At 61.7% G+C, this 115343-nt stretch carries 102 protein-coding genes and 2 pseudogenes (1 of these 104 running past the window's edge); 53 read left to right on the plus strand and 51 right to left on the minus strand.

The genetic code is table 11. The annotated features are described in order from the left end of the window. Window positions 1-225 (minus strand): hypothetical protein (locus AC5ZGW_RS09250; RefSeq protein WP_496113899.1); only part of this gene is annotated, 225 nt, incomplete at its 3' end. Between the two features lie 419 nt (window positions 226-644). Here AC5ZGW_RS09250 and AC5ZGW_RS09255 point away from each other — a divergent pair. Continuing rightward, window positions 645-1379: a transglycosylase SLT domain-containing protein gene (locus AC5ZGW_RS09255; RefSeq protein WP_245474557.1), complete on the plus strand. Its 735-nt coding sequence runs from the start codon at window positions 645-647 to the stop codon at window positions 1377-1379. A gap of 674 nt (window positions 1380-2053) precedes the next feature. On the opposite strand, the pseudogene AC5ZGW_RS09260 reads toward AC5ZGW_RS09255, so the two are convergent. Continuing rightward, a pseudogene (locus AC5ZGW_RS09260) lies at window positions 2054-2291 on the minus strand (aspartate aminotransferase family protein); the annotation flags it as partial. A 136-nt stretch (window positions 2292-2427) separates the two neighbouring features. After that, a complete protein-coding gene (locus AC5ZGW_RS09265) occupies window positions 2428-2724 on the minus strand; it encodes an HU family DNA-binding protein (protein ID WP_028164672.1) in 297 nt (98 codons plus the stop codon). A gap of 339 nt (window positions 2725-3063) precedes the next feature. On the opposite strand from AC5ZGW_RS09265, the gene AC5ZGW_RS09270 reads away from it, so the two are divergent. Next, entirely contained in the window at window positions 3064-4050 is a 987-nt protein-coding gene (locus AC5ZGW_RS09270) for an LLM class flavin-dependent oxidoreductase (protein WP_130223883.1), read from the plus strand. 182 nt (window positions 4051-4232) lie between these two features. Beyond that, window positions 4233-4865 carry a 5,6-dimethylbenzimidazole synthase gene (gene bluB / locus AC5ZGW_RS09275; RefSeq protein WP_130223881.1) on the plus strand — a complete coding sequence of 211 codons (633 nt, stop codon included), beginning with the start codon at window positions 4233-4235 and terminating at the stop codon, window positions 4863-4865. Window positions 4866-4899: 34 nt separating this feature from the next. Here the strand turns inward: bluB and AC5ZGW_RS09280 are convergent, their stop codons facing one another. From AC5ZGW_RS09280 to AC5ZGW_RS09335, 12 genes are all read right to left on the minus strand, one after another. Continuing rightward, window positions 4900-5832 carry a sugar-binding protein gene (locus tag AC5ZGW_RS09280; RefSeq protein WP_130223879.1) on the minus strand — a complete coding sequence of 311 codons (933 nt, stop codon included), beginning with the start codon at window positions 5830-5832 and terminating at the stop codon, window positions 4900-4902. 94 nt (window positions 5833-5926) lie between these two features. Beyond that, window positions 5927-7009, minus strand: coding sequence for an ABC transporter permease (locus tag AC5ZGW_RS09285; RefSeq protein WP_165435069.1), 1083 nt, complete (start codon window positions 7007-7009; stop codon window positions 5927-5929). After that, window positions 7009-7773, minus strand: a complete 765-nt coding sequence (locus AC5ZGW_RS09290; protein WP_130223875.1) for an ATP-binding cassette domain-containing protein — start codon at window positions 7771-7773, stop codon at window positions 7009-7011. The genes AC5ZGW_RS09285 and AC5ZGW_RS09290 overlap by 1 nt, the downstream gene beginning before the upstream one ends. Window positions 7774-7858: 85 nt before the next feature. After that, entirely contained in the window at window positions 7859-9049 is a 1191-nt protein-coding gene (gene mmsB / locus AC5ZGW_RS09295; RefSeq protein WP_130223873.1) for a multiple monosaccharide ABC transporter permease, read from the minus strand. Beyond that, window positions 9046-10623 carry a multiple monosaccharide ABC transporter ATP-binding protein gene (gene mmsA, locus AC5ZGW_RS09300; protein WP_130223871.1) on the minus strand — a complete coding sequence of 526 codons (1578 nt, stop codon included), beginning with the start codon at window positions 10621-10623 and terminating at the stop codon, window positions 9046-9048. The genes mmsB and mmsA overlap by 4 nt, the downstream gene beginning before the upstream one ends. A gap of 71 nt (window positions 10624-10694) precedes the next feature. Beyond that, on the minus strand, window positions 10695-11765 hold the full coding sequence (chvE, locus tag AC5ZGW_RS09305) for a multiple monosaccharide ABC transporter substrate-binding protein (RefSeq protein WP_130223869.1): 1071 nt from the start codon (window positions 11763-11765) through the stop codon (window positions 10695-10697). A gap of 66 nt (window positions 11766-11831) precedes the next feature. Next, the gene (locus AC5ZGW_RS09310) at window positions 11832-12716 is read right to left on the minus strand and encodes an SMP-30/gluconolactonase/LRE family protein (RefSeq protein ID WP_130223913.1); all 885 of its coding nucleotides are present in this window, start codon (window positions 12714-12716) and stop codon (window positions 11832-11834) included. Further along, window positions 12716-13804 (minus strand): aldose epimerase family protein, encoded by a 1089-nt coding sequence (locus AC5ZGW_RS09315; protein WP_130223867.1) that lies wholly within the window; start codon window positions 13802-13804, stop codon window positions 12716-12718. The genes AC5ZGW_RS09310 and AC5ZGW_RS09315 overlap by 1 nt, the downstream gene beginning before the upstream one ends. A 208-nt stretch (window positions 13805-14012) precedes the next feature. Next, complete coding sequence (locus AC5ZGW_RS09320; RefSeq protein WP_028164683.1) at window positions 14013-15362, minus strand: carbohydrate porin; 1350 nt, start codon at window positions 15360-15362, stop codon at window positions 14013-14015. Window positions 15363-15532: 170 nt separating this feature from the next. Then, window positions 15533-16594, minus strand: coding sequence for an ABC transporter permease (locus tag AC5ZGW_RS09325; protein ID WP_028164684.1), 1062 nt, complete (start codon window positions 16592-16594; stop codon window positions 15533-15535). Then, window positions 16591-18117, minus strand: a complete 1527-nt coding sequence (locus AC5ZGW_RS09330; protein WP_130223865.1) for a sugar ABC transporter ATP-binding protein — start codon at window positions 18115-18117, stop codon at window positions 16591-16593. The genes AC5ZGW_RS09325 and AC5ZGW_RS09330 overlap by 4 nt, the downstream gene beginning before the upstream one ends. Window positions 18118-18181: 64 nt before the next feature. Then, entirely contained in the window at window positions 18182-19147 is a 966-nt protein-coding gene (locus AC5ZGW_RS09335; protein WP_130223863.1) for a sugar-binding protein, read from the minus strand. 237 nt (window positions 19148-19384) lie between these two features. Between AC5ZGW_RS09335 and AC5ZGW_RS09340 the strand changes: the two genes are divergently transcribed. From AC5ZGW_RS09340 to AC5ZGW_RS09350, 3 genes are all read left to right on the plus strand, one after another. Beyond that, window positions 19385-20662, plus strand: coding sequence for an ROK family protein (locus AC5ZGW_RS09340; protein WP_130223861.1), 1278 nt, complete (start codon window positions 19385-19387; stop codon window positions 20660-20662). A gap of 78 nt (window positions 20663-20740) precedes the next feature. Further along, on the plus strand, window positions 20741-21499 hold the full coding sequence (locus AC5ZGW_RS09345; RefSeq protein WP_130223859.1) for an SDR family NAD(P)-dependent oxidoreductase: 759 nt from the start codon (window positions 20741-20743) through the stop codon (window positions 21497-21499). Window positions 21500-21663: 164 nt separating this feature from the next. Further along, the gene (locus tag AC5ZGW_RS09350; protein WP_496113900.1) at window positions 21664-21900 is read left to right on the plus strand and encodes a hypothetical protein; all 237 of its coding nucleotides are present in this window, start codon (window positions 21664-21666) and stop codon (window positions 21898-21900) included. 51 nt (window positions 21901-21951) lie between these two features. Here the strand turns inward: AC5ZGW_RS09350 and AC5ZGW_RS09355 are convergent, their stop codons facing one another. Next, window positions 21952-22776 carry an LOG family protein gene (locus AC5ZGW_RS09355; RefSeq protein ID WP_207230953.1) on the minus strand — a complete coding sequence of 275 codons (825 nt, stop codon included), beginning with the start codon at window positions 22774-22776 and terminating at the stop codon, window positions 21952-21954. Window positions 22777-23013: 237 nt separating this feature from the next. Between AC5ZGW_RS09355 and AC5ZGW_RS09360 the strand changes: the two genes are divergently transcribed. After that, window positions 23014-24036 carry an LLM class flavin-dependent oxidoreductase gene (locus AC5ZGW_RS09360; RefSeq protein ID WP_130223855.1) on the plus strand — a complete coding sequence of 341 codons (1023 nt, stop codon included), beginning with the start codon at window positions 23014-23016 and terminating at the stop codon, window positions 24034-24036. 558 nt (window positions 24037-24594) lie between these two features. Here the strand turns inward: AC5ZGW_RS09360 and AC5ZGW_RS09365 are convergent. From AC5ZGW_RS09365 to AC5ZGW_RS09410, 10 genes are all read right to left on the minus strand, one after another. Then, complete coding sequence (locus tag AC5ZGW_RS09365) at window positions 24595-25005, minus strand: PAS domain S-box protein (protein ID WP_028164691.1); 411 nt, start codon at window positions 25003-25005, stop codon at window positions 24595-24597. A gap of 490 nt (window positions 25006-25495) precedes the next feature. Beyond that, the gene (locus AC5ZGW_RS09370) at window positions 25496-26200 is read right to left on the minus strand and encodes an ABC transporter ATP-binding protein (protein WP_165435068.1); all 705 of its coding nucleotides are present in this window, start codon (window positions 26198-26200) and stop codon (window positions 25496-25498) included. Beyond that, on the minus strand, window positions 26193-26975 hold the full coding sequence (locus AC5ZGW_RS09375) for an ABC transporter ATP-binding protein (protein WP_028164693.1): 783 nt from the start codon (window positions 26973-26975) through the stop codon (window positions 26193-26195). The genes AC5ZGW_RS09370 and AC5ZGW_RS09375 overlap by 8 nt, the downstream gene beginning before the upstream one ends. Then, window positions 26975-28018 carry a branched-chain amino acid ABC transporter permease gene (locus tag AC5ZGW_RS09380; RefSeq protein WP_130223849.1) on the minus strand — a complete coding sequence of 348 codons (1044 nt, stop codon included), beginning with the start codon at window positions 28016-28018 and terminating at the stop codon, window positions 26975-26977. Before AC5ZGW_RS09380 ends, AC5ZGW_RS09375 begins: the two co-directional genes overlap by 1 nt. Beyond that, the gene (locus tag AC5ZGW_RS09385) at window positions 28015-28887 is read right to left on the minus strand and encodes a branched-chain amino acid ABC transporter permease (RefSeq protein WP_165435067.1); all 873 of its coding nucleotides are present in this window, start codon (window positions 28885-28887) and stop codon (window positions 28015-28017) included. Before AC5ZGW_RS09385 ends, AC5ZGW_RS09380 begins: the two co-directional genes overlap by 4 nt. Before the next feature lie 68 nt (window positions 28888-28955). Next, the gene (locus tag AC5ZGW_RS09390; RefSeq protein WP_130223847.1) at window positions 28956-30110 is read right to left on the minus strand and encodes an ABC transporter substrate-binding protein; all 1155 of its coding nucleotides are present in this window, start codon (window positions 30108-30110) and stop codon (window positions 28956-28958) included. A gap of 77 nt (window positions 30111-30187) precedes the next feature. Further along, window positions 30188-31393, minus strand: coding sequence for a xanthine dehydrogenase family Fe-S subunit (locus tag AC5ZGW_RS09395; protein WP_130223845.1), 1206 nt, complete (start codon window positions 31391-31393; stop codon window positions 30188-30190). Next, the gene (locus AC5ZGW_RS09400; protein ID WP_130223843.1) at window positions 31390-32226 is read right to left on the minus strand and encodes an FAD binding domain-containing protein; all 837 of its coding nucleotides are present in this window, start codon (window positions 32224-32226) and stop codon (window positions 31390-31392) included. The genes AC5ZGW_RS09395 and AC5ZGW_RS09400 overlap by 4 nt, the downstream gene beginning before the upstream one ends. Further along, window positions 32223-34607 carry a xanthine dehydrogenase family protein molybdopterin-binding subunit gene (locus tag AC5ZGW_RS09405; RefSeq protein ID WP_130223841.1) on the minus strand — a complete coding sequence of 795 codons (2385 nt, stop codon included), beginning with the start codon at window positions 34605-34607 and terminating at the stop codon, window positions 32223-32225. The genes AC5ZGW_RS09400 and AC5ZGW_RS09405 overlap by 4 nt, the downstream gene beginning before the upstream one ends. A gap of 34 nt (window positions 34608-34641) precedes the next feature. Next, entirely contained in the window at window positions 34642-35919 is a 1278-nt protein-coding gene (locus AC5ZGW_RS09410) for an amidohydrolase/deacetylase family metallohydrolase (RefSeq protein WP_130223839.1), read from the minus strand. A 164-nt stretch (window positions 35920-36083) separates the two neighbouring features. Between AC5ZGW_RS09410 and AC5ZGW_RS09415 the strand changes: the two genes are divergently transcribed. Both AC5ZGW_RS09415 and AC5ZGW_RS09420 read left to right on the plus strand, forming a co-directional pair. Then, window positions 36084-36578, plus strand: coding sequence for a MarR family winged helix-turn-helix transcriptional regulator (locus tag AC5ZGW_RS09415; protein ID WP_245474556.1), 495 nt, complete (start codon window positions 36084-36086; stop codon window positions 36576-36578). Between the two features lie 310 nt (window positions 36579-36888). Further along, window positions 36889-38307, plus strand: coding sequence for a cytosine permease (locus AC5ZGW_RS09420; RefSeq protein WP_130223837.1), 1419 nt, complete (start codon window positions 36889-36891; stop codon window positions 38305-38307). A 108-nt stretch (window positions 38308-38415) separates the two neighbouring features. Here the strand turns inward: AC5ZGW_RS09420 and AC5ZGW_RS09425 are convergent, their stop codons facing one another. The 7 genes from AC5ZGW_RS09425 to AC5ZGW_RS09455 all read right to left on the minus strand — a co-directional run bounded on the left by AC5ZGW_RS09425 (window position 38416) and on the right by AC5ZGW_RS09455 (window position 44911). Further along, entirely contained in the window at window positions 38416-39558 is a 1143-nt protein-coding gene (locus tag AC5ZGW_RS09425) for an acyl-CoA dehydrogenase family protein (protein ID WP_130223835.1), read from the minus strand. Window positions 39559-39591: 33 nt separating this feature from the next. After that, complete coding sequence (locus AC5ZGW_RS09430; protein WP_130223833.1) at window positions 39592-40350, minus strand: enoyl-CoA hydratase/isomerase family protein; 759 nt, start codon at window positions 40348-40350, stop codon at window positions 39592-39594. A gap of 20 nt (window positions 40351-40370) precedes the next feature. Further along, window positions 40371-41075: an ABC transporter ATP-binding protein gene (locus tag AC5ZGW_RS09435; protein ID WP_130223831.1), complete on the minus strand. Its 705-nt coding sequence runs from the start codon at window positions 41073-41075 to the stop codon at window positions 40371-40373. Continuing rightward, window positions 41068-41838 carry an ABC transporter ATP-binding protein gene (locus AC5ZGW_RS09440; protein ID WP_130223829.1) on the minus strand — a complete coding sequence of 257 codons (771 nt, stop codon included), beginning with the start codon at window positions 41836-41838 and terminating at the stop codon, window positions 41068-41070. Before AC5ZGW_RS09440 ends, AC5ZGW_RS09435 begins: the two co-directional genes overlap by 8 nt. After that, window positions 41828-42766 carry a branched-chain amino acid ABC transporter permease gene (locus AC5ZGW_RS09445; RefSeq protein WP_130223827.1) on the minus strand — a complete coding sequence of 313 codons (939 nt, stop codon included), beginning with the start codon at window positions 42764-42766 and terminating at the stop codon, window positions 41828-41830. The genes AC5ZGW_RS09440 and AC5ZGW_RS09445 overlap by 11 nt, the downstream gene beginning before the upstream one ends. Further along, entirely contained in the window at window positions 42763-43623 is an 861-nt protein-coding gene (locus tag AC5ZGW_RS09450; protein ID WP_130223825.1) for a branched-chain amino acid ABC transporter permease, read from the minus strand. Before AC5ZGW_RS09450 ends, AC5ZGW_RS09445 begins: the two co-directional genes overlap by 4 nt. Window positions 43624-43732: 109 nt before the next feature. Then, window positions 43733-44911 (minus strand): ABC transporter substrate-binding protein, encoded by a 1179-nt coding sequence (locus tag AC5ZGW_RS09455; protein WP_130223823.1) that lies wholly within the window; start codon window positions 44909-44911, stop codon window positions 43733-43735. Between the two features lie 193 nt (window positions 44912-45104). Between AC5ZGW_RS09455 and AC5ZGW_RS09460 the strand changes: the two genes are divergently transcribed. Beyond that, entirely contained in the window at window positions 45105-45839 is a 735-nt protein-coding gene (locus AC5ZGW_RS09460) for a GntR family transcriptional regulator (protein ID WP_245474555.1), read from the plus strand. A gap of 27 nt (window positions 45840-45866) precedes the next feature. Here the strand turns inward: AC5ZGW_RS09460 and AC5ZGW_RS09465 are convergent, their stop codons facing one another. From AC5ZGW_RS09465 to AC5ZGW_RS09480, 4 genes are all read right to left on the minus strand, one after another. Continuing rightward, window positions 45867-47456, minus strand: coding sequence for an acyl CoA:acetate/3-ketoacid CoA transferase (locus AC5ZGW_RS09465; RefSeq protein ID WP_130223821.1), 1590 nt, complete (start codon window positions 47454-47456; stop codon window positions 45867-45869). Next, on the minus strand, window positions 47453-48217 hold the full coding sequence (locus AC5ZGW_RS09470; RefSeq protein WP_245474554.1) for an enoyl-CoA hydratase/isomerase family protein: 765 nt from the start codon (window positions 48215-48217) through the stop codon (window positions 47453-47455). Before AC5ZGW_RS09470 ends, AC5ZGW_RS09465 begins: the two co-directional genes overlap by 4 nt. Continuing rightward, complete coding sequence (locus AC5ZGW_RS09475; protein ID WP_245474553.1) at window positions 48210-49496, minus strand: FAD-dependent oxidoreductase; 1287 nt, start codon at window positions 49494-49496, stop codon at window positions 48210-48212. The genes AC5ZGW_RS09470 and AC5ZGW_RS09475 overlap by 8 nt, the downstream gene beginning before the upstream one ends. Window positions 49497-49699: 203 nt before the next feature. Then, entirely contained in the window at window positions 49700-52465 is a 2766-nt protein-coding gene (locus AC5ZGW_RS09480) for an ATP-binding protein (protein ID WP_245474552.1), read from the minus strand. Between the two features lie 396 nt (window positions 52466-52861). Here AC5ZGW_RS09480 and AC5ZGW_RS09485 point away from each other — a divergent pair, with 396 nt between their 5' ends. Then, a complete protein-coding gene (locus AC5ZGW_RS09485; RefSeq protein WP_130223815.1) occupies window positions 52862-54259 on the plus strand; it encodes an NfeD family protein in 1398 nt (465 codons plus the stop codon). Then, window positions 54256-55014 carry a slipin family protein gene (locus AC5ZGW_RS09490; RefSeq protein WP_130223813.1) on the plus strand — a complete coding sequence of 253 codons (759 nt, stop codon included), beginning with the start codon at window positions 54256-54258 and terminating at the stop codon, window positions 55012-55014. The genes AC5ZGW_RS09485 and AC5ZGW_RS09490 overlap by 4 nt, the downstream gene beginning before the upstream one ends. Window positions 55015-55080: 66 nt before the next feature. Here AC5ZGW_RS09490 and AC5ZGW_RS09495 read toward each other — a convergent pair whose 3' ends face one another. Beyond that, entirely contained in the window at window positions 55081-55977 is an 897-nt protein-coding gene (locus tag AC5ZGW_RS09495; RefSeq protein WP_130223811.1) for a ferritin-like domain-containing protein, read from the minus strand. A gap of 193 nt (window positions 55978-56170) precedes the next feature. Between AC5ZGW_RS09495 and AC5ZGW_RS09500 the strand changes: the two genes are divergently transcribed. The 8 genes from AC5ZGW_RS09500 to AC5ZGW_RS09535 all read left to right on the plus strand — a co-directional run bounded on the left by AC5ZGW_RS09500 (window position 56171) and on the right by AC5ZGW_RS09535 (window position 65546). Then, the gene (locus AC5ZGW_RS09500) at window positions 56171-58444 is read left to right on the plus strand and encodes a NosR/NirI family protein (protein WP_165435066.1); all 2274 of its coding nucleotides are present in this window, start codon (window positions 56171-56173) and stop codon (window positions 58442-58444) included. Next, window positions 58437-60383, plus strand: a complete 1947-nt coding sequence (nosZ, locus tag AC5ZGW_RS09505) for a TAT-dependent nitrous-oxide reductase (protein WP_130223807.1) — start codon at window positions 58437-58439, stop codon at window positions 60381-60383. Before AC5ZGW_RS09500 ends, nosZ begins: the two co-directional genes overlap by 8 nt. Then, complete coding sequence (locus tag AC5ZGW_RS09510; protein ID WP_130223805.1) at window positions 60383-61780, plus strand: nitrous oxide reductase family maturation protein NosD; 1398 nt, start codon at window positions 60383-60385, stop codon at window positions 61778-61780. The genes nosZ and AC5ZGW_RS09510 overlap by 1 nt, the downstream gene beginning before the upstream one ends. After that, window positions 61777-62694, plus strand: coding sequence for an ABC transporter ATP-binding protein (locus tag AC5ZGW_RS09515; RefSeq protein ID WP_130223803.1), 918 nt, complete (start codon window positions 61777-61779; stop codon window positions 62692-62694). The genes AC5ZGW_RS09510 and AC5ZGW_RS09515 overlap by 4 nt, the downstream gene beginning before the upstream one ends. After that, a complete protein-coding gene (locus AC5ZGW_RS09520) occupies window positions 62691-63524 on the plus strand; it encodes an ABC transporter permease (protein WP_130223801.1) in 834 nt (277 codons plus the stop codon). The genes AC5ZGW_RS09515 and AC5ZGW_RS09520 overlap by 4 nt, the downstream gene beginning before the upstream one ends. Beyond that, window positions 63521-64072 (plus strand): nitrous oxide reductase accessory protein NosL, encoded by a 552-nt coding sequence (locus AC5ZGW_RS09525; RefSeq protein WP_130223799.1) that lies wholly within the window; start codon window positions 63521-63523, stop codon window positions 64070-64072. Before AC5ZGW_RS09520 ends, AC5ZGW_RS09525 begins: the two co-directional genes overlap by 4 nt. Before the next feature lie 10 nt (window positions 64073-64082). Then, a complete protein-coding gene (locus AC5ZGW_RS09530; protein ID WP_130223797.1) occupies window positions 64083-65078 on the plus strand; it encodes an FAD:protein FMN transferase in 996 nt (331 codons plus the stop codon). A 111-nt stretch (window positions 65079-65189) separates the two neighbouring features. Beyond that, window positions 65190-65546, plus strand: a complete 357-nt coding sequence (locus tag AC5ZGW_RS09535; RefSeq protein ID WP_130223795.1) for a YbaN family protein — start codon at window positions 65190-65192, stop codon at window positions 65544-65546. Between the two features lie 57 nt (window positions 65547-65603). Here AC5ZGW_RS09535 and AC5ZGW_RS09540 read toward each other — a convergent pair whose 3' ends face one another. Both AC5ZGW_RS09540 and ggt read right to left on the minus strand, forming a co-directional pair. After that, complete coding sequence (locus AC5ZGW_RS09540) at window positions 65604-66794, minus strand: ABC transporter substrate-binding protein (protein WP_130223901.1); 1191 nt, start codon at window positions 66792-66794, stop codon at window positions 65604-65606. A gap of 60 nt (window positions 66795-66854) precedes the next feature. After that, window positions 66855-68468 (minus strand): gamma-glutamyltransferase, encoded by a 1614-nt coding sequence (gene ggt / locus AC5ZGW_RS09545; RefSeq protein ID WP_130223793.1) that lies wholly within the window; start codon window positions 68466-68468, stop codon window positions 66855-66857. On the opposite strand from ggt, the gene AC5ZGW_RS09550 reads away from it, so the two are divergent. Beyond that, a complete protein-coding gene (locus tag AC5ZGW_RS09550) occupies window positions 68433-69533 on the plus strand; it encodes a LysR family transcriptional regulator (protein ID WP_245474551.1) in 1101 nt (366 codons plus the stop codon). The genes ggt and AC5ZGW_RS09550 overlap by 36 nt on opposite strands. 55 nt (window positions 69534-69588) lie before the next feature. Here AC5ZGW_RS09550 and AC5ZGW_RS09555 read toward each other — a convergent pair whose 3' ends face one another. Both AC5ZGW_RS09555 and AC5ZGW_RS09560 read right to left on the minus strand, forming a co-directional pair. Then, window positions 69589-69972, minus strand: a complete 384-nt coding sequence (locus tag AC5ZGW_RS09555) for a carboxymuconolactone decarboxylase family protein (protein ID WP_028164705.1) — start codon at window positions 69970-69972, stop codon at window positions 69589-69591. Further along, window positions 69969-71516 (minus strand): MmgE/PrpD family protein, encoded by a 1548-nt coding sequence (locus AC5ZGW_RS09560; protein ID WP_245474550.1) that lies wholly within the window; start codon window positions 71514-71516, stop codon window positions 69969-69971. The genes AC5ZGW_RS09555 and AC5ZGW_RS09560 overlap by 4 nt, the downstream gene beginning before the upstream one ends. Window positions 71517-71527: 11 nt before the next feature. Here AC5ZGW_RS09560 and AC5ZGW_RS09565 point away from each other — a divergent pair, with 11 nt between their 5' ends. The 10 genes from AC5ZGW_RS09565 to AC5ZGW_RS09610 all read left to right on the plus strand — a co-directional run bounded on the left by AC5ZGW_RS09565 (window position 71528) and on the right by AC5ZGW_RS09610 (window position 82500). Next, window positions 71528-72421 (plus strand): NAD(P)-dependent oxidoreductase, encoded by an 894-nt coding sequence (locus AC5ZGW_RS09565; protein WP_130223791.1) that lies wholly within the window; start codon window positions 71528-71530, stop codon window positions 72419-72421. 29 nt (window positions 72422-72450) lie between these two features. Beyond that, window positions 72451-73848: an MmgE/PrpD family protein gene (locus AC5ZGW_RS09570; protein ID WP_130223789.1), complete on the plus strand. Its 1398-nt coding sequence runs from the start codon at window positions 72451-72453 to the stop codon at window positions 73846-73848. A gap of 115 nt (window positions 73849-73963) precedes the next feature. Further along, window positions 73964-74899 carry a branched-chain amino acid ABC transporter permease gene (locus AC5ZGW_RS09575; protein WP_130223787.1) on the plus strand — a complete coding sequence of 312 codons (936 nt, stop codon included), beginning with the start codon at window positions 73964-73966 and terminating at the stop codon, window positions 74897-74899. Then, window positions 74896-76674, plus strand: a complete 1779-nt coding sequence (locus AC5ZGW_RS09580) for a branched-chain amino acid ABC transporter ATP-binding protein/permease (protein ID WP_130223785.1) — start codon at window positions 74896-74898, stop codon at window positions 76672-76674. The genes AC5ZGW_RS09575 and AC5ZGW_RS09580 overlap by 4 nt, the downstream gene beginning before the upstream one ends. Then, window positions 76661-77368, plus strand: coding sequence for an ABC transporter ATP-binding protein (locus AC5ZGW_RS09585; RefSeq protein WP_130223783.1), 708 nt, complete (start codon window positions 76661-76663; stop codon window positions 77366-77368). The genes AC5ZGW_RS09580 and AC5ZGW_RS09585 overlap by 14 nt, the downstream gene beginning before the upstream one ends. Window positions 77369-77402: 34 nt before the next feature. Beyond that, window positions 77403-78638, plus strand: a complete 1236-nt coding sequence (locus AC5ZGW_RS09590; protein WP_496113901.1) for an ABC transporter substrate-binding protein — start codon at window positions 77403-77405, stop codon at window positions 78636-78638. A 36-nt stretch (window positions 78639-78674) separates the two neighbouring features. Next, on the plus strand, window positions 78675-79910 hold the full coding sequence (locus tag AC5ZGW_RS09595; RefSeq protein ID WP_130223781.1) for an ABC transporter substrate-binding protein: 1236 nt from the start codon (window positions 78675-78677) through the stop codon (window positions 79908-79910). A 17-nt stretch (window positions 79911-79927) separates the two neighbouring features. Beyond that, window positions 79928-80698 carry an SDR family oxidoreductase gene (locus AC5ZGW_RS09600; protein ID WP_130223779.1) on the plus strand — a complete coding sequence of 257 codons (771 nt, stop codon included), beginning with the start codon at window positions 79928-79930 and terminating at the stop codon, window positions 80696-80698. Between the two features lie 86 nt (window positions 80699-80784). Then, entirely contained in the window at window positions 80785-81498 is a 714-nt protein-coding gene (locus AC5ZGW_RS09605; RefSeq protein ID WP_130223777.1) for a GntR family transcriptional regulator, read from the plus strand. Window positions 81499-81525: 27 nt separating this feature from the next. Further along, window positions 81526-82500: a tripartite tricarboxylate transporter substrate-binding protein gene (locus AC5ZGW_RS09610; protein WP_130223775.1), complete on the plus strand. Its 975-nt coding sequence runs from the start codon at window positions 81526-81528 to the stop codon at window positions 82498-82500. A gap of 11 nt (window positions 82501-82511) precedes the next feature. Here the strand turns inward: AC5ZGW_RS09610 and AC5ZGW_RS09615 are convergent, their stop codons facing one another. Then, window positions 82512-83144, minus strand: coding sequence for a GntR family transcriptional regulator (locus AC5ZGW_RS09615; RefSeq protein ID WP_165435071.1), 633 nt, complete (start codon window positions 83142-83144; stop codon window positions 82512-82514). Between the two features lie 138 nt (window positions 83145-83282). On the opposite strand from AC5ZGW_RS09615, the gene bioB reads away from it, so the two are divergent. From bioB to AC5ZGW_RS09635, 4 genes are read left to right on the plus strand one after another with little or no spacing between them, the layout of a single operon-like run. Next, complete coding sequence (bioB, locus tag AC5ZGW_RS09620; protein WP_496113902.1) at window positions 83283-84281, plus strand: biotin synthase BioB; 999 nt, start codon at window positions 83283-83285, stop codon at window positions 84279-84281. Window positions 84282-84328: 47 nt separating this feature from the next. Next, window positions 84329-85483 carry an 8-amino-7-oxononanoate synthase gene (locus AC5ZGW_RS09625; RefSeq protein WP_130223769.1) on the plus strand — a complete coding sequence of 385 codons (1155 nt, stop codon included), beginning with the start codon at window positions 84329-84331 and terminating at the stop codon, window positions 85481-85483. Continuing rightward, window positions 85480-86112 (plus strand): dethiobiotin synthase, encoded by a 633-nt coding sequence (bioD, locus tag AC5ZGW_RS09630; protein ID WP_130223767.1) that lies wholly within the window; start codon window positions 85480-85482, stop codon window positions 86110-86112. The genes AC5ZGW_RS09625 and bioD overlap by 4 nt, the downstream gene beginning before the upstream one ends. Next, entirely contained in the window at window positions 86109-87398 is a 1290-nt protein-coding gene (locus AC5ZGW_RS09635; RefSeq protein WP_130223765.1) for an adenosylmethionine--8-amino-7-oxononanoate transaminase, read from the plus strand. Before bioD ends, AC5ZGW_RS09635 begins: the two co-directional genes overlap by 4 nt. Window positions 87399-87414: 16 nt before the next feature. Here the strand turns inward: AC5ZGW_RS09635 and AC5ZGW_RS09640 are convergent, their stop codons facing one another. Continuing rightward, window positions 87415-88917 carry a UbiD family decarboxylase gene (locus AC5ZGW_RS09640; protein ID WP_496113903.1) on the minus strand — a complete coding sequence of 501 codons (1503 nt, stop codon included), beginning with the start codon at window positions 88915-88917 and terminating at the stop codon, window positions 87415-87417. A 30-nt stretch (window positions 88918-88947) separates the two neighbouring features. Here AC5ZGW_RS09640 and ubiT point away from each other — a divergent pair, with 30 nt between their 5' ends. From ubiT to AC5ZGW_RS09660, 4 genes are read left to right on the plus strand one after another with little or no spacing between them, the layout of a single operon-like run. Then, complete coding sequence (ubiT, locus tag AC5ZGW_RS09645) at window positions 88948-89571, plus strand: ubiquinone anaerobic biosynthesis accessory factor UbiT (RefSeq protein WP_496113904.1); 624 nt, start codon at window positions 88948-88950, stop codon at window positions 89569-89571. Window positions 89572-89573: 2 nt separating this feature from the next. Next, window positions 89574-90551 (plus strand): ubiquinone anaerobic biosynthesis protein UbiU, encoded by a 978-nt coding sequence (ubiU, locus tag AC5ZGW_RS09650; protein ID WP_130223763.1) that lies wholly within the window; start codon window positions 89574-89576, stop codon window positions 90549-90551. Window positions 90552-90606: 55 nt separating this feature from the next. Further along, entirely contained in the window at window positions 90607-91554 is a 948-nt protein-coding gene (gene ubiV, locus AC5ZGW_RS09655; RefSeq protein WP_496113905.1) for a ubiquinone anaerobic biosynthesis protein UbiV, read from the plus strand. An 18-nt stretch (window positions 91555-91572) separates the two neighbouring features. Then, complete coding sequence (locus tag AC5ZGW_RS09660; RefSeq protein WP_130223761.1) at window positions 91573-91926, plus strand: hypothetical protein; 354 nt, start codon at window positions 91573-91575, stop codon at window positions 91924-91926. A 50-nt stretch (window positions 91927-91976) separates the two neighbouring features. Here the strand turns inward: AC5ZGW_RS09660 and AC5ZGW_RS09665 are convergent, their stop codons facing one another. Further along, on the minus strand, window positions 91977-92678 hold the full coding sequence (locus tag AC5ZGW_RS09665; RefSeq protein WP_130223759.1) for a Crp/Fnr family transcriptional regulator: 702 nt from the start codon (window positions 92676-92678) through the stop codon (window positions 91977-91979). Between the two features lie 208 nt (window positions 92679-92886). Here AC5ZGW_RS09665 and AC5ZGW_RS09670 point away from each other — a divergent pair, with 208 nt between their 5' ends. The 7 genes from AC5ZGW_RS09670 (at window position 92887) to AC5ZGW_RS09700 (ending at window position 98578) form a co-directional block, all read left to right on the plus strand. Then, window positions 92887-93537: an alternative oxidase gene (locus tag AC5ZGW_RS09670; protein WP_130223757.1), complete on the plus strand. Its 651-nt coding sequence runs from the start codon at window positions 92887-92889 to the stop codon at window positions 93535-93537. After that, window positions 93482-93979 carry a putative zinc-binding protein gene (locus tag AC5ZGW_RS09675; RefSeq protein ID WP_207230952.1) on the plus strand — a complete coding sequence of 166 codons (498 nt, stop codon included), beginning with the start codon at window positions 93482-93484 and terminating at the stop codon, window positions 93977-93979. Before AC5ZGW_RS09670 ends, AC5ZGW_RS09675 begins: the two co-directional genes overlap by 56 nt. A gap of 182 nt (window positions 93980-94161) precedes the next feature. Next, window positions 94162-94302, plus strand: coding sequence for a hypothetical protein (locus AC5ZGW_RS09680; RefSeq protein ID WP_245474549.1), 141 nt, complete (start codon window positions 94162-94164; stop codon window positions 94300-94302). Window positions 94303-94476: 174 nt separating this feature from the next. After that, complete coding sequence (locus AC5ZGW_RS09685) at window positions 94477-95403, plus strand: lactate/malate family dehydrogenase (RefSeq protein ID WP_130223755.1); 927 nt, start codon at window positions 94477-94479, stop codon at window positions 95401-95403. Window positions 95404-95583: 180 nt separating this feature from the next. Then, the gene (locus tag AC5ZGW_RS09690; RefSeq protein ID WP_245474548.1) at window positions 95584-96930 is read left to right on the plus strand and encodes a cytochrome-c peroxidase; all 1347 of its coding nucleotides are present in this window, start codon (window positions 95584-95586) and stop codon (window positions 96928-96930) included. A gap of 57 nt (window positions 96931-96987) precedes the next feature. Continuing rightward, entirely contained in the window at window positions 96988-97752 is a 765-nt protein-coding gene (locus AC5ZGW_RS09695; RefSeq protein WP_496113906.1) for an ABC transporter ATP-binding protein, read from the plus strand. After that, on the plus strand, window positions 97742-98578 hold the full coding sequence (locus tag AC5ZGW_RS09700; RefSeq protein WP_130223753.1) for an ABC transporter permease: 837 nt from the start codon (window positions 97742-97744) through the stop codon (window positions 98576-98578). Before AC5ZGW_RS09695 ends, AC5ZGW_RS09700 begins: the two co-directional genes overlap by 11 nt. A gap of 82 nt (window positions 98579-98660) precedes the next feature. On the opposite strand, the gene AC5ZGW_RS09705 is transcribed toward AC5ZGW_RS09700, so the two are convergent. Both AC5ZGW_RS09705 and AC5ZGW_RS09710 read right to left on the minus strand, forming a co-directional pair. Then, a complete protein-coding gene (locus tag AC5ZGW_RS09705; RefSeq protein ID WP_080663782.1) occupies window positions 98661-99017 on the minus strand; it encodes a hypothetical protein in 357 nt (118 codons plus the stop codon). 627 nt (window positions 99018-99644) lie between these two features. Beyond that, window positions 99645-100973 carry a glycosyltransferase family 4 protein gene (locus AC5ZGW_RS09710; protein WP_130223751.1) on the minus strand — a complete coding sequence of 443 codons (1329 nt, stop codon included), beginning with the start codon at window positions 100971-100973 and terminating at the stop codon, window positions 99645-99647. Window positions 100974-101876: 903 nt separating this feature from the next. Between AC5ZGW_RS09710 and AC5ZGW_RS09715 the strand changes: the two genes are divergently transcribed. Continuing rightward, window positions 101877-102749, plus strand: coding sequence for a hypothetical protein (locus AC5ZGW_RS09715; protein ID WP_130223747.1), 873 nt, complete (start codon window positions 101877-101879; stop codon window positions 102747-102749). 149 nt (window positions 102750-102898) lie between these two features. Here the strand turns inward: AC5ZGW_RS09715 and AC5ZGW_RS09720 are convergent, their stop codons facing one another. Continuing rightward, a complete protein-coding gene (locus tag AC5ZGW_RS09720; protein WP_245474559.1) occupies window positions 102899-103213 on the minus strand; it encodes a hypothetical protein in 315 nt (104 codons plus the stop codon). Window positions 103214-103243: 30 nt separating this feature from the next. Between AC5ZGW_RS09720 and AC5ZGW_RS09725 the strand changes: the two are divergent. From AC5ZGW_RS09725 to AC5ZGW_RS09735, 3 genes and pseudogenes are all read left to right on the plus strand, one after another. Further along, window positions 103244-104158: pseudogene (locus tag AC5ZGW_RS09725) on the plus strand (glycosyltransferase family 2 protein); the annotation flags it as partial. 219 nt (window positions 104159-104377) lie between these two features. Continuing rightward, window positions 104378-105271, plus strand: coding sequence for a hypothetical protein (locus AC5ZGW_RS09730; protein WP_496113910.1), 894 nt, complete (start codon window positions 104378-104380; stop codon window positions 105269-105271). Then, window positions 105268-107616: a glycosyltransferase family 2 protein gene (locus AC5ZGW_RS09735; RefSeq protein ID WP_130223743.1), complete on the plus strand. Its 2349-nt coding sequence runs from the start codon at window positions 105268-105270 to the stop codon at window positions 107614-107616. Before AC5ZGW_RS09730 ends, AC5ZGW_RS09735 begins: the two co-directional genes overlap by 4 nt. 236 nt (window positions 107617-107852) lie before the next feature. On the opposite strand, the gene AC5ZGW_RS09740 is transcribed toward AC5ZGW_RS09735, so the two are convergent. Continuing rightward, window positions 107853-108827 carry a Hint domain-containing protein gene (locus AC5ZGW_RS09740; protein WP_130223741.1) on the minus strand — a complete coding sequence of 325 codons (975 nt, stop codon included), beginning with the start codon at window positions 108825-108827 and terminating at the stop codon, window positions 107853-107855. Window positions 108828-109006: 179 nt separating this feature from the next. Between AC5ZGW_RS09740 and AC5ZGW_RS09745 the strand changes: the two genes are divergently transcribed. Then, window positions 109007-110035: a helix-turn-helix domain-containing protein gene (locus AC5ZGW_RS09745; RefSeq protein WP_130223739.1), complete on the plus strand. Its 1029-nt coding sequence runs from the start codon at window positions 109007-109009 to the stop codon at window positions 110033-110035. Between the two features lie 312 nt (window positions 110036-110347). Then, complete coding sequence (locus AC5ZGW_RS09750) at window positions 110348-113731, plus strand: tetratricopeptide repeat protein (RefSeq protein WP_130223737.1); 3384 nt, start codon at window positions 110348-110350, stop codon at window positions 113729-113731. 8 nt (window positions 113732-113739) lie between these two features. Here AC5ZGW_RS09750 and rfbD read toward each other — a convergent pair whose 3' ends face one another. Together rfbD and rfbC are read right to left on the minus strand one after the other, a co-directional pair. Then, entirely contained in the window at window positions 113740-114654 is a 915-nt protein-coding gene (gene rfbD, locus AC5ZGW_RS09755) for a dTDP-4-dehydrorhamnose reductase (protein ID WP_130223735.1), read from the minus strand. Then, a complete protein-coding gene (gene rfbC, locus AC5ZGW_RS09760; RefSeq protein WP_130223733.1) occupies window positions 114654-115208 on the minus strand; it encodes a dTDP-4-dehydrorhamnose 3,5-epimerase in 555 nt (184 codons plus the stop codon). Before rfbC ends, rfbD begins: the two co-directional genes overlap by 1 nt. A 109-nt stretch (window positions 115209-115317) precedes the next feature. On the opposite strand from rfbC, the gene rfbA reads away from it, so the two are divergent. After that, window positions 115318-115343, plus strand: the 5' portion of a protein-coding gene (gene rfbA, locus AC5ZGW_RS09765) for a glucose-1-phosphate thymidylyltransferase RfbA (protein ID WP_130223731.1). Its footprint extends 850 nt past the window's final position; 26 of the gene's 876 nt are visible here — the first part of the coding sequence; it begins with the start codon at window positions 115318-115320; its stop codon lies off the right edge, out of view.

A 115343-nucleotide genomic window follows, 5' to 3' on the forward strand; every position in this document is an offset into this window, starting at 1 on the left:
CCTGGTCCAAAGGTGATGCGCCTGGGCCTCGAAGCCTTCCGTCGCATCAAATACGGCACCACTTTGAGGCTCAAAAATGTGTGAATCGGATAGCCGGTGACCGGGCTTTCTTGCCACCGTCACCCGCGGCAGCTCTTTGCTGCTCGCGAGCTTAGCGCCAGCGTCGGGGCGCCAGGACCACACGACTTCGCCGTCCGCGGGTGCCACGCTCGTCAGTCGTGACATCCTCGTCCACCGCATCTCACCGCAACGTTCGTGACGATCGCGACCCGCCCCTCATTCGGGTGAGACGCGCGGAGTTAAATCACTGATTTGCCCGACGGCGAAAGCGGAATGTTTTTTCCGCGAGGGGTGGACAGACTTTTGCTGATTTGCCCGTCGGGTTGTTTTGTCGCACGCGGCCGCCCGGCCTGAGCCGACTTTCGCGGACCGAATGGTCGCGTCTACCCAACCCTCCGCGATGGGTTTTGCTCGCGATCAATCCGCCCTATCAACTGTCGCTTGTTGATTCAGAACAGAATGACGGACCGACGATTCCTGTGTCCTCGCCGCGCACTACCAAGCCCTCTTCTCGCAGGACGCATGTCAGGAGAGGCTGGAACAGGTTCCTCCCTCGCCTTCGCCACTGGCATGGCGCGCGTTGGGTGCGACAAAAACTCACGACAGCACCGCGGGCGGTTGCGGTCGTTGGCGCTGTCGCGATCCTCCTGGCGGCATTCCCTCTGATGAACCTCGTCTACCACGTGGTCCGTAAGCCGACCGAGTTGTTCTTCCTCGTTGGCGGCGCACTCGACAAGAAGCCGAGTGAAACGTGGCGGCAGTACGGACCGCTCTTTCGCGCCTACTCGACCAGCACGATTACGCCCGAATTGCTGGCCGCGTTGGCGCAAGTCGAGAGCACCGGCAACCCGGTGGCGCGCACCTACTGGCGTTGGCAACTCAACTGGAATCCTCTCGCAGTCTATCAACCGGCCTCGAGCGCCGTCGGCCTATATCAGATGACCGATGCAGCTTACGCCGAGGCCGCCCGGTCCTGCATCCGCAAGAACGCGGTCGTCGATGCCGACTGCGGATTCACCAGCCTGTATCTTCGCACGCTTCCAAGCCATGCCGTCGAACTGGCGGCCGTGTATTTGGACCGCAATGTCGCGGCGGTTCTCGCCCGCGCGACGAATGCGACGGCAAACCCGCAGCAGAAGCAGGATCTGGCCGCATTCATTCATCTCTGCGGCGCCGGTCCGGCGGGGGCTTTCGTACGGCGGGGTTTTCAAACGATGGCTGGCGAGCGCTGCGGCGATCACCTCGTCGCGGCCTATCTCGCCAAGGTCAATGCGATGAAGCGCCAGTTCCTACGCTTTGCTGCCGACGGCCGGAATTAGGGCCGCCCCGGTTACCCGTTAATCTCCCTTAGGCCCGGGCGGGCCCATCGGTCCTGCGGGGCCTGGAGGACCCGCCGGCCCGGGCGGTCCGGCAGGACCGGGAAGGCCGCAGTTTTGTATCACCACGTCTCTCGTATCCTGCCCGGAGGTGATCTTGACAATGCAGGTGGAGGGAAACTCTGGTCCAATCCACCTAAACCCTCCAGTCGAAGTGCTCTCGACCTGCACTGTTTTATTTGGGCTAATCTTGATCTCCACGCCGGGCTCGCGAGGTCGCCTGACCCTTCCTACGATGACCAACTCGCCTCGCGATATGGTGGCAGTCGTGATCAATATCTCTGCATATGCATTTCCATGCCATGTGGTCACACAGGCAGTTATGACAGCCAGGACGGTGCCGATGAACCTAGCGAGCATGACGGGCTTTCCCTCGTGCGTCCTGTCATAATCCGAAATTCATCACCAGAGCTTCGGTTCTGATTCAATCAGAACCGAAGCTCTAAATTCTTGTGTTGACGCGTTTTCTTCACGCGAACCGGTATCCACTTCGCTCGAAAACGCTCTAAGAATAAGAACTCGACTACGCGAGAAGATGTTAACAGGCGCGTTCCGGATAGGAAGCGAAATCTGTCATGGCCGCCGGGAAGCGATGCCGAACGCTACGTCCATGGAACTTAAGCTGATGCTGCTGGCGCAGTCAGTCGTCGACCAATTTCGACGATCACCTCGAATGCGGCATCCGCATCGGCTTCTGTCATATCGAATGAACCCGCCTGAAATCGGATGACGATGGACTTTGGTCTGCGTGAGATAGATCCGTCCGTCGTTGTTGATCGCATTGATCAGTCGGAGATTGTGTTCATCAAGGTCGGCGACGTTCTTCGGTTGATGGCGAAACGAGAACAATGGGAGCGTCGCAATCGCGACGCTCCCATCGGAAGATTCAATTGCGAACGCTCATTTCTTGAACTTCGCCTGCCCGGTCTTTCCGACGGCGCGCGTTGTCGTCCGGCCAGGACCGATCTTTTCGACCACCAACCCATCCGCTTCAGACAGCATCTTTAGCCACCTTCAGAGGTGACGCCTTGACCGACCTGCTGGCTGGCTTGGCCGCGAACTCCATAGGCTCTTTCGTAAAAGGATTTATACCGCTGCGGGCTTCAGTAGCAGGCTTGTTTACGACCGACATTTTGACGAAGCCGGGAATGACGAACTCGCCGCACTCATTCAGCTCCTTGTAGCCTACAGTCGCCATCTGCTCGATGACGGCCTTTACGTCTGCCTTGGAAACCTGCGTTCCTTCTGCAATTGCATCAATCAACTGATTCTTGGTCATCTTGGCCATGATGGATTCCTTTGTGGAGGCTCAGAACAGTTTTGAAGCGCATGCGCTACCCGGGCTACGTCACCCTGATCGGAGGCGACAAGCCACGCGGTTCGCTTCTCGTTCGTACCTGTGATCGTGAAGTCTCCGGCCTTAAAACCTATCAAGGCCCAAAACGCAAGGAGCAGGTCGGCACTGTTGGTCAATCGCGTACCGGATTCAGCGGATTGACCCACACAGAGACAGTGCCCATATGGGGTACAAGAATCGAATGAAGCCTGCCGTTTCGGACAAGCTTGGACGCGGCCCAGTATCTCTGGCAGCGTCATTCCACACAGAGGGTTTCGTTCGGGAGGTCCTATGACGACACTGTCTATCCTCGATCTCGTCCGCGTCACTCAAGACACCGATGCCCGCGGCGCGCTCGATAACGCCCGCGACATCGCGGTCCATGCCGAGGCTTGGGGCTATCGCCGCATTTGGGTGGCGGAGCACCACAACATGCCGGGCATCGCGAGCGCCGCGACGTCGGTTGTGATCGGTCATATCGCAGCGGGAACAAAAACGATCCGCGTCGGCGCGGGCGGCATCATGCTCCCCAACCATGCCCCCTACGTCATCGCCGAGCAGTTCGGGACGCTGGCGCGCCTGTTTCCAGGCCGCATTGATCTCGGGCTGGGCCGTGCGCCGGGGACCGACCAGCTGACGCTGCGCGCGTTGCGCCGTGCGCCCGAAGCGGCCGAAAACTTCCCGCAGGACGTTCTCGAAGTGCAGGCCTTTCTGGCTCCTGCCGGTCCCAATCAGCGCATCCAGGCGGTGCCGGCGGCGGGAACGGAAGTGCCGTTGTGGATTCTCGGATCGAGTAATTTTGGCGCGATGCTGGCAGCTGAGCTCGGGCTTCCCTATGCCTTCGCCTCGCATTTCGCTCCTGACCTGCTGATCCCCGCGCTGCAGATCTACCGCAGCCGCTTCAAACCGTCCGAGCAACTTGACCGTCCCTACGCGATGGTGGGCGTCAACATCATCGCCGCCGGCAGCGATGACGAAGCGCGCAGGCTGGCGACGACCCAGCAGATGTCCTTCACGAACATCTTCCGCGGCGCGCGGGGCCTCAGCCAGCCGCCGATCGACGATATTGAGAGCTACTGGTCGCCTGCGGAAAAAGCGCAGGCGATGAGCATGCTCGCGCGCTCCATCGTTGGCTCGCCCGATACGGTTCGTTCGGGCATCGATGCGCTCGTTGCGGAAACAAGCGCCGACGAACTCATGATCGTGTCCGATGTCTACGATCACGCAGCTCGGCTGCGCTCCTTCGAACTTATCGCCAGCGCCGCCGGTGTTGCCTAAGAACTGTGTCTTGGTCTTGGGCCGGCCAAGACCGTGCTTGCCTGATCCTGCTCCGCTGGCCAGGATGATGACGGCATGGCTTGCAACGCGGCAAATTGGGGGACAGATTGGGCGCGTTCGAACAGATCGGCGAAATCGCCGTGCTGCTGGTCCCGCATCATTATTCAGAACCGTGAGCCCTGATGGTTTCCTTCGACGAACCCTTTCGCCGACAACTGCGTGAGCTGTTCGTGTGGCGTCGCGACGTCCGGCGGTTTCGTCCTGATCCGCTCCCGAGCGACGCCATCGAGCGGCTCATCGAGATCGCCTGCCTTTCCCCTTCGGTCGGCCTGAGCCAGCCTTGGCGGTTCGTCATTGTCGAGGACAAGGCGAGACGCCGGGCCGTGATCGAGAACTTCAAGGCCTGCAATGCTGATGCCTTGCAGTCCTATTCGGGCGAACGCGCGGCCCGATATGCAGCCCTCAAGCTCTCTGGCCTCGAAGAGGCGCCGGGACACCTGGCTGTGTTCGCGGAAACGACAGGCAACGTGGGTCACGGCCTCGGGCGTGCAACCATGCCGGAAACGGTCGAATATTCCGTCGTCGCGGCGGTCTGCTCGATGTGGCTCGCCGCGCGTGCAGAGGGCATCGGGGTTGGCTGGGTATCGATCCTGAACCCAGCCAGTATCCACGAGATTCTTGTAGTGCCGGAGTCCTGGAAATTCATCGGCTACTTCTGCGTCGGGTACCCCGAGGCAGAGTTCGATCGACCAGAACTTGAGCAGGCCGACTGGGAATATCGGCGAGCGTCGAACGAATTTGCGATTCGACGCTAGTCCGTTCCGCCGAAGAAATCCGGTCCAGACGTTCCTACTTCAACATCTTTGCGACGTTGTCCTTCGTCACAACGTCGAGACCAGTGTGGATGATCTCCGGCACCTTCTGGCCCTTCTTGATTGCAAGCAGAGTATCCATCGATTTCTCGCCCATCTCGAACGGACGCTGGCCGACCAGCGCATTGGCATAACCTTCGTTCAGAAGCTCGAGCTGCATCCTGAGGGTGTCGGCCACGACAAGCGTGAACTTGCCGGCGTCCATGTCCTTCTTGCTCTTGCTGGCGAACGCCTTGAAGCCTTCCGGCGCGAACATGGGCCAGCCGCCGATCGGAATGATCGCCGCGAGGTCAGGTGTCGCGGTGCGCAGATCCGTCATCTGCTGCACGCCAAGCGCGGGATCGTCGTTGCAGAAGGTTGGCGAGCCCGGGACTTCGGTCCACTTCGAACCTTTGAGCGCTTCGCGGACGCCATTGACGCGTTCGGCCAAATTCTGCGCACCCGGCCCGCCGGAGATCATTGCGTATTTGCCGCCATCGGGCCGGAGCTTCAGCAATTGCTTGCCAAGCGCGAGGCCGAACTCCTTGTTGTTGGTGCCGATGTAGGCGATCCGCTTCGAGCCCGGCGCGTCCGAGTCAAACGTGATGACGGGAATGCCGGCTGTCGTTGCCGCCTCGATCGACTTCGTCATCGCGGCAACATCGGCGACCGAGATGGCCAGGCCGTCCACTTTTTGGGTGATGAAATCCTGGATGATCTGGGCTTGCGTCGCCGGCTCGTGTTCGACGGGACCTTTATAGATGCATTCGATGTTGCCGAGCTCCTTGGCACGTTTCTGGCAGCCGTCGCGCGCGAAATCGAAGAACGGATTGTTCATGGCCTTGGGCACGATCACGAATTTGTAGCTCTGAGCAAACGCCGGCGTCGCCATCATGGCAACGGCCATGCCGGCAAGAAGTACCTTCCTCATTGCTTCCCTCCACATTTTTTGTGCCTATCCCTTGAAATCAGCGCCTCCGGGAGGCGGATAGACGATCATTTCGTTATCCTCCCGGAGAAACTCTTTAGGCCATGCGCGATCGGATGCGATCGACCAGCACCGCCGCGATGATGATCACGCCCACGAGGGTCTGCTGCCAATAGGAGTTGACCTGCGCGAGCACGAGGCCGTTGCGGATCACCTCCAGCAGCACGCAGCCGACAATGGCCCCGAGCGGGCCGCCGACGCCGCCGGCGAGATTGGCACCGCCGATGACCGCGGCCGCAATGACATTGAGCTCGTAGGACGTCGCCATGTTTGCAGGCGCCGATCCCAGCCAACCGGAGATGATGATGCCCTGCAGACCCGCCGCGAGCGCGCAGATCACATAGACCGAGACCTTCACGCGCACGACCGAAATTCCGGTCAGCGCGGCCGCCTTCTCATTGCCGCCGAGGGCAAAGACGTGGCGGCCGAAACTGGTGTGATGCAGCACGACCGCCATCGCCACCGCGAGAACCACGAGATAGATGAACGACACGGGCATGCCGAGCACAACGCCCGATGTCAGCGCGTAGAAATAATCGGCGTCGGGGCCACCGGGAAAACTGCCGCGGCCGTTGGAGACGACGTAGCCAAGGCCGCGCACGATCGAGAGCATGCCGAGCGTGGTGACGAAAGGCGACAGCCCAAGCACCGCGATGCAGAAGCCGTTGACGAGGCCGACCATCAGCGCGACGCCGAGCCCCGCCAGGACCGAGACGAGCAGAATCAAACCGGGCACATTCGCGACCACAGTCTTGCCGTCAGCCGCCAGATGCACGAACCACTCTGCGCCAGGCGTGCCCGGCGTCGAGATGTACGTCATGACCATCGAGGTGATCATCGCGGAAAAGCACATCATCGAGCCGACCGAAAGATCGATGCCGGCCGTGATAATGACGAGGGTCACGCCGAGCGTGGCGATGGCGATGAAGGAAAAGTTCTTCGCCACATTCTGCATATTGCCTTCGGTGAAGAAATACGGGCTCGCGAAGTTCATCACCACGAACAGAGCCACCAGCGCGATCAGGACGTAGCCGGTCTGCGAGGCAAAGAAGCCGCTCTGCCACCATTTGGCCTTGCCGATATTGGTGAAGGTGATGGGAGATTCCATGGGCGTGGCCATCACGCAGCCTCCTTCGCTCCCGTGATGAGGGAGGTGACTTCGTCGGGGCTGGTGTCATCGATCGCCTTATCGGCGCACTTCTCACCGCGGCGCATGACGACGACGCGGTCGCAGACCGCGAATACGTCCGGCATGCGGTGCGAGATCAGCATCACCGCGACTCTCTGCTCCTTCAGGCGATGGATCAGGCTTAAGACCTGCTCGACCTGGCGGACCGAGATCGCGGCCGTCGGCTCATCCATCATCACGAGCTTGGCATTGGAGAGCCGCGTCCGGGCGATCGCGATAGCCTGGCGCTGGCCGCCCGACATCTGCTTGACAAGGTCATGCGGACGGGTCTCCGAGCGCAGTTCTCCGAACAGTTCCAGCGCGCGCGCCGCCATCGCCTTGTGATCGAGAAAGGCGAACGGACCAAATTTGCGCTTGAGCTCACGGCCGAGGAAGACATTGGCGGCCGCCGTGAGATTGTCGGCGAGCGCGAGGTCCTGGTAGACGACCTCGATTCCGACCGCGCGGGCATCGATCGGACGGGCGAAATGAACCGCCTTGCCGTCAAAGCAAATCTCGCCGTGACTCGGCGGGAAATTGCCGGCGATGATCTTGACGAGCGTCGACTTGCCGGCACCGTTGTCTCCCATCAAGCCAACCACTTCGCCGGGGAGGATGCGCATGTCGACCCCGTGCAGCGCGCGAATGGCACCGAACTCCTTGCCGATGCCTTTCAACTCCAGAACCGGTTGCCCGGCAGCGTGAGGGGTTGCCATGGTTGGCCTCGCTCAGACATGCTGGTTGACCAGCGATTCCAGATATTGACACCTGATCTTCGCGTCGAATGGGACCGGTCCGTCGTCACCTGCGCTGGTTGTAGACATCGATGCAGACGGCGGCGAGCAGCACCAATCCCTTGATCACCTGCTGGTAGTCGATGCCGACGCCAAGGATCGACATCCCATTGTTCATCACACCCATGATCATGGCGCCGACGACGGCGCCGCCGACCCGCCCCACGCCGCCATAGGCGGAAGCGCCGCCAATAAAACACGCGGCGATGACGTCGAGCTCGAAACCGGCGCCAGCCTTGGGGGTTGCCGTGTTGAGACGCGCTGCAAAGATGAGGCCGGCAAGCGCGGCCAGAACTCCCATGTTCACAAAAGTCAGGAAGGTGAGCCGTTCAGTCTTGATGCCGGACAGCTTGGCGGCTTTGGCATTGCCGCCGACGGCGTAGATTTGGCGCCCGATGATCGTCCGGCGTGTGACGAAGCCATAGAGCGCGATCAGCGCGGTCATAATCACGAGCACATTCGGCAGCCCGCGATGCGAAGCGATCAGGTAGGTGAAGTAGAGGATAACGGCCAGAAGCGCAGCACTTTTTGCGACGAACAGCGCATACGGCTCGACCTCGATCCCGTGCGATTTCTCACGGGCACGGGTTTTGGCGCTGGCATAGACCAGCGCCAGCGCCAGGACAGCGCCGATCAGCAACGAGGTCGGGTGCAGCGTGTCGGCGCCAGGAAAGAGCTCCGGGATGAAGCCTGAAGACAACTTCTGGAAGGTCGGCGGAAATGGCCCTACGGATTGTCCCTGCAGAACCGCCAGAGCAAGGCCCTTGAACACCAGCATGCCCGCAAGCGTGACGATGAAGGATGGAATCCCGAAATAGGCAACCCAGTATCCCTGCGCCGCACCGATCGCCGCGCCGACCAGCAGGCAGGCAATGAAAGCGAGCGGATAGTCGACGTGATAGCGGACCATGAGCACGGCGGCGATCGCGCCGATGAAGCCGGCGACCGACCCGACCGAGAGGTCGATATGGCCGGTGACGATCACGAGCAGCATGCCGAGCGCCATGATCACGATATAGCTGTTCTGCAACACCAGATTGGTAAGATTGAGCGGCTGCAGCAGCGTGCCGTCGGTGACGATCTGGAAGAACAGCATGATCGCGAACAGCGACAACAGCATGCCGTAGTTGCGCAGACTGTTCTTGATGAACCCCGCATGCCCGCGTTGCACAGGCAGCGAAACCGTCTTATCGCTCATGGCCGCACTCCACCCATCTGCATCCTGTTCCGCTCCGCGCTGCCTTGTATTGGCTTGTTGCGCATGATGGCGCGCATGATCTTCTCCTGCGTCGCTTCGCTGGCAGCAAATTCGCCGACAAAGGCGCCATCGTTCATCACGCAGATCCGGTCGCAGATGCCGAGCAACTCCGGCATTTCCGAGGAAATCACCACGACGCCCCTGCCCGCCTCCGCGAGTTCATTGATGATACAATAGATCTCGTATTTGGCGCCGACGTCGATCCCACGGGTCGGCTCGTCCAGGATCAGGACTTTTGGGTCCGTCATCAGCCATTTTGACAGCACGACCTTCTGCTGGTTGCCGCCGGAGAGCTGGCCGGTTTCCTGATAGACATCGGAGCAGCGGATTCGCATCCGGTTGCGATAGTCGCTGGCTGCCCTCAACTCTCTGATGTCATCGATCACCCATCGCGGCGCGACCTGGGAAAGGCTCGCGAGCGTGATATTCTTGCGGACGTCGTCGGCAAGGATCAAACCGAGCTGCTTGCGGTCTTCGGTCACATAGGCGAGCCCCGCGTCAATGGCCGCCGGCACGCTGGAGAGGTCGACCTCGCTGCCGTCCAGCGACACCCGTCCGCTGATGTTGTACCCCCAGGCGCGGCCGAACAGGCTTGTCGCGAATTCAGTACGGCCGGCACCCATCAGGCCGGCGATGCCGACCACCTCGCCGCGCCGCACGTGGAAGCCGACATTCTTGATCACCTGGCGCTCGGGATGGAGCGGGTGATGGACGCTCCAGTCCTCCACCACCAGCACGGGGTCCCCGATCCTGGCGTCGCGCGGCGGGAAACGATGGGCGAGATCGCGATCGACCATGCTGCGTATGATGCGGTCTTCCTCGACCTCCTCGGTCCGGCAGTCGATCGAGTCAACGGTGCGGCCATCGCGCAAGATGGTGATGCGGTCGGCGACACGGGCGACCTCGTTCAGCTTGTGCGAAATCAGGATCGAGGCGATGCCCTGCTGGCGGAACGCCATCAGCCGGTCGAGCAGTGCCGCGCTGTCGGTCTCATTGAGACTCGCGGTGGGCTCGTCCAGGATCAGGAGACGCACCCGCTTGGAGAGCGCTTTCGCAATCTCGACCAGTTGCTGCTTGCCGATACCGAGGTCGGTAATGAGCGCATCCGGCGGTTCGCGCAGACCGACCTGGGCCAACAGTTCCCTTGTGCACCGATACACTGCGTCGCGGTCGATCACGCCGAACCGCGCCGGCGGATGCGACAGAAAAATGTTCTCGGCAATCGACATCAGCGGGATCAGTGCCAGCTCCTGATGGATGATGATGATCCCGAGCGCCTCGGAATCGTTGATGTCGCGAAAACGCTGTTCCTCGCCATCGAAGATGATGGTGCCTTCATAGTCGCCATGCGGATAGACGCCGCTCAGCACTTTCATCAGCGTTGACTTGCCGGCGCCGTTCTCGCCGACGAGGGCGTGGATCTGTCCGGCCTCCACCGTGAAATTGACGTCGCGTAGCGCCTGCACGCCTGCAAAGCTCTTGCTGACGCCGCGCATTTCCAGCATTGCCGTCATCGTATCATGTCCTGCAGTGGAACCGAGCTGTCGTCCGGCAAGCGGGCCTTCTGCTTGCCGGACCAGTTTGCTCACTCGAATTGCGAGCGCTTGTAGTAACCGCTGTCAACCAGCACCTTGTCCCAATTGCTCTTGTACACCACCACCGGCTTGAGCAGATAGGACGGCACCGTCTTGATTCCGTTGTTGTAGGTCTTGGCGTCGTTGACGGGTACTTCCTTGCCGTTGAGCACGGCGTCGACCATATCCGCCGTCACCCGCGCGAGATCGCGGGTATCCTTGAAGATGGTGGAATATTGATCGCCCCGCAGTATTGCCTTGATCGACGGCACCTCTGCGTCCTGGCCGCTGATGATCGGCATCGGCTGATCGGGCGTGCCATAGCCGACACTCTTCAGCGAGGAGATGATGCCAATGGAGAGGCCGTCATACGGGGAGAGCACCGCGTCGACGCGCTTCTTGCCGTAGAAGGCGCTGAGCAGATTGTCCATGCGCGCCTGCGCGGTCGCACCGTCCCAGCGCAAGATCGAGACCTTGTCCATGCCCGTCTGCTTGCTGCCGACGACCAGCTTGCCGCTGTCGATATAGGGCTGCAGCACTGACATCGCACCGTTGTAGAAGAAGTAGGCGTTGTTGTCGTCAGGCGAGCCGCCGAACAGTTCGATGTTGAACGGGCCCTTGCCCTCCTTGAGCCCCAGCCCCTGCTCGATCGACTGCGCCTGCTGGACGCCGACCTGGAAGTTGTCGAAGGTCGCATAGTAGTCGACATTCGGCGTGTCGCGGATCAGGCGGTCATAGGCGATCACGGTGATGCCCTTGGCCTTGGCCTGCTTGAGCACGTCCGAGAGAGTGGTGCCGTCGATCGCCGCGATCACCAGCACCTTGGCTCCCTTGGTCACCATGTTCTCGACCTGCGCGAGCTGGTTCGGAATATCGTCCTCGGCATATTGCAGGTCAGTGCCGTAGCCGCGTTCGCGCAGCACCTTGGCCATGTTGTTGCCGTCGTCGATCCACCGCGCGGAGGATTTTGTCGGCATCGCGATGCCGATCGTCGCTTTCTGTGCAAGCGCGACGCGGCCGGATGCCGCGGCGGTAAGGCCCGCCAGTGCGAGCATAAGCAACGTGGTTTTCAGTCTGGCCATATTTTCACTCCCGTTGGGTTAGGAACGTTTCTGTCGTTGCAGTGAGGATTTGGGCGGGACGATCTCCTAGGAATTAGCAAGCCTGACGTCCGGCTCCGGTCGGCCGCGTGCAGCCACGTCCAGGACGAACGTGCGCCCATGATGCGGGTCGGCAGCACGCGCCGCCGCATCCATGTCTTGCCAGGCCGAGGTGACCAGGAGACGCGACAGATCGGGCCCGACGAACGCCGGGCAGCTCGGCTGACGCGCCGGGACATGCAGGCAGCGCAGATGCTCGCCTTGCGGACTATAGACATCGACGCAACCGCCAGCCCACCGCGCATTCCAGATCTGGCCATCGGCATCGACCACCGCACCGTCAAGGCCTCCAACACCACGGTGTCGCAGCAAAACTTCGGGTGCGCCGCGCGGCAGGCCTGACACGGGGTCGAGCGCGATGCGATAGAGTTCGTTCTTCGCAGTGTCGGCGAAATAGCCGAGCGCGCCGTCGACTGAAAAGCAGATGGCGTTCGGAATCGTGATATTCGCAAAGAGGCGCGAGAGCTCGCCGTGATGGAGCGCGTAGACGCTGCCTGCCCCCGCCTCCGCCTTGCGTCCCATGGTGCTGATCCAGATCGTTCCGGACGGATGCACCCGCGCATCGTTGGATCGGGTGACGTGATTGTCGGCCTCGAGCGGACGATAAAGCGTCATCGAGCCATCGGCGATGGAACGGACATAAAGACCGTCTTCCGCGACAACAAGTTGACGCTCAGCGTCAATGCGCGCTAGCGCGCTCGCCATCCTGCCGAGCCGGTGAACGCGGACCTGTCTGCTCGCGAGGCGAGCCTCGAACAACCTGCTCTCGAGGATATCGAACCACCAGGCGGTATCTGTCGCCGCATCATAGGTCGGGCCCTCGCCGAGGTGGCAGCGCTCGGCGCACAGAATGGACGTCGGCACTTGCTCCATCATGTCGGCCCGCCCGCGGAACTAAACCGATAGACGCTGTGGTGCCGATAGACCGAGCCGGGCGCAAGGCGCGCGCTTGGAAAGTCTGCGCGGTTTGGCGCATCAGGCCAGACCTGCGGTTCGAGGCAGATAGCGTCGGATTGCCGGTAAAGCCGGCCTCGCTTTCCGACAACCGAGCCATCGAGATAGTTTCCGGAATAGATCTGCAATCCAGGCTGATCGGTCAGGAGCTCGAGAATCCGCCCCGATCTTGGCGCCTCGAGCCGGGCCGCGAGGCGTAGCTCGCCAGCATCATCGAGGCAGAAGTTATGGTCGTAGCCTCTACCGTTTCGAAGCTGCGCATCATAGCAGCGGATCCTGGCACCGACTGGCGTGGACTTGCGGAAATCGAAGGGCGTATCGGCGACCGCGCGCGGCGCCTCCGGCAACGGAATCGCGCTCGGATCGATCGCGAGGAAACGGTCGGCGGCGATCGTGAGCCGGTGGTCGAGGATGTCCACGCCTGACGCAGCGCCTTCGAGATTGAAAAAGCTGTGGTTGGTCAGGTTGACGATCGTCGGACGATCGACGCGTGCCTCGAAGCTGACGGATAATTCCGTCGGCCCGGTCAGCCGATAGCCGACGCGAATGTCGAGCCGGCCGGGATAGCCCTCCTCGCCGTGAGCGCTGACACGGGCCAAGGTCACCATCGGCTCCGCCCCATCCTCAATGTCAGCGATCCGCCAGAGCTTTCGGTCAAAACCCTCCGGGCCGCCATGGAGCGCATGCGCGCCGTTGTTGGCCGCGAGCTGAACGACCTCACCATCGAGCACGAAACGGCCATTGGCGATGCGATTGGCGTAGCGGCCGACCGTCGCGCCGAAGAAGTGCCGCTCGCGCAAATAGCCTGCAAGATCGTCGTGACCGAGCACGACGTCTTCGCAGCTGCCAACCGCATCGGGCACGATCAGCGCCTGAAGCGCTGCGCCATAGGTGATGACATGCGCTTCGAAGCCGCGCGCGCCCGAGAGCACCACCCGATCGACCGGGCGGCCATCGGGCAGCGCGCCGAAAACGTCCCTTGCAATGCGTGGCGTTGTCTCGGTCATGGCTCAGTCTTCGAACGCTTCGACGATCCGGCGCATGCCCATAACCCGCCTGCGATGTGGCGGCCGCATTTTCAATGGTCGCAACGCCGGTGAGCAGTGCGGCAGCGATCTGCCGGCTTTTCTCCTCTCGGCATGCCCGCATACGGGCATGCACACACCTGTGGCGTCAGAGTAGCTCAATGTTTGACCCGAACGGGCTACCGTCGCATCAGAAATGGACCTCGGTGCGCAGACCAAGAACCCAGGCATTATCGGTCTTCACGCCGTCGGCATTATACCCGCGCCCGCCGGGATTGATCACATACTGGAGGTCGAATTTGAGGTTCATCCAGCCGGTCGCCTGCCAACCGTACCAAGCTTCGATCGGAATTTCGTTACCTCCTGCATTCGGGCTGAGAGCGGCCGAGTTCACGTGGGTCGTGCCCACAGCGAAGCCGACTTCGTCCTGGGGGCGCCAGGCGAATGTTCCGGTGTGCTTGACGCCCCAGGCGATCTGGTAGTCCTGGTACGACGTCCGGTGATCGGCGACGGTCGTATTGAGGAAGGTATACCAACCCAGCGCGCCCGGACCGTCAACGGTCAACCGCTGCAGGATCGACTCATAAACGCCGAAGCGACCTCTTCGATCTCCCAGATTCTGATCCGGAACACCACCGACGCCCGGGATGGTAACAATGATACCCGGGAGGCCACCATCAATCGTCGACTGACTGTCGTACCAGCCGCCCAATCTCCAGGTCCCGTACAGGGCACCGCTCGGGCTCCAGGTCAGCTCCATCGGCACGAACACACCCGAAACGGGTTTTGAGGAGGGGACGCCTGGCAGGAAGTAGATGCTGGGCTCTGAGGTCGTCAGATAATTCGGATTGGAGTCGTAGACGCCGACCGAAAACGTCCATTCCTTGGCGAAGTTGTAGTGGACGACACCGGCCCATTGGCTCACCGGCCAGTTATAGATGTAGCCGCCCTGGATGTTGCCGGGCTGGCCGCCGCAGAAGGTCAGGTTGATGAACTCGCACAGACCGAAGAAGAAGTCGGAGCCGACCGGAAGACGGCCGGCCTTGAGTTCAAGCTGATCATCAAAAAGCTTCTGCGAGTAATAGAGTTGGGTCAGGCGAAAGATATTGCCGCGGCCGAAAACTTCGTTGGTCAACTGCAAGGCCGGAATGCCTGCCTCGGTATTCAGATTGTCGCCGAAGCGCTGGACCAGCGTGAGGCCGACCGTCCCCCCCGGGATGCCAGCAAGCTTCGCCATATCGAGCTTGGCCCCGAACCACAGCTGTCCAGCGTTGGCCGCGGTGTTCCTGTTTCCGCCCGACAGGTTTCCGACGGATTCATTGCCCAGCGTCAGGCCAATATCGATGCCCTGCTCCTTCAGCTGGGTCCTGCCGAGATCGCCAAACAGATACGGTCTCGTCCAGAAATCATCGGCCGTAACATAAGGAAGCGGCGGAGCTTTCGTTGAAAAATCGGCCGCATGCGCTCCACCGCTCAACAGAGATGACAAAGCAATCCCCACCCCGCACACGCGCGCGATGTTTACAGATCTATGCAACATTTTCTGGCACTCCCAGCGTCCCCAGGCTTTGTCTATTTTGTGTCACGTTCCCGCCCAAAGCCCTCGAGCCTGGAACGTGCATCCTCCCCAGCCCAGACCGATTTCAGCCGCCGAAGAAACAGTCCGTATGGCGACTGGCGGTTGAAGTCGTGATTCTCCTTACCGAGCTGTCATGCCTGATCGCCCGTACTCATTGGCAACGCAGCCGCGCCGCGCGGCGATGCGCTCTGCTTTCCTTGCACAAGTGTCGATCTCTGCGCCGTGCGGGCCAGGCCGGCCAGCGCCACCTTGCGCCGCCGACGGCTCTGCAATTGCTGATCCGCCAGCACGCCGAGCAGAATCACGGTCCCCATCACCGCGAAGTTCAGGGAATTGGGAATGCCCAGGATGTTCACAAGGTTCTGCAGCACCTGCAGCAGCGCCGTCCCCAGCACGATACCGAGAATCGAGCCCTCGCCGCCGCGTAGGCTGCACCCACCGAGGACCGCAGCCGCGATCGCATAGAGCTCGTAGAAATTGCCGAACGAACTCGGAGAGACCGAGTTCGTGTAGAATACGAACAACACCGTTGAAACGCCGGCGAGCCCGCCGCTGATGATGTAGGCGGTCGCGATCACGATATCTGTGCGGATACCGGAGAAGCGCGCCGCTTCCTCGTTCTTGCCCACGGCATAGAGCCAGCGCCCGTAGACCGAGCGGTGCAGCAGCACGCCGAGGATCAGCGCAAGGATGATCAGGAAGACGAAGGTGTTCGGGACGCCCGCGATATTGCCGGAGGCGATGTTGCTCAGTGTGCTGGCCTCGTCACCGTAGCCGAAGCCGCGTGTCGAATCGCTCGTATAGTAGCGGGCGGCGCCGCGATAAATCAGCAACCCGCACAGCGTCACGATGAAGGGCTGCATTTTCAGCCGTGTGATCAGGAAACCCTGGATGCCCCCTAGCGCCAGTCCGCCGAGCAGGACGAGCAGCAGCGCGAAGGGCCAATAGACCTGATAAGTCGTCAGAAGGTCGACGAATACGACACCAAGCAGCGCGAACATCGAGCCGACCGAAAGGTCGATGCCTCCGGTGATGATCACAAGCCCCACGCCGAGCGCGAACACGCCGAACAGGCCGATCAGATTGGCCATATTCAGCAAGTTCACCAACGATAGAAAGGCCGGATTGATCGCGCCCGTGATGGCGGAGATCACCACCAGCAGCAGGCAGAGGCCGAGTTCTTTCTTCATCATGGCGCAGCGGCTTCCATGGTTTCCAGCGCTTGGCCGACCGCCAGCCGCAACACGTTATATTCGCTGAACTGCTCGCGCTCGAGCACGCCGCTGACACTCCCTTCATGCATCACCGCCACGCGGTCGGAGACGCCGATGACCTCCTCCATGTCCGAGGAGATCATCACGATCGCGACGCCCTCGTCGGCGAGGCCGCGCATCAGCACATAGATCTCGCTCTTGGCACCGACATCGATGCCACGGGTCGGCTCGTCGAAGAACATCACTCGCGGCTGCATGGAGAGCCACTTGCCCAGCACTACTTTTTGCTGGTTGCCGCCGGAGAGCGTCACGGCCTCCATATCGATGCTCGGCGCCTTTATGGACAGGCTCCGAACCTGTTCTTTTGCGACCTTGCGCTCGGCCGCACCGTTTACCAGCCACATCCGCGCATAGTTTAGCAAGCTCGCGAGCGTCACGTTCTCCCGGATCGGCAGTTCAAGCACTAGCCCGGACTTCTTGCGGTCCTCCGGCACCAGATAGATTCCTTGCCTGATCGCGTCCCGCGGCGACGCGACACCGACCGGCGCGTTGTCGATCCTGATCTCGCCACCCAGCAGCGGGTCAATGCCGAAGGCTGCGCGGGCGAGCGAGGTGCGGCCAGCGCCCACGAGCCCCGCCAGGCCGAGAATCTCGCCGCTCCGCACGGAAAGATTGATCTGCCGGTCGGGAAAGGCTGACGTCACGAGGCCGACAATGTCGCAGCCGCCCGGCTGCGGCGGCCGTTTGGGCGGCGTATACAGCGCCTTCAGGTCGCGGCCGATCATAAGCCGGATCATTGCGGCATGGCTCAGCTCGTCGCGCGCCAGCTCCCCCACCGTGCGCCCGTCGCGCAGCACCACGACGCGATCAGCGCAGGTCATGATCTCGCCCAGCCGGTGAGAGATAAAGATCACCGAGATGCCGTGCGCCTTCAGGTCGGCAATCACCTCCAGCAGCCGTTCGGTCTCCGAGATTGTCAGGCTGGAGGTCGGCTCGTCCATGATGATCACGCGGGCGTCAATCGAGAGCGCCTTGGCGATCTCCACCATCTGACGCTGCGCGATGGACAGGTCGTCGACCAGCGTGCTCGGGGTGAAATCGGCGCCCAGCCGCGCCAGCAGCGGCGTCACGCGGGCGCGCGTCTCCGCGTTGTCCACCAGCTTCAGCGGGCCGCCGGTGAGCTTCTCGCGCCCTATGAATACGTTGGCCGCGACGTCGAGATTCTCGAACAGGTTCAGTTCCTGGTGCACGAAGGCGATGCCGGCCCGCGTCGCCTCGCTCACCGTCAGCCGGGCGTGGTCGTTGCCGCCGATGCGGATCACGCCTTCGCTCGGCGCGATCACGCCGCCCAGCACGCGCATCAGCGTCGACTTGCCGGCGCCGTTCTCGCCGATCAGGCCCAATACCTCGCCGCGGTACACGCGCAGGTTGACATTGTCGAGGGCCCTCACACCGGGATAAGTCTTGCTGATCCCGGCAAGTTCAAGCAGCGTTTCCGCCATTTGGCGCTTCCTCCCGCACAACGCCCGGTCGCCTGTGGCAGCCCGGCGGTGAAGCATACTGAAGTCACTTCTTCAGCAGTTCCTTCAGAGATGCGGTGAACTCCGCGACGTTGGACTTGCCGATCACCTTGGTCGGCACGATCAGCTTGCTATCCGCCGGGATCCAGGACTTGTCGCCGTTCAGCGTTTTGATGATGTTGGTGGCGGAGAGATAGCCGAACTCGTACGGCTGCTGCACGACCGTGGATTCGATCGTGCCGTCGGAAATGCCCCGCAGCGTGCGCTGGTCCTCGTCGAAGCCGACAATCTTCACCTTGCCGACCTTGCCCGCCGCCTTCACCGCGTCATAGATCAAGGGTGTCTCGTAGCTCCACAGGCCGGACAACAGCGCAATGTCGGGATATTTGACGAGCACGTTCTCCATATTCGCCTTGGCCTTGGCGAAGTCCACCTGGTCGGTGAACACGTCGACCAGCTCGACCTTGGTGCCGGCGATCGCTTCCTTGATACCCTGCACCCGCTCGCGGGCGTTGTCAGCGTCCATCGTTCCGACAAACAGCGCGATCTTGCCGCCGTTCGGCAGCGCCTTCTTGATCTCCTCGCCCGCCTGCCGCCCAGCCGCGACGTTGTCGGTGCCGATATAGGCGAGACGATTGCTCTGCGGCGCGTCGCTGTCCGTCGTGATCAATACGGTCTTGGCCGCAACCTTGTTGAGTTCTTCGGTTGCGTGCGGCGCATCGTCTACAGAGATAGAGATGCCGGCGACGCCGCGCACCAGCAGGTCATCCAACTCGCGCCGCTGGCCCGCCGCAGTTCCGTCGTTGGTGACGATCAACTCGATATTGTATTCCGGGTGCTCCTTCTGCGCCTTCTCAAGCCCGCGGCCGGCGATGGTCCAGAAGTCGGCCGCGACATTGGTCACCAGCGCGATGGTCTTTTTCTGCTGCGCTTGTGCCGCGCCCGTGGCCATCGCGAGCGCCGTTGCGCTCACCAGCAGCGGCACGATCAATGTCTTCATTGAGCTCTTCATGTGCACCTCCCTGTCGTCACCCCATGAGGGGCTTCACGCACGGCGCTTTGTGCGCCTTATTTTGTTCACGCTACGAATAAATTATCGGAACTCTATATCGAGTCAAGGATGTTATTGTCCGCCCCCTCACGCAACAATAGTATAATTGGTACGATGAGGTAGCCTTCATTGCTCTTTTTGGCCATCTCCCGCGCCGCACACGTTGATTAATTTCACTGAACGAATTAAAAGACCCGCATGGATGAGCAGCCCGAGCCGCCGAGACGTGCTTCAAGCGTGGCCCGCGGATCGAATCGCGGCCGCCTCGTCGAAGTCTTGCGACGTCAGGGGCCATTGCCGCGCGTGGAGCTCGCACGTAGTACGGGGCTGAGCTTCGCGGCCATTTCGGCCATAACGTCGAGACTGATAGCGGAAGAACTGTTGTGCGAGGCCGAGACCGACGCCGGGGCGGCGACGTCGTGGCCCGACGATACCGACGAAGAGGATACGGACGGACTGAATGGCCGTCGCCGTGGCCGGCCGGCGGTACTGCTGACCCTGAACCCGGAGTTTGGCCGCATCATCGCGGTCTCGCTACGCATGAACCTGATTGAGACACTGATCGCAGACTTCAGTGGCTCTGGCTTGGCGCAATCGCGACTTGCACTCACGACGCGCGCTCTCGATGCAGATGCGTTGTGCGATCTCATGATCGCGCAGATCGATGCTATGCTTGACGCGACGGCAACGCCGCGCCATCGGCTGCTGGGAATCGGGATTGCGCTGCAGGGCATCGTGAACGCCGACACCGGACGGCATCTGTGGAGTCCGGCGCTGTCGGTCACCGACATCGATCTGGCGAAGCCGATGCGTCAAGCATTCGGGGTCGAGGTCGTGATGGCGAACGACGCTGTCGCAGTTGCGCTGGCCCTCGCAGCCGCGGAGCCGGCACTGGCGCAGGGCCTCTCGGCCACGATCATGGTCGGCCACGGCGTCGGGATGGGCGTCGTTGTCGACGGCGAAGCGCGCTGGGGCGCCGGCGCCGGCAGCGAGATCGGCCATGTCAAGTTGGCGCCGAACGGTCCGCAATGCCGCTGCGGCCAGCGCGGCTGCATCGAGGCCTATCTCGCCGACTACGCGATCTACCGCGACGCCCGCACCTTTCTCGACCTGCCGCCGGCGGTGTCGCAGCAGCCTTCCGAGGCGCAGATGGCTCTGCTGCGCCAGCGAGCACTGGGCGGCGATCCCCGTCTCGAGCACTTGTTCCGGCAGGCAGGCCACGCGCTTGCAGAGGCGGTCGCCGCAACGATATCGGTGCTGCGCCCGCACCATGTCATCCTGGCGGGCCCCGGCCTGCAGGCATTTGACATGATGCGCCGCGCCTATGAGGAGCGGCTCGACCAGGCGGTGTTACCGTGGCTGCTCAAGTCCACGGCAATATATGTGCGTCCAAGCGAGTCGGCGGCAATTGTCGACGGCATGGTGCGGCGGACGCTGCGGGTCGTGGACCGAAACCACATGGAGACGACCGAGTGAACACCGGAAGCCGTGGCCCTTGTTGGAGCCGCAGCAAACGCAACCGACGCCCTCAGGCGCAAAATCGAGAGGATGCCAATGCAAGGCGCCATCTATCCAAGTCTCAAGGACCGGACTGTACTGGTGACCGGCGGCGGTTCCGGGATCGGCGAGGCCATCGTCCGCCGGTTCGTCAGCCAAGGCTCGCGGGTCGGTTTCATCGACATCGATGTGGAGGCCTCAAAGCATCTCCTGGCCAGCCTGCCGGCGCATGCGGGCGTGCACTTCGAGCACGCCGATCTGCGCGACATCGCCGCCCTGAGACGCGCGGTCGCCGGCGTCCGCGAGATGTTCGGGCCGATCACCATCCTGGTCAATAACGCGGCCCGCGACGACCGTCACGCGATCGAGGACGTCACGCCGGAATACTGGGACGAGCGGATGGCGGTCAATCTGAAGCATCAGTTCTTTAGCGCGCAGGCGATCGCGCCGGACATGATCCAGGCAGGGGGCGGTTCGATCGTCAACATCGGCTCGGTGAGCTGGGTGATCGGCCAGGGCAACATGCCCTGCTACACCACCGCCAAATCCGCGGTTCAGGGCCTGACCCGTGCGCTCGCCCGCGATCTTGGGCCGAACAATGTGCGGGTCAATTCCATCCTGCCCGGATGGATCATGACCCAGCGCCAGCAGGATCTGTGGTTGACGCCCGAAGGTGAGGCCGAAATCATGCAGCGCCAATGCCTCAAGCGCAAGCTCGTGCCTGATGACATCGCCCGCGTCGTCCTCTTCTTCGCCGCCGACGACAGCGGCGCCTGCACCAACCAGAGCTACATCGTCGATGGCGGCTGGGTCTAACCATATTGCCGACTGCGTTGACGATATCTCGCGAGCTGGACGATCCGCGTCGAGCCTGAAGTAGCACCGTCGCAGTCAGACAATCGCGATAAGCCTTCGTTTCCGGCGAAGGCAGTCGCCGGTATTTCCAGATTGTCCAGCCTGCCCGTGTCGGTCATGCTGCGATGATGAAAAATCATTCTGCCGCAAGCGGATCGGATGTCTTGCTGGGTGTGATCGCGATCCGGCTTGCGGCCTTGGTTTTGACAGGTTCGATCTTGCTGCTGTTGCCGCGGCAACCTCGTGACGATTCAGCCTGCGTCCCCTCCCTCGCGGGAAGGTCTGACTTGCAAATTGCATCGAAGGCAGAACCCGTGCGCGTCAGCGATCCGGTGGCGAGCGACATGCTCCTGCATGATTAGGGCATGATCCGGAAAGGCGGATACCGGTTGCTCCGCGCCGCCTGTCGCCGATCAACCGGCTGGGCTAGTACCATGCGCGCGCAAGCCACGGCGAACCAGTGAGGCCCAACCATCTTCCGCGGTCTCCGCAAATTCAAAGAGACCGGGGTCGGCCGCAGAAATCATGCCCTCCTCGACGAGGGCGTCAAAGTTAATGATTTTGCGCCAGTACCTTTCGCCGAACAGCACAATGGGCGCTGGAGGGGCCTTCTGCGTTTGCTGCAGCGTCAGCACCTCGAACATCTCGTCCATGGTTCCGAAACCGCCGGGAAAAATCGCCAGGGCGTTCGCACGCATGGCCAAATGCATTTTGCGCATTGCAAAGTAGTGAAATCGGAAGCTGAGCTCCGGCGTGATGTAGCGATTGGGAATTTGCTCATGTGGCAGGGTGATGTTGAATCCGATGCTTGGAGCACCGACGTCGGACGCACCTCGGTTTGCCGCCTCCATGATGCCGGGGCCGCCGCCAGTAGCGACAACATTGTCGCGCCACCGGTTCTTGGGATCGAAGGCGCCGCCGCGTTGCGAAGCGATGCGCCCGAATTCGCGCGCGACCTGGTAGAACTCGGATTGCTGCAGCAATTTCGCAGCCGCCCTCTTCTCGGTCTCCGTCCGAGCCGCTTCGACGGCGGCGGCAGCCTGCTCCGGAGACGGCGCACGCGCGCTGCCAAAAACAATGATAGTCGAGCGGATTCCCCAATCCCGCAACGCGAGTTCAGCTTTGGCATATTCGAGGGCAAAGCGGATCGATCGCATCTCGTCTCGAAGCAAGAATTCGGTATCTTCAACCGCCAGCAGCGTGCTCCGCGAGCTATGCGGGGTCGTCTGTTCATTCATATCGCTATTGTCCATTCTGCAGACTAAGTTCAACACGTTCTACGGTAGCGCTGGCCATGACGCCGGGATATTGCCTCATCGAATCTATCAAAATATACGTCAATGATGCTACTCGACACTCGCAACCTGCCGCGGTGGATAGTGCGCAGGGCGTTGACGCGATTGCGCGCATCTGATGCAGATTGCCAACGGGCAGCAACCTCGAATGTGCCTCCCAAGGATCTACGCTGAATATCCATGAAAAAGATCGGCTTTCTATCGTTCGGGCATTGGACGCCTTCACCGCAATCGCAGACGCGATCGGCATCCGACGCCCTTCTGCAATCCATCGAACTCGCCGTTGCTGCCGAAGAGTTGGGGGCGGACGGTGCGTATTTCCGTGTGCATCATTTCGCTCGTCAGCTCGCTTCACCGTTTCCGTTGCTGGCAGCCGTAGGCGCCAAGACCCGCCGAATCGAGATCGGCACGGCAGTTATCGACATGCGTTATGAGAACCCGCTGTACATGGCCGAGGATGCGGGCGCTGCCGACCTCATTGCCGGTGGGCGCTTGCAACTCGGCATCAGCCGCGGATCACCCGAGCAGGTCATCGATGGGTGGCGCTACTTCGGCTACGTTCCACGCGACGGCGAGACCGCTTCCGACATGGCCCGGCACAATACGGAGATCCTGCTCGAGCTGCTGCGCGGCGAGGGCTTCGCAAAGCCCAATCCGCATCCGATGTTTCCGAACCCTCCCGGCCTCTTGCGCATCGAGCCGTATTCGGAAGGCTTGCGCGACCGCATCTGGTGGGGCGCCGGGTCGAACGCTACCGCGGTCTGGGCGGCCAAGCTGGGCACGAATCTGCAAAGCTCCACCCTGAAGGACGACGAGACCGGAGAGCCGTTCCACGTCCAGCAAGCGAACCAGATCCGAGCTTTCCGCGAGGCCTGGAAGGTGGCTGGTCACAAGCGCGAGCCTCGCGTGTCAGTCAGCCGCAGCATCTTCGCGCTGGTCAACGACCGGGACCGCGCCTACTTCGGACACGGTGGTCAGGACGCGGACCAAATCGGCTTCATCGACGAAAAAACCAAGGCAATCTTCGGCCGCAGCTATGCCGCCGAGCCGGACGTGCTGATTGCGCAATTGGCCAAGGATGAAGCTATTGCGGAGGCCGATACGCTGCTTTTGACCGTGCCCAATCAGCTTGGCGTGGATTACAACGCGCACGTCATCGAGGCGATCCTGACTCACATCGCCCCCGCGCTTGGTTGGCGCTAACCCTTATTGTGGGGTCACACCCGCAACCCGGTACAGGCACGGGCGCCGTGGACCCGAGCAATGCTATTTGATCGTCGCGTGCACAGTGATTACCGAAGTGCCAGAAGCCGTCGGCCCCTGTCCCACTGCTTTGATGGCAAAGTTATCGCTCCCCTTGTACCTAGCCTTCGCTTTGTATTCGTAAGTCGTCATGTTGAGCTTTTTCAAGCTGCCATGTGCCGGCTTTTGTAAGATGTCCGAGCTGCTCACCGTGCCGCGTATCGTAATCGGAAATAGGCAACTTTCTCCTGAGCTGACGCTAATGTCGCCGGTCGAATTCTCGCCCCAATCCGCTACTTCCAGTAATCTGGGACAGTCAGAAGCGGCTATCGCTGGAGACGCGGACATGGAGCCTGCAGCTCCAGCGATAAGCATCAAAACAGCGACTCTAGACAACCGCATCGTAGACTTCCTCGTTTTGCGTCGATGGCGGTATTGTCGGACGTCCAAGAAAACTTGGCTATCACAGACGCATCAACGATCCTGCCGGGCCGGTTGAAAGCGGCACCTGCGAACATCTCACGAGGCGCGGGTCGCGGCACGCTCTCGTTCGATGCGCTCGGTCACGTCTCGCGCCACGGCAACCGAGCCAAGCACTTCGCCGGCGGCGCTGTCCTTGACGATCGCGAATGTCATCTCAACGTAGACCTTGCGTCCGCTCTTGTGCAAGGCGCGCGTCAGCGTGGGCTTGCCTTGAAGCTTCATGGCGCCGCCAGTCATTGCCGCCTCAAAGCCGCGCCAATGCGCGGCCCGCAGATGCTCGGGGATGATCAGATCGAGGCTTTGGCCGAGCACCTCCTCCAACGAATAGCCAAACAACGCGGCGGCGGCGGGATTCCAGCGGGCAATCGCGCCGGAGCGATCGGCGTAGATCACCGCATCGGCCGTTTGATCGAGAATTCGTTCCGCTAACTCGGAGCGCTCTTCCATGGGGCACCTGTTTGGTTCTGTCACGTCTAACCTTTCTGCGCAACAATGTAGACCGCGCTCAAGTTCCGCAGATAGCGCTCGAACACCTCCCACATCGCAAGAACCCCGCATATGGCATGATGGTCACGGCTTTGCCGACATTCACCGAAATGCGGCGAAGCCATTGAGCTTTTCGGGATTTTCTACGAGTAATGTCGCACGGTTTGTTCGTCCGGCAGCCACGCCCACAAGGCATCGAGCACACCGCCGTCGTCGGGCATGGCCCGATAGCGCACCGGATGCGGCCAGTTCGTTCCCCAGACAAGGCGATCGGGCCGGATTGCGCGAGGCGGCGGGCGAAGGGAGCCATGGCGCGGACCTTAAGTTGCCCATATTTGCCCCACATGTCAGGATAGATACCGACGTTATTGCCGCCGATGCTGGTGCAGTCGAAGGTCTTTTCGATCAACCGGCTCACAGGTCAGATCGCCGTCCGCGCGACCGCGGCGGATCAGCCGCCGAGATAGGCCTTTCGCACATGCTCGTTCGCGATCAGCTCCGCGCCGACGCCGGACAGCACGATGCGACCGCTCTCGATGAGGTAAGCCTGATCGCACATCTCAAGCGCAGCAAAGGCGTTTTGCTCTACCAGTAAAACGGTTGTGCCGGCATCGCGGATGCCGCGGATGATAGCAAACGTTCGCTCAACAATATTCGGCGCGAGCCCAAGCGACGGCTCGTCAAACATGATGAGGCGAGGCCGCGACATCAGCGCCCTGCCGATCGCCAGCATCTGTTGCTCGCCGCCCGACAGGGTACCGGCCGCCTGCCGCCTCCGCTCCGCAAGACGCGGAAACTCAGTGAAGATGCGGTCACGGTCCGCGGCGATCCCGCTCGGGTCGTTACGGAGATAGGCGCCCATGTCAAGATTTTCCTCGACAGTCATGTGCGGAAACACGCGCCTTCCCTCCGGGCAATGCGCGATACCGCTCGCCAGCACGCGCGGCGGTCGCGCCGCGGTCATATCCTTGCCGTCGAAGAGCATCTGTCCGGAACGCAGCGGTACCAATCCGGAAATCGCGCGCAGCGTCGTGCTCTTGCCGGCGCCATTGGCGCCGATCAGAGCGACGAGCTGCCCGGCCTTCACCTGCAGCGAGATGCCCCGCAGCGCGGTAACGCCGCCATAGCCGCAGACGATGTCGCGGATCTCAAGCACGCGCGGCTCCCTGCCCGAGATAGGCTTCGATAACGTCAGGATCGTTCCGGATCGCATCCGGCGGTCCTTCCGCGATGATCCGGCCGTAGTTCAACACCACGATCCGATCCGACACGCTCATCACCATCGGCATGTCATGCTCGACCAGAAGGATGGTGACGCCGCGGTCGCGGATATTGCGGATGAGTTCGACAAACGTGTGGGTCTCCGACGCATTCATGCCAGAGACCGGCTCATCGAGCAGCAGCATCGACGGCTCCGCGGCCAGCGCCAGCGCCACGCCGACGAGGCGCTGCTCGCCATAGGACAGCGAACCTGCGGGGTCGTGGGCGCGACGCTCGAGCCCGACCCATTCGACGAGTTCGGCGGCGCGCTCGCGCAGCCTGCGCTCCGACGCGCGTCCGCGCGGCAGCCCAAGAATCGCTTCGAACAGGCCAACCCGGCCCTGGCGGTGCAGCCCGATCAGAAGATTGTCGTAAACCGTGTCGTTCGGGAAAACACTGGTCCGCTGAAAGGTGCGGATCAATCCGAGATCAGCGATCTGATGCGGCTTCAGTCCGTTCAGTGTGGCCCCGCGATAGCTCACCTTGCCGTGGGCTGGATCCAGAAAGCCGGTCATGACGTTGAACGCGGTGGTCTTGCCGGCGCCGTTCGGGCCGATCAGGCTGACGATCTCGCCCTCGCCTACCGTGAAGTTCATGTCCGAGAGCGCGACGAGCCCGCCGAAGCGAACGGCGACCTGCTCCACGTCCAAGGCGATCGCACGCGAGGTCACTACGCAGGCTCCTTGGCACGTTCGGAAAAGGCAACCGGAGCAACCGTTGCGGCTTGGCGCTTCCGTTTCGCGAACCGCTGCGCCAATGAAGGTACGATGCCGCGCGGCAGTACGAAGAGGATCACGATCAGCACGCCCCCATAGGCGATCCATTGTGCTTCCGGCGCCATGATCGGACGCAGGACGACCGGCAGCAATCCGAAGATCAGGCCGCCGATGACCGGTCCGGCCAGTGAGCCCTTGCCGCCGCTGATGACCATGATCACCATCGTCACCGTGTTGATGAAAGCGAACACCTCGGGATCGATGATCCGGATGTAGTGCGCATAAAGGCTACCGGCCGCGCCCGCGATAGCAGCCGAGATGACCGCGGCGAGCGTAAGCGTCTTCGTGACGTCGATCCCGACCGACACCGCCAGCGTTTCGTTTTCCATCAGCCCGCGCATGGCGCGGCCAAAATGGGAGTGCACGAGCCGCGCGATCAGGAGGTAGGCGACGACTGCGACTGCGAGCACGAGATAATAGTTCTGCAGCTTGGTGCGCAGCGTCAATTCACCGAGACCCGGCAAGCCAATCGCGATCGACGGGATATTGGTTAGCGCCAGCGGCCCCTGTGTCAGCTCGACCCAGTTCAGCGCCACCAGCCGCACGACCTCGGCAAAGGAAATCGTGACGATCACGAAATAAGCGCCGCGGACGCGGAAGGAAAGCAACCCGACGAAATAGCCGCACAATCCCGCGACCAGGATCGCCAGCGCAAGCCCCGCAATCGGTGGCCATGGTTCGTGAACCAGGCGGAAGCCGCCGGGCAGGCCGATATCGAAGCCGAGCGAGGTCAGCGCGCTGACATAGGCGCCAATGCCGAAGAAAGCGATGTGACCGAGGCTGAGCTGGCCGGTGAAACCGAGCAGGAGATTGAGGCTCATTGCAGCGATGATGAAGATTCCGGTCGTGATCAGCGCGTTCAGGAGATAAGGATCGCGCAGCCAGAGCGGCACGGATGCGAAGGCTGCAAGCGCGAGGATGGTGATCGCTGCCTTCATCCGACGCGCTCCGAGCGCGCGAACAGACCGGTTGGCTTGAAAATCAGGACCGCGATAATGATCAGGAAGCCCATCGCATCGCGGTATCCCGACGAGATGTAGCCGGCGCCGAGTTCTTCGGCCAATGCCAGTATGAAACCGCCGATGACCGCGCCGGTGATGTTGCCGAGCCCGCCGAGGATCACGATCGCGAACGCCTTGACTGCGGCAAGATCCCCCATTTGCGGAAAGATCACATAGACCGGGCCGAGCAGCGCGCCGGCCGCAGCGGCCAGGCTCGAGCCGATCGCAAAGGTCGAGGTATAAATGAGATCGACATTGACCCCCATCAGCGACGCGGTGTCCTGGTCCTGGAACGTCGCGCGCATCGCACAGCCAAGCTTGGTGCGGTTGATGAGCAGGTACGTCACCATGATCAGAAGCGCTGCGGCCGCCAGGACGAACAGCCGTAGCCAGGAGACCGAGACAGGCCCCAAGACAAGCGGCGCTTCCGGAAACGGTGTCGCGACCGATTTCGCGACCCCACCCCAGATCCACAGTGTGGCCGACTGCATCGCGATCCAGGCGCCGATCATCACCAGCATGGTGGTGTCGATATCGGAGCCGCGCAGCGGTCGCAGCAAAGTCAGTTCAATCACCGCGCCCAGGAGCCACCCCGCCACGACGGCGATGGGCAGCGCGAGGAAGAAGTTGAGCCCAAGCTGCTGAACCACGATGAACATGATGTAGGCGCCGAACGTGTAGAGCACGCCATGCGTAAAGTTCACCACGTTCATGATGCCGAAGATCAAGGTCAGCCCGATCCCGAGCAGCGCATAGGTGCCGCCGAGGACGAGCATGTTGATCAGATGTTGCAGAAACTCGCTCAAGGCGGCTCCGGGCTATCCTGGTGCGGGCGAGGACCGCAGCGCGGCCCTCGTCGATAGATGACGCGAGATCAGAGTGTCTTCATGTCGACCTTGCCGTCGCTGATCTCGATCAGGTAGACGTTCGGCTGGCTCTGGCCGCTCTCCTTGCCTTCCGGGCCGGACTTGCGGAACACGATGTCGCCGTTCAAGCCCTTCACGTTGATGTCCCACAGCGCCGCCTTGATGGCCGCGGACTCCGCCTTGCCCGCCTTCTCGATCGCGGCTGCCGCAGTACGGATGCCGTCATAGCCGCGGAAACTCTCGGTGCAGCCGGCAAAGTCGAAGCCGCGCTTCTTCCATTCCGACACGAAATAGTTGGTCGCTTCCGGATTCGGCGTCTTCTCGGGGAACCAGGGCAGGAAAGTCGTCAGGTGCATGGTGCCGTTGGCCGCGGCGCCCGCCTGCGCGATGATCTGATCCGGATTTTGCGAGCCGCCTGTGGTGATGATGCGCTTCTTGAGGCCCAGCGCCGCCGCCTGTTTGAAGATCAGAGTGAGTTGGTCGACCGCGGTCGTGACGATCACGGTCTCGGAGTCCGAGCCTTTGATCTTGGAGAGCTGCGCGCTCATGTCCTGCGCGCCTTGGTCCATGGTCTCGACCAGACCGATGCCGATCCCCTTCTCCTTCATCATCTTGGCGAAATCGTCCGCCGTGCCGCGGCCCCAGTCGTTGTTGATGACGAGAAAATCGACCTTCTTCAATGCGAGCTTGTCGACGATGCCCTTGAAGGCGGCCGCTTCGACCGACGACGGCGGCGAGATACGGAAGATGAAGGGATTTCCGGTGGTGGTGATCTTGCTGGACGACGACGTCTCGACGACCATCGGCGTCTCGTACTCGATCAGCTTCGGCATCACCGCGAGCGTCAGGCTCGATCCCCATGCCCCCATCAACACCGGCACCTTGTCGCTGGTAATCAGCTTCTCGGCGACGGCCGCTGCTTCTGTCGGATTGCTCTTGTTGTCCTCGATGACGAGCTCGATCTTCTTGCCGAGAATGCCGCCCTTGGCGTTGATCTCGTCAGCGGCGATCTTGGCGCCGTTGACGACATAGGTGCCGGATGCGGCGAACGCACCGGTGAGCGGTTCGTTCACGCCGATCTTAATGGTTTGCGCCTCGGCCCCGCCCCCGAGCAAAGCGGTCGCCAGCGCAATTGCCGGAACAATCCAGGAAGTCCTAATCATGTAGCTCTCCAATTGCTCTGCTGATCTCCGCGCAGTCCCAACCTCGCCGCCCCGCGATATGGGGAGACGCCGAAACATCATGCCGCTCCGTCTCGTCCGACGAAGCGACCCAACCAGCGCGCGATGCGCGCGCGAAAGACACCTGAAATCATCGAAAATCCCTTCAGCTCCTTCGCGGTTGCCTGCTCGGGCGAGGCCCCCGACATGCGGCGATCGAGATTGGCGGCAAATTCCGCGATCAGCCGCTCGGCGAGGTCGCGCACCAATCCCGGCCGCCCGATCTGCGCCAGCATTCCCGTCAGCGTGTATCCGATTAAGAGATCGACGCGCGTCGCCGCGCCCTCTTCGATCGGCGCCAGCTGGTACCGGATTTCGCCCTGGGTCGCCGAACGGCTGCGCCGATCGTTGCCGATACCGACCATGCGACCGGAGAGATTCTTCGGGTCGCGTTCGATGCGCGCCATGCCCTGGAAGCTCGCGGCGACCGGACCAAGCTTGACGCGGATGGCGCCTTCAACCCGTTCAGGGCTCGGGACCGCCGTCAACGACGCGCCTGGCAGGCAGGCCGCGACGGCGGCGATGTCGTCGAACGTCGCAAAGACATCCTTTGGCGGGTACGGGAGCGTGAAGTCCCGTTCGAGCCGGTTGGCCGGGGTGAAGTCAGGAATCTCGGCCGGCGATGCCACCGTCTCGGATGCATAGGTGGGTTCAGTTTGGATTGGCTGCGGGACCTGGATCGCACCGTCTCGCCCACTTCGCCCGGAGCCCGCTGGCCCCAAGACCTTGCGGCCGCCGTCCGGTTCGGGCGCGATATTGCGGGCACGCCGCGCCTCGATCACGGACTGCACCGCGCGCACGATGCCGACGTAACCGGTACAGCGGCAGAGATTTCCGCTCAGGCCGATGCGAATCTGGCGCTCATCGGCGGCAGCCAGCCGCAGGACCAGATCGCGCGCGGAGACCAGCATGCCAGGCGTGCAATAGCCGCACTGCAAGGCGTGCTCGCGGGTGAAGGCAGCGCGCAGCTCGGTCGTGATGTCATCCTCATCGAGGCCCTCAATCGTGGTGACATCGGCCCCCTCGCAAGCCACGGCATAAGTGATGCACGAGCGCGCCGGCACGCCGTCGAGCAGCACTGTGCAGGCGCCGCAGATACCATGCTCGCAACCAAGATGCGTACCGGTCAAATCAAGCTTGTCGCGAACGAAATCGGCCAGACTCATGCGCGGCTCCGCCTCAGCCTGCACCGCACGTCGGTTGACGTTGAGCGCAATCGTGTTCATGCGGCCGCCTCACGGACGGCGCGCCTGAGCACGCTCACATGGATATGTCGGTCGGCCGGATTGCCGATGCCGGCCTTGGCGAGAAGAGCGTCGGCGACGCGCACGTCAAAACGTTCCTTGAAATCGCCGACGACGCGACCACCGAACAGTTCCGCAGCATCCGTGATCACGATCGGCGCGGTGTCGATGGCGCCCATCACCACGCGCGCCGTCGCGGCGCTCGGATCGATCATGACGGCGCCGAGCGCATGCGCGAACTCGCCGGTCTTGCGGCAGCTCTTGACGTAGCCCCAATGCGCCGATGGCGGCCGCGCCGGAACATGGATGGTCGCGACGATCTCGCCCGGACGCAAAATGGATTCCAGGGCTCCAAGGATGAAATCTTCCAGCGCGACCGTGCGTGTCCCCGCAAGGCTGCGCAGCGTCAATCGGGCGCCGAAAGCTGCAAGCGCCGACACCCAGTCCGCGGCCGGATCGGCATGGCTGAGCGAGCCGCCGATCGTTCCGCGGTTGCGCACGGCGCGATAGGCAATGTTGGCGGCGACACCCCGCATGGCGCCACGCGTCACATCCGGCGTTCGTCCATCCTCGATGTCGGCGTGCGTAATGCAGGCCCCGAGCACAAGCTCGTCGCCGCGTCGCTCGGCTTGTTTCAGTTCGGCAAGGCCGGTGATGTCGACGACCAGCTCCGGCTGAACCAGCCGCAGGTTCAGCATCGGACCGAGCGACTGCCCGCCGGCGATGATCTTCGCCGACCCGTTGGCTTCGGCCAACAGCGCAAGCGCCGCCGGCAGATCGCGTGGACGCTCAAAGCCGAAGGGCGCGGGTTTCATGCCGCCGTCCTTTCTGCATCGCGAGCGGCGAGGATGGCCTCGACAATACGGTGCGGCGTAATCGGCGACTGCATCATCTCGACGCCAAGCGGTCTCAGCGCATCATTGATGGCATTGGCGATCGCGGCCGGCGGTGCAATCGCGCCGCCCTCGCCGATGCCCTTTACGCCGAACTGCGTGTAAGGTGACGGCGTCTCCATATGGTCGAGGCGCGCCGCAGGCACCTCGGTCGGTCCGGGCAGAAGATAGTCGGCGAGCGTCGTCGCGAGCGGCTGGCCGGACGCATCGAACGGCATCTCCTCGTAAAGCGCGGTGCCGACGCCCTGCGCGAGGCCGCCATAGATCTGGCCGTCCACGACCATCGGATTGACCAGCACGCCGCCATCCTCGACGACGACATAGTCGAGGATTTCGACCTCTCCCAAATCGCGATCGACAGCGACAACGACTGCATGCGCTGCATAGCTGAAGGTGCCGCTGTCACGCTGCGGCTTGTAGCCGGCGGTGACCTCAAGCCCGCCGGGATCGACATCGGCAGGCAGGTCCTGCGGGCGGCGATACCAGGTGTAGGCGATCTCCTTCAACGTCACGCTGCCGTTGACGCCGCGCACCTCGCCGTTCTGCAGCACCACCGCTGCCGGGTCGTGCTGCAACAGCTTGGCGCCGATGCGCCTGGCGCGCTCGCCGAGTTCGCGGCACGCGGTGGCGACTGCGCCACCCGCCATCACCATCGAACGCGAGCCCCAGGTACCCGTCGAATAGGGCGTCATCGCGGTGTCGCCAAGGATGATGCGCACGCTTCCGACATCGACGCCGAGCATCTCGTGGGCGACCTGGGCAAGCGTCGTCTCCATGCTCTGCCCGTGCGAATGCACTCCGACGCGCAGTTCGAGACCACCGTCGGGCGTCAGCCGTGCCGATGCCTGCTCGTGGCCCGGCACCATCGGAATGCCCCAGCCGGCATAGACCGAAGTGCCGTGTGCCGCCTGCTCGCAATAGATGGAGACGCCGATGCCGATCCGCCGTCCATCAGGCTCTCCCGCGCGCTGGCGTTCGCGCACCGCATCGATATCGATCGCCGCCAGAGCCCGCCGCATCGCCTCGGGATAATCGCCGCTGTCGAAGTGTTTCTTGGTGATGTTGTCGAACGGCATCTGCTCCGGTTGGATCAGATTGCGTAGCCGCACTTCGCCTGGCTCGAGGCCCGCCTCCGCCGCAACCAGATCGAGCATCAGTTCCAGCGCAAAGCAGACCCCGGTGCGCGCGACGCCACGATAGGGCAGGATCGGGCACTTGTTGGTCGCGACCGAAAAGGTTCGGCAGCGATAGGCCGGCATCAGGTAGGGACCGGGCAGGATGCTTGCGACCTGCGCCGCCTCGAGGCATGCCGAGAACGGATAGGACGAGTAGGCACCGGAATCGACCGTTGCCTCACAATCGATGCCGCGCAGCGTTCCGTCACTGTTGGCATAGACCGTGATCTTGTAATGATGCTCCCGACAGTTTGAGCTCGCGGTGAGATGTTCGCGGCGATCCTCGGTCCAGCGCACCGGCTGGCCACAGCGCATGGTCAGCCAGGAGAGGCAGACTTCCTCGGGAAGCAGAATTCCCTTGTGGCCGAAGCCGCCGCCGACATCGGGCGAGATCAGGCGAATCCTCCCCTCCTCCATGCCAAGGCACTCGGCAAGGCCGCTGCGGGTGACGTGCGGCATCTGGGCGGCGGAATAGAGCGTGAGCTGATCGAGCCGGTGATCGAAAGTGGCGACCACGCCGCGCCCTTCGAGCGGCGACATGCATTGTCGTGCGGTCGAGATCTCGCGCGTCACCTTGATTGGCGCATCCAGCGCTGCTGAGATGTCGACCTCATAATTGGTCTCGAGGAAGACGTTGTCGCCCCAGTGCTCGTGCACCAGCGCCGCACCAGGTTCGCGCGCCTTCAGCATGTCGTAGACCGCGGGAAGCTCTTCGAGATCGAGCGTGACAGAAGCCGCGATATCCTCGGCTTCGGCACGCGTCGGCGCCACGCACATCGTGACGAGTTCGCCGACTTGACGGACCTTGCCGGTGGCGAGCACCGGCTGTTCGGAAATCTTGAAGCCCGGCAGCGCCGACACCGCGCGGATCGGCTTGACGCCGACGAGATCGGCGGCGGTGAACACGCTTGCGCGGTATTGCTCGGGCACATGGATGCCACGAATGCGCGCATGGGCCAGCGGGCTGCGCACGAACGCAACATCCTGCAGCCCGGCGAGACGAATGTCGGCCACGAACTGGCCGCGGCCACGCATCAACCGATCGTCCTCCTTGCGCGGCAGCCGCGCGCCGACGCCCTGCCCGGCGCCTGCCCCTGGTGCGGAAGAAAAGTCACGCTCGTTGCGCATAGTGGCGTCCCCCGATCGGGCTGCTACGGCCTCCCTACGCCGCGACCGCTTGCGGCAGGATCGGCGCGACCGCGTCGTAGCGCGTGCCGGCACGCAAACAGAACGTCGGCTGCAGTAGCCGTTCGGCAATGACTTCAGTCTTCTCGTTGTCGCGAAGGACAAATCGGCCGGTGTGCTCCGTGAGCACCGAGACATCGGCATCCCTGCCGACCCTGAGCGCGCCGATCTCCTCATCACGGCCAAGCATCTTCGCCGGATTGGAGGTGACCATCGGCACCACCTGCTCGAGCGAGAGCCCCAGCGCCATCATCGAACTCATCGCCTGCACCAGGCTGAACTTTGCCTGGCCGGCGAACGGATGGTTTTCTTCATCCTCGTGCTGTTCCGGTGTACCGGCCGGCGCGGGCACATGGGTGTTGTAGCCGTGGATGTCGGCGCCGAGCGTGGTCGGAACGATGCCGGCACTGATCGCCTTCTTGGCGAGCCGGTAGGAAAAATGACTGCCATGACCGACATCGACCTTGAGGCCTCGGTCGAGCGCTGCCTGGATCACCGGATGCACCTCGCCCTCGCGGTTGACGAAGCCGCCGGGATGGCGCGTGAACGGATGCGCCAGGATATCCCCTTCGCGCAACAGCGGGATCACACGCGTCAGGATCGTGTCGGCATCCTCGCCGTTCGCACCGCTTTCGGGCAGACCCCAGAGCTGACCGAAATGGACATAGACAGGCAGATCGGCGCGGCGACCGATCTCCGCGGACATTTCGATGACGCGAATGCCCCAGCGCGCAAAGCCGCCGATCTCAGCATGCGCCTTGATGCCGCGAACGATATCAGGATTGGCCCTCGCCGCCTTGACGGTGGCATCGATGTCGACACCCTCGGGGCTATAGAGCTGCGGATAGTAATGTCCTTCGAGCCCGCCAACGAGATAGGCCGACAGGAACGCATAGACGCGCGACTTCGCAGATTCGGCGATGAAGTGGCGAAAGCCCGGAAGCGTCATGCAGGACGGACCGCCCTGATCGACCAGCGTTGTGACGCCCGACTGCACTCCGACCATGTCGGCATTCATGCCGAAACGTCCGGTGACATATTGATAGACATGCGCGTGCGTATCGATCAGTCCCGGCAACACCAGCTTGCCGGCGACGTCGATCACTTCCCTCGCGCTGGTTGGCAGGATATCGGCCTGCACCGCCGCGATCTTGCCGTTGCGAATGGCAACATCCCGGATGCTATCAATGCCGGAGGACGGACAGATGACGCGGCCGCCACGCAAAAGCAGGTCGAAGCTGGCGCTGATGGACATGAACGTTCTCCTTAAGCTCTCGCCGGCGGGTTGGTCCCGCTCTCGCGGAAATACGAAGCATGCTTCGTATTTTTCAAAAAGCAAGCTTCGTGCCATGATCTGGTGATGGCGCGTGCGCTCGAATCGGGCTACTCGCGCCTCGTTCCAAGACTGGAGATTGTGCGTTGCAGCAAGCGAAGAAGCGTCGCGGCGAGACCAGGCATCGCCCATGGCCATTGTCACAACGGCCGGGGTTCCTGATCCGGCGCCTGCATCAGATTCACGTCGCGCTGTTCCAGGAGGCGTGCGGAGAATTCGAGATAACGCCGCTGCAATACAGCCTGCTCTCGGCGCTGGCGGTGCGAGGAACCGCCGATCAGACCACATTGGCGGCCGATATCGCGCTGGATCGGACCACGACGACGGGTGCGCTGAAGCGACTCGCCGCCCGAAATCTGGTCGAACGGGCCGTCAACAAGGACGACCGACGCGCCCGGCTGTGCCGGTTGACATCGACCGGAAAGGCCCTGCTCGACAAGATTGAAGCATCGGCGCGCGCCGCACACCGCACAACCCTCGGTGGCTTGACAGAGAAGGAACGCGGCTTGTTCATCGAAATGATGCAACGCATCGTTGCAGGCAACGCCAATCGCGACAGCGCCACTGCCCTTTTCGACTAGATGGAACACGAGCCGCTGGCTGTCTTTTTGGCGCGGGCTGCACAATCCGTGATCGCACGCTCGCTATTGCGGTCCCGGCTCTGCTGACGCCCGGACTGGCATGACCAAGCGATGCAACAGCCGGCCTGCACGTCGACATCGACCAAGAGCGATGCCGTCTCGGCCTTGAAAAGACAGGGTCAATTCTTCGAACCACCCGCCGCGTCGGCGCGCGGAGCAGCAGGCTTCGCGGCTACACCCTACTTCCATGGCACGATTGTTGCTGCGTCCGCCGATTACGAAGCGTGCTTCGTATTGAACGGGGGATGTCATGACGGATTCCGAGCTTCGCGCCGATATTCATAGCATCGAGCCTATTCCTGATGCTGACCGGGACTCCACCGGACCGCAGCAAATGTGGATCTGGGCAGGCGCCAATATCGCGCCGGTCAACTGGGCCCTCGGCGCGCTTGGCATCATCCTGAAGCTCGGCCTTATGGAAACGATCGCGGTAATCGTGATCGGCAACATCATCGGCTGCGCGATCTTTGCGTCCTTCACCGTGATGGGCCACAGGACCGGCGTCAACCAAATGGTCTTGAGCCGCTCGGCCTTCGGCGTTCGCGGCGCCTATCTGCCGAGCATCCTGATGTTCCTGATGACGCTGTGCTGGATCGGCGTGAACACCTACTTCCCCGTGAAGATCGCAGTCGCCATCCTTGGCCAGTTCGGCATTCCCGACAGCTGGCTGGTCGAGATCATCGTCATCACGCTGGTGATGGTGCTTCAGGTCGGGATCGGCGTGTACGGCTTCTACGCGATCCGGACCTTCGAGAAGTACACGGTGCCGGCGACGGTTGCCATCATGATCCTGATGAGCGTGCTGGCGTGGTCGCGTCCCGGCGTCGTCAATTGGGGGCTCACCACGTCCCTCTCGGGTGGCGCGCATCTGGCGATGCTGACGCTGCTGATGACGGCGATCGGCGTCGGCTGGGGCATTTCCTGGGTCACCTGGGCATCGGACTATTCGCGCTTCGTGCCGAGGAGCGTGCCGTCGAGCACTGTGTTCTGGTACAGCTATGTCGGCATGTTCGTCCCGAGCGTGTGGCTCGCCATCCTGGGAGCGACGATCGCCAGCACGACGCTGGATACCGATCCGGCCAAGATGGTTAGCGCGGTGTTCGGCGGTCCGACCAGCATCCTGGTGCTGCTGATGGTGCTGCACGGACCGATTGCGACCAATATCCTCAATGTCTATTCGGCTGCGCTCGCCGCGCTCAGCGCAGGCTTCAAGCTCTCGCGCGTCGCGCTAGCGATCATCGTCGGCATCGCCGGTTATCTGGTCACGCTCTACTTCATCTTCGCGCCGTCCTTTGCGAAGGCGTTCGACAACTGGATGATCAGCCTGTTGTTGTGGATGAGCCCGTGGGCCGGCGTCGTGCTCGCCGATTTCTACATCAAGCGAAAGGGCAAGATCGACGTCGCCGAGCTCTACCGCTCGCCGGAAACCAGCGCCTATGGCGATATCAATTGGGGCGGAATCATCGCCTTCCTGGCAGGTCTCGTTGCAGGCTGGTCGGTCGAAGACGGCCTCGTCAGCGCGTTGCAGGGACCAATCTCGACGGGTCTGCTCGGCGGCGCCGATCTGAGCTGGCTCTTTGGCATCGGCGTATCGGCTGCGGTATATCTGGCAGTCGGCAAGCGGGCGACCGCCACAACACCTGTTGCCGCGACCAGCGCGAGTCAGTGAAGGGGTAATGGATCGCCACCTGACGTCACCTCTGAAGGTGATCGGTTCAGCGCTGGGCTAAGCGCCGACGCGCTCCGACTATCGAGCACCTCTACTCTTAGCGGAGCGTTACGCCATCAGTTCACGCGCGATCACCAGACGCTGGATCTCGCTTGTTCCCTCAAGGATACGAAGGACCCGCGCTTCGCCGAGAAGCCCTGATACCTCATACTCTTCGAACGCACCGTAGCCGCCGTGAACCTGCAGGGCGATATCGGCAACCTCACTTGCCATTTCGGTCGCAAACAACTTGGCCATGGATGTCTCGAGACGGAATGGCCGGTCTGCGTCTGCCAAGCAGGCAGCATTGCGGATCATGAGCTCGGTGGCGTGAATTTTCGTAAGCGCATCGGCCAGCGGGAATGTCAGTCCCTGGTGTTTGAATATCGGCACCCCGCCGACCTTGCGGCCTGCCCCATAGGATTTCGCGAGGTCCATCGCCTTGCGGGCGAGCCCCAGGCCAGTGGCACCGACAAGAATACGGCCGATGCTGAGGGTGGTCAGTATCTGCTTCAGCCCGTCCCCGCGCTCGCCAATCATATTCGCTTTGGGTACGCGACATTCATCGAGGAACAGTTCCACCGAATCTGCAATCCGCCAGCCAATCTTGCGGCCGGGCTTGCCGACCTTGAAGCCAGGCGTTCCAACCGGTACGACGAAGGTCGAGAGTCCCTTGGGGCCCAGCTCGGGGTCAGTGACAGCGACGAACGTCGATGCTCCGTGCAGAGGCGTGCCGGCATTGGTGGAGAACACCTTCGATCCCGACAGCACAAAGGAATCGCCATCTTCCACAGCCCGTGTCTTGATGCTGGCGACGTCCGACCCGCCGCTGGGCTCGGTGACACCGAACGAGGCGATGAAATCGCCGCGGCATAGCGGCTCCAGCCACTTCTTCTTGACTTCGTCGGAACCGTAGCGCGCGATCACCGTCATCGGTGCGCTGTTGCAAAGATAGATCGCGGCGAATCCCGGTTCTGCGCGAGCCAGCGTCTCGGCCACGATCGCCGCGCCTCGCGTGCCAAGTCCGCCGCCGGCAAAATCCGGATCGTAGGCGGTGCCCATGAAGCCGAGTGAGAGAAACTCTCTGACAAGTTCGGTGGGAAACTCATGCCGATCCACAAACGGCTTGATCTTCGGCCGGATTGAGCCTTCTGCGAACTGTTCAAGACCTTCTTTCAGGAGCCTTTCTTCTTCGTTGAGGTCAAGAAGCATCGGTCCAGTCCTTCCTGGTTGGGATGGCAGCCATCAACGGTGCCGGAACTTGTCGAGGGTCGCCTGGGCCGCTCTCTCCCGACAATTGTCGAGGAAGAGGCGATTGGCTTCGAAGTCCATCGCTTCGGCATTTTCCATCAGATAGCTGGAAAAGAAGCGCTTGGTTGCCGCAACCGCCGGCCGCGGAAGCGAGGCCAGCTTTTCAGCGATACTGATAGCGGTCGAAAGCGCCTCGCCATCGTCGCAACAATAGTCAACCACGCCGAGTTCTCGCGCCCCTTCGGCGGTCAGCGGCTCAAGGCAGAAACAGAGCAAGCGAGCCTTGACCAACCCTACGCGAGCAACCAGCGACTTGATGCCCCAGGGGGTGAGCCAGCCATGCGGGACCTCGGGCAGGCTCCACTTCGATCCGCGCCCCGCGACAACGACGTCGCAACAGGTGGCGAATGTAAATCCGCCGCCGATCGCGAACGCTTCGACCGCGGCAACGACGGGCTTGCTGATGAAACCGATCAGGCGGCCCAAGTCTCCACATTCCTGCTCGAACCGCCCCATCGCCTCAAGACCGAGCGCACCGATGAACTTCAGGTCGCTGCCGGCGGAAAAGCCAGGGGGCGCACCGACGAGAACGATCGCACCGACACTGTCATCGCGATCCAGCTCGATCAGGGCCGCTTTCACCCTGTCCACGAGATCCTGATTCATCGAATTGCGGCGCGAAGACCTCAACAAGGTGATGACGGCAACATCCCCCCGCTTCTCGAGACCAACAACTTCCAGCTTTTCGTTCATGGATCACCAGCCAATAGACTTCACGCGCCGAGATACATCTGCTTGACTTCGGGAGCTTCCGAGAGATGTTTCGCATCACCCGATGTCACGATGTTGCCGGACTGCAGCACGTAAGCGCGATCCGCGCATCCCAGTGCCATCACCGCATTCTGCTCGGCGAGCAGGATCGCCAGGCCCTCCTTGGCCAGTTCGCGGATGATCCGCCCAAGCTCTTCGATAATGATCGGCGCGAGACCGAGCGTCGGCTCATCGAGCAGCATCAACTTCGGCCGAGACATCAATCCACGTCCGATGGCGAGCATCTGCTGTTCGCCACCCGACATCGAGCCAGCTCGCTGTGTGCTGCGCTCGCGCAAGCGAGGGAACATGGAAAAGATTCGTTCGATGTCGCCTTCGACATGGTCGCGATCGGACCGATGGTAAGCTCCCATCAACAGGTTCTCGTGGACCGACATTCGCGGAAAGATCTGGCGGCCTTCCGGAACGAGCACCAGCCCGCACTTGACACGCTCGGCTGTCGATATCGAAGCCATGTCACTGCCATCGAAGGCGATCTTGCCGGAGTCGTTCCTCTTCAATCCGGCAAGCGTGCGCAAGGTCGTCGATTTTCCGGCGGCATTCGGCCCGATCAGCGTGACGACTTCACCCTGCTGAAGCTCGAAGGAGACGCCTCTAAGGACCTTCTGCTTGCCGTAACTGACGTTGAGATCGGAGACATCAAGCATGCTTCTTGCCCAAATAGGCTTCGACGACTGCCTCGTTGGCTAGAACGTCCACGGTCTTGCCGGTGGCGATGACCGCGCCGTGATGAAGTGCAATCGACCGATCCGCCAGCCGGCCCAGGAACCCGACCTTGTGATCAATGATGCAGAGCGTCACCCCGTGCGTTCGCAAATCGCGCAGCACCGCGTCGAGGTTCATGATCTCGTCGTGGCCAAGACCCGAGGCCGGCTCGTCGAGCAACAGCAACTCCGGCTCACAGACCATTCCCATCGCCACGCCCAACATCTTCTCACCGCCATAGGACAGAGCCCCAGCCTCTTCGTTCCGCTTGTCGGCCAGCCTGCACAGTTCGAGCATCTGGTCGATCTTGCGAGTCAACGTACCGTTCAGTGCAGCGGGCATACCTCCGAACAATGTCCACAGGCGACCGAAGCCCAACGTGCGTTTGATGTGGAGGTGACACGCAATGCGCATGTGCTCGGCGACAGTCAGCTCTGGAAACAGTTGCGGATTCTGAAACGTCTTCACCAATCCGTGCTGCGCGACTTCAAACGGCGGAAGCGCGCTGATATCCTCGCCTTTCCAGAGAATACTGCCCTGTGTCGGCTGGAGAATTCCCGCGATCAGACTGAGCGTCGTGGTCTTCCCGGAGCCGTTGGGCCCGAAGATCCCGATGATTTCGCCCCGCTCGATTCCGAAGGAGACATTCGAAACGGCCGTCAGGCCGCCGAACCGCTTGGTCAGATTCCGGATATCAAGCAGCATTTCTTTTGCTCCCAATCAGGCCCACGATGCCCTTCGGCATGACCAGGATGACAAAGACCAGAATCGAACCGTAGAGCGCGATGCGGAGCTCCGCGCTCAACTCGATGACGTGCGGAAGCGCTGTCAACACGAACGCGCCGATCACGGGCCCGATCAGCGACCCAACCCCGCCGAGCAGAACCATCGCAATAATGTCAAGCCCGAGCGGTATCGAGAGATAGTGCGGCTCAACGAAACCTGAATAAAACCCATAGAAAGCTCCAACCAAGCCTGCGAGCGCGCTTCCAATCGCAAAGCTCAGTAGTTTGTACTTGAAAACATCAATACCCAGGGTTTCGCCTAGCTGGTCATTCAGGCGGATCGCCGCAAGGCAGCGTCCGATCCACGATGAAAGGACCCCTTGGCAGACAACATACACGATAACCAACAGCGCCAGCGTCAGGTAGTACCAGGCAACCCCGCCCGAAATCGCAACGTTGCCAATCGGCGTCCAGAGGCTCGGCTTGTCGACAACGGTGATGCCGAGTGAGCCGTTCGTCATTCCGTTCCAGTTCAGTATGATCAGCCGCAGCACCTCCGAAAACGCCATCGTGACGACGGCGAAATAGAATTCCTTCAGCTTGAATCGGAAACAGATCGTTCCAACGATCAGCGACAGGACGAAAACGACGGCCAGAGCCGGCGCTATGGCCAACCAAAAATTCCACCCGAACGTCGTGACGAGGATCGTGACGATATAGGCCGACATGCCGAACGATGCGGCATGGAACATCGACAACTGGCCAGTGAATCCAAATATCAGATTGAAGCTCACGGCCAGAGATGCGGCCATGAAGGCGTAAATCGCAATGGCAAGAACCGAAGCGCTATGAGCTGTGAGCGGCGCCAGGAGCGCGACGAGCAATCCGACGGCGATCGCATATCTCATGGCCGATCTCCAAAGAGGCCAGCCGGACGAACGAGGAGAATCGCGATCAGGAAGACGAGCCCGTAGGCGTCGCGGAAGGCGGATGGAAGGAAGACGGAGCCTATGTTCTCGCTGATACCGAGAATGATGCCGCCGCCCAGCGCTCCAATGACGCTGCCGACACCTGCAAGGATCGCAGCTTCCACCGCCTTCAGGATGTATCCGGAGCCGATCGTCGGCTCGATGGAGTACATGCTGGCGTAGAGTCCCCCACCAAGGCCTGCGAGCGCTGTCGAGTACACGACGACGATCGTCTGCAGCCGTCCGGTGTGAACCCCCATCAGCGCAGCGGCCTCGGGATTCTGCGCATAAGAGAACGCCGCACGGCCAAGCCAGGTGCGTGTCAACGCGACATAAGTGCCGAATATCACGGCCAGGAAGACGACGCAGACAACGACCTTGATCTTGGGAAGGACAATCCCCGCGATGTTCAACGCGCCAGGCAGCACGTAAGTGAGGTCCTTCGGCGTCGTGGTGAAGGCCGCCAGCACGAGCGCCTCGAATACCGAGATCATGCCGATCGACACAAGAAGGCCATTGACGAGATTGCCGCGCGTGAACTGAAACAGCGCACGATCCGAGACGTAACCGACGACGCTGACGGCGCCGACGGCACCAAGCACGGCCAATGCATATGGCCAGCCGAGTACGTCGTAGAAATACCACGTTGCGTAGGCGCCGAGCATCATGAAGGCGCCTAACGCGAAATTCACAATGCCGGTCAAACCGAAAGTGAGCGTCACGCCGAGCGCGATGATGCCGTAGAGCGAGCCGACGATCACGCCGTTGAGCATCTGCCCGATAATTAGCTGCGACATGGATACTGTGTCCGTTGGGAGAACGGGCCGGGGCAAGTGCCCCTCCCTCACCGATGGAATGGCCTTCCCGGACGAGCATTCCGGGAAAGCCGAAGCGCGACAATCTCAGCTATTCTTTGGTCGGGTCGTATTTGACGATTTCAATCGAACCGCCCTTGCGCACATGCACGACGTCGAACCCGAACACCGCCTCCCCGGTCTTGTCGTATCGGATCTTCCACAACCCGTCGTAAGTCATGGCCAGCAACGTGGACCGGATCTTGGAAATGTCGTCGACCGTACCTGCGCTCTGCATCGCCTGGACGAGCATGTAGACATGGTCGTAGCAGGACGACGAGCACAGAGGCGCCTGATCGTAGGGGAATTCCCGATTGAAAGTCTTCTTGTAACTCTCGATGAACGCCTTGACCTTCGGCTCGCTCTTTTCCGCTTCCTCGAAGTACTTCGGAACGTAGGCTACGTAGTCCGCGATGGCGTCCTTGTTCTTGAGCGCGGGCCCGATCGAGCCACGAACCAGGAAAAAGCGGTTCGCGAAGCCGGATTCGGTCGCCTGCCGCACGATGTCGTAGAGCACCGCATCCGAATAGCCGGGGAAGAGAATATCGGGCTTCCCGGCGGCGAGTTTCGCAAGTACCGCACTGAAGTCCTTCGTGCCCGGTTCAAAGAGTTCGACCTGAAGCTCGATGCCGGCAGTCTTGAACAGCCCCGTATAGATGTCGACGGCGGTTTTACCGAAGGCATCGTTCTGGAACAGCATCGCCACCTTCTTGGTGTTCAGCTTCTTCAGGTAGTCGACCATCAACTGGCCGAACCCGGCCGAACCCGCATCCCAATTCCAGGTGCGCAACAGATAGTCGTGATCCGGTTTTCCAAGCGCGGCATGGGCCGATGTGGCTCCTGAAAACAGCAGGAACTTGCCGTTGTTCTGGTTCGCGATCGGTTCAATGGCGTTGAAGATATTGGTCAGGAATGGACCGAAGACGAAGCGAACCTTGTCTTCCATCATCTTGCGAAACTGAACCGTCGCCTCGCGCGGCTCGCCACGGGTATCCGCCTGGATCAATTCGAGCCTGTAGGTCTTGTCGCCGACCTTGAAGCCGCCCTTGGCGTTGATCTCCTCGACGGCGACCTTGGTGCCTTGCGCCGACATCCATCCATAAGTGGCGGTGGCGCCCGTTAGAGCCTCGATCTGACCGATCTTGACAACATCTTGCGCGCGAACAGCCGGCGCCGCGAGCAGGCTGCACGCCATCAATCCTGTGAGCAGAAATCCTCTTGACCCGAGCACGTCTCTCTCCCTGACGATATTTGTATTATCTCACTAACGTACTAGTAATATCTTACGGGCCAAGCGTCAAGCCTGGCGGCCTCGTTCGCATGCCGAGCGACCGAAGAGCAGTCGGCTAAGGCTGTCGGAGAAAGGTCGCGGGAACGGCGACGGACAACAAACCGGTATAGATCAGGCGCTGCTCGGTTGACTGGTGCTTGCGAGTTCTTCAATACGACCCGGTGTACTGCAAAGGCTTAGACATCTTATGGGTAAGAAAGCTGCGATCGATGTCACAACAGAATCACAGGCCGATGCTGCGCATCGACGCCTGGAAGAGATGATTGTCACCTTGCAGCTTCCTCCTGGGAGCCACTGGTCCGAAGAGGGTCTTGCCGACAAGATCGGGATTGGCCGCACGCCGGTCCGCGAAGCAGTCAAGCGCCTGCAAGCAGACTATCTGGTCAGTATCTTGCCGCGGCACGGCTTGATGATCACCGAGATCAATCTCCATGAGCAGTTGCTCGTCATCGAATTCCGCAGGGAACTTGAGATTTTCATTTCCACACGAGCGGCACGAAGGATCATGGCTACCGATCGCGAGCGGCTCATTGCGGCGGCCAACGAAATCGATGCGGCCGGCAAGCAGGGTAATCTGGAAAAATACCTACGCGAGGTGTTCAATGCGAATCAGCTCATCGCGAAGGCGGCGGGCAATCCTTTTGCAGCCCGATCGATCTCACCGCTCCACGCGATGTCCCGGCGCTTCTACTACAAATATGAGTCCGACCTGCAGAACCTCGAAGCGATGGGTAAACTGCATGCCGAGCGGGCGCGCGCCGTCGCACGGCAGGACGAGAAGAAGGCGCTTGCCCACGCTACGGCCCTGATGGACCAGATCGAAGGCTACACGCGCAAGATCTTCGAGCGCGGGATCGGACTGGCGTAGCCTGATCGAATCAGTGTTTGGCGACCTTCAACTGGCCCTCGCCTGGCGAGGTATATCCAGGAAGAACGCCTCATCCATGAGCTTGAGGTCGTCCGCCACCTTCCATGGGGCGAATTCCATCTGATCGAGCACGTCGCGGCGAACATCGATCCCTGGCGCGACTTCGGTCAGGGTCAGGCCTTCGGCCGCGATCTCGAACACGGCGCGCTCGGTGATCACGCGGGCCGTCTGACCACGCTTTACACCATCGATCACGGAATAGGTAATGTGTTCGGCCTTATTGACGAATTTGCGTACCTTACCCTCTTTGATGATGCGCAGCTTTCCATCTGCGAATGCGACGTCGAGGCCGCCGGTGGTGAAAGTGCCCGTGAACACCAGCCGCTCCGCGTTTTCCGCGATATCGATGAAGCCGCCGGCGCCGGGATTTGCGGCACCGAATTTGGAAACGTTGACCAGACCACCCCGGTCGAATTGGGCAAAGGCCAGCGCTGCAAACCGGCAAAGACCGCCGTCGATGGCATCGAACTGGTAGACCCCGTCCAAGATCGCATCGGGATTGAGGTTGGCTGAGAACTGCCAACCGGACATCACGATGCCCCCGTAGGAACCGTGCTCGGTCGTGAACCAGTAGTCCTTGAGGCCACCGTTCTCGAACACCCCCTGCTCGGCCATCACCAAAGGTACATCGGCGGCAGCCCCGAAGCCGAAGATGGACAGTTCTCGCTTGCGGACTTCTTTCGCTGCACGCAACGCAACGACCTTGTCCGCCGACATCGGAATGGGCGGGAGCTGCGACAAGGGACGCCGTTCTCCGCCGAAGTAGGCTGGCTCGAACTTGACGTCAGTCGTCATCATCATCGACGGATCGACCACGACGGCGTCCACGAACATGCCGGGAATCCGCACCTCCGAAGCGGGCCGCGTTCCATGGGGTACCGCTCGGCGCACCTGAGCTATGACACGGCCACCATGCGCCTTGGCCGCAAGTATCAGCGCGATGTTGGAGGAGACGAGCGCCTCGTTCTCGAATGAGAGGTTGCCTTCCTCGTCCGCCGACGAGGCGTAGACAAAGACCGTGTCCAGCTTCCACGTCGGATAGAACAGATACGGTTGACCTTCGAAATCGATTCGCCGGACCAGATCATCTTGTGCGCGCTCGGTGAACTTGCCACCGCCGTTTTCGGGATCGATGTAGGTCCCGAGACCGATCCGTGTCATGTAACCGGGGCTGCGACGCGCAACTTCGCGAAGCCAATGCATGGTCGCTCCGATCGGCCACGAATAGGCTTCGATTCTGTTTTCACGGATCAAGCGCATCAACTCCGGGCGCTTGCCCGTCGTCGGATCGACCGGATTGATGTAGGATCCGCCGACGATGCGCTTCATCAAGCCTTCTTGCGCGACGTGATCCATTCCCCTGATGCCTTGGGCATCGCCCGTCCCGACAGGGAAATAGAACGTCAGATCTTTCGGACACGCCGTTTTGCGGAAACGTTCTCCGAGCGCTCTGAGCAGCGCATCCGGCGTCACCCAGCCGATTACACCGACGCAGCCGACAGTGGATCCGTCCGGGATCGAAGCGACCGCGGTCGCGGCATCAACAATCTTGCTCACGCTTTCACCATGAAACGTTCGAAGGTCTTGCGCGAGCTCGGCGTTTCGCAATTCAACGCGAACTCCCTGGATGCGACTTCATCCAGGCGCTCCGCATCCGCCATGATGAATGGTTCAAAGAATCGCTTGGTGGACGCGATCGCTTCCCGTGGCACCGCGGCGAGCCCGTCGGCCACACTGATCGAATGCTCGAGCGCCGCACCCGGCTCGACCACATCGTCAACCAGTCCAATACGAGCCGCTTCGACACCGTCGATCGGCGCAGCACCCCAGGTCAAACGGCGCGCTCGAACGGGTCCAGTTCGCGCCAGCAGCGCTGCCAGCCCCCAGGGAGGCAGCCAGCCGTTTGGCGCCTCGGGCAAATGCCAGCGCGCCGTCGAGGCACTGACGACGATGTCGCAGGATGCGGCAAGGATAAAGCCGCCGCCAAGTGCATACCCCTCCACGGCGGCGATGACCGGCTTTGCGCGATAACCAATGGCACGCGCGAATGCAGCCGTCTCCGACTCATGCTTGCACATATCCGCTATCGATAGACCAGCCAGTTCCTTCAGGTCGCTCCCGGCGCAGAATGCCGGCGCCGCACCGGTCAACACGACCGCCCTTACCGCATCGTTCTGTTCGGCACCGGATAGCGCCTCCCCGAGCTCTCGCATCAACTGAGACCCCAACGCATTGCGGCGCTCAGGACGATTTATTGTGACGATCGCAATCGCCCCATTGATTTCAAATTTGATCATTTCGGGATTGTCCTCATCCAATGCGTGCGCCGTCCGCGTTGACCGCGGCTCTGACGTCCTTGCCGTCGATAGCGCGGGGCAGCACGTTCTCGCGAACTGCAATCGCCGCGGCGAGACCTATTGCGTGACCATAGGAAAAGCATTGCGCGGTCACGCGTGCCGAGGCCACGGCCTCATGTTCTGCCGACAAGCACCGACCCGCGACCAGCAGCGCCTCGCCACGCTCGGGGACGAAGCATCCGTAAGGCACTTCGTAATAGTCATTCAGCAGCCACTCTACCCTGGGTTTGTCTCCCGAGTGCAACTCGATCGGCCAGGGCGACACGGCGATGCCGTCGGCGAACTTGGCACCTCCAACGACGTCTGAATTCGCGAGCGTCTTCACACCTGACACCTGACGCGTCTGACGCACGCCGACCTGAACGCCGGTGTCATTCAGGAAAGCGCTCTCGCAACCGACCAGATTGTCACGGAAGAAGCGCGCATATTCACGAGCCTGCAGCCGACCTTCGATTTCCGCGTCGGTAAAGTCCTGGTAAGAAAGCGTGTTCAGCTCTCGGCCATCGGGCCCGATCACCCGCGTGCAATTGCACAGTAGCTCTCCCGGACGAGTGGTAGGAAACAACCAGATCTTGGCGCGTGGGAGCTTGTAGTCGCCGGCATTATGCTTGGCTCGGATCATCGCGGAGACCTTCTCCGGCATGATCGTGTCCACGCCGTATTCGCCGACAAAGCGGTCGACATCGACTCCCGTCATACGGAAGATCATCGTCGGATTTTGCACCGCTCCGTTGTCGCCGATGAAACTCGGCAGTCCCGCCATCGCGACCACGTCGGCATCGCCGCTCGCGTCGATCACGACCTTCGCGCGTGCATCCACCGGCCCCTGCTTGGTCCAGATGCCAAGTCCTTCGACCTTGTCGCCTTCCATCCGCACGGACTGGGCGACGGCATGGAAGATGACGCGAACGCCTGCCTCCCGCAGCATCGCGTCGGCAGCCTCACGCCACACCAGCGGATCGTGGACGCGAGCCCATGTCTTGCCGTAGAGCAATGGCTCGCCCAACCCTCCCATCGCCTCAAGCCGACGGCAAAACTCGTCGGCAAAGCCGAAAACGACCTGTTGCGGGCCCACCGCAACATTGTTTGTCGCTTCGTAAAGACCGCAGACAGTGCCCGAGAGCCCGGCGACGGCACCGCCGCCACAGAATCCGTAGCGCTCGACCAGCGTAACGCTCAGCCCCTTGCGCGCCGAGGCGATAGCTGCCGCAACACCGGCTGCTCCGCCCCCGACAATCAAGACATCGCTATCAACTCGAATGGAACCGCGAGCGTCCAACCTTCATTCCTTTTAGTATAGTAGTGATGTATTACAAATATCTCAATGGTCCGGCCGTTGCAAGACGCGCGAATGCAAAAACCGGGAAATTCAGAAAGGTCGCGCATGGCGACACGGGGGGCGGTGACACGACTTGGACGACGTGGGCAGCCGCAGCTCGCGGCTCACTCGCTGGAAAACTGCGCCATCATTGCTTTTGCGCTTCTCAGGTCCGAAATCTCGAACCCCTCGGTGAACTTTCCGTACACGGAGGCAAGGATGTGGTGCGCGTTGGCAGGACGGTCCTGAGTGGCTCTCAATCGCGCAAAACTGATTGCCGTCCTCAACTCCCAAAACAGCGCGCCCTGGCTGCGCGCCACCTGGAGCGACTTGTCGAAGGACTGCTCGGCGGCGACAACCGAACCACGTTCACCGGCGTGGAGCAGCAGCTCGCCTTTGATGCGCAACAGCTCGGCCTGGTACCATTGCTCTTCCCTCGCCTCGCAACGCGCAAGCGCCTCATTGACGGCAATAAGCCCCTGCGCGGCGTCGCCTGCCTCGCCGAGACAGATCGCCAATTCGCCAAGAGGAAGCAGGAAGCGCGGCAAAAACCGCGCCTCGCCCGCCAGCTCGAGCGCTTTCCGCAGCACCGGCAATCCCGTGGCAACGCCGCCGCGCTTAGCCATCACCATGCCTCTGAAGGCGCGGGCCCACAAATTCCACAGGCGGATCGGGTGCCGCTCGGTATGCTCGATCAACAGTGCACAGTAGCGTTCCGCCGCATCGAGGTCGCCGGCAAGGAAAGTGATCGGGCAGGCGCCCTGCCCCAGCACGCTGCAGAACGTCAGCGCGTGGCCGCTCGCTCGGCCTTCCTCGATGTTGTGTTCGACCACGCGCAAGGCCCGGTCGGCTAGCCCGATGAGCCACAGGATGCGAGCCTGGAAATAGTGCGCCGATACTCTTAGGTCGAAGCGAAAGCGGATCACCTGCGGCTTTGGCGATAGATCCGAAAGGCGCGACAAGGTCCGCGTGATGTAATGATGCGCGAGGTTCTGGTCGCCGAGGTAGTGCAGCGTGGTAGCCAGCAGCCGATCGGCCATCATCAGGTCGACGGAGTTGCTCGAGCCACCTGCGATTTCGGCGAAGCGGTGCGCAAACTCCAGCGCCTTGCGAAATTCTCCGTTGTTGAACTGATCGATGCACAGTCCCCACAGCGCGCGCAGCAAATAATCGGCGTCGCCGAGTTGCTCTGCGAGTTGCAACGCCAAGGCCCAGGCGGGACCGGCCTCGCGGGCCCTACCGACGCCATACATCAGCGACCAGGCGTGTGCGGCCGAAAGCTGCATGCGCAGGCGCAATGCTTCCGGGCAAGCTTCATCGATCCTTGCCAGCGCCAACTCGGTGCGCTCGCGGCACTCCGCGAGCAGCGACAGTTGTACCCAGAGCGGCACCGCGGCCGCGGTCAATGCCACGCCAGTCTGCGCATCGCCGCTGGGGGAGAATGCCCAATCAAGGCTGGCACGCACGTTGTCGATATGCCGGCCGTAAATGGCAAGCCACTCCGCCTGCGGCTTCAGCTCGCTTTCGGCTTCTGCATTGGCGAAGAAGACGCGATAATATTGCGCGTGACGGCGCGCTGCATCGAAATATTCCCCTGAGCCATGCAGCTTTTCCAGCGCGTAAGCGCGCGTCGTATCCAGCAGGCGGTAGTGCGGCCGGTCGCCACGAATGTCGGCGACGGCAAGGGATTTTGCGACCAGATTGGCGAGGTGGTCGGTGACTTCGTCCCTCTCGTGATCGCCGGCAACCGCAATCACTGCGTCGAGCAGGAAATCGCCGGCGAAGATGCCGAGCCGCCGCAGGACCCGCGCCTCCGCCTCCGGCAGCAGGTCATAGCTCCAGTCGAGCGTCGCGCGCAGCGTTTGCTGCCGGGGCAGCGCAGTGCGCCGGCCCGTCGTGAGGAATTTAAATCTGTCGTCCAGAAGCGCCGCGATCTTGGGCGGGCCAAGCATCGCCGCGCGTGCCGCGGCAAACTCAATGGCGAGCGGAATGCCGTCGAGCCGGCGGCAAATAGCGGCGATGGCGCCAAGATTCTCCTCGTCGCGCTCGAAGCTAGAACCCTGCGCCTTCGCCCTGGTCATGAACAGTTCGACTGCGGTGTGTTCAAAGATGGCGTCCGGTGCGAGCAGAGGCTCAGGCGGCACTTCCAGTGGAGGCACGCGATAGACATGTTCGCCATTGATACGCAGGGCCTCGCGGCTGGTCGCGATAATGGTCGTACCGGGGCAGCGGCTGACGATCGTCTCGGTCAGCCTGGCTACGGCACCAATGACATGCTCGCAATTGTCGAAAACGACCAGCAACTCTCGCGCTCCGATGGCACGCGCGATGGCCTCCGCGCAGATATCTTCACCTTCCAGTTTGATGCCGAGCACGCCGGCAACCGCTGAAGGCACGAGTTCGGGATTTGAAAGCGAGGCCAGTTCGATGAGGAACCGGTCGGCCGTCAGTCCGGCCGGCGGCGACCTGGCCGCCTGCAGCGCCAGCGCTGTCTTGCCGATCCCGCCGGGCCCGACGAGACTCACGACTCGATAGGCCGACAGAAGCTCCCACAGGTGAGCGATCGCCGTAGCGCGGCCGATGAGATTGAACGTCGCGGCCGGAATGTTGGTCGACGGCGACAGTTCAGGCGCAGCCGGCTGAGCCGGCGCATCGACATGCCGGATCTGCCATGGTCCCAGAAGGCGATATCCCCGGCCGACCGTCGTGGCCAGCATGTCGCGATCCGAACCGAGGGCCTTGCGGATCGCCGCGATGTGCACACGAAGCGCGCCCTCCTCGACGAATACCCCCCGCCAGACCCGCTTGGTCAAATCACTCTTGGGAACCAGTTCGCCTTCTGCCTGGACCAATTCCGCAATGATCTCAAAGGCCCGTCCACCCAACGGCACGGGCACTCCCTGAGAGCGCAATTCCCGTCTGGCAAGATCGATTTCCCATCCCGCGCATGCATAGATGGGGCGCAGGCCTGATGCGGCCGTCATTTAGAGAAGCCCCAAGCAGTTGGTAAATTTCCACCCAGGCGATCAGCCTATCATCAGCCCAATCGAAAGAAACCAACCCAGGCGAGAACCAAGCGAGGACTATGCCGCGCCCGCTTCGCCTGCAGTCTGCCGCACGGGATCGGTTCAGCCTTTTCAAGAACGGAAGCAGGCGCCTGATGAAAACTCCGCGCGCGGCGCATACGTCGACTAGCTATCGCACCGCACAACGGCATCCGCGTACGTGGTCCACGGCCATTGAGGTTCCTGGCGGAACCCCATATCTTTGACAAGGGAGTCCTTGCCGTGCAGACCGTAAAGGCGGCCCTCGTTGCGGCGATTGCAATCGTCGCTCTGGTTGTCTCCCTCCTTCCCGGCTTAGCGGAGGAGAACCGCAGTCTTGCACTGACCATTTCGCTCGACGGGGCTATCGGACCGGCGTCGGCAAGTTACGTGAAGGACGCTCTGGCCAAGGCATCCGAACGACGCGCGGACATTGTCATTCTGCGTCTGAATACACCGGGCGGTCTCACCACCAGCATGCGCGAGATCATCTCGGATGTGATCGCTTCGCCCGTTCCTGTCGTAGGTTACGTAGCTCCCTCCGGAGCCCATGCCGCAAGCGCCGGGACCTATATTCTCTACGCGACCCATATCGCGGCAATGGCGCCGGGCACCAATATCGGTGCCGCGACGCCAGTACAGATTGGCGGTCCGATACCGGGCCTGCCGGGCGGTACTCCGGACAAGGACGGCAAAGACAAGAAGGATAGCGACCACCAGCCCGAGCCAAAGGATGCGATGACGGCAAAGGTGACGAATGATGCCGTCGCCCTCATCCGCAGCCTCGCCGAACTGCGCGGCCACAATGCTGACTGGGCCGAGAAGGCGGTGCGCGAGGCCGCGACCCTCTCCGCCAACGGCGCGTTGCAGGACCATGTCATCGATCTCATCGCACGCGATCCGGCCGAACTGCTCGCGAAGGTCGATGGTCGCGTCGTCGAGGTTGCAAGTGGCAAGACACAACGTCTGGCGACGAAAGACGCGGTCGTCGAAATAATCGATCCCGGATGGATCTCCCGGTTCCTGGCGGTCATCACTGATCCCAACGTCGCGTTCATTCTCCTGATGGTTGGCGTCTACGGGCTCATCTTCGAATTCATGTCCCCCGGCACGGTCGCCCCCGGAGTCGTCGGCACGATCTGCCTGCTGCTGGGCCTTTACGCCCTCAATTTGCTGCCGATCAGCTACGCCGGCCTCGCCTTGATGCTGGTCGGGATCGCGCTTCTTGCCTTCGAGGCCTTCAACCCGACGGTCGTGATCGGGCTCGGCGGAGTCATCGCCTTTGTACTGGGAGCGGTCATGCTCTTCAGGGTCGAAGCGCCCGGCTACCGACTCTCGTGGTGGCTCATCGCCGTCGTGACGGCGACGTTCATCGGCTTTGTTCTCGTCGTGCTCGGCTCGCTTCGGCGCGCTCGCACCGGTCCCGTGCGGGTCGGCGCGCAAGCCATGCGAGGCCTGTCCGCCAAGGTCCTCGATTGGTCCGAGAATGAAGGTCATGTCTTCACGCACGGCGAGCGATGGCAAGCACGCGGCACCGAAACCTTCAGGCCGGGTGAGATGGTTGAGGTCGCCAACATCGTCGATCTGACGCTGGTGGTGCGGCGCGCGCCAGTCCGGACCGGCGAAGGAGGGAAATCATGATGCTTGATTACTTGACCTATGCAGCGCTTGTGCTGGTCGTCATCCTTTTCTTGACCCAGGCCATTCGCATCCTGCGGGAATATGAGCGCGGCGTCATCTTCACGCTCGGCCGTTTCACCGGAGTGAAGGGCCCGGGCCTCATCATCCTCATTCCGGCCGTGCAGCAACTCGTGAAGGTGGATCTCAGAGTGATGGTGCAGGTCGTGCCGCCCCAGGACGTGATTTCGCGCGACAACGTCTCGGTCAAGGTCAATGCCGTTCTCTACTTTCGCATCGTCGATCCTGAGCGCGCGATCATCAAGGTCGGCGATTACATGGCCGCGACCAGCCAGCTCGCACAAACCACGCTGCGCTCGGTACTCGGCAAGCACGAACTTGACGAGATGCTGGCAGAACGCGACAGGTTAAACGCCGACATCCAGGAGATCCTCGACAAGCAGACCGATGTGTGGGGCATCAAGGTGACTGGAATCGAGATCAAGGATGTCGATATCAACGAAACCATGGTGCGCGCAATCGCCAAGCAGGCCGAAGCGGAACGGCTGCGACGCGCCAAAGTGATCAATGCGATGGGCGAACAGCAGGCCGCCGAGAAGCTCGTCGAGGCCGGCCGGATCCTCGCACAGGAGCCGCAGGCGATGCAGCTACGCTATTTCGCGGCGCTGCACGACATCGCGGGCGAACGGTCCTCGACCGTGGTCTTTCCGCTCCCGATGAATCTGTTTGACCACCTTACTCGGCGGGAGTCAGCGTGATCTGGCCGTTTTCCTGATGGGGTACCGATCGTGTGAGGCAAGCGCGAGGATGATTGTTTCCCAAGATCATCGCGCTTTAGGCTCGACGGCAGGCTCCAGGCTGCGCAGCCAGGCAAGTCGGGCGATGGCACGCTCGGCCAGCATCTGCAGAAGCTCAAGACGCGCCGGATCGTCCGAGCGTTCGGCACCGTCGAGATAGGCGTCGGTCAGAGCCTCGGCGATGGCCTGGGCATCAGTTGCCTGCAGCAGCGCCGGAGGAAAGGATCCGAATCCGGCGGCGCGGGCCGACATCAGTTCGGCCTCTTCGCGAAGCTCGCGAGCGCGGCTCTGCGAACGTGCCAGGAGTCGCGCCTCGAGGTCCGCAAGCCGCACAGCCAGACGAGTTTCCAATGCGCCGGCATCCACGCGAGCTGCCGCGTCAGCGGCCCCCTCGCCCGCGCGCTCCTTGTGCTCAAGATGATAGGCGCTGCGGCGTTCCTTGCGCAGGGTCGCCACATGCGCAAGCTCCTCCCGTGCCATGGCTTCAGCGGCCTTCCTGATCTCGGGATCCGCGGTGAAGGCCGCGACATAAGACCAGAAGGCAAATGCGCGCTCTTCATTGCGCACCGCCATCGCCAGGGCTCGATAAGGTGTCGTCAGCCGCGACGCCTTGATCTCCGCCATGGTCTCGGCATCGAAAGTCTCCGGCGCATCCCAGCGTACGAGTGCCGGATCAGGCGCTTTGCCACGGCGCGACAGCGACCAGCGTGTCACACTATCGACATGCTCGCGCTCGGCGGCCGCAAGCTGCGCGAAGACTGCTGCAAGATCATCTCTGTCCTGCGCCCGCATCTCTTCGGCAAGCTCCGAATAGCGATCCGCGGCCTCCTTCTCCATCGCATTGGCAAGAGCGAACAGCTCATCCAGCGACTGCAAGGTTCCCGCCGGCTCGTCTTTCAAAAGCAATGCTCGCGTCAGCAGCATGAGCCACCTGCATAGCTGTGTTTGATCCAGAACAAACTCACTTGTCTCGGTTACGACTAGACAGCCGGTCTGAACAGGAGTCAAACTTTCGGTGGTTGGATCGGGGATCCCTTTAGGGTTGTCAGCGCCGACGCCCCCTTGTTCCAGTTCAGCGTGTCATGGCCCCCGACGAGCGGCCGCACTCGCGCTGGCCGTGATTGTCGCCGTCGGCATCATCTTCTGGACACGCGCGGCCCTCGCCGCGAGCGATCTCGCCACCTATCTGCCAAAAATCCACCCCGGCGACTTCTTCACAGGTGCGGATCGATTTGGTCCGCCGCAAGGAGACCCGCCGATCGTCCCCATCTATCGCGGCGACCAACTGCAGGGCTTTGTCTATCTAAACTCGGATTTCGCCAATTCGATCGGCTATTCCGGCAAGCCGATTCACATCCTGGTCGGCATCGATACTGATGGCATCGTCAGAGGCCTGAGGCTCGTCGACCACAAGGAGCCGATCGTCCTGATCGGAATTCCTGAGCCGCGCATCGTTGCCGCCGTGAACGGCCTGATCGGCAAGGATATGAGGCCGATCGCGCAAGGCTCGGAACGGCCGCCGCAGGTCGACATCGTCAGCGGCGCGACCGTGACCGTGCTGGTCATGGGCGACTGCATCGTACGCTCCGCGGTACGGCTGATCCGAACCGGACGAATTGGCGGCGGAAGCGCCGCCGCGGCGGCGGCATTGCCGCCCGTTACCAAGACGCTTGACCTCGGAAAGAGCGAGATTCGTGACTGGGCCAGCCTTGTCGGCGACGGCTCGGTGCGGCGGCTGCACCTGACGATCGGCGAGGTCAATGAAGCGTTCGCCAAATCAGGAAATGCGGCCGCCGCACAGAACCCTGAAGCAGGCGACGCTGGCGATACCTTCATCGATCTCTATGTCGCGCTTGCCAGCGCCCCGACGATCGGCCGCAGCCTGCTTGGCGACGACGGCTATGAGCGGCTGAAGGAGCGCCTGCAACCGGGACAGCAGGCGATCATGATCGCCGGCGAAGGCCTCTATTCTTTCAAGGGTTCGGCTTATGTGCGCGGCGGCATTTTCGACCGCGTCGAAATCCTTCAGGAAGGCTCCAGCACCCGCTTCCGCGACCGGAATCATACCCGCCTGGGCGCGCTCGCCGCCGACGGCGCGCCGGACTTCCACGAAATCGGATTGTTCGTCACGCCGCCCGAATTCACGCTCGATCCGACCCAGCCCTGGGAACTGCAACTGCTCGTGCAGAGAAACGTCGGCAGCCGCGACAAGGCGTTTCTCACCTTCGATCTCGACTACAATCTGCCCAATCGCTACCTGCGATCCGAGCAACATGCGGTGACGGTGCCGTCCAGCCCACCTGCGCCCGCAAGGCAGACGTCCGTCCCCTCCGCACAGATTTCCCTGCCAACGGATGCTGACGAAGAGCCGCTATGGATGCGGATCTGGCGCTCGCAGCCGGCCTCGATCGCGATCACGGCGATAGCGTTGATTGCACTGACCGCCATCTTCTTCTTTCAGAACATCCTGGTGCGACGACCGACGCTCTACACCTGGGTTCGCCGGAGTTATCTCGCCTTTGTGCTGATCTGGCTTGGCTGGTACGCCAACGCGCAGCTCTCCGTCGTCAACGTGGTGACCTTCACCAGCGCGCTGGTGACGGGCTTTCACTGGGAGTTCTTTCTCGCCGCACCGCTGATCTTTATTCTCTGGTCGGCAACCGCCGCCGCGCTTCTGTTCTGGGGACGCGGTCCGTTCTGCGGATGGCTGTGCCCGTTCGGCGCGCTGCAGGAGCTGACCAACACGGTCGCGAAATGGCTCAAGGTACCGCAGATCACGGTGCCCTGGGGCCTTCACGAACGTCTCTGGCCGATCAAGTACATCATCTTCCTCGCCGTGTTCGGTCTGTCGCTCTACTCCGTTGCGCTCGCAGAGACCTTCGCGGAAGTCGAACCGTTCAAGACCGCGATCATCCTGAAATTCGCGCGCGGCTGGCCGTTTGTCGCCTATGCGGGCGCCCTGCTCTTCATCGGCCTGTTCATCGAACGCTTCTTCTGCCGCTACCTCTGCCCGCTCGGCGCTGCACTTGCGATCCCCGGACGCATCCGGACCTTCGAGTGGCTGCGCCGCTGGAAAGAGTGCGGCTCGCCCTGCCAGCGCTGCGCCAAGGATTGTCCGGTGCAATCGATCCATCCTGAAGGGCACATCAACGTCAACGAGTGCATCTACTGCATGCACTGCCAGGAGCTCTACTACGACGACCAGCGCTGCCCGCACATGATCCAAGTGCGGCTCAAGCGCGAGAAATTCCAGGCCATGTCATCGCCCTCGATGCGCGCGGGCGGAAGCGGACCGAAGACGGTCATCACGCATGCCGGAAAGCCGGTGCTCGCCGCCGCGCACTCACAAGCTCCAACCAGCCGTTCACACAAAGGAGACGAACATGGCTAGTGAGAAACATGACGATGACAAGTCGACGGCGATCAGCCGTCGTCAGATGGTAGGAACAGCAGCGATCGGCGCTGCCGGCATCGCCGGTGGACTGAGCATCGGCAGGGGTCTTGCACCCGAGCCGGCTGCGGCACAGACCAAGGCAGCACCGGCGCGCGCCGGTGGCCTGAAGTCGGAGATCGCGCCAGGCGAGCTCGATGAATATTACACGTTCTTTTCCAGCGGCCAGACCGGCGAGGTCCGCATCGTCGGCATGCCCTCGATGCGCGAATTGATGCGCATTCCCGTGTTCAACCGCTGCAGCGCGACTGGTTGGGGCCAGACCAACGAAAGCCGCAAGATCATGACCGAGGGTCTGATGCCGGAGACCCGCGAGCGGCTGAAAGACCGTCTCGGCATCTGGATGAACGGCGATTGCCATCATCCGCATATGTCGTTCACGAACGGGACTTATGACGGCCGCTACGTCTTCATCAACGACAAGGCAAATACCCGCCTGGCTCGCATTCGCACCGACATCATGAAGTGCGACAAGATCATCGAGATTCCCAACCAGTACACGATCCACGGCATGCGCCTGCAGAGATATCCGCGCACCGGATATGTGTTCTGTAACGGCGAGTACGAGGTGCCGCTGCCAAACGACGGCAAGGTGCTGGACGACAAAAGCAAATACTGGTCGATCTTCACCGCCGTTGATGGCGACACGATGAAGATCGCGTGGCAGGTGATGGTTGACGGCAACCTCGACAACACCGACGCCGACTACCAGGGCAAATATGCGTTCGCGACCTGCTACAACTCCGAGAAGGGCGTGACGCTGGCCGAAATGACCGCAAGCGAGCAGGACTGGGTCACCGTGTTCAACATCAAGCGGATCGAGGAGGCCGTCAAGAAAGGCGACTACAAGGAGATGAATGGCGTGCCCGTGATCGATGGGCGGCATGGTTCGCCTTGCACGCGCTACGTTCCCGTCTCCAACAGCCCGCACGGACTGAACGCCGCGCCCGACGGGATTCACGTCGTCGCCAACGGCAAACTGGCCCCGACGGTAAGCGTCTTGGACGTCCGCCTGCTCGATCAGCTGTTCGACGACAAGATCAAGCCGCGCGATGTCGTGGTCGCCGAGCCCGAACTCGGACTCGGACCGCTGCATACGGCCTTCGATGGCAGAGGCAACGCTTATACGACTCTGTTTCTCGACAGCCAGGTGGCTAAGTGGAACATCGATCAAGCCAAACGAGCGTTCAAGGGCGAGAAGGTCAACCCGATCATCCAGAAACTCGACGTGCAGTACCAGCCGGGTCACAACCATTCCTCGATGGGCGAGACCAAAGAGGCCGACGGAAAATGGCTGCTGTCGCTGAACAAGTTCTCCAAGGACCGCTTCCTCAACGTCGGTCCGCTCAAGCCGGAGAACGATCAGCTTATCGACATTTCGGGGGACCGCATGCGCCTCGTCCATGACGGCCCGAGTTTCGCGGAGCCGCATGACGCGGTGATCATTCATCGCTCGAAGCTCGACGGCCGCGTTCTCAGCATCTGGAAACGCGACGACCCGTTCTTCGAGGACGCGCGCAAGCAGGCGGTCGCCGACGGCGTCAAGCTCGAAAGCGACGCCAAAGTCGTCCGCGACGGCAACAAGGTGCGGGTCTACATGTACTCTGCTGCGCCCGCTTTCGCGCTCGACAAATTCGACGTCCAGCAAGGCGATGAGGTGACCGTCTACATCACCAATATCGATGACGTCGAGGACCTGACCCACGGCTTCTGCATCGTCAACTATGGCGTCAACATGGAGATCGACCCGCAGCAGACGTCGTCGGTGACGTTCGTCGCCGACAAGCCCGGCGTGTACTGGTACTTCTGCACCTGGTTCTGTCACGCCATGCACATGGAAATGCGCGGGCGCATGTTCGTGCACCCGCGAAACGCATGATGGAGCGGACAGCACACCATATGGCGTGCTTCGGGCTGGCGGCGCTTGCCGCCGCCAGCCTTGTCGTGCAGGCATCAGCAGCGCAGCTTGCGATTGCGCCGGACGTCAGCGACGTGCAGGCGGTGCTCGACCAGGCGGTGGACGGTGATGAAGTGCGCCTCTCCGCCGGCACCTATCGCGGACCGCTGCGGATCGCCCGCCGTATTACATTTGCCGGCGAAACCGGAGCTGTCATCGCGGGATCTCGCCAGGGCAGCGTCGTGACGGTCACCGCCCCCGGCGCCGTAGTGCGCGGCCTTGAAGTGCGCGGCTCCGGGCGTTCGCTCGAGACGATGGACTCCGGCATTTTTGTCGAGCAATCCGCGCGCGACGCCGTCATCGAGGACAATCTTCTCGAGGACAATCTGTTCGGCGTCTATGTCCACGGAGCTCCCGATGCCGTGGTTCGCCACAACCGCATTGCCGGCTTGCGCCAGATCCGCATCAGCGAGGCCGGCAACGGCGTGTCGGTGTGGAATGCCCCCGGGGCCAAGGTGATCGACAACGAAGTCCGCTATGGGCGCGACGGCATCTTCGTCATATCGAGCCGCAACAATGTGTTCAGCGGCAACCGCTTCAGCAACCTGCGCTTGGCGATCCACTACATGTACGCCAATGACGGCGAAGTCACCAACAACGTTTCGACCGGGAACACCATCGGCTTCGCATTCATGTTCTCGAACCGGCTCGTCGTTCGGGACAACGTTTCCGACCACGATCGCGATCGAGGCATGCTGTTCAACGCTGCGAACGGTTCGAAAATCCTCGGGAATGCCGTGATCGGCGGATTGCAGCCGGCCGAGCGCTGGGCGACTTCCGACAGCCGCGCGGAAGAAGGCATTTCGCAAGCGGACGCCGGCACCACCGCGCAGGCAAGCCAGACCAAGGCTCCACGCCTGGGCCCGGAAAAATGCGTATTCATCTACAACACCAACAACAATCGGCTGGAGAACAACTGGTTCGAAGGCTGCGAAATCGGCGTGCATTTCACCGCAGGTTCCGAAGGCAACGCCATCACCGGCAATGCGTTCGTCAACAACGTCAACCAGGTCAAGTATGCCGGCACCCGCTATCTCGACTGGTCGAAAAGCGGGCGCGGCAATTACTGGAGCGACAATCCGGCCTTCGATCTCAACGGCGACGGCATTGCCGATACGGCGTATCGGCCCAACGACCTGATCGACCGGGTGTTGTGGACCGCGCCTGCGGCCAAAGTTCTGATCAACAGTCCCGCCGTCCAGGCGATCCGGTGGGCGCAGGGACAATTTCCCGCGCTGCTGCCGGGTGGCGTCGTCGACAATCACCCGCTGATGTCGCCGCCAGCGCGCCGCAAGCTTGCGGAAGGAATTCGGCCATGAGCACGGTACGAATAACGGACGTCAGCAAACGGTATGGGCGCATCAATGCGGTGTCCGGCGCCTCGTTCGAGCTTGGCCAAGGCGAAATGGTCGCCTTGATCGGCCACAACGGTGCCGGCAAGACCACGCTGATGAAACTGATGCTGGGTTTGATTCACCCGACGCACGGCACGATCTGGGTTTTGGGCGAGGATCCCGCCGCTGGTCAGTTTTCGGCACGGCGCCGGCTTGGCTACCTGCCGGAAAACGTTTCCTTCGATGCAACGTTGACTGGCCGCGAGACGCAGCGGTTCTATGCTTGGCTGAAGCATGAGCCGATCGCAAAGGCGGAGCACCTGCTTGAGGTCGTCGGGCTCGGCGCAGCCGCGGACCGGCGCGTCGGCACATATTCGAAAGGCATGCGCCAGCGCCTCGGGCTGGCGCAAGCGCTGATCGGACGGCCGCAATTGCTGCTGCTCGACGAACCGACCACCGGTCTCGATCCGGAACTGCGCCAGACCTTCTATGACGCGATCCAGCGGCTTGCAGCCGAAGGCACCACGGTTCTGCTCTGCTCGCATGCGCTGACGGAGCTGGAGGAACGGGCGGGACGCGTGATCATCATGAACCGCGGGGTCAAGGTCGCCGATGGCTCGCTCGATGAGCTGAGGCGGCTGGCGCAACTGCCGACCCGGATCCGGCTGAAAATATCCGGCCTTGCTCCCGGCGAGATACCGGCCTGGTTACCCGCATCCGCTCCGCACCGGCGGCTCAACGGCCACGTTGTCGAGATCGATGCGGCACCGGAGCAAAAGATCGAACTATTGCGCCGCGTGACTGCAACCGACACCTCGGTCGAGGATATCGACGTGACGTCGCCGAACCTCGACGAACTCTACGCGCATTTCCTGCGATCGGCGGAGGGGCAGCGATGAATGCCGTTCTCACCATTATGGCCAAGGAAATCCGCCAGGCCGTTCGCAACCGCTGGGTGCTTGCTGCAACGCTGCTGCTGGCCGCCCTGGCGCTGTCGTTGACCTTCCTTGGCAGCGCGCCAAGCGGCAGCAATGTGGGCGCACGTCCGCTCGACGTGATCATCGTCAGCCTTTCTAGTCTTACGATCTTCCTGGTGCCACTGATTGCGCTTCTGATCTCGCACGATGCCATCGTCGGGGACATGGAACGTGGCACCATGCTCCTGCTCCTGAGCTACCCAGTCGCTCGCTGGCAGGTGCTGATCGGGAAATTCTGCGGACATCTCGCCGTGCTCGCCTTCGCGACCAGTCTCGGCTATGGGGCCGCGGTCGCTGCCTTGTTGGCGACAGGCAGTGACATGGATCGCGAGGGGCTGGCGGCGTTCATCGCAATGATCGGCTCCTCCGTGCTGCTGGGAGCGGTCTTCATTGCAATCGGTTATTGGGTCAGCGCGCAGGTGCGCGACCGCGGCACCGCCGCTGGCGTCTGTATCGGCCTGTGGCTGCTGCTCGTGCTGGTTTATGACATGGCGTTGCTCGGCCTCCTCGTCCTGGACAAGGGGCAGAACATGTCGGGTCCCGTTCTCAACACCTTGCTCCTCCTCAATCCGACTGACATCTACAGGCTCCTCAATTTGACCGGCTTTGCCAATGTCAGCGCGCTCTCGGGCATGGCGGGGCTTGCGGGCAGCGCGACATTGTCGGTCCCCGTCCTCGTGGCGGCGCTCGCGCTATGGACCTTTATTCCACTGACAGCCGCAAGCCTGTCCTTCTCCCGGAGGGAGCTATGAAGCGTGTTGCTGTTGTCCATGCGCTGCTCGCGCTGATCCTACTTGCAGGCTGCAACGAAAAACGGCAGGCCGCGCTGCCCCTGCCGCACGCGATGACGGCAGAGGCGATCGGCCGCTATTGCGGCATGAACGTGCTCGAGCACCCGGGGCCGAAGGGACAGATCCTGGTAGCCAGCCTGATCGAGCCGGTCTGGTTCTCCTCGGCGCGCGATGCCATCGCCTTCACGATGCTGCCGGACGAACCGAAGGACATCCAGGCCATCTATGTCTCCGACATGGCGAAGGCGGCGAGCTGGGACAAGCCCGGCGCGGATAATTGGGTCGAGGCGCGAAAGGCGCTGTTCGTGATCGGCAGCCGCGTCAAGAGCGGGATGGGCGGCCTCGAAGCCGTGCCGTTCTCGGACCGGGGCGCCGCCGAAAAGTTTGTCGCCGAAAATGGCGGGCACATCGTTGGCTTCAGCGAGGTGCCGCGGGATTACGTGCTGGGATCGAACGAGTCCAGCGCATCGACGGATGACAAGACGGCCGCGCCGGGCTCGACAAACTGAGGAGGAGTTCATGCCCGAGATGTTATCGCGCCGCCGCTTCATCCGTATCAGCGCCGCGGCGGCGGGCCTTTCTCTCGTCCCTTTCAGACGCGGGGCAAAGGCGGACACCAACCTCGTCACCTGGCGCGGCACGATGCTCGGCGCCATCGCCACCTTGAAGATCCATCACGAGCACCCGCGTGAAGCGGAACGCCTGATCGCGGTTGCCTGCTCGGAAGCGCGACGGCTCGAGCGGCTGTTCAGCCTCTACCGGGACGACTCCGCCCTGGTCGAGCTGAACCGGACGGGCGTGCTGGTCGATCCTCCTGCCGAACTCGTGGATCTCCTGGAAATCTCCCTGCGTTATGCGGAGCTGACCAACGGGGCGTTCGATCCGACCGTGCAGCCGTTGTGGCGCCTCTATGCCGATCACTTCTCGCGCGTCCACGCCGATCGCAACGGCCCTGCCCCGGCCGATGTGCAGCTCGCCCTCGCAAATGTGGGCTACCGCCGCCTTCACGTCAGCCGCGACCGCATTGCGATGCCGCGCGGTGCTGCGATCACTTTGAACGGCATCGCGCAAGGCTATGTCACAGACAGGATCGTCGACCTCCTGCGCGCGCAAGGTATCGCGCGCAGTCTCGTCGACATGGGCGAGAGCCGCGCCATCGGACCGCGTCCGGATGGACAGCCTTGGGAAATCGGGATTGCCGACTCCGATTCGGTAGGGGTCACCGCGACGGTCATTCCGATCGTCGACCGCGCGGTATCGACATCGGGCAGCTATGGCTTCTGTTTCGATGCCGATGGTCGCTTCAACCACCTGTTCGACCCGTCGAGCGGCGGCTGCGCCGGGCGCTACCGCAGCGTGACCACCATCGCCGCCGATGCGACTGCCGCCGATGCAATGTCCACCGCCTTCAGTCTCATGACGGAGCCGCGCATCCGATCACTGCTTATGCCCGCGAGGATCGAACGGGTACATCTCATCGATGCGCGCGGATATGCGTCTGATCTGGTCGCGTAAGACAACGCACCAGAAGACGGCTAGCCCTTTCGCCTCGGTTGCGCCGCCGATCTGGAACTATGATAAGCTCGGCATCCGTCACAAGCCCTCGCTCCATGGTGGTTGCGGCTGATGCGTCGCGTTTATCTTGTTCTTGGCTTTATTTTCGTCGCCACCGGTTTTGTCGGAGCACTCTTGCCGGTGCTCCCGACAACGCCGTTCCTTATTCTTGCCACGACCTGTTTCGCACGGTCCTCACCGCGGCTCGAGAATTGGCTTCTCTCCCATCCCCGCTTCGGGCCAGCCCTGCGTGCGTGGCATGAGCACGGCGCGATCCCCCTGAGGGCGAAGCTGCTGGCGCTTGCCGGCATGAGCGTTGGATTCCTGCTGTTCTGGATCGGAGCCGCGCCTGGCCCGATCCTGATGGCAAGCGTCGGAGTGCTGATGCTTACCGGTCTGGTCTACGTTTTCACCAGACCATCGGCTTGACTTGAACAGGCTGGTCGCGGCGCTCCCCAAGTATCACGCCCCAGGACCAACGCAGAGCTATTTCCCTACCAGCGGACATTGGCTTTCGGGGAGCGGACGGAACGATTCCTCGCCGGACATCTCAGCCAACACCTTATAGAAATCGCCGCGATATTTGGATTCGGCGGGGGACTTCACCTTCATCAGGTAGGTCTTGTGCATCACACGACCATCGACCCGGACTTCAACGTTCTTGTTGTAGAAGTCGTTCACTGGCATTTCCCGCATCTTCGCGGCAACAGCCCTGCCCTCATCGGTACCGGCCGCCTGCACGGCCTTCAAATAGTGCATCACCGAGGCATAAGTGCCGGCCGTGATCAGATTCGGGATAAAGCCGCCGGAGCGTTCCATGAAGCGCTTGGCCCAGGCCCGGGTCTCATCGTTAGCATCCCAATAGAATGACGTGGTCAGCGTCAAACCTTGGGCGACGTTAAGTCCAAGCCCCTCGATATCGTTGATATAGATCACCAGACTCGCCAGGTTTTGCCCGGACTGGACGACACCGAATTCGCGAGCCTGTTTGATGGCGGTCAGCAGATCGGCGCCTGACATCGCCAGTCCGATTTCCTTGGCTTTGGACGCCTGCGCCTGCAAGAGGAACGAGGAGAAGTCCGGCGAGCCAAAGGGAAAACGCACGCTGCCGACCACCTTGCCGCCGTTCGCCTCGACGAAGCGGCTCGCGTCATTCTGAAGAGAGTGACCGAAGGCATAGTCGCTGGTCAGGAAGAACCAGGAAGTGCCACCCTGTTTGGTCACTTGGCTGGCGGTGCCCTTGGCGAACGCGTATGTGTCGTAGCTCCACTGCGTCGTGGTCGCCGAACAGGCCTTTCCGGTGAGCTCTGTGGTCGCTGCGCCCGAGATCAGCAGGATCTTGTTGCGCGGACGCGCAATCTCCTGCGTCGCCAGCGCGACCGCAGAACCGGCAACGTCCGTGATCGCATCGACGCCTTCAGCGTCAAACCACTTGCGACTTAACGTAGAGGCGATATCAGCCTTGTTCTGATGATCCGCGGTGACGACGACGATCGGCTTGCCGAGAACCTTCCCTCCGAAGTCATCAACGGCCATCTGCGTGGCCTCGACCGAATGCTTGCCGACGAGATAGGCGAATCCGCCCGAGTGGTCCGTCAACACGCCAATTTTGACCACGTCGTCGGAGACCTGCGCGTACGCGCTAGCGGACGACGCCAGCACAGCCGCGACGACCATTCCCAGGCTTGATGTCTTCACAATCGTTCTTCCCTCTCCAATTTCGTTGTTTTCAGCGACTCACACGGCCAGCGCGATCCCGTCGTGTCCGGGATCGGCTCCGCCGTCGAGCTTGTCGCCATCGATGCGGATGCCGTGGACGGCCGCGAATCCGAACGTGTACGGACTGCGGATCACCTCATATCCCTCGGCCTCGAGCTGTCGGGTGGTGCGATGGATGATCCGATTTGAGACATCGATCGCGTTGCTGGTTGCCGAGAACCGCGGCGCGCTCACCGCTTCGGTCATGGTCATACCGAAATCGAGGACGTTGAGGATCGCCTGCAGCACACCCATTGCAATCTGGGTGGCGCCCGGAGCGCCAATCACCAGGTAAGGCTTGCCATCACGAAGAATGATCGAAGGGCATACCGAAGTGAAGCGCGCCTTGCCGGGCGCAATGCTACCCGCCCGGCCCGGCCGCGGATCGAACACAGCCATGCATCCGTTATAAAAGAAGCCAAGGCCATCGGTGATAACTCCGGAAGGCATTCCCAGCGAATGAGTCATGGTCACGCAATTGCCGTCGCGGTCGATGACCGAAACCTGGGTCGTGTCCTTCGACGGAAATCCGGAATTGAGACGCGGCACATCTGCTTTGATCCGCGCCGCGATGTCCTTTGCCATGGCGGCAGCGTAGTCCTTCGACACCAAGCGTGAAGTGGGAACGTCGACGAAGCCGGGATCGCCGATGAAGTTATCCTTGTCGATGGTCGCACGCTTCATGGCTTCGCATACGACGCGGAGATACTCGGCACTGTTATGTCCGATATCCGCCAGATCGAAACGCTCGAGCATATTGAGCATCTCGACGAGCATGAGGCCGCCGCCGGGCGGATTATTGGTGGTGACTTCGTAGCCGCGATATGTACTTCGCAGCGGATCGAGCCATTTTGGTTGATACGATGCGAGATCCTCAGCGGTGATTAGGCCGCCATGCTCCCGCATATCGCGTGCGATGCGCTGCGCCAGTTCACCCTTATAGAAAACGTCAGAGCCACCCTCGGCAATCAGGCGGAGCGTCTTGGCATAGTCCGGATTGCGCACGAGATCGCCCACGCGCTTCGGCGTGCCGTCGTCGCGACAATAGAGGCTTCGGCCGGACGGCGAGAACGCCAATCGTTCCACACCGGACGCACGCCCCATCGTGCCGGGATCGGACCAGAAAAACTCGACATGCGGCCGCACCATCCAGCCGCGCTCAGCCCACTCGATCGCTGGAGCCACAATGTCGCGCCACGGCAGCACACCGAATCTGGCGTGTGCCTCAAAATATGCTTTCAGCGACGCCGGGACGCAGGCCGATTGATAGCCGACGTCATTCACCTTGCCCTTGAGAATGAAGCCATAGCCGTCCCGCGCCTCGCCTTCGATCAGGTGTGCCCACATATCGGGTCGCGCAGCGGCCGGCGACGGGGCATGGAAGTCGAGATATTTGTGAAAATTCTGCGTCGGGAAGTAGATGCCGGCGCTCCCGAACCCGGCGATGCCGGTCATCAGCGGGTCCACCACGCCCTGCACGAGCGCGCACGCGATCGCTGCATCGATAGCGTTGCCGCCGGCCTGCAGCATCGTCGCCCCTGCCTCCGCCGCTTCGGCTTGTGCCGCGACGATCATCGCCTTCGCTTGGGGCATGTTTCCTCCGTTTCGTTTGACTGGTTCGGCCGCGGCAGCAGGGAACCACGGGCCGCGTCCCGCACGCGCGCCATTGCCTACCGACTTGGCAAATTGTATTCATGCCTGTCCAATACTAAATGGACGCCAATTGATAACCAAATGATATCAGTTCCCCAGATGATCCATCCCTCGCTTCACGCCAAGACGCAGTATTTCCTTGCGGTTGCGGAGACGCTGAGCTTCCGAAAAGCGGCTCAGATGTTGGGAATTGCTCAGCCGGCTCTCAGTCGCAGCATCCGGCACCTCGAGAGGCAGTTCGGCTTTCCTCTGTTTGAGCGCTCGACGCGTCATGTGGCGCTGACCCCTGCCGGCGAAACCCTCTATCGCGAAGCCGCCGAAGCGATGCGACGGTTAACACGTGCCTTTGCCCGCGCCGGCGCTGTGGCGCAGGGTCTCAGCGGCACGGTGATGGTCGGCTACTCTACGTTCGCCGCAACGGGCCCGATGTCGGATGTCATCATAGAGTTCCGCAAGAAGTGCCCGGAAGCTCAAGTCGGCCTACGATTGCTTGCATCATCGGAGCAATCCGAAGCGCTGAACGAAGGCACTATCGACCTCGGCTTCATGATGGCCAATGTGTCGTCGGGTCCGCAGAAGAGCATCCCCATCTCGCGCGAGCGGCTCATCGCGCTTGTCCCCGCCAGTCACGCCTGGGCCAAGCAACGATCGATAACGCTGCGACGCATGGCGACCGCGCCGATCGTGATCGGTACCGCCAGTCGATGGCGCGGCTTCAGGATGCTTGTCGACGATATGACGGCAGCGAAAGGAGTGACATTGAACGTTATCGAGGAGGCCGACGACTTGCCGGTGCTGCTTCAACTCGTACGATCGGGCTTCGGTTGCACGATTCTCGATGCGTCGTTTATTCCGACACTGCCACCGGGAATCAAGCCGCTCGAAATCAAAGATGCCAAAGCAACCCTGGATATCGCGCTGGCCTGGCGAGAGGACAACCTTTCCCCGCTAACCGCGCGGTTTATCGAGGTCGCGAGAGAACTGATCAGAAACCCGACGGCCTGATCCGAGGAGGCCCGTCGGCCATCGCCCAAAAGCGGGCCGACAAGCCTCCTGCAGGTCACTTCGTCTCAACTTCGTTGAAAGCGTCGCGAGCGTTGCGGAATGCGTCTATGCCGGCGGGCACGCCGCAATAGACGGCGACCTGTAGCAATATTTCCTTGATCTCGTCCTTGGTAAGTCCATTCTTCAGGGCGCCCTTGACGTGAAGCTTCAGTTCATGCGGCCGATTAAGCGCGCCGAGCATGGCCAGGTTGACGATCGAGCGAGTACGCCGATCGAGCCCGGGCCTTGTCCACAGCGCACCCCAGCAGAACTCGGTCGACCATTCCGCCATCGTCCGAGTGAATTCGTCGGCGCCTGCGATCGATTTGTTGACGTAGTCCTCGCCGAGCACTTCCTTGCGAACTTTGAGGCCCTTTTCGAACAACTCGCTTTTGCTCATAATCGTCCTTTCAGGTTTGGAGAGCGTTGCATCAAGTTGGAAACATCATCGAGCGCATCGATTTGCCGGACCGCCTCGATAACATCGTCCGGGTCCCAATCGCTTCCACCGGCCCGCACGCACGCGCGCAACTTCGCTTCGATATCGTGATCGGTGAGCGGATCGGCCAGACTGCCCCGTGGCGACGTGACGGTCTCAGTGAAGACTTCGCCCGTCACGAGGCGCACACTCACCCGCGCCGCGCCATCAGGCATCGTGTCGTCACGATCAGCCCTCACCTTCTGTCGCAACTGCACGACGTCAGGTCGGAACACCGTCTTGTGCGCAAATTCGCCAATGCCGGCCGCACCGATCAGTAAACCGCATGCCGCGCAATGATGGATACTCACGCGCGCGTCACGCTCGTTATGTACCGGCCGATTACCTCGCGCCAGCAACAACGCCGAGCCCTGCACCGTCACAGAATCGATTTGATCGGTTCGCTCACCGATCCGATCGCGAAGGCGGAAGCAAGCGTCGATGACGGCATGGAACACGATGCCGGCTGGATAGGGCTTGTAGGTATTTCTTGCGATCTCCCAGGTATTGCCGAGGCCACCAAGCAGACGGTCGAGATCGGGTTCGTCGCCCATGGTGCGCGCCCATCCGAGAGGCCCTTCGATGGCGCGGGGCGCGGCCGCATACCCCTGCTGAGCGAGCAGTGCGGCAAAAAGCCCGTTACGCGCGGCATTGCCGACGCTCACATTCTTGGCGGCGGTCGGCAGGTTCTCGACATTGCCTGCCGACTGGCTTGCGGCAATCCCGATCGCGTCGGCAATGCCGTCGGCCTGTAGTCTCAGCAGCTTTGCACAGGCGGCTGCCGCGCCAAATATCCCGCAGGTCGAGGTGATATGCCAGCCGCGCGCATAGTGGCGCGGCGAGACCGCATTGCCGATGCGGCACTCGACCTCGACGCCGAGGATGAAGGCCGTCAACACATCGCGTCCCGACAGTTTGCGCGCCTGCCCGAGTGCCAGCACCGGAGCTGCAACCGGCGCGGCCGGATGAATGATCGTTTCGGGATGGGTGTCGTCGAAGTCGAGCAGGTTGGCGGAGATGGCGTTGATGAATGACGCGCACAGGGCATCGAGCCGCTCGGAGCGGCCGATGATCGCGGAGGTCTGAGAGCCGCTGAACGGCGACAATGTCTGCAGGGCGGTCGTCACCGCCGGATCGTGGGCCGAACCCAGTGCGGTCGCGAAGAAGTTGAGAATGGACCGTTTGGCGTCGTGACCTTGCCTCGCGACATCCGCCCATGATGTGGCGGCGACAAATTCGCCGAGCGTCCGGCTGACGCTTGAAACCTCGCCTTGTGTCACCTGAGCGGATTCCTCGGTTTTCAAAAACCATAAGCCGACCCGCGGCCAACTGTCGACCACAAAATGTTCTGCTTGACAGATTGACTGACAATCCGAACAGTGAGGATCGCGGGTGCAGGAACTGCTGCCTCGATGACGACAAACGACAACAACAAGAGCGCGTTCGTCCTGGAAACGCGCGGGCACGGGAGTGAACGATGGCGGGAGAGACGCTCGGCGTCATTGGCACGGGTCGCATGGGCGGCCCCATGGCGGGGCGATTGATGGACGCCGGCTATTCGCTGGTCGTCTACGATACACAGAGCGAAGCGACGGAGCCGCTGGTCAAGCGCGGTGCACAGCTGGCCAAGTCGCCCGCCGATGTCGCCTCTCGCGCGGATATCGTGCTGGCCAGCCTGCCCACTCCAGACATTGTGAAGGCGGTCGCGCTCGGTCCGGATGGGATCAGCAGCGGAAGCCGCGCGCGAATCGTGATCGATCTGTCCACCACCGGCCCGGGCGCAGCCAAGCTCGTGGCAGAGGGCCTGCAAGCAAAAGGCATGACACTGGTCGATGCGCCCGTGAGTGGCGGCATCAAAGGTGCTGTCAACGGCACGCTGGCGGTCATGGTGTCGTGTCCGCAGACGACCTATGAGACTGTCAAGCCAATCCTGAAGAACTTCGGCAAGCTGTTCTACACCGGCGACATGCCCGGCGTGGCGCAGACAGCCAAGCTCGCCAACAATCTGATGGCGGCGGCGGCTCTGGTCATCACATCCGAAGCCGTGGCGATGGGCGTGAAGGGCGGCGTCAACGCCAAGGTCCTGATCGATATCATCAATGCCAGCAGCGGCCGCAACAGCGCATCCGAAGACAAGTTCCCGCGTTCGGTGTTGCCCGGCACTTTCGATTTCGGCTTCACCACCGGCCTCTCCTACAAGGACGTCCGGCTGTGCGTCGATGAGGCCGAAGCCATGGGCGTGCCCATGGTGTGCGGCGCCGTGGTGCGGCAAATGCTCGCGATCACCAATGCCAAATATGGCGCCGCATCCGATTTCACCTCGATCGCCAAGGTGGTCGAGGAGTGGGCCGGAGTGCAGATGCGCGGCTGATCACAAGGCTTCAGGGAGCAGCGATTGCGATGACGATCGGCCCGACCGGATCCGGCAAGGCATCGCTCGCGCGGCAGATGGCGCGATCCGCGCTTGCCGTCGATCTCGCGGATTTCGAGCCCGACGTGATCGCGAAAGCAAAGGCCTGCCTGCTCGATTTCCTGTCCTGCGCCTTCGAGGCAGGCACTCACCCCTGGAGCCGTCAGGCTGTCACGATCGCGCACGCCGCTAGCGACGGCGCAACCATCATCGGTAGCTCGCGGCTTGCCTCACCGGCTGACGCCGCTTTCGCCAACGCCGTGATGGGGCATGGGCTGGTGCGAGAAGACATGCATGCCGCCAGCATATCGCATCATGGCGTCGTGATCTGGCCAACCCTGCTCGCGCTATCGGAGCAGGCTCCGCTGCGTGGCACCACCCTGCTCGCCGCCGCCATCATCGGTTACGAAACCGGTGCGCGGATTGGCCGGGCGCTCTTTACGTCCGAGCTCGCACGCTTGTACCGCCCGACGGGGTTGGTTGCACCGCTTGGTGCAGCACTGGCCGGAAGCTTCGCACTCGGGCTGTCCGAGGACGCCGCGACCAGCGCCATGGCCATCGCCGCCAACACCTCAAGCGGCTTGAACCAGTGGCCACACACTGGCGCCTCAGACATGTATTTTCATCCCGGCTTCGCTACAAGCAATGCGGTCAAGGCAATAGGCCTCGCCGCAGCCGGCGCATTCGGGTCAGAGATGATCCTCGAAGGCGAAGCCGGCCTGTTCGCGGCCTATCGGCGCGAGACGGCGCCCATCAGCATCGAACTCTTCGGCGGCGGCGAGTGCGAGATCATGGCCGTCTACAACAAGCCGGCACCGGCCTGTAACTTCGCCCAAACCGCGGCGCAGGCCGCGCTTCGAGCCTCGCACGAACTCGCCAACACGGATGACGTCGATCGCATCATCATTCGCGCTCCGGATGCCGCCGTTCGCTATCCCGGATGCGACTCGAAGGGGCCTTACCGGAACGCACTGCAGGCCAAGATGAGCATTCCGTTCAGCGTCGCAGCGACGCTCGCGCGGGGCGAGATCGAAGAAGACAACTACGCGGAGCTGGACGATCCCGAAATCCTCCGTCTCGTTGCAGCAACCATCCTGCAGAGTGATCCCGGCTTCACCGCCTCTTTCCCCGGCAAGCAAGGCGCGGAAGTGACTGTGTTTCTGCGTGACGGAAGAACGATCAGACACGCCCTGGCCGATGTCGTTCCGGCAACGCCTACAGATATTCGCGCACGTTTTCGAACTGCGGCAACGCGCGTCATCGGCGAAGACCGCGCGCAACGCCTCGAACAACTCGTCGATGGCTGCGAGCAGCTTGGCGATGCCAGCGTGATCGCGGCGCAATGCCGGCTGGACTCGCCGGAGCGGATTTTGCGATCGGCGTCCTAGGAAACGCCAGACATTGCGGAGGTGAAATGGCGGACCGGGAGACCAGCGTTGCAGCGACGACAGCGAAGGACGGCCGGCAAAATGGCCTTATCCCTGCGCCGCGGAGATCTTGCTGATGGAAGGATTTCTGCAAGCGCTCGCCGCAGGCCTGCTGATCGGTGCCGTCTACGGCCTGATGTGCGTCGGACTTGGCCTGATCTTCGGCGTCATGCGGGTCATCAACTTCGCCCATGGCGATTTCATGATGCTTGGCATGTATGTCGCCTTCTACCTGTTCACCGCCGCCGGCGTCCAAGCCGTCTTCGGCAATGCCGTCGGGCCGTTCATCGCGATCCTGCTGGCCGGCCCTGTGCTCGCGCTGTTCGGCTATTTCGTCCACCTTACCCTGATTTCGCATGTGTCGGGCACACGCACGGCCTCGCTCGAGGGTGAAGGTCACTATGCTCAGCTCATCCTGACGCTTGGCATCGCGCTGATCCTCCAGAATGGCGGCCTCATCATCTTCGGGTCGGTGCTGGCTTCGATCCGCACGCCACTGTCGAGCTCGGCATGGGAACTCGGCCCGGTCTTCGATATGAGCATCTTCATCAACAAGGCGCGCGGCATCGACGCTGTCGTTTCACTGTTGATCATGACGCTGCTGTCGCTCTTGATCACGCGGTCGCGAATCGGAAAATCGCTTCGTGCCGCCGCCGACAATCCGACCGCCGCGACCTATATGGGCATTGACGTCGATCGTGCGCACCGTACCGCCTTCGCGCTCGGCTCCGGCATCACGGCCATTGCCGGCGGCCTGCTCGCTACCAACTATCCGTTCCATCCCTTCGTCGGGCTCGAATACGTCATCGTCATGTATGCCGGCGTCGTTCTCGGCGGCATGGGCAGCATCATCGGCGCCTTCTGGGGCGGCATGACGATCGGGCTGGTCCAGCAGATGTCGACACTGATTTTGCCGACGCAGTTGCAGAACGCCGCGATCTTTGTGGTGTTCCTCCTCATCATCTTCTTCCGCCCGCAAGGCTTCTTCGGGCGCATGGTCGAGAGGACATGACCGTGCACCAATTGCGCTCGCTGGTCCCTGCTCTCGTCTTCACGATCGTTTATGCGGCGATCTCGCTCAGCGTCACCAACTCGTACTATCAACTGGTTCTGACGCTGGTCCCGGTATGGGCGGTGTTCGGTTTGTCCTGGAATCTGCTGAGCGGATACACCGGTCTGATCTCGTTCGGGCACGCCGCCTTTTTCGGGATCGGCGCCTATACGACAGCGCTCGGACAAATCTACTTCGACCTGTCGCCTTGGCTCCTGATTCCGGTCGCCGCAATGCTTGGTGGCATTGCCGGGCTGCTGATCGGATTTCCGACCTTTCGTCTGCAGGGGCATTACTTCGCGCTCGCGATGCTGGCCTATCCGCTCGCCATTCTCTACGTGTTCGAGTGGCTCGGCTTCCAGGAAGTCACGCTCCCGATCAAGCGCGACGCCCCGATCGCCTATATGCAGTTTGCCGATCCCCGGCTCTACACCTTATTGGCGCTGGCGATCCTGCTTGCCACGATCCTGCTGACGCGGGTCATCGAACGTTCCCGCTTTGGCATGGCGCTGCTGGCAATCAAGCAGAACGAGGCCGCAGCCGAGGCCGCGGGCATCAATACGCTGGCCTGGAAGCTGCGCGCGATCACGCTCAGCGGCGCGATAGCTGCCGCCATCGGTGCGTTCTATGCGCAGGTGCTGCTGGTGGTCACCCCGCAATCGGTGTTCGGCATGTTGGTGTCGGCTCAGGCGCTGACGGTTGCGATGTTCGGCGGCGTCGGCACGGTCTGGGGCCCTGTCATTGGCTCTGTGATCCTGATCCCGCTGGCCGAGATCCTGGATGCCGAGGCCGGCGCACGTTTCCCTGGCATCCAGGGCGTGATCTTCGGATTTGCCATCGTCTGCGTCATCCTGGTCGCTCCGGAAGGACTGTTCTGGAAATTGCGAGATCTCCTGCGCAAGCGGCTGGCGCCAAAAGCGGCCGCGATGGTGGATCGATCGCAAGCTCCGGCGACAACCGTGACGTCGCCCCGGCCCGCCCGACAGCGAGCCGCAACCGGCGAAGTTGTGCTTGAGGTCCGGAACCTCTCTCGCTCTTTCGGCGGCTTGAAAGCCGTCCAGAACGTCAGCTTCAAACTGCACAAGAACGAAATCCTCGGGATCATCGGCCCGAACGGCGCCGGCAAGACGACGCTTTTCAATCTCCTGAACGGCTTCCTGCGACCGAACCAGGGCGAAGTGCTGATCGATGGCCGCAACATGTCCGGCGAGCGCCCGCATACGATCTGCGAGGCCGGCGTCGGCCGCACTTTCCAGGTCATGCGTCCATTCCTGCGCATGTCGATCCTCGACAATGTCGTGGTCGGCGCCTATGTGCGCGCACGAACTGACGAAGAGGCGCGAAAGCTTGCCGCCGACGCGGTCGCGCGCGTCGGCCTTTCTGCGGTGGCAGACCGCGTCGCTGGCGAGCTCTCGACCAAGGAGCTGCGGCTGATGGAGCTCGCGCGCGCACTCGCAGGCCAGCCGCGCATCCTGTTGCTCGACGAGACGCTCGCGGGCCTCGGCCATGGCGAGGCGGATGAGGTCGTCGCCGTGATCCAGCAGCTTGCGCGCGACGGCATGACGATCGCCATCATCGAGCACACGATGCAGGCGATGGTTCGTCTGGTCGACAGCTTCCTCGTGCTCGACCATGGCGCCGTCATCACCGAGGGCGAGCCGGAGGTGGTCACGCGCGATGGCCGCGTGATCGAGGCCTATCTCGGCAAGAAATGGATGGCCCATGCTCCGCATTGAGGGATTGAGCGCGGGCTACTCTGCAAAGCCCGTCTTGAACGGTGTGTCCATCAATGTCGATGCAGGCCAGTTCGTCGCCATCGTCGGACCGAACGGCGCCGGCAAGACGACCCTGTTCAAGACCATTTCCGGCATCCTGAGGCCGAGCGGCGGCGGGATCTTCTTTAACAGTGTCGATCTCCTCGCAGTACCACCTGCGCAGCGCGCCCACCTTGGCATCGCCCACGTCCCGGAAGGCCGCCAGGTTTTTCCTTCGCTCACCGTGATGGAGAACCTGGAAATGGGCGCGATGACCGAGAGCGGCCGACGCGACTGGGCGGCGAACATCGAACGCATCTTCGCGTGGCTACCGGTGCTCGCGGAGCGCCGCAGCCAGTTCGCAGGCACCTTGTCCGGCGGCCAGCAGCAGATGCTCGCGATTGGACGCGGCCTCGCCTCCTCGCCGAAACTGCTGATGCTGGACGAGCCCTCGATGGGGCTTGCGCCGTCGACCGCGGATTTCGTCTTCGAGCGGCTGATCGAGATCCGCCGGCAGTCCGGCCTGACCATGCTGCTGGTCGAGCAGCGCGTGGCGGAGGCGCTGGAGTCCGCAGATCACGGCTATGTCCTCGAGGCCGGACGCGTCGTCCTCGAAGGCAACAACGAAACCCTGCGCGCCGATGACCGCGTGCGCAAGGCCTATCTCGGCATGTGACGAGCCAACGAACAATGGGGAGGGAGAAAACAAGATGAACAAGACGACCAACGGATTGACCCGCCGTACTGTGCTGTCAGGAGCCGCCGCTGTCGGCCTCACGCAGGTGGCGCGCGCACAGCAACCGGCTGAGGTCAAGGTCGGCCTGATCGTACCACTGTCCGGTATCTATACCCGGCCGGGCCAGGTGATGAAGATGGGCGCCGAGATGGGCATCGAGCACATCAATACGCAGGGCGGCATCAAGGCGCTCGGCGGCGCGAAGCTGAAGCTAGTGGTGATCGACTGCGGCGATACCACCGAGAAGGCCAAGAATGCAGCCCAGCGCATGGTGGCGCAGGAGCCCGACCTCGTCGCCGCCACCGGCGCTTATCTCTCCTCCTTCACACTGGCTGTCACCGAGGTGACCGAGCGCGCCGAACTGCCAGTGCTGACTTTGTCCTATTCGGATCTGCTGACCGACCGCGGGTTCAAGTACATCTTCCAGACCGCCGCAACGGCAAGCCGTCAATCCGAACTCGGATTGCCGACGCTGATGAAGCTCGCGGAAGCTGCCTCCGGCAAGCGGCCGAAAACGGTGGCGATGTTGATGGACAACACCGCGACCTCGGTCGCCACAGCCAAGGCGCTCAAGGAGAAGTTGTTCGCACAGGAAGGATTGCAGCTCGTCGTCGAGGAAGTCTGGACGCCACCATTATCCGATGCCACTCCCCTGATCCAGAAGGTCCGCTCCGCGAAGCCCGACCTGCTGCTGTTCATGCCTAACGCCGTCTCGGACGCGAAGCTCGGGCTCGAAAAAATCAGCGAATTCGGCCTCGGCCAAGGCAAGATCCCGACCGTCTCCTTCAGCATCACCATCGCCGAACCGGACATGCTGCAAAGCGTCAGCCCGGAGGTCGTGCAAGGCATCATGACGATCGTCGCGAACTGGGGGTCAAAGGGTCATGAGGACCTCATCGCGGAGCTCAAGGCCAAATACAAGGAGCCCTGGATGACGCAGAACGTCATCTCGACATATGGCGATATGTGGCTGATGAAGGAAGCGCTGGAGAAGGCCGGCAAAGCTGATCGCCAGGCCGTGGCGCAGGCCTTCCGCACACTGGATGCCGGCCCGTCGAAATACTATCCGGGCGGCCAGCTCAAATTCGACGACAAGGGCCGCCGCGTCGGCGCCGGCGTCGTCATCGTGCAGTGGCAATCGGGCGTGCCGGTCACCGTCTATCCGCCCGAACTCGCGCAATCGCAGCCGTTCTGGCCGAAGAAATCCTGACGGCAGCCTCGTGACCATTCGCGGAGGAGAATCGTCATGACTGGAAGGAACCGAACCACAGTGACGCGGCGAACGCTGCTTGTGGGCGCGTCCAGCACGCTGATCGCATCCCGCGCGTGGGCACAGCATCCACCGGAGGTGAAGGTCGGCTTGCTGGTGCCGATTTCCGGGCTCTATGCGCGCCCGGGAACGGTCATGCGTGAGGGCGCCGAAATGGCTGTCGATCACATCAATGCCCAAGGCGGCATCAAGGCGCTCGGCGGCGCCAAGCTGAAACTGGTGGTGCTGGATTCCGGCGACACCACGGAAAAGGCCAAGAATGCCGCCCAGCGCATGGTGGCCCAGGAGTCCGATCTGGTCGCGGCGAGCGGCGCCTATCTCTCCTCGTTCACGCTCGCGGTCACCGAGGTGACGGAGCGCGCCAATCTGCCCGTCCTCACCCTCTCCTACTCGGACCTGATCACCGATCGCGGCTTCAAATACGTTTTCCAGACCTCGGCAACGGCGGGCTCGCAGGCTCGCCAGGCGCTGCCGCAGATCATCAAGCTGGCGGAGACGGCTTCCGGCAAGCGGCCGAAGACAGTTGCGATCCTCACCGACAATACGGCGGCTTCCATCGCATCCGCGAAATCGATGCGCGAGGGCCTTTTGGCGGAAAACCAGTTGCAACTGATCGTCGACGAGACGTTCACGCCGCCACTCGCGGATGCGACGTCGCTGGTGCAGAAGATACGCTCCGCGAAGCCCGATCTTCTATTCTTCCTGCCGACCGTGATTTCGGACGCGAAACTGCTGCTGGAAAAGATGAACGAGTTCGGCCTCGGCCAAGGCAAGGTGCCGACCATCTCGTTCGGCATCGCGATCGCCGAACCGGACATGCTGCAGACCGTCAGCCCCGAGCTCCTTCAAGGTGTCCTGACCTGCGTCGCAAGCTGGGGCGCCAAGGGACACGAGCCGCTGATCGCCGAGTTGAAGAGCCGCTACAAGGAGCCGTGGATGACGCAGAACGCAATCTCCACCTATGGCGACATGTGGGTGATCAAGGACGCGCTGGAGAAAGCCGGCAAGGCCGACCGCGTTGCCGTCGCCGAAGCCCTGCGCAGCATGGATGCCGGTCCCTCGAAATACTACCCGCTAGGCGAGATCAAGTTCGACGACAAAGGCCGCCGCGTCGGCGCCGGCATGACCATCGTGCAGTGGCAGTCTGGTGTGCCGGTGACGGTGTTCCCGCCGGAGCTTGCACTGGCGCAGCCGTTCTGGCCGAAGAGCTGATAGGGAATCGCCGAACGATGAAAGACAAATGGGCCCTCGTAACCGGATCGACCGCCGGCCTGGGACTGGCGGTGGCGGAAAGCCTTGCCGGCGCGGGAGCCAATATTGTCCTGCATGATCTCGTCGCGCCGGACGAATCCGCTGACCGGTTGCGCGCGCAATTCGGCGTCGACGTGATCACTGCGGGAGCCGACCTGTCGCAGCGCTCCGCCATCGAGGCCATGCTGGCCGACCTGCTTCGCCGCTGCGGCGCGATCGATATCCTCGTCAACAATGCCGTGGTCCGGCATTTCTCTGATCTCGAGCACTTTCCACCGGATCAATGGGAGCACGCGCTGGCGGTGAACGTGTCTGCGCCCTTCCACTTGATCCGCCTTACGCTACCCGCCATGAAGCAACGCGGCTGGGGCCGCATCATCAACATCGCCTCCATCTATTCGACCCGCGCGGTCGAAGATCGCATCGACTACGTCACCACCAAAACGGCAATCCTCGGTATCACCCGCGCCGTCGCGCTCGAAACCGCGCGCACCGGAATCACTTGCAATGCGGTCTCCCCAGGAACGCTGCCGACCCCCGCCATCCAGAGCAAGATCGCCTCCATTGCTGCCAAAACCGGCGAGTCCCTGGAGCGCGCCACGGAAAAATACCTCGCGGAGCGCCAGCCGTCCGGCCGGTTCATCGGGATGGAAGCCGTTGGCGCTCTGGTGGTGTTCCTCTGCGGCGCAGCCGCACAGGACATCACCGGGGCCAGCCTACCGATCGATGGAGGCTGGTCAATCGCATGAATAAAGCCGATTTCGAGAGAGCGACAAATGCTGATTCTGCCGGTAAATCGCTGGTGAACCCGCGATAGAACGAAGGCATCTCGCAAATGGACCGACGCGCCGAACTGCAGTCCACGCTTCGCATCGAAGCCGTCCCGACCGTCAGGAAGATGGTCGCGCAAAAGCTGCGCGAGGCGATCATGTCCGGGACGCTTAAACCCGGCCAGCGGCTGGTCGAGCGCGAGCTGTGCGAGATGATGGGCGTCAGTCGCCCCTCCATTCGAGAAGCGCTGCGGCTGCTGGAGGCTGATGGGCTGGTCAACACGGTTCCCCACCGCGGCCCGGTGGTCAGCAGGATCAGCCTCGAGGAGGCCCGGCAGCTCTATGCCGCCCGGGCGGTGCTCGAGGGATTTGCAGGCCGCGAATGTGCCCGTCTGCATGATCCCGACGTGGTACGCCGGATCGGCGATGCCTTGACCCGCCTGAAAGCGGCGGCCGCGAAACAGGACCTCGCTGGGTGTCTCGAGGCGAAGACCGACTTCTACGGCGCGCTGATCGGCGGCTGCCGCAACGCCTTTGTCGAACGCATGCTCAAGCCATTGCATGACCGGATCACGCTGCTGCGGATCACCTCGATGTCGCAGCCGAAGCGGATCAACAAGAGCTTGCGCGAGGTCACGGCGATCTGGCGCGCGATCCAGAGCGGCAACGAGGAACTCGCCGAACGGTGCTGCGTCGATCACGTCAACGCCGCGGCTGTCGCCGCGCTCGACATGATCGAGCGGACAACAGCCAAGGAAATGACGCTTCCCGACCCATAGGCGAAGCGCAAAGGGAGGGAGCGCGTGATGATGTCTTTGGTACGATCGCTGGTCTTGCTTCTGCTGCTGTCGCCGTGCGCGACGGCATTCGCGCAGGACTATCCCTCCCGCCCTATCACCATGATCGTGCCCTTCTCGGCCGGCGGTCCCGGTGACGTGATTGCGCGAATTCTCGGCAGCGCGATGAGCGCAACGCTGAAACAGTCGATCGTGATCGAGAATGTGGTCGGCGCCGGCGGCACACTCGGCACCAACCGCGTCGCCAAGGCGGCGCCTGACGGTTACACGCTGCTGCTGATGCATGTCGGTCAGGCGACCGCCCCGTCGCTCTACGCCAAACTGCCGTTCGATCCGGTCGGCGACTTCGCCATGATCGGCCTCGTCACCGACGTGCCGATGATCCTGGTCGCGCGGCCGAACTTTCCCGCCAAGGATCTGAAGGAATTGGTCGGGCGGATCCGCAGCGACGGCGACAAGGTCACATTCGGCAATGTTGGCCTCGGCTCCGCCTCGCAGCTCTGCGGCCTGATGTTCATCAGCACGACCGACACCAAGCTCACGTCGGTCTATTACAAGGGCGGCGGGCCGGCGCTCAACGACGTCATCGCGGGCCATATCGATGTCTATTGCGATCCGGCTACGGGGCCTACGCCCTATATCCAGTCTGGCACCATCAAGGGCTATGCGATCACCAGCAAGAAGCGCGTCGCCACGCTGCCGGACGTTCCGACTTCAGCGGAAGCCGGCGTTCCCGCCTTCGATGTGACCACCTGGTATGCCCTCTACGCACCCCGTGGCACTCCGAAGCCCGTGGTCGACGTGCTGGTCAGTGCTCTGCAGACGGCACTCAAGGACCCGCCACTCGTCAGCCGCTTTGCGGAGCTGAGCATGACCCCGGTCGAGACCGAACGCGCAACTCCCGAAGCGCTGGAAGCTTTCCTGAAGACCGAAATCGACAAATGGGCGCGGATCATCAAGGCCGCGGGAATCGAGCCGCAATAGGACACTTCCGCTCACGAGGTGGGAATTGCGAGGCGCTCGATGGTTTGGATATGACGGGCGAGCAAACCACAGGCCTGATCGAGATTACGCGCTCGCAGCGCTTGCAGGATCAAGCGGTGATCCTGATTGGACCGCGGTCGCCAGCCGGCATTACGGGCCATTGCAAACACCAAGCGAGAATTTGCGAGCTGCAAACCGTCGAGGCTGGCGAGCAGGCGCGGCATCGCGCAAGGAGCCACCAACGCGTGGTGAAAGGCGCGGTTGGCAGCCTCGAAGTCCTGGATCGTCTCGGCATTGTCTCCCTCGATCAGCGCCAATTCGATCCGCGCCAGATGGGCTGACGTCAATTTCGCCGCCGCGTTCCGCAGCGCGACGACTTCGAGCGCCGCACGCATCTCGGCAATTTCCTTCACCGAGTTGGTATCGAGCGGCGCAACGCGCACACCGCGACGGGGCACAGCGACGACAAGATGTTGAGCTTCCAGTTGCCGAAACGCCTCGCGTACCGGGACGTGGCTTGAACTGAATTCCCGCGCAATGTGGTCCTGCCGGAGCGCCGCATCCGGCTGCAGTGCGCCGCTGATGATGCGCGCGCCGATTGACTCGGCAATGCGTCCCGCTGTCGTTTTATTCTCGTCGGCCATCATAGATTATCTATCATAAAATCAGGTGCACACGTCCGCGGCCTCAGCTAGCATCTGCTTCTGGCCTCGATCATAGATAATATCTCAGATTATCTATAATGAGGGTTCCAAGAGAGGGCAAGTCTTATGGTTCATGCCGTGGAAGCGAAACAAAGCAACACCTGCGATATCGAAGCGGTCCGCACCGACTGGGACCGCGCTGAGGCCGAAGCGCTCTACGCCCTTCCCTTTCCCGACCTGATCTTTCAGGCCCAGAGCATTCATCGCGAGCATTTCGATCCGAACCATGTCGAAACGGCGAGCCTGCTCAGCATCAAGACAGGTGGCTGTCCGGAAGACTGCGGCTACTGCTCACAGAGCGCACATTACGACACCGGTCTGAAGGCCACGCGCCTGATGGACCACGCGGATGTGATCGCAACCGCTGAGCGCGCGAAGGAGGCAGGCGCCACCCGCTTCTGCATGGCCGCCGCCTGGCGCAATCCGAAAGACCGTGACCTCGAGAAGGTCTGCGATATGGTCAGCGCGGTGAAAGGCCTCGGCATGGAGACCTGCGTCACGCTCGGCATGCTGACGCCCGACCAGGCCGCGCGGCTCGCCGAAGCCGGGCTCGACTTCTACAATCACAATATCGATACGTCGCCCGAGTACTACGACAAGATCATCACGACCCGCACCCTGGAGGATCGCATCGATACGCTGGCACATGTACGCGACGCCGGCATCAAGGTCTGTTGTGGCGGTATCATCGGCATGGGTGAACACGTTGATGACCGCCTGGGCATGCTGGTTCTGCTCGCCAATCTACCCGTTCATCCCGAGAGCGTGCCGATCAACCTCTGGAACGAGGTCAAGAGCGTTCCGGTCAATGACACCGCGGAGCGGCCAGATCCGATCGCGCTGGTGCGGCTGATCGCGGTCGCCCGCATCCTGATGCCGAAGAGCGTGGTGCGGCTTTCCGCTGGACGGCAATACATGACCGACGAACTCCAGGCGCTGTGTTTCCTTGCTGGCGCGAACTCCATCTTCATCGGCGATGTCCTCCTGACCACCAAGAACCCGCAACGCGATCGCGACGCGAGTTTGCTGCAGCGGCTCGGCATGAGATCCCAGCTTGGCCAGAGCCGCGTCGCTTAGCCCCCTCTCAACTTGCCCAACTGATCGCCTGTCCGGGACACGAGGCAATGAACGCAATCCATGCAGACAAAACTGTCGGCTATCACACCGCCTTGCAGGCCTTGAAAGACGATGACCGGCTGCGCGGCCTCAAGCCGCGCGCAGGCATCGATTTCGTGTCGAACGACTATCTTGCGCTGGCGAGCGCGCCGCGCATGAGGAACGCTGTCGCTGCCGCACTCGAGGCCGGCACACCGATCGGAAGCGGCGGGTCACGGCTTCTGCGCGGAAACTGCGCGGAGCACGAACAGCTCGAAGCAGACGCTGCCAGGTTCTTCGGAGCCGAGACGTCTCTATTTTTCGGCGGCGGATATCTGGCAAACTTTGCGCTTCTGACAACATTGCCGCAACGGGGCGACCTGCTCGTGCTCGATGCTCTCGTTCACGCGAGCATTCATGAAGGAGCGCGCGCTGGCCGGGCTGAGTATTGCGAGAGCGCCCACAATGACCCGAAGTCGGTTGAGGACAGGATTCGCGACTGGCGAGCGAAAGGCGGAACGGGCCGCGTTTGGATCGTGGTCGAAAGTATCTACAGCATGGACGGCGATTTCGCGCCGCTTGAGGAACTCGTCGCGATAGCAGACCGGCACGATGCATTCCTGGTTGTGGATGAGGCTCATGCCACCGGCGTCTACGGTGCGCAGGGTCGCGGACTGACCGCCCCCTATGAGGGGCGCGAAAACCTGATTGTCATTCATACTTGCGGCAAGGCGCTGGGTGCAGCCGGTGCAATCGTCACTTTGACCCGCGTGCTGCGCGACTTCATGGTCAATCGTTGCCGTCCGTTTATTTTCGCTACCGCTCCCTCCCCCCTGATGGCAGTTGCTGTGCGGGAAGCGCTATCAATCCTTCAGCAGGAACCTGACCGACAGCAACGTCTGGCGAGCCTGGTCGCGTTCACGCATCGAGAGCTCTCCGTGCGCGGCAGCCAAAATCCTTCACGCTCGCAGATCGTGCCGTATATCGTTGGCGACAACGCCCGTGCGATGGCTCTGGCGGCTGCGTTGCAGGCTCGAGGCTTCGACATCCGTGGAGTCAGGCCGCCAACCGTACCGGCAGGCACAGCACGGTTGCGAATTTCCATAACCCTCAACGTCGGCGAGAATGATGTGCGGGCGATGCTCGATGCCCTGTCCGAAGAGACAAGGGCCACGCCCCCATGAGCGAGCGGATCGTGGTGACTGGCACGGACACCGGGATAGGCAAGACTGTCTTCGCGGCAGGCCTCGTCGGTTTCCTCGGCGCCAAATATTGGAAGCCCGTTCAAGCGGGTCTCGACGGGGAGACCGATTCTGAGCACGTCGCGCGGTTGGGAGCCTTCTCCTGCGATCGCATCGTGCCAGAGCGTTACCGTCTCAGAACACCGGCCTCGCCCCATCTGGCTGCTGAGATTGACGGGGTTGGTATCGACACGGAGTCACTCCACGTGCCCGATACCGGTGCGTGCCCGCTTGTGATAGAGGGGGCGGGCGGGCTGATGGTGCCGCTTAGCCGCAGCACATTGTACATCGACATCTTTGCGCGCTGGCAGATTCCGGTCCTTCTTTGCGCGCGCACCTCGCTCGGCACCATCAATCATTCGCTGCTGTCGATCGAAGCGCTGCGACATCGCGGGATCGGTATTCTCGGGATTGCATTCATTGGCGACGAAAACGTCGATACCGAGAACACGATTTGTAGGATCGGACGGATACGGAAGCTTGGACGATTGCCCTGGCTTTCTCCTCTGGGCCCGGACGCGTTGCGGACCGCCTTCGAAGGCTCATTCAACCGCGATGATTTCAAGCCATGATGCACGAGAAGCGGTCGCGAATCTGGCATCCATTCACCCAGCATGCGCTGCAAGGCGTGATGACAAAGATTGTCCGCGGCGAAGGCGCCTATCTTTATACCGCAGACGACCGTCGTATCATCGACGCAATCGCATCCTGGTGGGTGGTGACCCACGGCCACTGCCATCCGCAAATCGTAAGCGCCATTCAGAAGCAGGCGGAGCAGCTCAACCAGATCATCTTCGCTGGCCATACTCACGAGCCGGCCGAAGAGGTCGCTGACCTGGTTCTGAAATTGGCCCCCCGTGGCCTCGACTACGTGTTCTTTTCCGACAGCGGCTCGACCAGCGTAGAGGTCGCGCTGAAAATGGCACTCGGCTATTGGCACAACATCGGCGAGCCGCGCTCGCGCATTGTCGTGATGCAGCACTCCTACCATGGCGACACGGTGGGTACGATGTCGGTCGGCGCGCGGGGTGTGTTCAACGCGGCATACGAACCATTGCTGTTCGATGTCACCTCAGTGCCGTTTCCGGAGCGCGGCCACGAACAGGTAACGCTTGACGCACTTGAAGCTGCGTGCCGCAACGACAATCCGGCAGCCTTTATTGTGGAGCCGCTGATCCTGGGCGCAGGCGGGATGCTGATGTATCCAGCGTGGGTGCTGAGAGAGATGAAGCGGATTTGTGAGGCTTCTAATGTCTTGTTCATTGCCGATGAGGTCATGACCGGTTGGGGCCGGACTGGAACATTGTTCGCGTGTGAACAGGCTGACGTGTCGCCTGACATCGCCTGCTATTCCAAGGGTCTCACCGGCGGATCGCTTCCGCTCGCGGTGACACTCTGCCGCGCCGACATCTTTGACGCACATTATTCGAAAGATCGTACGCGGACCTTCTTTCATTCGAGCTCATATACGGCCAACCCGATCGCCTGTGCAGCAGCGAAGGCGAACCTGGATCTTTGGCAAGATCCGGACGTTCGAAAGCGCATCGCATCCGTGGCTGCAATGCAAGAAAACGGAATTGAACGATTTCGCGCGGACGCACGCTTCAAGAACGTTCGCCGGATCGGCACCATCACAGCCCTTGATTTGGCCGTACCCGACAGCGGCTACCTCGCTGACATTGGCCCGAAGCTCCAGGCCTTTTTCCGCGATCGCAATCTCTTGCTGCGGCCACTCGGTAACACGATTTACGTCATGCCGCCGTATTGCGTTACAGCGGCGGACCTCAATGAGATCTACGCCGGCGTGAGCGATGCCGCCGATGCGCTAGTCCCCGAGAAACCGGGTCTGATCTCCTGAGAAGACCGGCAAAGGTCTATCCACCCAGACCTAGGTCCGGCCACATAGCGTCGACTCGTGCCGTCACGGCGGGGTCCATGGCCAGCACTTCACCCCAGGCCCTCTCGGTCTCCGGCTGCATCTTTGCCGTCGCATCGATGCCGAGTTTGCCGCCAAGACCGGGCTTTGGCGAGGCGAAATCGAGGTAATCGATCGGGGTATCGGCAAGCGTGACGAGATCGCGTGAACTGTCGCTTCGCGTCGCGACCGCCCACATCACCGCTCGCCAGTCGCGGATATCGATATCGCCGTCGACGACGATGAGAAACTTGGTGTAGGTGAGCTGGGGCAACATCGACCATAGCCCGAGCATCAGGCGCCGCGCCTGCCCTGGATAACGCTTGGAGATCGCGACAACCGCGATCCGGTAAGAACACGCCTCCGGCGGCAGCCAGAGGTCGATGACTTCCGGAAACTGCTGCTGCACCAGCGGCAGGAACAGATGATTGAGCGCCTCGCCGATGCGCGATGGCTCATCCGGCGGACGTCCGGTGAAGGTCGAGAGATAGACCGGGCTGCGCCGCCGCGTCAGCGCCGTCACGCGGAACACCGGAAACTCCTCGACGGAGTTGTAATAGCCGGTGTGGTCGCCATAAGGACCCTCGGGCGCCGTTTCCGTCGCGGACACATAACCTTCGATGACAATTTCGGCCGTGGCTGGCACCGAGAGCGGAACGGTGATGCAGCGGACCAGATCCAGCCGCTGCCCGCGCAGCATGCCGGCCAGCCGCAGTTCGGAAATGGATTCCGGCGCAGGTAAGACTGCAGCCAGCATGGTCGCAGGATCGGCGCCGATGACGACAGCAACCGGCATGTCCCGGCCAAGCTTTTTCCACTGATCGTGATGACGGGCACCGCCGCGATGCGGCAGCCAGCGCATGATGGCGCTGTCGCGGCCCAGCACCTGCATCCGGTAGACGCCCATGTTGTCCTGGCCCGAAGCGGCTGGCTCGGGCGGCGCAGTTATGACCAGCGGCCACGTGATCAGGGGCGCCGGCTCTCCGGGCCAGCAGACCTGGGTCGGCAGAATGCCGAGGTCTATGGCGTCGCCGGTTGCGATACATTCCTGCACCGGCGCCGCTGAAATCGTGCGCGGCCGGGTCGCCAGTGCGGCCCTTGCCAGGGGAAGCTTGCGCCAGGCATCGATCAGGTTCTGCGGCGGCCGCGGCGCGCGCAGTTCGGCCATCAGTTCGCCAAGCTCTCTCAGCCGGTCGGGCCGCACGCCAAATCCCCAGGCCACCCGTTCGATCGTACCGAAGAGATTGGTCAGCAGCGGTATATCCGAAGGAGCCCCATCCGCCCTGATCGGCCGCTCGAACAAAAGGGCCGGTCCTTCCTGGCGAAGAACGCGACGATGAATTTCCGTGATGTCGTGCACCACCGAAACCTTCTCGCGAATGCGTCGCAATTGACCCTTACTCTCGAGAAAAACCAGAAAGTCGTGCATTTCCTGAAAATGCGGCACGTCGCGGCGCAGCAAGAGGCTTCTCCTTAAGACACAGAGACTCCTATGCAGCAAAATTCCAGGTCTTCTTTGTTCTTGCGCAAACAATGCCCGGGATCATCGCTCTATTCTGACACGATGAATTTTTCGAAAGTGCCCCCGACTGCGCCGTCACCGTTGCCGGTGCCTCCATTGCTGGCGCTTGCTGTGCGCCCGTTGCCGCTGCTGCCGCTTCACACCGTACTCACGGTCGTGCTGCTTCGCATTTGCAGGGAACATCCGAGGATCTTCGACAGGCTGGGCGAGCATGCCCGAAAACGATTTGGCATCAAGCCGACCGATCTGCCCTTTGGCTTTCTGCTCGAGCCCGCCCCTTCCCGCCCGCGCCTGTCGGTGGTGCGCAACCTGCCGGATGATGTTGATGCTCGGATTTCCAGTCCGTTGGCCGGGTTATTTGGTCTGGTCGAAGGCCACCTTGACGGCGATGCATTGCTGTTTTCCCGCGACCTTGTGGTGGAAGGCGATGTCGAGGCGGTGCTCGCGCTTCGCAACGCGATTGATGACGCGCAACTCGACCCGATGGCGGAGATCGCCAGCATATTCGGACCACTGGCCGAACCGTTGAAACGCACGTTGCAGATTGCTCGAACGGTGGCCAGCGCCTCAAATCGATCGCACAAAGGGATTTGACGATGGAGCTGATCTGTCCCGCGGGCACACCAGCCGCATTGAAGACCGCGATCGATGCCGGAGCCGATGCGATCTATTGCGGCTTCAACGACGAGACCAATGCACGAAACTTTCCAGGTCTGAATTTCAGCCGCGACGAGCTCCGCGATGCGATCGCCCTTGCCCATCGCCGCGGCGTGAAGGTCCTGGTTGCCATCAACACATTCCCGCGCGCGGGCGCCGTCGGTCTCTGGCATCGGGCGATAGACGACGCCGTCGCGGCCAAGGCCGACGCGCTGATCCTGGCCGATGTCGGACTGCTGGAATATGCAGCGCGCCGCCATCCTGGCCAACGCCTGCACGTCTCGGTGCAGGCCGCCGCCGCCAACGCGGATGCCATCGCTTTTTACACCGAGACATTCGGCGCCCGCCGCGTCGTCTTGCCCCGCGTCCTGAGCGTTGCGGAAATCGCCGGCATCGTCCGCGAGACGACCTGTGAGACGGAAGTGTTCGTCTTCGGCGGCCTTTGTGTGATGGCCGAAGGCCGTTGCTCGCTGTCATCCTATGCCACCGGCCAGTCGCCGAACATGCAGGGCGTATGCTCTCCCGCGAGCCATGTCGCTTATGAACAGGTGGACGGCAGGACGAAGTCGAGCCTCGGCGGATTCACAATCAACAGCTTCGAGATCGGTGAAGCTGCCGGCTATCCGACGCTTTGCAAGGGCCGCTTCACGACCAAACACGGCACCGGTTATATTTTCGAGGATCCCGTGAGCCTTGACGCGGCAACATTGCTTGCCGGTCTGCGCGACGCCGGCGTTACGGCGCTCAAGATCGAAGGGCGCCAGCGCGGCCGGGCCTATGTCGAGGGTGTCGTGCGGCATTTTCGTCAAGCTCTTGACGCGCTGGACTCCGGCCTGCCGATCGATGCCGGGCAACTTGTACCATTCACCGAGGGTCAGGCCACAACTGTGGGTGCCTATCGCAAGACCTGGAGGTAAGTGCCTAGGGCCTCTAGTTGAACGACTAAAGAAAACCGATCGGAGGAATGGTTTCATGCAGCTCAGCCTCGGCCCAGTTCTTTACAATTGGGCGTCCGAACGCTGGCGCGACTTCTACTTTCGCATTGCGGACGAAGCGCCGGTCAACACCGTCGTGATCGGAGAGATCGTCTGCTCGAAGCGATCGCCCTTCATCGCTCCACATCTGCCTGCGGTCGTTGAGCGGCTCCGTGCCGCCGGAAAACAGGTCCTGCTCGGCTCCCTGATCCTGACCTCGTTGCCCCGCGAGCGTCGCCAGATGGCCGAACTCGTCAACACGGCAGAGCTCCTGGTCGAGGTGAACGATCTGACCTGTCTCAAGCCACTTGTCGGTCGCCCTCATGCGATCGGTCCGTTCATCAACATCTACAACGAAGCCAGCGCCGCGTTCCACGCCCAGCGCGGAGCGATACGAATCTGCCTGCCCCCGGAGCTGCCGCTGTCGTCGATCGCGGCGATTGCGGCCGCACTTCCCAACGTCCTGATCGATATCTTCGCCTTCGGCCGGGTGCCTCTGGCCATCTCTGCCCGCTGCTATCACGCACGCCTTCACAAGCTGACAAAAGACAATTGCCAGTTCGTCTGCGAGCAGGACCCGGATGGACTGATGCTGAAGACGCTCGATGGCGCCGAGTTCCTGACGGTCAACGGCGTTCAGACCCTGTCGTCCACCTGCGCCAACCTACTGGGCGACGCCGAAGCCTTGCGCGAAGCCGGCGTCGGGTCATTCCGCCTCTCGCCACAGCATTGCGACATGGTCGCGGTCATTAGCATCTTCCGCGCGGTCCTTGATGGCCGCGAGGATGTGGAGAGCGGAACGCGACATCTCGCGCAGCTTTATCCGGACGTGCCATTTTCCAACGGGTTTCTCCACGGAAGAGCCGGCTTTCTCTCCGTTGCACCCGATGCCCGGTCCGGCCAGCCACACCAATTCCGCGAACCGATTAAACCGCACATGCTCTAGCAACCTTTGGGGCCTCATATGGCGATTGCAGCACGGCGCCTACCGCAGGACGGAACCATCGATGTCGTCAACCGGCTGCGGCATGTTCTCACGCAGGTCAACCTGGACTGTACGTGTCAGGATTCTCTGGCTGGGGCCCTCGATCGATTTGCGACGCTTGAAAAGCGCCGCTTGTCCCGGCGGCAGCTTGTCCAGGCACGCGACTGCAGAAATCAAATCGCTGCCTTTCTATCGCTTCTATCCGAGCTTGACGCGCTTACCGAGAGCGAACCCGACCGAACCGTGTTCAGAGAGATGGAGCTTGTATTTTCCGAAATCGTCGATAGCGCCTTCGCCGGGGTCTTGGCATTGCGGCAAATCACGACGGAGTAGGTAGTCACGCGCCGCAATGGGACACGCTGGTTTCGGACTCGGAGCCCGAACTATTCTTCCTCCTCGTCTGCGATGGCCACGAGAGCATGCGGCTTGCACAGGACCACGCGGCACCGCCCGCAACTGACGATGCCCCGCTCCTCCCAGGCGCTGAGCGTCCTGCTGACGGTATGCAGGGTGGTTCCGACCATTTCGGCGAGGTCACGACGGGATAGCGGAAAGGCGATCTCGATGCCGCGCGCAGTTCGGCGACCCGACTGATGCGCCAGGCGAAGAAGGGTATGACCAATCCGACGCTCGACCCGTTCGGTCGACAATTCACGCAGACGGATCTGCATCTCGTGATACCGGCGCCCCAACAACGTGAGGGCGTTGATGGCAACAACGGGATAACGCTCCATGATCTGTCTGACGATGGCACTCGTCCAGCCGATCAGATGGCTATCGTCCACCGCGGTCACCGTGCCGGGATGGGTATCACTGCCCACAAGTGCCGCATAGCCTGCGACCTCTCCCGGACCAATATAGCGGATGATAATCTGCTGACCGTCTTGGGCCATCTGCGACGCCCGCAACCGGCCCGCGATCACGACACAAAGGGACGTCGTGCGGTCGCCCTGTTGAAACAGGATGTCGCCGGCGGCGAGCCGCCTTCGTCCCGCTGACGCCTGAAGGAATCGGAGCGCTTCCGGAGGAGTCCCCTGAAACAGTTCGGTCCGGGCGAAAAGATCGAGGTCCGGAGAGTAATCCATGCCGCCGACTTCATGCTACACATCTGGCGGTGTACCTCCGCTGTCACATAGTAGTGTGGGGCAATGCCCTCCAATTTGAGCCAGCGCAAATAGTTGGGTCGATTATTCCCGATAATGCCAAGGCTTGTCCTACAAGAGGAAAGCCCCTGCCCGCCGACCCAGAGACGGGGCGACTGATGCCGAGGCGTGCCCCAACACGGGATCGAAAATGCTGCTCGTCAACAAGACGGATCTGTTTCGACATCACATGCCAGACACTCTGGCTGACCGGATTGCGCTGGGCATCGTGCGCGCGGGCGCATCGATGGCCGGCGCCCTCTTTGGCGGTCGATACGGCCATCGTGTCGTTGTGCTCGAGACCGTGGCCGCGGTCCCGCCGATGGTCGCCGCAACGTTGCTGCATCTCAAATGCCTGCGCCTAATGCTCGACGATCGCGGCTGGATCCGGACCTTCATGGACGAGGCGGAGAACCAGCGCGTTCATCTGATGTCGTTTATTGCGCTGGCTCAGCCTCGCGCCTGGGAACGTATCCTGATCGCCATCGCGCAAGCGGCATTCTACAATGCTTTTTTCATTCTCTACTTGATATCCGCCCGGACAGCCCATCGCCTGGCCGGATATTTCGCCGAGCAAGCGGTCCGGGGTTACTCGGAATACCTCATTCGGCTCGGATCTGATGATCGCAGCAGCGACGCGGCACCCGCATCAGCCATCGCGTATTGGAATCTACCGCCGGATTCGGATGTCACTGACATGATCCTCGCCATGCGCGAGGATGAGGCCATCCACCGCGACCTGCACCATGCCTTCGCCGACGCGCTGGCGGCAGGTCAGGCATTTCCACGCGGCAACGCCTGAGGCGATTTTTCTGGCTCAATTGGTGACCTGCGACAAGGAACGGAAAATGGCGCGACGAACCGATCTGCCCCTGGTCTATTCCTGCTCTGGCTGTTCAAGCGCCGCTCAGCTGGCGAACCATCTCGCGATCCGACTGGATCGAACCGGGAAAGCAGAAATGTCCTGCATCGCGGGGGTCGGAGGCGACGTTCCTTCGCTTGTACGAGTTGCGACCTCGGGGCGGCCAATCGTCGCGATCGATGGCTGCGCGCTCAAATGTGTTCAGAGTTGCCTGGCGCGACACGGTGTCCAAGCAGCAAGTCACTACGATCTCACGCAGTTCGGCGTAAAGAAACGATTCAGGATGGACTTTGATCCTGCTCAAGCTGACGAGCTATTCGAACGCATCGCCGACGCTCTGTCAGAGCGATTCACCGAAATGGTCGTCGAGAATCGTACATAGTTCCAGGCCATGCACGATCCGTCATCGACGGCATCCGGCCGTATACCCAGCGGCTCTGGCGCGAGCTTCCACCTGCTTCCAAGTGGCGCTTCCCGCGTCGATCCGCTTTGCATCGGCATCGAGACCGGCGCGATTGTGCGATCGTCAATCGCGACGGCGTTCCGTCCCAGCGGCTATTCGCCGTGGGTCCACTCGCCCGCGCCGCCTTCCGGGAGATCATTGCGATTCCCGATATCCGCACTCAATGCTCCACGCTGGCCGCCCTGCTTGCCGCCCAAGACGAGGAACGGCAGTTCGAGCGTATCGGCGCGCGATCGCCTTAGCTGGTGAATTCATCCGCACGACGGACTGTCGTCTGCCACACGCGTCAGCACTTTCGAATAAGCACGACGCTTGCGCTGAAGCGCCGGTGCATTCGCTTTATCGCTCAGCACGCTGCTACTATACTGACGTGGCGGAAGGGCGTGTGTCCGATACCTGCGCTGGAGCAATAGAGCATGCGAAGAGTCGGAATTGTCGGGGCTGGCGCGGTCGGCGCCGCCTGCGCAATGGCGCTGGGTCTTCGGCGCAGTGCGGACGAAGTCGTCCTCGTGAACAGGACACAGGCGAGGAGCGTCGGGATCGCCACGGATATTACGTATGGAGCGGCGATGGGGGACGTGACCGCCGTTCGAAGCGGCGACATCGCGGATCTGACCGGTTGCTCGGTCGTTCTCCTCACTGCCGGCGTCAACGAAAAGGCCGGAGGCGCAACCGATCGGAGCGACAAGGAAGGCCGGCTGAAGCTCCTCACCGCCAATGCCAAGATTTACCGGGAACTCGTTCCCGCCATCGTCGCTGCTGCGCAGGACGCGGTGATCATCGTCGTGACCGATCCACCTGACCCGCTCACCGATATCGCCCGCACTGCCGCCGGGCATGAGCGCGTGTTTGGCACCGGGACGTTCCTTGACAGCCTGCGCTTCCGGACGCATCTCGCCCGTCACTTCGGCGTTGCTCCGACCGCCGTAGATGCCTTGGTGCTTGGCGAACATGGCACTTCAAGCGCCTTTCTCTGGTCCTCCGCGCGAATTGGCGGCAGTCCGGTCGAAGCACTTCTCGATCGGCCGGCGGAGACGAAAGAGCAGATTGAACGGGATGTCCGGCAGGCCAACATCACGATCATCGAGGGCATCGGTGCCAGCCAGTACGGGATCGGAATCGTATCCGCGCGGATCGCCGAGGCGGTTCTGCGGGATGAGAAGGTTATGCTTCCGGTATCGAGTCCCCAAAAAGCATTTGGGGTCAGCCTCTCCTTGCCCTCGGTGATCGGAGCAGCCGGCGTCGAGCGCGTTCTCACGCCGCAGATGAGCCAGCAGGAAGAGGCAGCGCTACACGCAAGCGCTCGGCGCATCGCGGACGCGTCCACTCGTTTGAAGCAGTAGGACGATCGCTTCCAGCCGCGCGTTCGTTCGGACAAACCTGCGTGCGGATCGGAAATACAGGCCACCGCCACACGTTTACCGCAATAGCGGTGCCTTGCGAATGCCGAAGGGACGGCCGACCGCCCGCAAGGTCGTGCCTCGCTTCCTCGCGAGGACGAAGTTGTCCTGAATCCACCTTCTTTGGAATATCTGCTCAGCGCAACGGCAAAGGCATATCGGATGCGCGCCACGTCATTCGCGGCCTTGTTACTCCTGTTGCCTACTCTGTCGGCGACTGCGGCTTCGACCGTCAGCGAAGATACCAGCTTCGGACCACCGCCGGCGCTGGAGCCAGGCAAGGCGCCCCCACTGCCCCAACCGGGGCCGCTGGCGGAGCCCCGCTCGTCAAATCAGGTCGGCTTTCCCGCGGCGCTGACGGCATCGGCAATCCCACCAGCCAGCCCGCTTACGCCTGACGCGGTTGCGTTGGGCGAGAAACTGTTCTTCGACGCCCGCCTGTCGGATGACGGCACCGTCGCCTGCGCCACATGTCACGATCCGGCACGCGCCTTCACCGATGGACGGCCTGTATCGATCGGGATCCATGGCCGCGCCGGTCAACGCAATGCGCCAACCATTCTGAATGCGCTCTATAACAAGACGCAGTTTTGGGATGGCCGGGTCGATACGCTGGAGCAGCAGGCGGCCCTGCCGATCACCAACCCGTTCGAGATGGGTTCGTCCAGTATCACCGCTGCCATATCCCGGATCGCCGGCGATAAGGACTATCAGGTGCAGTTCATGCGGGCCTTCGGCCGGGACGTGAACGAACAGGATATGCTGCGCGCAATCGCGACCTATGAACGGACATTGGCGTCTTTCGATTCTTCCTTCGACCACTTCATCACCGGAGACGCCGGCGCGATCAGTGACTCTGCCAAACGCGGCTGGGAATTGTTCAATACCAAAGCCCGCTGTAACCTCTGCCACGCCTTGGCGGACGATAAACGCGATGTGACTGTTTTCACCGATAACGATTTTCATAACATCGGCATCGGAATCCTCCGGCACCGCGTTGGCCCCCTGGCGCAGCAGGCGGAACGCGAGCTTGCACAAGGACGCCTACCGGATGTCGACACCGCCGCGATCGCGAGCGATATGTCTGTCCTTGGGCGTTTTCTGATCACGAAACGGCAGAACGACATCGCCGCATTCAAGACACCTGACTTGCGCAATATCCTGGTGACGGGACCTTACTTCCACGACGGATCGATGCAAACGTTGTGGGACGTCGTCGATCACTACAACAAGGGTGACGGCCTCACCGATCCCTGGCTCGACGAAGACATCCAGCCGTTGGCCATGACGGAGGCAGAGATTGATGATCTGGTCGCATTTCTTGCTTCACTGACAAGTTCTCCCTACAAGGAGGCCGGCGACCACGAGTACGCGCGGCAACTCGCGTTATCCAGGGTTGATCGCCCACAGCGGGACACTGCGCGGGCTTTCGGCCCGAAGCCGTCGCAGCCGAAGCCGCCACCATTTTGATGGGATCGCAAGTTAGCGTACCAGGATTGATCAGCGCATTGTGTCGAAAGAGGCCCTGTGACAAACCCTGCCCTATCGAACGATCCCGGCGAGGCGGCAGCGTTCGCGCACGCGCCCGGCCAAGGCGAGAACCGTCCCAAGCCAGGGATCGCGATGCTTGAGACCAGGCATTTGTCGCGGAGCGTCGGACAGCGGCTGCTCGTCAATGATGTCAGTGTGCAGGTCTCGGCTGGTGAGATTCTCGCCGTCGTCGGCGCGAGCGGAGCCGGGAAGTCGTCCTTCCTGCGGCTGCTCAACCGGCTCGACGAACCCACGGCCGGCACGGTTCTGCTGGCGTCCACCGACTACCGGTCAATTGCGCCGCAAGAGTTGCGGCGGCGGGTCGGCATGGTCATGCAGACGGCCTTTCTATTTCCCGGCACAATCGCTGCGAACATCGCTTTCGGACCGCGCCAGCGCGGGGAAGTCATGGCCCCGACGCAGATCGCAACGCTGCTCGAGCGGGTCGGCTTATCCGGATTCGCTAACCGTGACGTCGGCAACCTTTCCGGCGGCGAGGCCCAGCGCGTGGCACTGGCTCGAACGCTGGCAAATGCTCCTGAGGTTCTGCTGCTCGACGAGCCGACCTCCGCACTCGATGAGACGTCCGTGCGCGGGGTCGAGGAGCTCATTCTCGGTATCATCCGAGAACGGCGAATGGCCTGCGTGATCGTCACGCACAACCGTGAGCAGGCCATCCGTCTCGCAGACAGAACCACGATCATGGAAGCAGGCCGACTTGTCGCGATCGGCGCAACCAGGGAGGTGCTGCATGCTGACTGAGCTGGAGAGCAGCATAGGAAGCGACGTTCTGATGGGCCTTGCCCAAGCCGCCGGCGCCATCGCGCTATGCGCAGCCGTGGTGGCGCTTTGCCGGTGGCACGCCGTCCGCATCGAGCGCGAGGCTGCCGTGTCGATGGCGCGTGGCCTCGTGCAGATGGTTCTCGTTGGGATGGTGCTGGCGGTGTTGCTGCATGGCAACTTGCTGATCGGCACGCTGATCTTGTTAATGATGACGGTCACCGCGGCATTCACGGCTGCTCGCCGCCTCCAGGGATTGGAAGGCGCGCTACTGCTGTGCTTCTGGGCGATCACCGCCGGCGCCGGAACCGTGATCGCGGCGATGCTTGCGACCCGGAGCCTTCGGGCCGACATTGCGATCCTCGTCCCTGTCGGCAGCATGATCATCGCCAATGCGATGAATGCATGCGGGCAAGCCGCAGAGCGCTTCCGGGCCGAGATCGTCGCCCATGTCGGACAGATCGAGGCAGGCCTCTCGCTGGGCGCGGAGCCCACCGTTACGGTTACGCCTTATCTTCAGAGCGCCGTCTATGCGAGCCTTCTGCCTCGGCTCGATATGCTGAAGTCTCTCGGTTTGGTGTGGATCCCCGGAGTCATGGCCGGCATGATGGTCTCCGGCGCGAGTCCGGTCTATGCCGCCATCTACCAATTCGTGGTCGTAGCCATGATCCTGGCTGCGTCTGGGATTACCGGTCTCACGGCTACCCTCCTCATGCGGTCACGCGTGTTCACCTCGGCAGCGCAGTTGGCGCTTCGGCCTGCGGAAGCGTCAACGTCGGGCCCGGCGGCGACGCGGGCTCATCCATAAGTCGGACAGGCTCGGTCATCACACGCCCTGCGCAAACCCGTTCGGACTCGTCGGCGCGAGCTGGTCGAACTGCTCGACTAGATCAACTCATGCTGCCAGGCATGAAGCATCGCGGTTTCGGATGACCATCTTGATAATAGGGCCACACCATGGTCCGACCCGAGAGGTTCGGCCCATCTACGACAGCTTCCCTGGGAACGTCGACCCATTCGCCATCGATGCGCACCCGATAGTGACCATCCTTGCTTTCCCAATCAGCGTCATCGACGCGCTTGGCATCTGTGCCGTCACAGCATGGGCCCTTGCCGCTGTGCAGGCTCTCATACCAATGGTTCAACTCGGGGTGCCCAGAATCGTGAGCGCGGGCGGACCCGAATGTAAAAATTGACAGCACGACAGCAAGAATAAGAAGCGCTGGCCGCCTGCAATCCGTACTCATTCCAAGACTAATCCGTGCTGTGATCATATCCGATACCCAACTCCAGTATGCTGGTCGCGAGGCTCGCAAATCACGTGCCACCAGGTCACTGGTGCAGCACTAATTTTGATCTCCGCGATGATTATTTTGCGGGCAGGCTGATCGCATTCAGAGTCTCCTCGTTGCGATCGAAAACAATCGCTGCGCAACGATCGGTGATGAACGTTGCGAGCGCCTCCCCATGCCAGCCACATCATTGTTCTGCTCTTCGTGGAGATATGACCGACGTTGTCTACGTCAATTATATGATTTATCTCATACCATCACGTTGCCGAGAGAAGTCACACTCATCGCGCCTGACCTCGCTGGGTTGTCAGCGGATACGGCGATGTTCGTGGTCGCTCGCGATCGATTGATCGTTCGGGTCCGACATCATCACGCCTGTGTCACCGCGAGAACGAACTTCTCGAAATAAGCGTGCCGTCGACGAGCCAAACGTAGCAACATGCCTGCGACCGCGATCAACCGTTTCGGATGGCCAGCACACATAACGGTCGACGTCGCCATTTTTCGGTGCGTCGGAAAATAGATGTCCTGGATAGAGTCCCGCGTGCCGCGCGGCCTGCGAAGGGCCAGCGCCCTCTTCGCCTACATTCCCAATCCCGCCGCGGCGGACGATTTCCGGGAAGCACGCTTGGTGCCTTGCGGCAAGTCTGACAGCGAGCGTCCCGGCCAAAGGTTCCGTGGCGATGACATCGATGGCAACTTCAGATCGAGAAGGCGACGCATTCGCGGTATGCAGACCTGCTCTGCGTCATAGTGATCGATAACGAAGCGGCGGGCGGCCTGTCTCATTGACGAGAACTTGGCGGGTTCCTGCAACGCCTCAATCACGCGCTCGGAAAGTTCATCGACCGCAAAAAAAGGAACCAGCAGCCCGTTCTCGCCGGAACTGATGACCTCGCGCACTGGCGGCGTATCAGACCCAATCACCAGGCAACCGGCGCTCATCGCTTCCAGCGCCGACCAGGACAGCACGAAGGGATAAGTCAAATAGACATGTGCCGATGATACCTGGAGCGCGGAAATGAACGTCTGATATGGGACGCCACCCATGAAATGAACACGTGATAGATCCAACTGATCGCGGACCTCATCGAGGAAGATCGACTTCCAGGTCTTGCCAGCCGGCGGAGGAAGTCCATACGACAATCCATCCCTGCCGATGACGACGATCTGCGCGTTGGGTCGCCGCCTGAGGATTTCGGGGAGAGCACGCATAAAGACGTGATAGCCTCTGAGCGGTTCGAGATTGCGTACGACAAACGTCACAATCTCGTCCGACGATCCCACTTCCCGGCCGTTCGGCAGCATGAGGCGCGTCTGCGGATTCGGTCGCACCCGCGATGTATCAATTCCTTCATGAATCACTTCGATCTTGCTTTGATAATGCGAGGGAAAGGTCGATTGCTGCCAAGTGGTAGGCGAGATTCCAAGGTCGCAATCTGCCAGCGCTAGCAATGTCGTCGCATTCTTCAACTGCAGTCCGATATGGCCATCCAATCCGGACATCGGAAATTCCGGATCGAATCCGATGTCCCGCCCCTCGGCCCCGTAAAAGAACTCGCAATAGACCAACAATCTTGCCTTGGGGAACATCGTGCGCAGTGGCAGGGTCTCTCCCCATCCCGGATGGCCCAGAATCAAGTCGGGTGCGAAGCCCGACGCCGCCAAGGTCGAAAGACTGTAAAGCACTTGCTCAGCGCGGCGGCACTCAAGGTCGAATCGCCTTGCGAAAGGATGGGTTCCGGAAACATCTGCTTCGGGGAGCATATATTTAATCAACTTAACCGAAGGCATCGGCTGCGCGCTCGATGCACCGACAGCAACGAGCTCGAAGCCGGGTTCGTTAGCCAACGCGGCCGCCAGATTGCGGTACTGTGCCGGGAAGTTATTGTGAACGAATAAAATCTTCATCGACGATGCTGTGGCCTGTCTGCTTCAAGCGGTACGATCAATGCAGAACGAACTGAAGCTTGCGCGTCGTGGTTATAGCAAGAATTTTCTGTAGCGAAGGCATCAATCGCTAATCGCCGAACGATAGTTCGGCATTCGCACTATGTAATGACAAAGTTCCCTATGATTAGAATGCTGCAATTCTGCATCAGCAAGAAGCTTTCGTTCGATCTGACATCTTCCTGCCCCAAAATTCGTCGATTAGTCGCAACTCCATGCAACTTTTGGTTTTGCTTTGGGCATCCAAATGTTGAAACTCAGTGTAGTCTCAGGAATGCAAGGGCAAGCGTGTGGGCAACGCTATGAAATTCAAACGACCTCCTTCCGACTGCCAACCGCAAATCCAGCATCTCGATCTGAGCAGCGCTGAGAACATGGCCGACTCCATCGCACTGCTGAGAGATGAAAACGACAGGCTCCGGCGGATGGTGGCATTATTGAGTGCAGAGACCGAGTATATCCGTCGCTCTCTCTCGTCATCAGTATCCACTCATTGGCGCTCGTCCTCACGCTTGAGGGCACTTCCTTGACTTGCCGTTGCTGACGGAGCAGGTGTCTCGCTGTGGATAACCAGCTTCGCGCTTCGGCAAAGTCGAGTTGGCAATCACATCATTCTCGCCTCAAGCGTCTTGGATGGTTCTCTCCGCTGCGTTTCGGCGCGCCGGAGCACGTTCGGCTGCAACACCCAAGATTGAAACGCGAAAAGACACGAATTGCGATCTGTGGTTGCATGGCCTGCTTAGCCATTTGCCCGAAGTTTGTTGAGCTCGCGATATCAAACATGTCTAACTTTTGGGCGACGACATATGATATGCTCGCTAACCGAAGTAGATTACAATTGTTACGATTTGTTCGGGGGTGTTGATGAGCGACGCTGAGCAGCAAAAAGTGGTGAACCTCGACCGCGGACTGTTCTTCGTGAATTACAGGAGTGCGGAAGACTCCCTCTCTCCACCTCATGTTACGGTCGCACCGGCGCTGGGCCACGAAAGGCGGATGGAGATCATCCTGCATCCTGATGCGACCGAGCCAACCCTTTGGGAGCCGAATTCCGGCTTGGTTGTCCGAGTCACCACGCCCGGCACTTTGCAGGTCCAAGTCCAGCCCATGCGACTTGGAGGATCGCAAGCCGCCGTGGTTCGCATCGAACCGATCCAATCCGGCCGAGCCCGCGTCGTCACGGCGCAAAGCGAAAGCCTGGGCTTGCATGCCAATGCCACGACGGAAGGCCTGAAGGTGCTTGGCCATGTGGCGGGTCGCGGCGACGTCACTGTCGGACCCAACGCATGGATTGCAGGTCCAACGGCACCGTCCCGCGTGGAAGGGGTGGCCCTGGAATGGCCGGAGAAGCCGGTCGGTCTTGATATCCGCTATGCGGTTCAGTTCGCCAACGGTCAGGCCGGGAGCGGCAGAATGGTCCCGCTCGGCGCCTACGCCGGTACACGCGGGCGGGCCCTGCCCATTACGGGCGTGGTCCTGGAAATGAGCGGCACCGACGAATTGGAGTTCGTCGCGGAGGCAGGGTTCTTGAACGCACCGACCTTGCGCGCAGTCGGCAAACGCGTGGTGCTGTCGGGTCCGACCAATCGCGAACCTCTGGTTGGCATTCGCATTGGCATCGAACGGATTGCAGCCGCGGAACAGGTCGCGGCGCCTATGAAGCCGCGAAAGCCTGCCGGTTCGGGGCGGGTCCGTGTGTTCCGCAGCCGGCCGCGCCAAGAGAGTCCGGTTACCTGAAGCGATCCGGACACTCAGACTTCGGAGCGCCGGCAAGCGACCGCAATCGGTCAGGGCACGGTTAAATGGTTCTCGGCACCATCATTGGCGCCCCAGCGCTCGTCGGACCTCGCTCACATATCGCGCTCGAGCGCCTGGCGGCGCAGGCGCTAACCGCTCAGGACTTTATCGCAGCATTCAAATATGCGGATCGGCGCTGCCGTATTGAACCGCCGCCGGCCGCCCATTGCTTCATTCTCCGCGCGGAGGCGAACTGGAAGCTTGGACGCGGCGAAGCGGCGCTCGCCGACCTCACCGAAGCGCTTCTTGTCGATCCTTCCGACGTCGGCGCCAACCGTCGAATGCTTGCCTGGGCCACTGACGATCGGCGGCGGGTCGCGGCTGCCAGTCTGATAAGCCGTGACGGCAATCCGGCGATCCTGCGAGCTGCCATCGCTGAGCTTCGGCGTGCCGGGAATCGGCATTGGGCCGCCTGTTCGGTGTTTGACAATCATGTGACAGGTTGGATCGCCTGGACCAAGGCGGCCACGATCGAAGCGAGCCTTGCGACCGAAGACGGCACGTTAACGAGCCTTCTCGAGCCCAATTCATTTCATCCCTTGGCCAGCAGGGACGTTCAGGCGACCGCCTTTCTCGTTAGGCGGCCACCATCCAGGACCCCTCAGACGCTGACATTGAAATTCGACGGCGAGATCTTCCAGATCCGGCGGCTCGCCCCCAACCAGTCTCCGCAGGCGCGGGTCCGAGCACACGCGCGTCCCTCCGCTCGGCCAAGGCCTCGCACCTCCGCCCCCACCGTCATCGTTCCTGTCTATCGCGACGTCCAAGCAACGATCGACTGCTTTGAAAGCCTCGTTAAGGCAAGAGCTTCGCGCGCGTCAAGAAAAGAGCCGTTCCGCATTCTAGCCGTCGATGATGCCAGCCCCGAGGTGGAGTTGCGACGCTATCTCCAAGAGCTTGCTGCGGCCAACACGATCGACCTCGTTGTGAACGCGGTAAACCTTGGCTTCGTCGGAGCGATCAATCGTGCGCTGGAGGAGGCGCCGACGGGCGACGTCGTGTTGCTGAACTCCGATACCGTCGTAGCACCCGGCTTTGTTGATCGATTGGCGACGGTGGCGCGTTCGGCACCGAATATCGGGACGGTCACGCCGCTTTCCAATAACGGCGATATCTTTTCGTTCCCGATGCCGAATGACGTCAATCCGATGCCGAGCTATGAGCAAATACTCGAGATCGATCGTATCGCGGGCATTTTCGGCGCCGGCGATGCAATCGACGTCCCAAGCGGCATCGGGTTTTGTCTCTATATCACGCGCGCCTGTCTCGATGCCGTAGGCGGGCTGTCGGAAACGTTTGAGCGCGGCTATCTCGAAGATGTCGATCTCTGCCTTCGCGCGCGCGCCAAGGGCTTTCGCAATGTTTGCGCGCCGTCGGTCTATGTCGGGCATCACGGCTCTAAATCCTTCCAGCACGAGAAGCGAAGCCTGGTGCTTCGCAACCTGGGCGTTCTGGACCAGCGATTCCCAAACCATCGGAACGAATGCCGCGCGTTTGAGAGCGCCGATCCGCTACGACCAGCGCGCGCAGCACTCGAGCGCACGCTGCCCTGGTCGTCAGAACCGTCCATGCTGATCGTCGGCAATCAACGCTCCTGCGCAGCCATAGCTGAGGAGCGAGCGCGCCACCTCCGGCGGCATGGCGAGCGCGTGCTTCTGCTCTTGCGAGAGCGCGATGTCTTCCATCTCAAGGCCGCGGACGGCACGAGCCCGCAATCGATTCATTTGAGGCTCGGCACGGAAACGGACATCGCCGACGCCGCCGAACTCCTTAGACGGCTGCATGCAAAACGCGTCGACATCGTCGAGCCGAATCCGTTGCCGGAACTGATCGATCTGATGCGGGCACTCAACCTTCCGCTCAATTTCTGGCTGGTGAGAGGAAACCTTGGCGAAGCGGCCGTCTCGCTTCCCGGCGGGACGCCCCTCCTCGTTCCCAGCAAAGCGGCCAAGGCTTTTGCCCAGGCTCGGTGGCCCAAACGCAACATTGTCCTCCAGGATTGGCCAACTCCCTCGCTCGACCTGCCACCGTTTTCGGGCTCGCGAAAATCGCTTGTCATCGTTCCCTCTGCGCCCTCGCCCGTATCCTTGCGCATCATGCGGAGCCTGGCGGATTGCCTGCAACGGCGGGAACCATCCCGATCGATCGTTATCGCGGGCACAACTTGTGACGACGATCGCCTGATGTCGTACCCAAATGTCTTCATAACCGGCGCGGTTGCAGCCGACGAGCTCGGCGATATTCTGGCACCGCACGATCCGGGCTGGCTGCTCACCGATTTCGAAGAACCAATATTCGGCCATCCTCTGATTGAGACTGCAAAGCAAGCTTTAAGACCTGTCGCATATCGCGACTGGTCGGGCGGATCACTCACCCCCCGCAAAGGCGACCTTGCCCTTCCTGCCAATGCAGACGAGGCAGGACTTGTCGATGCAGTGGTCGATTGGGTCGAACGATCATGAGCATCGCGCGCGTCACCCGCACCGCACCGGCGGCCAAACCGAAACTGATCAGCCGGCTCGCGCTCGCTCACGACAGTACGGTATCGGGCTTCGTGTTCGATCCTGAGGCTCCGGAGCGCCGGTTCACCGTCGATATCCTGCTCGATGGTCTGGTCCTGAGAACGACCTACGCCGATTCCCTCGTCATGGAGCTCTTTGAGCAAGGACTAGACGGCGCTTACGGATTTGCGGTGACGCTCGAACCGAATCTGCTCCAAGCCGCGAGCGTCCTTGAGGCACGCCTCGCCAATCTCGGAACCCCCGTCGGCCATCCTATCGACCTGGAGAATGACAGCGCACTTGTCGATCTTCGACCGACCAGCGAATTGCGCTGGCTGGGTGGTTTGCATTTCGAAGGCTGGATCGACAGCGAAATCGTCGCCACCCTTGAAGCGATCGTCGATGGAGAAACCGTCGCACAGGTCCGCGCGACGGCCTGGACGCACATCGGCGACAATGCCAACGGGCAAGGATCCCGCAACGCCCGCGCTTTCGATTTCCATGTCCCGCAGCGCTTCGCCGACGGACGTGTCCATAGGATTGGATTGCGCAAAGAGGACGGCGAGCAGGTCCCGGCAACGGCAGTCTTTGTCGCGTTTCCCGATGGCCTTGCCAGAATGATTGACGCGATCGGAGGGCACGGCGCCGAGCGCCTCCGCGGCAAATTATACGATCAGCTCATTCCGGCCTCCCTGCCCCTGGCCGACTATGCGAATTGGCGCGATCGCTTCCCGTTGCCAGAACCGCAGACGAGCCGGCTTCAACTGGCCGTCGTTATCGCCGGCACCGCCGGAGCTCAGGAAACACTCTCCACCCTGGAAACGCAGAGCCACGGGACCTGGACCGCAGGCGTGATCGATGGTCAGCCGCTTTCCGTCGACAGCGAGGTCCTCCTGGAGTTTCTTGAAGACGCCGCATCCGATGCGCAACACGTCGTCATCACCATGGCGGGCATGTCGCTCGAACCGAACGCGCTGGCTCGCATCGCAGCCGCATTCGACGCCTATCCGGATGCTACGGCCGTGTACGGCGATCTTGACTTCCTCGCCGACGATGGCCGGCTGTGGCCGCTCGCCTTTCCGGCGTTCGACTACGAGAGGATGCTCGAGCAAGGGTATTGTGCACACCTGTTCGCGGTCCGACGAGAAGCGCTGCTTGCCGGGCTTGAGGCTCGTCCCGACAATCTCTATCGACTTTTCAACTGCCTGCTCGACCATACCGATCCACGACAGGCGAACATCCTGCACTTGCCGGGAGCCTTGGCGACGCTACCGAAATTCAATCGGGTGAATGCCGCCTCTCGGCTTTCCGCCGCGAGCCACATGCATCTGCGCGCGCGCAGCATCGGGGCGGAGGTGAGCCAGCAGCAAGGCAATCTCTTCCCCGCGGTCCGAATCAAACGGCCGATCGCGCACGAGCAGGCGACCGTGATCATCCCGACCCGCGACCGCCTCTCGTTGTTGCGCACCTGCCTTGACAGCATTGCGCCGGCGGTCGAGCGCTGCCGTGCCGATATCCTCGTCGTCGATAATGATAGCGCCGACCCGGAGACGATCGACTATTTCGCAGATCTGCGCCGACGCGGCATCCGGACTTTGCGGATTGAGGGGCCGTTCAACTTCGCACGGCTCAACAATCAAGCCGCCACGATGCTCGACAGTGACGTCTTATGTCTGCTCAACAACGATATCGAGGCAAGCTCGGACGACTGGTTTGAGGAGATGCTGACGCGGCTGGCCGAACCGAACGTCGGTGCCGTCGGCGCGCTCTTAACCTGGCCCGGCGGCGTTGTGCAGCATGGCGGCGTCGTCTTGGGAATGAACTTCGCGGCGACCCACGCATACACCGATAGATTTGGCGATGATCCCGGTTTTGTTGATCAGCTACTCGTCGCGCACGAATGCAGTGCGCTAACCGCGGCCTGCCTCGTGACCCGACGAAACGACTATCTTGCCGTCGGCGGAATGGACGAAGCTCGCTTCGCAGTCGCATTTAACGATGTCGACTATTGTCTCCGCCTGCGCCAAACCGGAAAGCGCATTGTCTTCACGCCGCACGCGAAGCTGGTCCACGCCGAATCCGCCAGCCGAGGCAAGGACGATCGGGCGGATCGCCGAGACCGGTTCGAGCGTGAGCTCAGTCTGCTTCGCGCGCGCTGGGGCGAGTTGCTCAATGACGACCCGACCTACAATCCGCAGCTCTCACGCGATGGAATCCCCTATAGCGGCCTGGCTTGGCCCCCGGGACCGCGCGACCCCAGGTTCAACAATCTTCCTCCTGCACGCGACATACCGCCAGGATTTTAGCGGCATCGCAGGCCACAGCATCAAGCTCGCCTAGAGCGTGATGACTTTTCTTCGAATCGTCCTCCCGCTCTAGCTCTTTGTTTGAGCGTGATCTTTTTCGGAAAACCGGTCTCCACTTTTCCGGATCACGCTCTAACCGCCGCCCCGACGACGTCGGCGAAAGGATATTGCCCTTTGCACGGACGGGTCGGACGGCGGCCGTCTTGTCTCGATCAACGTTGAGGCTTCAACAAATCCTACGCCACCTCGACGGCAGTTTGGCTGGCGCCGATCGCTTGCACCCGGGCGGCAAGCATAATGCGCGTCCGAACAGGCACCTGACGCTGCGACTTCGCGCGCGGGTATGGCAACTCTCTGACCGATTTACCGTTTGGATAAAGGGCTTCGTGCTCGGCCCAATTGTCGAAATGCGACCGCTCGATGTTGTCGACGAACGTCTCGGCCGGCGTGCTCTCGGCGAAAATCAACGAGTGATCCTCGACCTCCACATGATAATAGGCGAAGGTCGTCGGTACATTGTGCTCACGGACGATGGACGTGCCGTTGACTAGCGCGCTCGCCTGAATCAGAGCACCATCGACGAGGACCGCATGGTCCGGCGAAATCAGGAGATCCCGGGAGGGCACGCCCTCAGCCAGTGCGCCGGCCTTGATGCGGATCGGCAGGACGCGCATCTTATCGGCGAACCTCGTCGAAACCGTCTGAATGCCGAGCCAGTCGACCGTCGCCACTCCACCATCCTGAGTTAAGACCTGGTCACCGCGCGTCAAAGTCTCGACAGGTACTTCGCCAGCCGGCGTGCCAATCAGAGTACCGGCCATGAAACAGATGGTCGTACTGCCGCTGGTAATGGTCACATCACCGTTATGCCCGTTCAGCTTGCCCGAATACTGGGTGTCGGTCAAAAAAAACGAACGTCCATCGCCGTCCAGGATAATAATCCCGCTGATCGTGTTGCCGTGATCCTGAACGGTCGCTGCGCCAACGAAAGTGTATTTTCCCGTCTCAAGATCACCCAAATCGGCGCCAATCTTCGCGACCTTGATCTTGTCGCCGGCAAAGATCTCACCGCCGTTCGGATCTTTGACCTTCACGCCGCCTGCCACGTAATCCACAAAATCGGTCTTCGGATTGGCATCGTCAATTCGGTAGCTCGCCTTACCGCCGTAGGCCAATGCATAGGCGTAGTGAAACGTCTCGCTAGTCGCCATCGAACCCCTCACTCTGAATGTTATGGATAAGTTAACATTATAAAAACACGTTAGCGTTCCGATAACCTTTGCGCAATCCGGAAAGGGGCCGCTGAGACGGTTCGGCAAAATATTGCGATAATCTGCAAATTCGCTTATCGATCATCACTGATAATATTAGCTTTGAAAGATAATTTGGAATGATGATTAGATCGTACCGGTGGAAGCCAGCCGGTGATCAGGAAGAAGCGCAGACATGGCTCGCCACCTACCATCCCATTTATGTAAGTAATAAAGTCCCCCTCCTTGGCCCCGGAGGATCGCAAGAGATTTGGGCCGGTCGAATCTTTGTGCTTAGCCAGACTAGCTGCGCGCATGCCGAGCTGGTCCGGGGGGCAACGGCGGTCTCAGGCCGCGCAGTCGATCACTTCGCCCTCCAAGTCGTGATGGGCGGCTTTGTTGAAATGCATCATCATGGAGGCACGGTGACTGCCCGCGCCGGGGATTTGCTTTTGTTGGACCTTCAGGCGCCGGTTCGGCTCATCCGCGGCACCGATAACGGTCCCAGTGCTGACCTGACGCTCTGGATACCACGAGCGAGCCTGCCGGCGAAGTTCGCGGATCTGACCGCCAGACATGGCACGCTGGCCAAGGCAGCCGCCCCGGGCGCCTCCGTGGTCTCCGCAGCCTTGCAGGCCATGCTTGCACAGGTCCACCTTGTCACTGCCGCGGAGATGGATGAAATCGCGTCGGGCATTGCGTTGCTGGCGGTACAGATACTGACCTTGGAGGCGAGACGCAATTCAGCCGTTGAGCCTTCGGATTCGCTGCCTCTCGACAGCTTTGTCATCATCAGTCGCTACATTGAGAATCATCTTGCCGCGAAGGACCTGAGCGCCGACAGTCTGGTCAAGACGTTCGGCCTATCCCGAGCCTCTTTATATCGTCTCTTTGAACCAACTGGCGGTGTTGCATCCTACATCCGCGCACGCCGCCTCGCCCGCGTTCAACAGGAGATCACGGCTGGGGGACTCGGCAACAGACGGATAGCCCCGATCGCCTACCGCTACGGATTTCGTAGCATTCCCGCATTCAATCGGGCCTTTAAGAGCACGTACGGCCAAACGCCCCGCGAGGCGCTCACGGCGAAACGATCAAGCCTACCCTCCCCCGCTGGTTCGTCTCACGCGTTGGGACAACTTGCGCAATGGCTCTTGGACGTTTCGTGACAATCTTGCCGCGATAAATCCGGCCGTTGACAATTCCTCTTTGCGGGACGACGACTGCAGCAATAGCCCGCGCAACCGATGTCGGTTCATCTACGCCAGCGGATAATGAATTGCGTCGCCCTCCACGATTAAGCCGTCTTTTTGAGCTGCTTTTAACAAACGGTCGTTGTTGTTTTAGCCGCCCGATCGTAGGCATGCACCCGTCGTTTAGCTGATTATCTGTCGCTTTTCTGTCATGTTCGATCTTGAAGACCGTTTCGCTTGGCTGATGCGCTCGATCTGTCCAATTCAAACGCTGGAGTCACACCCAGCATGAATGACGGACAGCCGGCAAAAATGCTTATCGAGCAAGGCCGGCGAATTCGAGCGACGGGTGATCGCACAGCTTCACTCGCCGCATTCCTCAGGGCGACGGAGAGCGACCCTTCCAACGTCATTGCAACCGTTGAAAGCGGCTATGATCACCTGCATCTGGCACAGATCCCTCAGGCCCGCTCCATGTTCGAGCGCTCGCTCGCGCTGGATCCAGATAACAAGCCGGCCTTGATCGGCCTCGGTCATACCCTGCGACATCTGCGGGAGTTCGAAGGTGCCGCACAATCGTTCCAGCGAGTCCTGCAACTTGAGCCTGGCCATGCCGGTGCCAACGAAGGACTAGGCTATGCACTGAAATCCTTGGGCAGGAACGAGGATGCGCTCGCAGCATTCCAGGCTGCAGCCCGCGCCAATCCGAGAGACATCAGACCACATATTGAAGTTGCGCACATGCTGCGCGATCTCGACCGCAACGAGGAGGCCGTCACCGCGCTGCGTGATATAGTCGCGCAAGACCCCAATAACACTGCCCATCTGTTGACGCTTGCGCGTTTGTTGCGGCAAACTGGCGCGGCAGTCGAAGCACTCGACACTTTCCGAAAGCTTGCGGAACTCGATTCCGCCAATCTCGGCTTCAGAATCGAGCTTGGGCATCTTCTTCGTGAAACCGACCTCATCGACGAGGCGCGGGACGTCCTTGAAAAGGTTCTGCAGGAGGCGCCTCTCAATATCAGCGCGCTGAATGCTCTCGGGTGGACGCATCGCAAGGCAAATTCCCTTGAAGCTGCCCAGGTCTGCTTCGAGAAAATTCTTGAGATCGAACCAACCAATGTCGGAGCCTTGCACGCGCTCGGTCTCGTCGAACGGCAGCGCGGCCGCCATGAAAATGCGCTCGTGCTGTTTGCTCGCGCGAAGGAAGTCAGCCCAAAGGCCTTCCATATTCGCCTCGAGGTTTGTCACTGCCTTCAGAACTTGAAACGCTTCGGCGATGCCATCGTCGAATTCAGAGAGGTTCTGCGCGAGTGGCCCCGAAGCCGCGAAGCTCATCTTGGCCTCGGTTATGCCATGCGCGCTTCCGGCAACGTCGAGCAGGCACTGGACGCATTCGACGAAGCCGCCTGCGATGATCTCTCCCACCCAAACGGCTTGATCGAAGCGGGACATACTCTGCTCCGTCTTGGTCGACCAGCCGAGGCCGAGCAGCGGTTTCGCGGCGCGCTCGATCGATCACCAGGCAACGCGGCCGCGTTGGTCGGTCTGAGCTATGCCCTCCGCCGCCTTGGGCGCGCCGGCGAGGCGGAAGAAGCTTTACGTCAAGCTCTTCGCCGGGAGCCTGGCAATCACGGTGCGCGTATCGCGCTGGCGCACCTTTTGGAGGCTGGATACCGCCTCGAAGAAGCCGCCGAACTTTTGCTAGAACTCATCTCCAGACTGCCGGAGCATGCCGAGGGTCTCGCCGCGCTGGGCAATATCCGTCGGCGTCAGGGCGATCGCGAGCAGGCTTTGGTGTTTTTCCGCCGAGCTTCGAAGGCGGATCCGACGAATATATCTCGCCTGACCGACATCGCGATCGAGCTTCGCGATGTCGGGCGGTTCGAAGACGCCGAAATGCTGCTCGATAAAGTCCTCGCCGTCAGTCGGGCCGATGCGCGGGCATTGCTGCAGCGCGGGCAACTGCTGCGTCGCCAGGAACGCCGATCTGAGGCTCTTGCCGCCTTTTCGGAGTTGCTGAGGCTTGACCCAAACAGTGCGCAGGCGATGGTCGAAGCTGCCGCCGAAGAGCGTGCCCTTGGCCGCCCGGATGTCGCCAGGCAATGGCTGGAAAAGGCATTGGATATCGAAGTCGATCACCTCGACGCGCTGCTTGCTCTGGCCGACATCGCCTTGCAGAGTAACGATGCCGATACGGCGCTTGCGCTGTATCGGCGGGCTGGCAAGTCGCATCCGACAAGCGTCTGGGCTCGGCTGGGGGAAGCGCGCGTCTGCTTTGAGCTTGGCGAGCGCGATCGGGCGTTCCAGGTCGTGACGGCGGCGCGCGAGTGCCTTGGCCCTCACCCTGAAATTGCGGGCGTCGAGGTTGAGCTTCTCAGGCATATGCGCGACTGGACGAGGGCCCAGGAAGTGCTCGATGACGCGCTCGCCGAAGCACCGCGGCCGAATTTCTGGTTGTGGTCCCACAAAGTGCAGATTGCAACGATGACCGGCCAGTACGACGCTGCCGCGCGTCTCCTGCAAGAGGCGCCGGCATCGGACACCGTCGCTGAGGCCCGCGTGGCCCTGCTCGGCGGACAGCTTGCCGAGGCGCAGTTCCGCTACGAAGAGGCGATTTCGCTTTACCAGCAGTCGATCCGTTTGAATTCCGGAGATGCCTGGTCGCACTTCGAGCTCGCCCGCGCCGCCCTCATGAATCTCGACGTCGATGTCGCCCGTGCCGCGCTCGGCGCCTTCATCCAAGTCAGCCAATCGTCATTGTTGCTGCGCGGGCAGTCGCTCAGCCCATCGCAGAACCATGTCGGCCAGCTGCTCGATGAATTTCTGCTCGATAGTGAGGCTCTGGCGACGCTGCGTCGCATCCGCCTTCGTCCGCCCGATTCGCAATTCGAACCGTTGAGGGAATTGATCAGGCAACACCCGGACTATACGCCCGCAGCGATCATCGCCGCGATCGCGCTGCGCCAGACCGGCCAGTTTCAGCAGGAAGCAACTGTCCAAAGCTCCCTGAAACGTACCATTCCCTCTACGATCGCGCAGTTCTGGGATGTTACGCCCCCGGAGGATGTCCGCGACCTAATGAAGTCATGGCAAGAGCTTCATCCGACGTATCAGTGGACATGTTTTGACGACCAGAAGGCGGTTGCGTTCCTGAACGAACATTACGGACGCGAGATCGTGGACGCCTATTTCCGCGCGCCATTCCCTGCACAAAAGGCGGACATCTTCCGTCTGGCATTCCTGGTTGCTCGTGGCGGAATCTATGCCGACGCGGACGATCGTTGCCTGATGCCGGTCGACAGCTTCATTCGGCCCGATGCGACGCTGGTTGTTCATCAGGAAAATTACGGTTCCATCGGCAACAACTTCATCGCGGCAACGCCGGAGCATCCGGTTCTGGCTCGGGCGCTGGAGCTTGCTGCGGCGGCTATACGCCGCGGTGATCGCGACCTCATCTGGCTATCGACCGGTCCCGGACTGTTGACTCGTGCGTTTGCTCAAGAGTGGGCGGCGCAGCGGCCGGTCGGCCTACTCAGAAGAACGCAGGTGATGAACCTCGGAGAGCTGCAGCGCTCGGTCGGAATCCACTGCCCGGTCCGCTACAAGTCGACCGAACTGCACTGGAGCCGATCGGCCTTCGCACAGAAGGCCCTCCGCCGGCGAGGGTAAATCAGTCGTCAGCGGCTCGCCGGTGCTTGTAGCTTGACCGCGAACTCCTCGAGCTCCGCTGTCAAGGCATCCTGCCAAGCCGGCGTGGTCACTCCAAACCGATTTTTCAGCCGCGACAAATCGAGCCGAGAGTTACCGGGCCGCTTGGCCTTGGTCGGGAAATCGGCGGTCGCGATCGGAACGATGGTCTCCACGGCGAGCTCCACACCGCGCGACTTCAGGCCGGCGACGATGGCGCTCGCGAAGCCATGCCAACTGGTCTCGCCGGTGCAGACAAGGTTAACCACACCACTGTTGCGCACAAGCAGCCCGTTCAAGTCCGAGAGGTTTGGCAGCACGATGCCGGCGATCGCGTCGGCAATCGCGCTCGCCGACGTCGGGGCGCCGATCTGGTCGGCGACGATGCGCAGCTCTTTGCGCTCGCCGGCCAGCCGCGCGATCGTGCGCAGGAAGTTGGCTCCCCGGGCGGCATAGACCCAGGACGTGCGCGCGATCAGATGCGGCCCGCCGGCCGACTGGATCGCCGCGTCGCCGGCCAGCTTGCTGGCGCCATAGACTGAGAGCGGGTTCGTGGGACTGTCCTCGCGCCACGGCTTGTCGCCAGAGCCGTCGAAGACATAGTCGGTGGAGAAATGCACGAGCGGCACGCGATGCTGTGCCGCCCATTTCGCGATCATCTCCGGCGCCTTGGCGTTGACGAGGAAGGCGAGTTCGCGTTCGTCTTCGGCGCGATCCACCGCGGTATAGGCGGCAGGGTTGATGATGAGATCTGGTCGGAAACTGTCGAGCCTCTCAGCGAGCGTCTCAGGCTTAGATAGGTCAAACTCCGCGCGGGGCGGCGCGATGGTCGTGCCATGCTTCGCCAGCAGCGGCAGCAATGCGCCGCCCACCTGGCCATTGGTGCCCGTCAACAATATCCGCATCAGATTTGCCCATAGACTGGAAGGTTTTCCACGTCGGCTAACAGCGGTGCCACGGCGTCCTTGGCCGACAAAGACGGCTTTTCGACGCCCCAGTTGATGCCAATCGCAGGATCGTCCCAGCGGATCGAGACCTCATCCTTGGGACTGTAAAGATCGTCGCATTTGTAGAAAAAGTCGGCGGTTTCGGAGAGAACGACAAAGCCGTGCGCGAAGCCACGGGGGACCCAGAGCTGTCGCCTGTTCTCTTCGCTCAATTCGACGGCAACATGGCGTCCAAAATTCGGGCTGCCGACCCGCACGTCGACGGCGACATCCAGCACCTTGCCGCGTAGCGCGGTGACTAGTTTGCCCTGCGTAACCGGATTCTGCAGATGCAGCCCGCGCAGCACGCCAAAGCTCGAGCGTGACATGTTGTCCTGCACGAAAGGCCGCGCGATCCCGTGCTCGGCGTACCGGAAGGACTGATAAGTTTCGACGAAAAAGCCGCGCTGATCGCCGAACAGCTTGGGTTCGATGATGAGGACTTCGGGAAGCTCGGTCTGGATGACATTCATTTTACAACACTTCGAAATTGCTGGCTCACGATGCTATCACTGCATTGATAACAACCTTGTGCACTTCACATTATATGTTATGTTTTGTGATAGCAAAACGTGAGGGGCTATGAAGGGCATTATCCTCGCCGGCGG

This window comes from Bradyrhizobium sp. Crot121, assembly GCF_059512385.1.

Coding starts and splice junctions, on each gene's coding strand:
- bioD (WP_130223767.1), top strand. CDS start 85,480: ATGAGCGAGCGGATCGTGGTGACTGGCACGGACACCGGGATAGGCAAG.
- AC5ZGW_RS09515 (WP_130223803.1), top strand. CDS start 61,777: ATGAGCACGGTACGAATAACGGACGTCAGCAAACGGTATGGGCGCATC.
- mmsA (WP_130223871.1), bottom strand. CDS start 10,623: ATGACGGCAATGCTGGAAATGCGCGGCGTCAGCAAGAGCTTTGCAGGC.
- chvE (WP_130223869.1), bottom strand. CDS start 11,765: ATGGCCAGACTGAAAACCACGTTGCTTATGCTCGCACTGGCGGGCCTT.
- ggt (WP_130223793.1), bottom strand. CDS start 68,468: ATGCCCCAAGCGAAGGCGATGATCGTCGCGGCACAAGCCGAAGCGGCG.
- ubiV (WP_496113905.1), top strand. CDS start 90,607: ATGCAGCTCAGCCTCGGCCCAGTTCTTTACAATTGGGCGTCCGAACGC.
- AC5ZGW_RS09280 (WP_130223879.1), bottom strand. CDS start 5,832: ATGAGGAAGGTACTTCTTGCCGGCATGGCCGTTGCCATGATGGCGACG.
- AC5ZGW_RS09310 (WP_130223913.1), bottom strand. CDS start 12,716: ATGGAGCAAGTGCCGACGTCCATTCTGTGCGCCGAGCGCTGCCACCTC.
- AC5ZGW_RS09535 (WP_130223795.1), top strand. CDS start 65,190: ATGCGTCGCGTTTATCTTGTTCTTGGCTTTATTTTCGTCGCCACCGGT.
- AC5ZGW_RS09750 (WP_130223737.1), top strand. CDS start 110,348: ATGAATGACGGACAGCCGGCAAAAATGCTTATCGAGCAAGGCCGGCGA.
- AC5ZGW_RS09355 (WP_207230953.1), bottom strand. CDS start 22,776: ATGAATGAACAGACGACCCCGCATAGCTCGCGGAGCACGCTGCTGGCG.
- AC5ZGW_RS09510 (WP_130223805.1), top strand. CDS start 60,383: ATGGAGCGGACAGCACACCATATGGCGTGCTTCGGGCTGGCGGCGCTT.
- AC5ZGW_RS09705 (WP_080663782.1), bottom strand. CDS start 99,017: ATGAGTACGGATTGCAGGCGGCCAGCGCTTCTTATTCTTGCTGTCGTG.
- AC5ZGW_RS09490 (WP_130223813.1), top strand. CDS start 54,256: ATGATGCTTGATTACTTGACCTATGCAGCGCTTGTGCTGGTCGTCATC.
- AC5ZGW_RS09435 (WP_130223831.1), bottom strand. CDS start 41,075: ATGCTTGATGTCTCCGATCTCAACGTCAGTTACGGCAAGCAGAAGGTC.
- AC5ZGW_RS09395 (WP_130223845.1), bottom strand. CDS start 31,393: ATGAACACGATTGCGCTCAACGTCAACCGACGTGCGGTGCAGGCTGAG.
- AC5ZGW_RS09390 (WP_130223847.1), bottom strand. CDS start 30,110: ATGATTAGGACTTCCTGGATTGTTCCGGCAATTGCGCTGGCGACCGCT.
- AC5ZGW_RS09265 (WP_028164672.1), bottom strand. CDS start 2,724: ATGGCCAAGATGACCAAGAATCAGTTGATTGATGCAATTGCAGAAGGA.
- AC5ZGW_RS09740 (WP_130223741.1), bottom strand. CDS start 108,827: ATGGCGACTAGCGAGACGTTTCACTACGCCTATGCATTGGCCTACGGC.
- AC5ZGW_RS09675 (WP_207230952.1), top strand. CDS start 93,482: ATGCCTTCGCCGACGCGCTGGCGGCAGGTCAGGCATTTCCACGCGGCA.
- AC5ZGW_RS09350 (WP_496113900.1), top strand. CDS start 21,664: ATGATGAAAAATCATTCTGCCGCAAGCGGATCGGATGTCTTGCTGGGT.
- AC5ZGW_RS09610 (WP_130223775.1), top strand. CDS start 81,526: ATGATGTCTTTGGTACGATCGCTGGTCTTGCTTCTGCTGCTGTCGCCG.
- AC5ZGW_RS09735 (WP_130223743.1), top strand. CDS start 105,268: ATGAGCATCGCGCGCGTCACCCGCACCGCACCGGCGGCCAAACCGAAA.
- AC5ZGW_RS09325 (WP_028164684.1), bottom strand. CDS start 16,594: ATGATGAAGAAAGAACTCGGCCTCTGCCTGCTGCTGGTGGTGATCTCC.
- AC5ZGW_RS09360 (WP_130223855.1), top strand. CDS start 23,014: ATGAAAAAGATCGGCTTTCTATCGTTCGGGCATTGGACGCCTTCACCG.
- AC5ZGW_RS09270 (WP_130223883.1), top strand. CDS start 3,064: ATGACGACACTGTCTATCCTCGATCTCGTCCGCGTCACTCAAGACACC.
- AC5ZGW_RS09445 (WP_130223827.1), bottom strand. CDS start 42,766: ATGAGATATGCGATCGCCGTCGGATTGCTCGTCGCGCTCCTGGCGCCG.
- AC5ZGW_RS09595 (WP_130223781.1), top strand. CDS start 78,675: ATGACTGGAAGGAACCGAACCACAGTGACGCGGCGAACGCTGCTTGTG.
- AC5ZGW_RS09540 (WP_130223901.1), bottom strand. CDS start 66,794: ATGGTCGTCGCGGCTGTGCTGGCGTCGTCCGCTAGCGCGTACGCGCAG.
- rfbC (WP_130223733.1), bottom strand. CDS start 115,208: ATGAATGTCATCCAGACCGAGCTTCCCGAAGTCCTCATCATCGAACCC.
- AC5ZGW_RS09410 (WP_130223839.1), bottom strand. CDS start 35,919: ATGTCCATCAGCGCCAGCTTCGACCTGCTTTTGCGTGGCGGCCGCGTC.
- AC5ZGW_RS09660 (WP_130223761.1), top strand. CDS start 91,573: ATGGCGATTGCAGCACGGCGCCTACCGCAGGACGGAACCATCGATGTC.
- AC5ZGW_RS09320 (WP_028164683.1), bottom strand. CDS start 15,362: ATGTTGCATAGATCTGTAAACATCGCGCGCGTGTGCGGGGTGGGGATT.
- AC5ZGW_RS09555 (WP_028164705.1), bottom strand. CDS start 69,972: ATGAGCAAAAGCGAGTTGTTCGAAAAGGGCCTCAAAGTTCGCAAGGAA.
- AC5ZGW_RS09495 (WP_130223811.1), bottom strand. CDS start 55,977: ATGCTGCTGACGCGAGCATTGCTTTTGAAAGACGAGCCGGCGGGAACC.
- AC5ZGW_RS09625 (WP_130223769.1), top strand. CDS start 84,329: ATGAACGCAATCCATGCAGACAAAACTGTCGGCTATCACACCGCCTTG.
- AC5ZGW_RS09405 (WP_130223841.1), bottom strand. CDS start 34,607: ATGCGCAACGAGCGTGACTTTTCTTCCGCACCAGGGGCAGGCGCCGGG.
- AC5ZGW_RS09575 (WP_130223787.1), top strand. CDS start 73,964: ATGGAAGGATTTCTGCAAGCGCTCGCCGCAGGCCTGCTGATCGGTGCC.
- AC5ZGW_RS09340 (WP_130223861.1), top strand. CDS start 19,385: ATGGATGAGCAGCCCGAGCCGCCGAGACGTGCTTCAAGCGTGGCCCGC.
- AC5ZGW_RS09565 (WP_130223791.1), top strand. CDS start 71,528: ATGGCGGGAGAGACGCTCGGCGTCATTGGCACGGGTCGCATGGGCGGC.
- nosZ (WP_130223807.1), top strand. CDS start 58,437: ATGGCTAGTGAGAAACATGACGATGACAAGTCGACGGCGATCAGCCGT.
- AC5ZGW_RS09670 (WP_130223757.1), top strand. CDS start 92,887: ATGCTGCTCGTCAACAAGACGGATCTGTTTCGACATCACATGCCAGAC.
- ubiT (WP_496113904.1), top strand. CDS start 88,948: ATGCAGCAAAATTCCAGGTCTTCTTTGTTCTTGCGCAAACAATGCCCG.
- AC5ZGW_RS09380 (WP_130223849.1), bottom strand. CDS start 28,018: ATGAAGGCAGCGATCACCATCCTCGCGCTTGCAGCCTTCGCATCCGTG.
- AC5ZGW_RS09730 (WP_496113910.1), top strand. CDS start 104,378: ATGCTGATCGTCGGCAATCAACGCTCCTGCGCAGCCATAGCTGAGGAG.
- AC5ZGW_RS09425 (WP_130223835.1), bottom strand. CDS start 39,558: ATGCTTCTTGACCTCAACGAAGAAGAAAGGCTCCTGAAAGAAGGTCTT.
- AC5ZGW_RS09345 (WP_130223859.1), top strand. CDS start 20,741: ATGCAAGGCGCCATCTATCCAAGTCTCAAGGACCGGACTGTACTGGTG.
- AC5ZGW_RS09615 (WP_165435071.1), bottom strand. CDS start 83,144: ATGGCCGACGAGAATAAAACGACAGCGGGACGCATTGCCGAGTCAATC.
- AC5ZGW_RS09590 (WP_496113901.1), top strand. CDS start 77,403: ATGAACAAGACGACCAACGGATTGACCCGCCGTACTGTGCTGTCAGGA.
- AC5ZGW_RS09570 (WP_130223789.1), top strand. CDS start 72,451: ATGACGATCGGCCCGACCGGATCCGGCAAGGCATCGCTCGCGCGGCAG.
- AC5ZGW_RS09700 (WP_130223753.1), top strand. CDS start 97,742: ATGCTGACTGAGCTGGAGAGCAGCATAGGAAGCGACGTTCTGATGGGC.
- AC5ZGW_RS09330 (WP_130223865.1), bottom strand. CDS start 18,117: ATGGCGGAAACGCTGCTTGAACTTGCCGGGATCAGCAAGACTTATCCC.
- AC5ZGW_RS09525 (WP_130223799.1), top strand. CDS start 63,521: ATGAAGCGTGTTGCTGTTGTCCATGCGCTGCTCGCGCTGATCCTACTT.
- AC5ZGW_RS09635 (WP_130223765.1), top strand. CDS start 86,109: ATGATGCACGAGAAGCGGTCGCGAATCTGGCATCCATTCACCCAGCAT.
- AC5ZGW_RS09290 (WP_130223875.1), bottom strand. CDS start 7,773: ATGGCAACCCCTCACGCTGCCGGGCAACCGGTTCTGGAGTTGAAAGGC.
- AC5ZGW_RS09715 (WP_130223747.1), top strand. CDS start 101,877: ATGAGCGACGCTGAGCAGCAAAAAGTGGTGAACCTCGACCGCGGACTG.
- AC5ZGW_RS09710 (WP_130223751.1), bottom strand. CDS start 100,973: ATGAAGATTTTATTCGTTCACAATAACTTCCCGGCACAGTACCGCAAT.
- AC5ZGW_RS09580 (WP_130223785.1), top strand. CDS start 74,896: ATGACCGTGCACCAATTGCGCTCGCTGGTCCCTGCTCTCGTCTTCACG.
- mmsB (WP_130223873.1), bottom strand. CDS start 9,049: ATGAGCGATAAGACGGTTTCGCTGCCTGTGCAACGCGGGCATGCGGGG.
- ubiU (WP_130223763.1), top strand. CDS start 89,574: ATGGAGCTGATCTGTCCCGCGGGCACACCAGCCGCATTGAAGACCGCG.
- rfbD (WP_130223735.1), bottom strand. CDS start 114,654: ATGCGGATATTGTTGACGGGCACCAATGGCCAGGTGGGCGGCGCATTG.
- AC5ZGW_RS09440 (WP_130223829.1), bottom strand. CDS start 41,838: ATGCTGCTTGATATCCGGAATCTGACCAAGCGGTTCGGCGGCCTGACG.
- AC5ZGW_RS09400 (WP_130223843.1), bottom strand. CDS start 32,226: ATGAAACCCGCGCCCTTCGGCTTTGAGCGTCCACGCGATCTGCCGGCG.
- AC5ZGW_RS09605 (WP_130223777.1), top strand. CDS start 80,785: ATGGACCGACGCGCCGAACTGCAGTCCACGCTTCGCATCGAAGCCGTC.
- AC5ZGW_RS09365 (WP_028164691.1), bottom strand. CDS start 25,005: ATGGAAGAGCGCTCCGAGTTAGCGGAACGAATTCTCGATCAAACGGCC.
- AC5ZGW_RS09315 (WP_130223867.1), bottom strand. CDS start 13,804: ATGACCGAGACAACGCCACGCATTGCAAGGGACGTTTTCGGCGCGCTG.
- AC5ZGW_RS09335 (WP_130223863.1), bottom strand. CDS start 19,147: ATGAAGAGCTCAATGAAGACATTGATCGTGCCGCTGCTGGTGAGCGCA.
- AC5ZGW_RS09285 (WP_165435069.1), bottom strand. CDS start 7,009: ATGGCCACGCCCATGGAATCTCCCATCACCTTCACCAATATCGGCAAG.
- AC5ZGW_RS09585 (WP_130223783.1), top strand. CDS start 76,661: ATGCTCCGCATTGAGGGATTGAGCGCGGGCTACTCTGCAAAGCCCGTC.
- AC5ZGW_RS09720 (WP_245474559.1), bottom strand. CDS start 103,213: ATGCCGATTCCCGGCACGCCGAAGCTCAGCGATGGCAGCTCGCAGGAT.
- AC5ZGW_RS09520 (WP_130223801.1), top strand. CDS start 62,691: ATGAATGCCGTTCTCACCATTATGGCCAAGGAAATCCGCCAGGCCGTT.
- AC5ZGW_RS09430 (WP_130223833.1), bottom strand. CDS start 40,350: ATGAACGAAAAGCTGGAAGTTGTTGGTCTCGAGAAGCGGGGGGATGTT.
- AC5ZGW_RS09450 (WP_130223825.1), bottom strand. CDS start 43,623: ATGTCGCAGCTAATTATCGGGCAGATGCTCAACGGCGTGATCGTCGGC.
- AC5ZGW_RS09600 (WP_130223779.1), top strand. CDS start 79,928: ATGAAAGACAAATGGGCCCTCGTAACCGGATCGACCGCCGGCCTGGGA.
- AC5ZGW_RS09665 (WP_130223759.1), bottom strand. CDS start 92,678: ATGGATTACTCTCCGGACCTCGATCTTTTCGCCCGGACCGAACTGTTT.
- AC5ZGW_RS09745 (WP_130223739.1), top strand. CDS start 109,007: ATGATGATTAGATCGTACCGGTGGAAGCCAGCCGGTGATCAGGAAGAA.
- bluB (WP_130223881.1), top strand. CDS start 4,233: ATGGTTTCCTTCGACGAACCCTTTCGCCGACAACTGCGTGAGCTGTTC.
- AC5ZGW_RS09530 (WP_130223797.1), top strand. CDS start 64,083: ATGCCCGAGATGTTATCGCGCCGCCGCTTCATCCGTATCAGCGCCGCG.
- AC5ZGW_RS09685 (WP_130223755.1), top strand. CDS start 94,477: ATGCGAAGAGTCGGAATTGTCGGGGCTGGCGCGGTCGGCGCCGCCTGC.
- AC5ZGW_RS09420 (WP_130223837.1), top strand. CDS start 36,889: ATGACGGATTCCGAGCTTCGCGCCGATATTCATAGCATCGAGCCTATT.